Annotated in this window: 111 protein-coding genes, 2 pseudogenes and 4 riboswitches (2 of these 117 cut by a window edge); of the genes and pseudogenes, 91 read left to right on the top strand and 22 right to left on the bottom strand. The window is 43.2% G+C overall.

Annotation, left to right across the window (positions count from 1 at the left end):
- The 4 genes from LF822_RS16115 to LF822_RS16100 form a co-directional block, all read right to left on the bottom strand.
- Positions 1 to 1,175, bottom strand: the 5' portion of a protein-coding gene (locus LF822_RS16115; RefSeq protein WP_253925108.1) for a M20 family metallo-hydrolase. 61 nt of this gene lie to the left of the window's left edge; 1,175 of the gene's 1,236 nt are visible here — the first part of the coding sequence; its start codon is at positions 1,173 to 1,175; its stop codon lies off the left edge, out of view.
- A gap of 206 nt (positions 1,176 to 1,381) precedes the next feature.
- On the bottom strand, positions 1,382 to 2,743 hold the full coding sequence (locus tag LF822_RS16110) for an NCS1 family transporter (protein ID WP_253925107.1): 1,362 nt from the start codon (positions 2,741 to 2,743) through the stop codon (positions 1,382 to 1,384).
- A gap of 27 nt (positions 2,744 to 2,770) precedes the next feature.
- The gene (locus LF822_RS16105; RefSeq protein WP_371925931.1) at positions 2,771 to 4,234 is read right to left on the bottom strand and encodes a YfcC family protein; all 1,464 of its coding nucleotides are present in this window, start codon (positions 4,232 to 4,234) and stop codon (positions 2,771 to 2,773) included.
- A gap of 264 nt (positions 4,235 to 4,498) precedes the next feature.
- Entirely contained in the window at positions 4,499 to 5,830 is a 1,332-nt protein-coding gene (locus LF822_RS16100) for a short-chain fatty acid transporter (protein WP_253925106.1), read from the bottom strand.
- Between the two features lie 241 nt (positions 5,831 to 6,071).
- On the opposite strand from LF822_RS16100, the gene LF822_RS16095 reads away from it, so the two are divergent.
- From LF822_RS16095 to LF822_RS16080, 4 genes are read left to right on the top strand one after another with little or no spacing between them, the layout of a single operon-like run.
- Entirely contained in the window at positions 6,072 to 7,364 is a 1,293-nt protein-coding gene (locus LF822_RS16095) for an ABC transporter substrate-binding protein (RefSeq protein ID WP_253925105.1), read from the top strand.
- 4 nt (positions 7,365 to 7,368) lie between these two features.
- On the top strand, positions 7,369 to 8,289 hold the full coding sequence (locus LF822_RS16090; RefSeq protein ID WP_253925104.1) for a carbohydrate ABC transporter permease: 921 nt from the start codon (positions 7,369 to 7,371) through the stop codon (positions 8,287 to 8,289).
- On the top strand, positions 8,290 to 9,129 hold the full coding sequence (locus tag LF822_RS16085) for a carbohydrate ABC transporter permease (protein ID WP_253925103.1): 840 nt from the start codon (positions 8,290 to 8,292) through the stop codon (positions 9,127 to 9,129).
- A gap of 54 nt (positions 9,130 to 9,183) precedes the next feature.
- The gene (locus LF822_RS16080) at positions 9,184 to 10,674 is read left to right on the top strand and encodes a glycoside hydrolase family 32 protein (protein WP_253925102.1); all 1,491 of its coding nucleotides are present in this window, start codon (positions 9,184 to 9,186) and stop codon (positions 10,672 to 10,674) included.
- A 51-nt stretch (positions 10,675 to 10,725) separates the two neighbouring features.
- On the opposite strand, the gene LF822_RS16075 is transcribed toward LF822_RS16080, so the two are convergent.
- Positions 10,726 to 11,709, bottom strand: a complete 984-nt coding sequence (locus LF822_RS16075) for a LacI family DNA-binding transcriptional regulator (RefSeq protein WP_253925101.1) — start codon at positions 11,707 to 11,709, stop codon at positions 10,726 to 10,728.
- A 212-nt stretch (positions 11,710 to 11,921) separates the two neighbouring features.
- Here LF822_RS16075 and LF822_RS16070 point away from each other — a divergent pair, with 212 nt between their 5' ends.
- The 17 genes and pseudogenes from LF822_RS16070 to mmuM all read left to right on the top strand — a co-directional run bounded on the left by LF822_RS16070 (position 11,922) and on the right by mmuM (position 20,751).
- Complete coding sequence (locus tag LF822_RS16070; RefSeq protein WP_253925100.1) at positions 11,922 to 12,242, top strand: ArsR/SmtB family transcription factor; 321 nt, start codon at positions 11,922 to 11,924, stop codon at positions 12,240 to 12,242.
- A gap of 48 nt (positions 12,243 to 12,290) precedes the next feature.
- Entirely contained in the window at positions 12,291 to 12,704 is a 414-nt protein-coding gene (locus tag LF822_RS16065) for an ArsI/CadI family heavy metal resistance metalloenzyme (protein WP_253925099.1), read from the top strand.
- Positions 12,701 to 12,862 (top strand): hypothetical protein, encoded by a 162-nt coding sequence (locus tag LF822_RS16060; RefSeq protein WP_253925098.1) that lies wholly within the window; start codon positions 12,701 to 12,703, stop codon positions 12,860 to 12,862. Before LF822_RS16065 ends, LF822_RS16060 begins: the two co-directional genes overlap by 4 nt.
- Positions 12,863 to 13,048: 186 nt before the next feature.
- Positions 13,049 to 13,522 carry a glutathione peroxidase gene (locus LF822_RS16055; protein ID WP_253925097.1) on the top strand — a complete coding sequence of 158 codons (474 nt, stop codon included), beginning with the start codon at positions 13,049 to 13,051 and terminating at the stop codon, positions 13,520 to 13,522.
- Between the two features lie 236 nt (positions 13,523 to 13,758).
- Positions 13,759 to 14,738, top strand: a pseudogene (locus LF822_RS16050) (phosphotriesterase family protein).
- A gap of 171 nt (positions 14,739 to 14,909) precedes the next feature.
- Positions 14,910 to 15,458: a P-loop nucleotide/nucleoside kinase family protein gene (locus tag LF822_RS16045; protein WP_253925096.1), complete on the top strand. Its 549-nt coding sequence runs from the start codon at positions 14,910 to 14,912 to the stop codon at positions 15,456 to 15,458.
- Positions 15,455 to 15,877, top strand: a complete 423-nt coding sequence (locus tag LF822_RS16040) for a hypothetical protein (protein ID WP_253925095.1) — start codon at positions 15,455 to 15,457, stop codon at positions 15,875 to 15,877. The genes LF822_RS16045 and LF822_RS16040 overlap by 4 nt, the downstream gene beginning before the upstream one ends.
- 14 nt (positions 15,878 to 15,891) lie before the next feature.
- Positions 15,892 to 16,020: a hypothetical protein gene (locus LF822_RS22870; RefSeq protein WP_256522215.1), complete on the top strand. Its 129-nt coding sequence runs from the start codon at positions 15,892 to 15,894 to the stop codon at positions 16,018 to 16,020.
- A gap of 268 nt (positions 16,021 to 16,288) precedes the next feature.
- Positions 16,289 to 17,200 (top strand): ABC transporter ATP-binding protein, encoded by a 912-nt coding sequence (locus tag LF822_RS16035; protein WP_253925094.1) that lies wholly within the window; start codon positions 16,289 to 16,291, stop codon positions 17,198 to 17,200.
- Positions 17,197 to 17,472, top strand: a complete 276-nt coding sequence (locus tag LF822_RS16030) for a hypothetical protein (protein WP_253925093.1) — start codon at positions 17,197 to 17,199, stop codon at positions 17,470 to 17,472. Before LF822_RS16035 ends, LF822_RS16030 begins: the two co-directional genes overlap by 4 nt.
- 12 nt (positions 17,473 to 17,484) lie before the next feature.
- Complete coding sequence (locus LF822_RS16025) at positions 17,485 to 17,937, top strand: ABC transporter permease (protein ID WP_371925957.1); 453 nt, start codon at positions 17,485 to 17,487, stop codon at positions 17,935 to 17,937.
- A gap of 14 nt (positions 17,938 to 17,951) precedes the next feature.
- Complete coding sequence (locus LF822_RS16020; protein ID WP_253925092.1) at positions 17,952 to 18,407, top strand: hypothetical protein; 456 nt, start codon at positions 17,952 to 17,954, stop codon at positions 18,405 to 18,407.
- Between the two features lie 29 nt (positions 18,408 to 18,436).
- The gene (locus tag LF822_RS16015) at positions 18,437 to 18,814 is read left to right on the top strand and encodes a glyoxalase superfamily protein (RefSeq protein ID WP_253925453.1); all 378 of its coding nucleotides are present in this window, start codon (positions 18,437 to 18,439) and stop codon (positions 18,812 to 18,814) included.
- Between the two features lie 179 nt (positions 18,815 to 18,993).
- Positions 18,994 to 19,131 (top strand): hypothetical protein, encoded by a 138-nt coding sequence (locus tag LF822_RS16010; RefSeq protein ID WP_253925479.1) that lies wholly within the window; start codon positions 18,994 to 18,996, stop codon positions 19,129 to 19,131.
- Positions 19,132 to 19,159: 28 nt separating this feature from the next.
- Complete coding sequence (locus LF822_RS16005) at positions 19,160 to 19,351, top strand: hypothetical protein (protein ID WP_253925091.1); 192 nt, start codon at positions 19,160 to 19,162, stop codon at positions 19,349 to 19,351.
- Between the two features lie 46 nt (positions 19,352 to 19,397).
- Positions 19,398 to 19,790, top strand: a complete 393-nt coding sequence (locus tag LF822_RS16000) for a nuclear transport factor 2 family protein (protein ID WP_253925090.1) — start codon at positions 19,398 to 19,400, stop codon at positions 19,788 to 19,790.
- Position 19,791: 1 nt separating this feature from the next.
- Positions 19,792 to 20,751, top strand: a complete 960-nt coding sequence (gene mmuM, locus LF822_RS15995) for a homocysteine S-methyltransferase (protein WP_253925089.1) — start codon at positions 19,792 to 19,794, stop codon at positions 20,749 to 20,751.
- Here the strand turns inward: mmuM and LF822_RS15990 are convergent.
- The gene (locus tag LF822_RS15990; protein WP_253925088.1) at positions 20,744 to 21,637 is read right to left on the bottom strand and encodes an alpha/beta hydrolase; all 894 of its coding nucleotides are present in this window, start codon (positions 21,635 to 21,637) and stop codon (positions 20,744 to 20,746) included. The two genes, mmuM and LF822_RS15990, sit on opposite strands and share 8 nt — an antisense overlap.
- Positions 21,638 to 21,815: 178 nt before the next feature.
- On the opposite strand from LF822_RS15990, the gene LF822_RS15985 reads away from it, so the two are divergent.
- The 19 genes from LF822_RS15985 to LF822_RS15895 all read left to right on the top strand — a co-directional run bounded on the left by LF822_RS15985 (position 21,816) and on the right by LF822_RS15895 (position 39,258).
- Positions 21,816 to 22,451 (top strand): lysozyme family protein, encoded by a 636-nt coding sequence (locus LF822_RS15985; protein WP_253925087.1) that lies wholly within the window; start codon positions 21,816 to 21,818, stop codon positions 22,449 to 22,451.
- 84 nt (positions 22,452 to 22,535) lie between these two features.
- Positions 22,536 to 23,909, top strand: coding sequence for a hypothetical protein (locus LF822_RS15980; RefSeq protein WP_253925086.1), 1,374 nt, complete (start codon positions 22,536 to 22,538; stop codon positions 23,907 to 23,909).
- 142 nt (positions 23,910 to 24,051) lie between these two features.
- On the top strand, positions 24,052 to 25,590 hold the full coding sequence (locus LF822_RS15975) for a BCCT family transporter (RefSeq protein WP_253925085.1): 1,539 nt from the start codon (positions 24,052 to 24,054) through the stop codon (positions 25,588 to 25,590).
- A gap of 118 nt (positions 25,591 to 25,708) precedes the next feature.
- A complete protein-coding gene (locus LF822_RS15970; protein WP_253925084.1) occupies positions 25,709 to 25,942 on the top strand; it encodes a hypothetical protein in 234 nt (77 codons plus the stop codon).
- Positions 25,943 to 26,077: 135 nt separating this feature from the next.
- Positions 26,078 to 26,776, top strand: coding sequence for an NAD(P)/FAD-dependent oxidoreductase (locus LF822_RS15965; protein ID WP_253925083.1), 699 nt, complete (start codon positions 26,078 to 26,080; stop codon positions 26,774 to 26,776).
- 243 nt (positions 26,777 to 27,019) lie between these two features.
- Positions 27,020 to 27,268, top strand: coding sequence for a general stress protein (locus LF822_RS15960; protein WP_253925082.1), 249 nt, complete (start codon positions 27,020 to 27,022; stop codon positions 27,266 to 27,268).
- Positions 27,269 to 27,380: 112 nt separating this feature from the next.
- Positions 27,381 to 27,560: a YjzC family protein gene (locus tag LF822_RS15955; RefSeq protein ID WP_253925081.1), complete on the top strand. Its 180-nt coding sequence runs from the start codon at positions 27,381 to 27,383 to the stop codon at positions 27,558 to 27,560.
- Positions 27,561 to 27,703: 143 nt separating this feature from the next.
- Positions 27,704 to 28,126: a DUF2512 family protein gene (locus tag LF822_RS15950; RefSeq protein ID WP_253925080.1), complete on the top strand. Its 423-nt coding sequence runs from the start codon at positions 27,704 to 27,706 to the stop codon at positions 28,124 to 28,126.
- A 355-nt stretch (positions 28,127 to 28,481) separates the two neighbouring features.
- The gene (locus tag LF822_RS15945; RefSeq protein WP_253925079.1) at positions 28,482 to 29,540 is read left to right on the top strand and encodes an NAD(P)H-dependent flavin oxidoreductase; all 1,059 of its coding nucleotides are present in this window, start codon (positions 28,482 to 28,484) and stop codon (positions 29,538 to 29,540) included.
- Between the two features lie 59 nt (positions 29,541 to 29,599).
- Positions 29,600 to 29,992 carry a VOC family protein gene (locus LF822_RS15940; protein ID WP_253925078.1) on the top strand — a complete coding sequence of 131 codons (393 nt, stop codon included), beginning with the start codon at positions 29,600 to 29,602 and terminating at the stop codon, positions 29,990 to 29,992.
- Positions 29,993 to 30,094: 102 nt separating this feature from the next.
- Positions 30,095 to 30,826 carry a ZIP family metal transporter gene (locus tag LF822_RS15935; RefSeq protein WP_253925077.1) on the top strand — a complete coding sequence of 244 codons (732 nt, stop codon included), beginning with the start codon at positions 30,095 to 30,097 and terminating at the stop codon, positions 30,824 to 30,826.
- Between the two features lie 102 nt (positions 30,827 to 30,928).
- On the top strand, positions 30,929 to 31,519 hold the full coding sequence (locus LF822_RS15930) for a class I SAM-dependent methyltransferase (RefSeq protein ID WP_253925076.1): 591 nt from the start codon (positions 30,929 to 30,931) through the stop codon (positions 31,517 to 31,519).
- 88 nt (positions 31,520 to 31,607) lie between these two features.
- Entirely contained in the window at positions 31,608 to 32,441 is an 834-nt protein-coding gene (locus tag LF822_RS15925) for an endonuclease I family protein (protein ID WP_253925075.1), read from the top strand.
- Positions 32,442 to 32,709: 268 nt separating this feature from the next.
- Positions 32,710 to 33,717 (top strand): XdhC family protein, encoded by a 1,008-nt coding sequence (locus LF822_RS15920; RefSeq protein ID WP_253925074.1) that lies wholly within the window; start codon positions 32,710 to 32,712, stop codon positions 33,715 to 33,717.
- A complete protein-coding gene (locus LF822_RS15915) occupies positions 33,717 to 34,334 on the top strand; it encodes a nucleotidyltransferase family protein (protein WP_253925073.1) in 618 nt (205 codons plus the stop codon). The genes LF822_RS15920 and LF822_RS15915 overlap by 1 nt, the downstream gene beginning before the upstream one ends.
- Positions 34,307 to 35,215, top strand: coding sequence for an FAD binding domain-containing protein (locus tag LF822_RS15910; protein ID WP_253925072.1), 909 nt, complete (start codon positions 34,307 to 34,309; stop codon positions 35,213 to 35,215). Before LF822_RS15915 ends, LF822_RS15910 begins: the two co-directional genes overlap by 28 nt.
- Positions 35,212 to 37,497, top strand: coding sequence for a xanthine dehydrogenase subunit D (gene pucD, locus LF822_RS15905; RefSeq protein ID WP_253925452.1), 2,286 nt, complete (start codon positions 35,212 to 35,214; stop codon positions 37,495 to 37,497). Before LF822_RS15910 ends, pucD begins: the two co-directional genes overlap by 4 nt.
- Positions 37,476 to 37,982, top strand: coding sequence for a (2Fe-2S)-binding protein (locus LF822_RS15900; RefSeq protein ID WP_253925071.1), 507 nt, complete (start codon positions 37,476 to 37,478; stop codon positions 37,980 to 37,982). The genes pucD and LF822_RS15900 overlap by 22 nt, the downstream gene beginning before the upstream one ends.
- An 85-nt stretch (positions 37,983 to 38,067) precedes the next feature.
- Entirely contained in the window at positions 38,068 to 39,258 is a 1,191-nt protein-coding gene (locus LF822_RS15895) for an amidase (protein WP_253925070.1), read from the top strand.
- A 292-nt stretch (positions 39,259 to 39,550) separates the two neighbouring features.
- On the opposite strand, the gene allB is transcribed toward LF822_RS15895, so the two are convergent.
- From allB to allC, 3 genes are read right to left on the bottom strand one after another with little or no spacing between them, the layout of a single operon-like run.
- Positions 39,551 to 40,906 (bottom strand): allantoinase AllB, encoded by a 1,356-nt coding sequence (gene allB, locus LF822_RS15890; RefSeq protein ID WP_253925069.1) that lies wholly within the window; start codon positions 40,904 to 40,906, stop codon positions 39,551 to 39,553.
- Between the two features lie 20 nt (positions 40,907 to 40,926).
- Positions 40,927 to 42,189, bottom strand: coding sequence for a pyridoxal-phosphate-dependent aminotransferase family protein (locus LF822_RS15885; RefSeq protein WP_253925068.1), 1,263 nt, complete (start codon positions 42,187 to 42,189; stop codon positions 40,927 to 40,929).
- Positions 42,190 to 42,211: 22 nt separating this feature from the next.
- Positions 42,212 to 43,459, bottom strand: coding sequence for an allantoate deiminase (gene allC, locus LF822_RS15880; RefSeq protein WP_253925067.1), 1,248 nt, complete (start codon positions 43,457 to 43,459; stop codon positions 42,212 to 42,214).
- A 174-nt stretch (positions 43,460 to 43,633) separates the two neighbouring features.
- Here allC and LF822_RS15875 point away from each other — a divergent pair, with 174 nt between their 5' ends.
- The 6 genes and pseudogenes from LF822_RS15875 (at position 43,634) to LF822_RS15850 (ending at position 49,451) form a co-directional block, all read left to right on the top strand.
- Entirely contained in the window at positions 43,634 to 45,250 is a 1,617-nt protein-coding gene (locus LF822_RS15875; protein ID WP_253925066.1) for a PucR family transcriptional regulator, read from the top strand.
- A gap of 234 nt (positions 45,251 to 45,484) precedes the next feature.
- Positions 45,485 to 46,968: pseudogene (pucL, locus tag LF822_RS15870) on the top strand (factor-independent urate hydroxylase).
- Positions 46,965 to 47,315, top strand: a complete 351-nt coding sequence (gene uraH / locus LF822_RS15865; protein ID WP_253925065.1) for a hydroxyisourate hydrolase — start codon at positions 46,965 to 46,967, stop codon at positions 47,313 to 47,315. The pseudogene pucL and the gene uraH overlap by 4 nt, the downstream one beginning before the upstream one ends.
- A 216-nt stretch (positions 47,316 to 47,531) precedes the next feature.
- Positions 47,532 to 47,984 carry a hypothetical protein gene (locus LF822_RS15860; RefSeq protein ID WP_253925064.1) on the top strand — a complete coding sequence of 151 codons (453 nt, stop codon included), beginning with the start codon at positions 47,532 to 47,534 and terminating at the stop codon, positions 47,982 to 47,984.
- Positions 47,971 to 48,141 (top strand): hypothetical protein, encoded by a 171-nt coding sequence (locus tag LF822_RS15855; protein WP_253925063.1) that lies wholly within the window; start codon positions 47,971 to 47,973, stop codon positions 48,139 to 48,141. The genes LF822_RS15860 and LF822_RS15855 overlap by 14 nt, the downstream gene beginning before the upstream one ends.
- A gap of 137 nt (positions 48,142 to 48,278) precedes the next feature.
- Positions 48,279 to 49,451: a LysM peptidoglycan-binding domain-containing protein gene (locus LF822_RS15850; RefSeq protein WP_253925062.1), complete on the top strand. Its 1,173-nt coding sequence runs from the start codon at positions 48,279 to 48,281 to the stop codon at positions 49,449 to 49,451.
- Between the two features lie 149 nt (positions 49,452 to 49,600).
- Here the strand turns inward: LF822_RS15850 and LF822_RS15845 are convergent, their stop codons facing one another.
- The gene (locus LF822_RS15845) at positions 49,601 to 49,903 is read right to left on the bottom strand and encodes a DUF3243 domain-containing protein (RefSeq protein ID WP_253925061.1); all 303 of its coding nucleotides are present in this window, start codon (positions 49,901 to 49,903) and stop codon (positions 49,601 to 49,603) included.
- A gap of 398 nt (positions 49,904 to 50,301) precedes the next feature.
- Between LF822_RS15845 and hutP the strand changes: the two genes are divergently transcribed.
- Both hutP and hutH read left to right on the top strand, forming a co-directional pair.
- Positions 50,302 to 50,742 (top strand): histidine utilization transcription antiterminator HutP, encoded by a 441-nt coding sequence (hutP, locus tag LF822_RS15840; protein WP_253925060.1) that lies wholly within the window; start codon positions 50,302 to 50,304, stop codon positions 50,740 to 50,742.
- 94 nt (positions 50,743 to 50,836) lie between these two features.
- Complete coding sequence (hutH, locus tag LF822_RS15835) at positions 50,837 to 52,360, top strand: histidine ammonia-lyase (RefSeq protein WP_253925059.1); 1,524 nt, start codon at positions 50,837 to 50,839, stop codon at positions 52,358 to 52,360.
- Between the two features lie 35 nt (positions 52,361 to 52,395).
- Here hutH and LF822_RS15830 read toward each other — a convergent pair whose 3' ends face one another.
- Positions 52,396 to 52,899: a GNAT family N-acetyltransferase gene (locus LF822_RS15830; protein ID WP_253925058.1), complete on the bottom strand. Its 504-nt coding sequence runs from the start codon at positions 52,897 to 52,899 to the stop codon at positions 52,396 to 52,398.
- A gap of 88 nt (positions 52,900 to 52,987) precedes the next feature.
- Positions 52,988 to 53,299, bottom strand: a complete 312-nt coding sequence (locus LF822_RS15825; RefSeq protein WP_253925057.1) for a phospholipase — start codon at positions 53,297 to 53,299, stop codon at positions 52,988 to 52,990.
- Positions 53,300 to 53,670: 371 nt separating this feature from the next.
- Positions 53,671 to 53,786, top strand: a riboswitch (SAM riboswitch).
- A gap of 148 nt (positions 53,787 to 53,934) precedes the next feature.
- On the opposite strand from LF822_RS15825, the gene LF822_RS15820 reads away from it, so the two are divergent.
- The 5 genes from LF822_RS15820 to LF822_RS15800 all read left to right on the top strand — a co-directional run bounded on the left by LF822_RS15820 (position 53,935) and on the right by LF822_RS15800 (position 60,244).
- Complete coding sequence (locus LF822_RS15820; RefSeq protein ID WP_253925451.1) at positions 53,935 to 55,755, top strand: assimilatory sulfite reductase (NADPH) flavoprotein subunit; 1,821 nt, start codon at positions 53,935 to 53,937, stop codon at positions 55,753 to 55,755.
- A gap of 18 nt (positions 55,756 to 55,773) precedes the next feature.
- Positions 55,774 to 57,483, top strand: coding sequence for an assimilatory sulfite reductase (NADPH) hemoprotein subunit (gene cysI, locus LF822_RS15815; RefSeq protein WP_253925056.1), 1,710 nt, complete (start codon positions 55,774 to 55,776; stop codon positions 57,481 to 57,483).
- 97 nt (positions 57,484 to 57,580) lie between these two features.
- Positions 57,581 to 58,684 carry a polysaccharide pyruvyl transferase family protein gene (locus LF822_RS15810; protein WP_253925055.1) on the top strand — a complete coding sequence of 368 codons (1,104 nt, stop codon included), beginning with the start codon at positions 57,581 to 57,583 and terminating at the stop codon, positions 58,682 to 58,684.
- Positions 58,685 to 58,697: 13 nt separating this feature from the next.
- Complete coding sequence (locus LF822_RS15805) at positions 58,698 to 59,414, top strand: hypothetical protein (RefSeq protein ID WP_253925054.1); 717 nt, start codon at positions 58,698 to 58,700, stop codon at positions 59,412 to 59,414.
- Positions 59,415 to 59,533: 119 nt separating this feature from the next.
- Complete coding sequence (locus tag LF822_RS15800) at positions 59,534 to 60,244, top strand: DUF459 domain-containing protein (protein ID WP_253925053.1); 711 nt, start codon at positions 59,534 to 59,536, stop codon at positions 60,242 to 60,244.
- Between the two features lie 126 nt (positions 60,245 to 60,370).
- On the opposite strand, the gene yfkAB is transcribed toward LF822_RS15800, so the two are convergent.
- Positions 60,371 to 61,498 carry a radical SAM/CxCxxxxC motif protein YfkAB gene (yfkAB, locus tag LF822_RS15795; protein ID WP_253925052.1) on the bottom strand — a complete coding sequence of 376 codons (1,128 nt, stop codon included), beginning with the start codon at positions 61,496 to 61,498 and terminating at the stop codon, positions 60,371 to 60,373.
- Between the two features lie 149 nt (positions 61,499 to 61,647).
- Here yfkAB and LF822_RS15790 point away from each other — a divergent pair, with 149 nt between their 5' ends.
- Positions 61,648 to 62,625 carry a ring-cleaving dioxygenase gene (locus tag LF822_RS15790; RefSeq protein WP_253925051.1) on the top strand — a complete coding sequence of 326 codons (978 nt, stop codon included), beginning with the start codon at positions 61,648 to 61,650 and terminating at the stop codon, positions 62,623 to 62,625.
- A 142-nt stretch (positions 62,626 to 62,767) separates the two neighbouring features.
- On the opposite strand, the gene LF822_RS15785 is transcribed toward LF822_RS15790, so the two are convergent.
- Positions 62,768 to 63,532 carry an N-acetylmuramoyl-L-alanine amidase family protein gene (locus tag LF822_RS15785; protein WP_253925050.1) on the bottom strand — a complete coding sequence of 255 codons (765 nt, stop codon included), beginning with the start codon at positions 63,530 to 63,532 and terminating at the stop codon, positions 62,768 to 62,770.
- Positions 63,533 to 63,887: 355 nt separating this feature from the next.
- Between LF822_RS15785 and LF822_RS15780 the strand changes: the two genes are divergently transcribed.
- Together LF822_RS15780 and LF822_RS15775 are read left to right on the top strand one after the other, a co-directional pair.
- Positions 63,888 to 65,117, top strand: coding sequence for a surface carbohydrate biosynthesis protein (locus LF822_RS15780; RefSeq protein WP_253925049.1), 1,230 nt, complete (start codon positions 63,888 to 63,890; stop codon positions 65,115 to 65,117).
- 5 nt (positions 65,118 to 65,122) lie between these two features.
- Positions 65,123 to 66,496 (top strand): hypothetical protein, encoded by a 1,374-nt coding sequence (locus tag LF822_RS15775; protein ID WP_253925048.1) that lies wholly within the window; start codon positions 65,123 to 65,125, stop codon positions 66,494 to 66,496.
- 632 nt (positions 66,497 to 67,128) lie between these two features.
- Here the strand turns inward: LF822_RS15775 and sat are convergent.
- Genes sat through LF822_RS15760 form a run of 3 tightly spaced genes read right to left on the bottom strand, consistent with a single transcriptional unit; the run spans position 67,129 to position 70,129 of the window.
- The gene (gene sat / locus LF822_RS15770; protein WP_253925047.1) at positions 67,129 to 68,274 is read right to left on the bottom strand and encodes a sulfate adenylyltransferase; all 1,146 of its coding nucleotides are present in this window, start codon (positions 68,272 to 68,274) and stop codon (positions 67,129 to 67,131) included.
- A 5-nt stretch (positions 68,275 to 68,279) separates the two neighbouring features.
- Positions 68,280 to 68,882, bottom strand: a complete 603-nt coding sequence (gene cysC / locus LF822_RS15765) for an adenylyl-sulfate kinase (RefSeq protein ID WP_253925046.1) — start codon at positions 68,880 to 68,882, stop codon at positions 68,280 to 68,282.
- 5 nt (positions 68,883 to 68,887) lie between these two features.
- Positions 68,888 to 70,129, bottom strand: a complete 1,242-nt coding sequence (locus tag LF822_RS15760; protein ID WP_253925045.1) for an SLC13 family permease — start codon at positions 70,127 to 70,129, stop codon at positions 68,888 to 68,890.
- Between the two features lie 171 nt (positions 70,130 to 70,300).
- Between LF822_RS15760 and LF822_RS15755 the strand changes: the two genes are divergently transcribed.
- The 8 genes from LF822_RS15755 to pseI all read left to right on the top strand — a co-directional run bounded on the left by LF822_RS15755 (position 70,301) and on the right by pseI (position 79,711).
- Complete coding sequence (locus tag LF822_RS15755; protein ID WP_253925044.1) at positions 70,301 to 71,023, top strand: sulfotransferase family 2 domain-containing protein; 723 nt, start codon at positions 70,301 to 70,303, stop codon at positions 71,021 to 71,023.
- 375 nt (positions 71,024 to 71,398) lie between these two features.
- Complete coding sequence (locus LF822_RS15750; protein ID WP_253925043.1) at positions 71,399 to 72,397, top strand: SDR family NAD(P)-dependent oxidoreductase; 999 nt, start codon at positions 71,399 to 71,401, stop codon at positions 72,395 to 72,397.
- 46 nt (positions 72,398 to 72,443) lie between these two features.
- A complete protein-coding gene (locus LF822_RS15745) occupies positions 72,444 to 73,874 on the top strand; it encodes a capsular polysaccharide export protein, LipB/KpsS family (protein ID WP_253925042.1) in 1,431 nt (476 codons plus the stop codon).
- A 234-nt stretch (positions 73,875 to 74,108) separates the two neighbouring features.
- Positions 74,109 to 75,053: an NAD-dependent epimerase/dehydratase family protein gene (locus LF822_RS15740; RefSeq protein ID WP_253925041.1), complete on the top strand. Its 945-nt coding sequence runs from the start codon at positions 74,109 to 74,111 to the stop codon at positions 75,051 to 75,053.
- Between the two features lie 13 nt (positions 75,054 to 75,066).
- Positions 75,067 to 76,263, top strand: coding sequence for a UDP-4-amino-4,6-dideoxy-N-acetyl-beta-L-altrosamine transaminase (gene pseC, locus LF822_RS15735; RefSeq protein ID WP_253925040.1), 1,197 nt, complete (start codon positions 75,067 to 75,069; stop codon positions 76,261 to 76,263).
- A 4-nt stretch (positions 76,264 to 76,267) separates the two neighbouring features.
- Positions 76,268 to 76,999 (top strand): cytidylyltransferase domain-containing protein, encoded by a 732-nt coding sequence (locus LF822_RS15730; protein WP_253925039.1) that lies wholly within the window; start codon positions 76,268 to 76,270, stop codon positions 76,997 to 76,999.
- Between the two features lie 26 nt (positions 77,000 to 77,025).
- Positions 77,026 to 78,687, top strand: coding sequence for a UDP-2,4-diacetamido-2,4,6-trideoxy-beta-L-altropyranose hydrolase (pseG, locus tag LF822_RS15725; protein ID WP_256522196.1), 1,662 nt, complete (start codon positions 77,026 to 77,028; stop codon positions 78,685 to 78,687).
- Positions 78,665 to 79,711, top strand: coding sequence for a pseudaminic acid synthase (gene pseI / locus LF822_RS15720; RefSeq protein WP_253925037.1), 1,047 nt, complete (start codon positions 78,665 to 78,667; stop codon positions 79,709 to 79,711). Before pseG ends, pseI begins: the two co-directional genes overlap by 23 nt.
- Positions 79,712 to 79,762: 51 nt before the next feature.
- On the opposite strand, the gene LF822_RS15715 is transcribed toward pseI, so the two are convergent.
- Both LF822_RS15715 and LF822_RS15710 read right to left on the bottom strand, forming a co-directional pair.
- Positions 79,763 to 80,404 (bottom strand): BMQ_0737 family morphogenetic spore coat protein, encoded by a 642-nt coding sequence (locus LF822_RS15715; RefSeq protein WP_253925036.1) that lies wholly within the window; start codon positions 80,402 to 80,404, stop codon positions 79,763 to 79,765.
- 705 nt (positions 80,405 to 81,109) lie between these two features.
- Positions 81,110 to 81,727, bottom strand: a complete 618-nt coding sequence (locus LF822_RS15710) for a superoxide dismutase family protein (RefSeq protein WP_253925035.1) — start codon at positions 81,725 to 81,727, stop codon at positions 81,110 to 81,112.
- A 199-nt stretch (positions 81,728 to 81,926) separates the two neighbouring features.
- Here LF822_RS15710 and LF822_RS15705 point away from each other — a divergent pair, with 199 nt between their 5' ends.
- Positions 81,927 to 82,151, top strand: a complete 225-nt coding sequence (locus tag LF822_RS15705; protein WP_253925034.1) for a hypothetical protein — start codon at positions 81,927 to 81,929, stop codon at positions 82,149 to 82,151.
- A 64-nt stretch (positions 82,152 to 82,215) separates the two neighbouring features.
- On the opposite strand, the gene LF822_RS15700 is transcribed toward LF822_RS15705, so the two are convergent.
- A complete protein-coding gene (locus LF822_RS15700) occupies positions 82,216 to 83,028 on the bottom strand; it encodes a CAP domain-containing protein (RefSeq protein WP_253925033.1) in 813 nt (270 codons plus the stop codon).
- Positions 83,029 to 83,540: 512 nt separating this feature from the next.
- Here LF822_RS15700 and LF822_RS15695 point away from each other — a divergent pair.
- From LF822_RS15695 to LF822_RS15675, 5 genes are all read left to right on the top strand, one after another.
- Positions 83,541 to 84,506: an AAA family ATPase gene (locus tag LF822_RS15695; RefSeq protein WP_253925032.1), complete on the top strand. Its 966-nt coding sequence runs from the start codon at positions 83,541 to 83,543 to the stop codon at positions 84,504 to 84,506.
- Positions 84,503 to 85,768 (top strand): DUF58 domain-containing protein, encoded by a 1,266-nt coding sequence (locus LF822_RS15690; RefSeq protein WP_253925031.1) that lies wholly within the window; start codon positions 84,503 to 84,505, stop codon positions 85,766 to 85,768. Before LF822_RS15695 ends, LF822_RS15690 begins: the two co-directional genes overlap by 4 nt.
- The gene (locus tag LF822_RS15685; protein ID WP_253925030.1) at positions 85,768 to 87,990 is read left to right on the top strand and encodes a DUF4129 domain-containing transglutaminase family protein; all 2,223 of its coding nucleotides are present in this window, start codon (positions 85,768 to 85,770) and stop codon (positions 87,988 to 87,990) included. The genes LF822_RS15690 and LF822_RS15685 overlap by 1 nt, the downstream gene beginning before the upstream one ends.
- A gap of 28 nt (positions 87,991 to 88,018) precedes the next feature.
- A riboswitch (purine riboswitch) is annotated at positions 88,019 to 88,120 on the top strand.
- A 109-nt stretch (positions 88,121 to 88,229) separates the two neighbouring features.
- Positions 88,230 to 89,768 (top strand): glutamine-hydrolyzing GMP synthase, encoded by a 1,539-nt coding sequence (gene guaA / locus LF822_RS15680; RefSeq protein ID WP_253925029.1) that lies wholly within the window; start codon positions 88,230 to 88,232, stop codon positions 89,766 to 89,768.
- Positions 89,769 to 89,849: 81 nt separating this feature from the next.
- A riboswitch (purine riboswitch) is annotated at positions 89,850 to 89,951 on the top strand.
- 213 nt (positions 89,952 to 90,164) lie between these two features.
- Entirely contained in the window at positions 90,165 to 91,499 is a 1,335-nt protein-coding gene (locus LF822_RS15675; protein ID WP_253925028.1) for an NCS2 family permease, read from the top strand.
- Positions 91,500 to 91,634: 135 nt separating this feature from the next.
- Here the strand turns inward: LF822_RS15675 and LF822_RS15670 are convergent, their stop codons facing one another.
- Positions 91,635 to 92,060: an Hsp20/alpha crystallin family protein gene (locus tag LF822_RS15670; RefSeq protein ID WP_253925027.1), complete on the bottom strand. Its 426-nt coding sequence runs from the start codon at positions 92,058 to 92,060 to the stop codon at positions 91,635 to 91,637.
- A gap of 184 nt (positions 92,061 to 92,244) precedes the next feature.
- On the opposite strand from LF822_RS15670, the gene LF822_RS15665 reads away from it, so the two are divergent.
- The 14 genes from LF822_RS15665 (at position 92,245) to purD (ending at position 105,893) form a co-directional block, all read left to right on the top strand.
- Positions 92,245 to 92,814, top strand: coding sequence for a DUF2179 domain-containing protein (locus tag LF822_RS15665; protein WP_253925026.1), 570 nt, complete (start codon positions 92,245 to 92,247; stop codon positions 92,812 to 92,814).
- Entirely contained in the window at positions 92,783 to 92,983 is a 201-nt protein-coding gene (locus LF822_RS15660; protein ID WP_253925025.1) for an NETI motif-containing protein, read from the top strand. The genes LF822_RS15665 and LF822_RS15660 overlap by 32 nt, the downstream gene beginning before the upstream one ends.
- 81 nt (positions 92,984 to 93,064) lie before the next feature.
- Positions 93,065 to 93,165: riboswitch (purine riboswitch) on the top strand.
- Positions 93,166 to 93,264: 99 nt separating this feature from the next.
- Complete coding sequence (purE, locus tag LF822_RS15655) at positions 93,265 to 93,756, top strand: 5-(carboxyamino)imidazole ribonucleotide mutase (RefSeq protein ID WP_253925024.1); 492 nt, start codon at positions 93,265 to 93,267, stop codon at positions 93,754 to 93,756.
- On the top strand, positions 93,746 to 94,873 hold the full coding sequence (gene purK / locus LF822_RS15650; protein ID WP_253925023.1) for a 5-(carboxyamino)imidazole ribonucleotide synthase: 1,128 nt from the start codon (positions 93,746 to 93,748) through the stop codon (positions 94,871 to 94,873). Before purE ends, purK begins: the two co-directional genes overlap by 11 nt.
- 18 nt (positions 94,874 to 94,891) lie before the next feature.
- Positions 94,892 to 96,187: an adenylosuccinate lyase gene (gene purB, locus LF822_RS15645; RefSeq protein WP_253925022.1), complete on the top strand. Its 1,296-nt coding sequence runs from the start codon at positions 94,892 to 94,894 to the stop codon at positions 96,185 to 96,187.
- A gap of 25 nt (positions 96,188 to 96,212) precedes the next feature.
- The gene (gene purC / locus LF822_RS15640; protein ID WP_253925021.1) at positions 96,213 to 96,935 is read left to right on the top strand and encodes a phosphoribosylaminoimidazolesuccinocarboxamide synthase; all 723 of its coding nucleotides are present in this window, start codon (positions 96,213 to 96,215) and stop codon (positions 96,933 to 96,935) included.
- Complete coding sequence (gene purS, locus LF822_RS15635; protein ID WP_253925020.1) at positions 96,923 to 97,168, top strand: phosphoribosylformylglycinamidine synthase subunit PurS; 246 nt, start codon at positions 96,923 to 96,925, stop codon at positions 97,166 to 97,168. The genes purC and purS overlap by 13 nt, the downstream gene beginning before the upstream one ends.
- Positions 97,169 to 97,852 carry a phosphoribosylformylglycinamidine synthase subunit PurQ gene (purQ, locus tag LF822_RS15630; protein ID WP_253925019.1) on the top strand — a complete coding sequence of 228 codons (684 nt, stop codon included), beginning with the start codon at positions 97,169 to 97,171 and terminating at the stop codon, positions 97,850 to 97,852. It begins immediately after the preceding gene.
- A complete protein-coding gene (gene purL, locus LF822_RS15625; protein ID WP_253925018.1) occupies positions 97,836 to 100,064 on the top strand; it encodes a phosphoribosylformylglycinamidine synthase subunit PurL in 2,229 nt (742 codons plus the stop codon). Before purQ ends, purL begins: the two co-directional genes overlap by 17 nt.
- Complete coding sequence (gene purF / locus LF822_RS15620; protein WP_253925017.1) at positions 100,040 to 101,452, top strand: amidophosphoribosyltransferase; 1,413 nt, start codon at positions 100,040 to 100,042, stop codon at positions 101,450 to 101,452. The genes purL and purF overlap by 25 nt, the downstream gene beginning before the upstream one ends.
- A gap of 20 nt (positions 101,453 to 101,472) precedes the next feature.
- Entirely contained in the window at positions 101,473 to 102,495 is a 1,023-nt protein-coding gene (gene purM, locus LF822_RS15615; RefSeq protein ID WP_253925016.1) for a phosphoribosylformylglycinamidine cyclo-ligase, read from the top strand.
- Positions 102,492 to 103,073 carry a phosphoribosylglycinamide formyltransferase gene (gene purN / locus LF822_RS15610; RefSeq protein WP_253925015.1) on the top strand — a complete coding sequence of 194 codons (582 nt, stop codon included), beginning with the start codon at positions 102,492 to 102,494 and terminating at the stop codon, positions 103,071 to 103,073. Before purM ends, purN begins: the two co-directional genes overlap by 4 nt.
- Complete coding sequence (gene purH / locus LF822_RS15605) at positions 103,070 to 104,599, top strand: bifunctional phosphoribosylaminoimidazolecarboxamide formyltransferase/IMP cyclohydrolase (protein WP_253925014.1); 1,530 nt, start codon at positions 103,070 to 103,072, stop codon at positions 104,597 to 104,599. The genes purN and purH overlap by 4 nt, the downstream gene beginning before the upstream one ends.
- A 16-nt stretch (positions 104,600 to 104,615) precedes the next feature.
- Positions 104,616 to 105,893 carry a phosphoribosylamine--glycine ligase gene (purD, locus tag LF822_RS15600; RefSeq protein ID WP_253925013.1) on the top strand — a complete coding sequence of 426 codons (1,278 nt, stop codon included), beginning with the start codon at positions 104,616 to 104,618 and terminating at the stop codon, positions 105,891 to 105,893.
- On the opposite strand, the gene LF822_RS23130 is transcribed toward purD, so the two are convergent.
- Positions 105,858 to 105,953 (bottom strand): EYxxD motif small membrane protein, encoded by a 96-nt coding sequence (locus LF822_RS23130; protein WP_371925956.1) that lies wholly within the window; start codon positions 105,951 to 105,953, stop codon positions 105,858 to 105,860. The genes purD and LF822_RS23130 overlap by 36 nt on opposite strands.
- Positions 105,954 to 106,156: 203 nt before the next feature.
- Here LF822_RS23130 and LF822_RS15595 point away from each other — a divergent pair, with 203 nt between their 5' ends.
- From LF822_RS15595 to LF822_RS15565, 7 genes are all read left to right on the top strand, one after another.
- Positions 106,157 to 107,902: an adenine deaminase C-terminal domain-containing protein gene (locus LF822_RS15595; RefSeq protein ID WP_253925012.1), complete on the top strand. Its 1,746-nt coding sequence runs from the start codon at positions 106,157 to 106,159 to the stop codon at positions 107,900 to 107,902.
- A 41-nt stretch (positions 107,903 to 107,943) separates the two neighbouring features.
- Positions 107,944 to 109,002, top strand: a complete 1,059-nt coding sequence (locus LF822_RS15590) for a DUF3048 domain-containing protein (RefSeq protein ID WP_253925011.1) — start codon at positions 107,944 to 107,946, stop codon at positions 109,000 to 109,002.
- Positions 108,992 to 109,294: a YerC/YecD family TrpR-related protein gene (locus LF822_RS15585; RefSeq protein ID WP_188378001.1), complete on the top strand. Its 303-nt coding sequence runs from the start codon at positions 108,992 to 108,994 to the stop codon at positions 109,292 to 109,294. The genes LF822_RS15590 and LF822_RS15585 overlap by 11 nt, the downstream gene beginning before the upstream one ends.
- 359 nt (positions 109,295 to 109,653) lie before the next feature.
- A complete protein-coding gene (gene pcrB / locus LF822_RS15580) occupies positions 109,654 to 110,334 on the top strand; it encodes a heptaprenylglyceryl phosphate synthase (RefSeq protein WP_253925010.1) in 681 nt (226 codons plus the stop codon).
- 27 nt (positions 110,335 to 110,361) lie between these two features.
- Positions 110,362 to 112,590 carry a DNA helicase PcrA gene (gene pcrA, locus LF822_RS15575; protein WP_253925009.1) on the top strand — a complete coding sequence of 743 codons (2,229 nt, stop codon included), beginning with the start codon at positions 110,362 to 110,364 and terminating at the stop codon, positions 112,588 to 112,590.
- A gap of 13 nt (positions 112,591 to 112,603) precedes the next feature.
- Positions 112,604 to 114,604 carry an NAD-dependent DNA ligase LigA gene (ligA, locus tag LF822_RS15570; RefSeq protein ID WP_253925008.1) on the top strand — a complete coding sequence of 667 codons (2,001 nt, stop codon included), beginning with the start codon at positions 112,604 to 112,606 and terminating at the stop codon, positions 114,602 to 114,604.
- Positions 114,605 to 114,619: 15 nt separating this feature from the next.
- Positions 114,620 to 115,343, top strand: partial view of a CamS family sex pheromone protein gene (locus LF822_RS15565; protein ID WP_253925007.1) — the 5' portion only. The gene runs 425 nt beyond the window's last position; the window shows 724 of its 1,149 coding nt (coding positions 1–724); it begins with the start codon at positions 114,620 to 114,622; its stop codon lies off the right edge, out of view.

The following is a 115,343-nucleotide window of genomic DNA, read 5'->3' as shown; positions in this document are numbered from 1 at the left end:
TTCATCTCAGCAAACTCCAGTGGGTTATGACTGATTCCCTTCTCGCAGCGGACAAAAATCATCCCGTAGTCACTTATATAAGACATAAACAGAGCATCGTGGAAAGGTCCGCTCATTAAAGTAGGAGAGCTGTAACCCAGCTTTTCGTCTTCCTCCTTCATAATGGTTTTAATCCAATCGGCGCAGTAACGAGGGTCACTGCGCGTGTCTTCGCTTAATGAGTACTTGAGGTTTAAAGCGGAACATGTCTTTTTAATAATTTCATAGAGTCTAGTTTCTAACCGATCTCTTACCTCCATGTCTATATCTCTCAGGTCAATCGTAAACTCTACTTTTTCAGGGATAATGTTTCGTGAGTTCGGAAAGGTCTGCAGACTGCCGACTGTACCTACTGTATTAGAAGTGCCTTCATTATTCACTAAATCATTAAACTCGCGAATGATCGTTGAAGCACCAACAAGAGCATCCTGGCGGAGGTTCATCGGTACCGATCCCGCATGCCCGGCAAACCCTTCAATTGAAACTGTAAGCCACAGAGGTCCGGAAATCGCTGAGACGATGCCGATTGGCTTCTTGAGATCTTCAAGAACAGGACCTTGTTCAATGTGCAGTTCAAGGAAGGCTTCAATGTCTCCAGGCTGATAAACAGGACTTTGAGTGATCTCCGGCGTAACACCGAATTCTTTCAATGCTTCTAAGCGGGTCATTCCTTCCTTGTCTTTTCGTTCCAGTTCTCCTTCTTCTAACTGTCCGATCAGTGCTCGGACGCCAAACACCCCTTTATTAAAGCGCGCTCCTTCCTCATCAGAGAAACAAACAACTTCGATTGTACGGACAGGAGTGAACCCGTGATCCTGAAAACTATGGATAACTTCAATTGCGCCAAGAGCCCCGGCTGTTCCGTCGAATCGTCCTCCATAAGGCTGGGAATCAATATGTGAACCCAGCATAAGTATTGGTTTCTCCTTCTCTGTTCCTTCAATCCGGCCTCTTAAGTTTCCGAAACAGTCGATGTGGGCGTCTAATCCTGCGTCTTCCATCCACTCTTTTACAAGGTCTACAGCTTTACGGTCTTCCTGCGAATGTGCTAACCTCCTCACTCCGGTTTCACCGATTTTTCCGATTTCTGCTAATGAGTAGATACGGTCCTTCAACCGCGCACTGTTAATTTTCAAATCTGATCACCCCGCCGCTTTTTTAATTACTATATCAAGTCCTTGGATGGCTTACAATTGACACATTGTCACAATATAATTGATTATTCTGTATATTTAGTCTATTGATATCGGAAGATTGGGACTTTGTTCTTAGGGTAAGCGAATACTGGGCGGCTTTTAACTTTCAGGGGGCATATCCCTTGCAAGGAACCAACTGCAAATACTTACTGAGCTTTTCGTTCATAGACAGCAGCCCCCTGATCCATACCCTCTGAGACATAACCTTCATGTTTAATAATCCAATATTTCATTAACACACCATAAATGATTCCTGAAGGTATAATTCCAATAAACCAGGCTAAGTCAACATTTATAAAAGAGACGCATGTTCCGGTTGTGATGGCAATAATTGCTGCAGGATTCCAGCCTTTAAAAGCAGAGAATAAGTTATCTGAATCGTATAACTTGGAAACATTATAGTTCCCTCTGTGAATGATGTAATAATCAACAACCATGACAGCAAACACAGGTCCTAAGAAAGCTGATACGATTGTAATAAAAGAAGTGAAATAAGCAGCGTTCATAATCCACCATGGACACGTAAAGACAGCTAAAATACCGATAATAACACATGCTTTTTTCCACGATATTTTAAAGATATCCATAGCTACAAATACGGTAGGGGTGATATTTGCTACCAGGTTTGTTGTGATCTGAGCCAATGCAATGACAAATAACACAATAATATTGGCAAAAACATTAGAAATATACTCTGACATCACATCGACTGGATTCCAAATTCCTACAGCAGCTGCTCCTAATATTCCTACTAAAGGAAGCAGGATCATTGGCGGCACAATCCCGATGAGATGAGCCCCGACAAAAGTTTTATTAGACACTCGTTTAGGAACATACCTCGTGTAATCGGACACGTTTAAGAATAAAGCAGCGAATTGACCTAACAGAACGGTCATAGCAAGCCAGAACGGAATACCCCATGTCCCTTGAACAGAAGCTGATTGTTCGACTTGTAAACCAAATGTTGTCAGGAAGAGGAAGATCATATATATGACACCAAGCATGATGATGATAGCACCGAATATTTCAATCCATTTAATTGACTTAATCCCTTTAGCTGATAGATAGATTTGCAATGCCTGGAATGTGAAGAACCAAACCCAAATGTTACTGAAACCTGCAAGATCAAGAAAGATTTGATTTAATGCCTGAGCTCCAAGCCATGTCTGCACTCCATACCAAAATAAAGCAGGGACCGCACGTAAGAGCGAGGGGATCTTTGCACCGATTGGACCGAAAGAAGAACGAAGCTGAATGACCATGGGAATGCCGTGTTTCCATCCGACTCTTCCATTTAAAGCGAAGAGCAGAGCTGCTAGAATATTAGCTATAATTAAAGCAGCGAAAGCTTGGTACAAATTTAAATCACCATAAGGAGGAATCATGCTGGAACCCAGCATGAAGGATCCCACCATTATAGCGTCACCCCACCACATAGCTATGTAAGCTTTTGGTCCAAGGATACGGTGTTTTTCTTTTGTAATAGGTAATAGGTTAACGTCAGCCATTGTTTTTTCCTCCTTATTGGTTATTTATTATATTCCTGTCCATTGGATAGCCTGTGCAAGGATGAGAAATAAGATCGCCACCCCCACCCAGATGCCGAACAAGGGAAGATAGAACTTGACCCACGTCTGCCATTTGACACCTGCCAGAGCAAGTGTCGCCATAAAATATCCGGAAGTGGGGAATAAAATATTTCCAAGACCGTCACCGAACTGAAAGGCAAGAATAGCGGTTTGCTTGGTTACTCCGATAATTTCAGCTAAAGGAGCCATAATTGGAATCGTTACAAGGGCCTGTCCGCTTCCGGATGGAACAAGGAAGTTAAAAGCGAGCTGGATGCCAAACATACCTATGGCACTGAACATAGAGGGGAAATCGCCAACTACATTCCCTAATCCGTATACGATCGTGTCCATAATTTGGGCATCCTCTAAAATTACCGAAACCGTCCGGGCTACCCCGACAATAAAAGCACCAAGTAAAACACTTTTGAAACCTTCATTAAATCCTTCGCAAATTTCACTGGCCGACAACCCGGCAATTAAGCCGACAACGATGCCCATCATAATAAACAGGCCGGCCATCTCCAGCATGAACCAGCCATGCTGCAGTACGCCGTAAACGAGAATACCGAAGAACCCGAGAGCTGCTATGGAAGCGGCTTTTTGGCGTTTTGAAGCCTTGAATCGTTTGGTGTGATGGATGTCTCTATAAAGGTCTCTTTTTTCTTGATCGTCGTCGTACACAAGACTGAGAGTTGGATCATTTTTAATTTTTTTGGCATAGCGGATGACATACCAGGAGCCGATCGCAATAATAACGAAGAAGGCGGCTAAGCGAAGACCAAATCCACTGTACAGGGGGAGTCCGGCTAACTTTTGGCCGAGTCCGGTGTTAATAGGATTTAAGAAGCCTGCAGTAAAACCTGCAGTTGTAGCACAAAGCGCAATAGCTACTGCGGTAATCGAGTCGTATCCAAGGGCGATAATAAGCGGCAGAATCACGGGGACATAGACGAGACTGAGTTCCTGCGTACCGATCAGACTGCAGACTACAGCAAATACAGTCATTAATACAGGAACAACGGCAAGACTTTTATTTGAGAAGGTTCTTGTTAACGCATCCACCGCATTTTCGATAATGCCTGTTTTACGAAGCACCATAAACATTCCGCCAATAATAAAGGTAAAGAATACAATGGTCCCGGCACTTTCTAGTCCTTTAGGAAAAGCAAGCATAAAATCCATCAGGCTTGTCGGGGTGGACTCTACTGTTTGGTATGAATCGGGGTCTATGGTTGTCCGACCTTCAGGACCATCAATTCTTTCATAAGTTCCGGACGGTACGAAATATGTTGTGATAGCAGCTATAGCACTAAAAATAAAAAGGATTACATAAATATGAGGCATTTGAAATCCGTTTTTATTTGGTGGTTCCTTCACTTCTCTGCCAACAGGTATGTATTCCTCTGCAACGTTCTTTTGGATGCTCATTTCTACCTTCCTCCCTTTCATTACATCTAATGTAATGTTTAATGACATTTTATTACGAAGGAAGAACATAGTCATTATGCAAATTGACTATAATTTTGCAGAAAATTTAGATATATACGACAATCTAAAGTAAAAAGCAGTAGAAAAATAATTAAATGAGGGGGGGTGTGTTAATTTTTATGACATGAGAAGAGGATGGAATAGAAAAATAATAGAAACTATCCAGATGAAAGAAGTGTCTCTCTCTAAGAGAAGCACTTTTTTTTATAAAAATAACAAACCAAAGGCGATGGGGAAGAAGCTCCAAATTAAGATAATGACACAGAACCCCATAATATCTCTTACTTTTAATCCAGCAATAGCCAGAAGCGGCAATGCCCAGAATGGCTGAATCATGTTCGTCCATGCATCTCCCCAGGCTACAGCCATAGCCGTTTTTGCTGTGTCTTCTCCCAGGTCCAACGAAGCTGGAATCATTATCGGCGCCTGTACTGCCCATTGGCCCCCTCCTGAAGGAACAAAAAAATTGAGGATTCCTGCACTGATAAAGGTAAATAATGGGAAAGTGAAATCGCTTGATATATTCACAAACCATAGTGATAACTGTTCAGACAGGCCGGAGCTGACCATCATCCCCATAATACCAGCATAAAATGGAAACTGAATTATAATCCCGCCAGCGTTTTTAACAGCATCTGTAACATTATTTAAAAACCTCCGCGGGGTTTTGTGAGCAAGAATGCCGAGAAAAAGTACGATGAAGTTAACAATATTGATATTTAAGTCGAGTCCGTTTTGAATAAAGTGATAAATAATAAAAGCCAGACCTAAGCCGCCTGTAAGCCAAGATAGAATTCTGCTGTTCTCAAGTCTCTCAGCGGGCGTCATCGAACTAGCTGCAGAATTGACTGCTTCTTCATGGGCGTCTTCTTTCTCCAGTAAGGGTGGATTATTTTTACTTGTATCTCCGCTCGATTTCATTATCCATAAATTAATCAAAGGAAGTGACACAAGCAGGACAAAAACGATAAAGAGATTCATTGAGCTAAAGATGGTATCGGTAATGGGGATGGAGCCGATGGTATCCGAAAGAAAGTGGTCCTCCGTGGCGATAGTTAAAGGGATTGATCCTGATAATCCCCCGTGCCACAGGAGGAAGCCGCTGTAAGCACTAGCCATCAATATTCTGTAATCAACCGCAGGCACTTGGCGGGCTGCATGTACAGCTAAGAGAGCTCCTACGACAAGTCCAAAACCATAATTTATTAAACAAGCGATGGCGGAGACGAAGGTTACTAATAAAATGGCCTGCCCTGGAGTGGTGGCTAGTCTTCCCAGTTTTGTCAGGAAGGACTGAACGACAGGGCTGTTTGCAAGAATGTAGCCGGTCACTACGATTAAAGCCATTTGCATAGCAAATTCTAGAAGGTCCCAGAACCCTCCTCCCCAAAAACTTACCATCTCAACAGGAGAACTACCTGTAAAACTAATCCCTAACCCAAATACAATTAACGTTAATAGAATCGCAAATAAGAAAGCGTCGGGCAGGTATCTCTGCACCAAACGATCAAAAAATAAAGTGACTCCACGCAGCATAAAAAGTCCTCCTCCTTTTTGTAACCGTTTACAAAAGAAAATAAAAAAAGATCTTTAATAATGAATGAATATTCATATCTATTTTATTGTGTATGAATAGTGTCGGAATTTCAAGCAGTGAATAAATAAAATTCCTTCTTATACTATAATGTAATCACCAATATGTCATCCGGTTGACATATAATCAAAACAGGGGTACAATCTAAAAAACGAAATCGCTTTCAAAAAAGGAGGAGGAGTAATGAAGTACGTTGTTATGGCCGCAGCCCTGGCAGTGGCATTGTTTTTAACTGCATGTAGTGATCAAGAGACTAACAGTACACAAGGAGAAGAAACCATCAGCATGTGGGTGCAGACGTCAAAGGAAAGCCCTGAGGGTGAAGTGATGTTTGACACTGTCCAGCAATTTAATGAGGAATACGAGGGAACTTATGAAGCCAATATTGAATTTATTCCAAGAAGCGGAGGCGGGGGAGGTTATGAAGATAAGGTAAATGCAGCTGTATCAACAGACACGCTGCCTGATGTACTAACTCTAGACGGGCCAAATACGGCTGCTTATGCTGAGGCCGATATCATCGCTCCGATAGGGGAATATCTTTCTGATAAAGATGATTTTTTACCAAGTATTATTGATCAGGGAACATATGAAGATGAGCTTTATGCAATTGGATACTCGGAGTCCGGCGTCGGAATTTTTTACAACAAAGATATGTTTGAAGAAGCAGGTATTGATTTAGATTCATTACCGACGGTTGAAGATCCTTGGGACTGGGATCAATTTATGGATTTATCAAAAAAACTGACCGAGGCCTTTGATACTCCTGCTATAGACATGGGGCTGGATGATAAGAGTGAATGGTTAATGTACGCCTTTGCTCCGTTTTTATGGTCTCAAGGTGGGCAGGTTGTTTCTGAAGACGGCGAGCAAGCCACAGGAGTTTTTAATAATGAAGATGGGTTGAAGGCCATGTCCTTTATTCAAGAAATGCAGAACAAAAATTATACGACCATTTCTCCTTCAGAAAATGGGTTCGAGACGGGCAAATACCCTATGATGATGAGTGGCTCCTGGTCGATTCAGATGCTGGAAACTAGTTATCAAGATATCGATTACGATATTATGCCTTATCCAGTTTCTCCGGATACCAACGAACTTGTCTCCCCTACAGGAAGCTGGCAGTATGCGATGTCAACCAGTGCGGAAAATGAAGAAGCCGCTGGGGCACTGATTGATTTTCTTACAACTACCGAGGCACTCGGAGATATTAGTTTAGGAAACACTGTACTTCCTGCACGATATTCAGCAGCAGAAGAGCTGGAAGATCAAGTAACACCGCAAATGAATAAGTTGATTGAGCAGAATACTGCATCCGGACAGCCGCGTCCTGTAATCCCTGCCTATCCGCAAGTAACACGTGCTTTTCAGCAAACAGTAACCGGTCTTTCATTCTACGAAAATACGGATGAACTGCAGCAGCTGCTTGATGAAAAAGCTCAGGAAATGCAGACAGCCATAGATAGGAGGAACTAATGTAATGGAGTACTCTGATAAGTACGCAAAACGTGAGAAAAGAAAATCCTTCAGTTTAGAAACAATCAGGTTCCATATTCAGCCATTTTATTTTCTGCTGCCAGCCATGGTTCTATTAGGGATTTTCTTATTCTTACCTGCATTATTGACGATTTATTATGCCTTTACTGATTATTATCTCCTTACGCCGGACCAACGGGAATTTGTTGGGTTTAGTAACTTTACTCAGCTTTTTAGTGATCCTGTGTTTATGAAAAGTCTTCAAAACATTTCTATTTTTGTTGTTTGTATTATTATCGTGCAGGTAGGGGCCGCTTTAGGGTTAGCTTTACTAATTAACAACAACAAAAAAAGTAATATTTTTCTCAAAGTAGCATTCTTTTCTCCGGTGGTTATGTCTTTAGTTGTCATCTCTGTCTTGTGGCTGTATTTATTGAATCCTTCCGATGGATTAATCAATTCTATGCTTCAAGGCATCGGAATTGATGCGCAGCCGTTTTTAACGAGTCCTAATCAGGCGATCTTTGCTATTGTGTTTGTTTCGGCCTGGCAGGGAGCTGGCTACCAAATGTTGATCTTTCTCGCTGGGCTTCAGAATATTTCCCGAGAGGTCTATGAAGCGGCGAAAATAGATGGAGCTACAAAATGGAAAAGCTTCCTGCATATTACTCTCCCTTTATTAAGACCGACTACTACTTTAATTGTATTCACAACGTTGATCGCTGCCTTTAAATTAATCATTCAGCCAATGATTATGACACAGGGTGGCCCGCTGAACTCAACAATGACACCGATTTATTATATCTATCAAACTGGTTTTACGGATCGGTTAGTTGGATACTCCAGTGCCATGACTGTTGTATTTGGGGTATTAATTGCGGTAGTTACATTTGTACAGCGAAAACTAGCAAAGGAGGAAATTTAGATGCGAAGAGTGACAAAAGGAATAAAAAATGTACTATTAACTCTTTTAGCTTTTCTGTTCGTGTTTCCTCTAATCTGGATGATTTCCTCTTCTTTAAAAACAGAAGAAAGCATTTACCAGGATTTAGACAGCATTAAGTCTCTGCTTCCTTCCTTTCAATTATCCGAATGGATGGCCTCCTATACGGAGCTCTTTGAAAGGTTTGATATTTTTAACTATTTGTTCAACAGTATTCTATACGCAGGCATTGTTACTGTTGGTTCTATCGTGATCAATGGAATGGCAGGGTATGCATTCGCGAAGTTCAGGTTCTTCGGTAAAAACGTCCTGTTCAGCCTGCTGCTGGCTCTATTAATTGTCCCGGTAGAAACAATCATCATTACTCAGTTTACGATCATTCACAATTTAGGGCTCGTCAACAGCCGGCTGGCTGTCGTCATACCTATGATCGCTAACGCGTTCTTTATTTACTTGTTTAGGAACTTCTTCATTGCTGTACCTGATTCAGTAATTGAGTCAGCTAAAATTGAAGGGGCCAGCAATTGGTCAATTTTCTGGAGAATTATGATGCCGATGTCTAAACCAGCTATTGCAACTGTAGGCACACTTTCATTTATCGCAAGCTGGAATGACTACATTTGGCCATTGATGATCTTAACCGATGGCGAGAAATTCCCTCTGCAGGTTGCGATTACGAATATTAACTCAACAGAGCCTGTGTTTACAAATCAGATTATGGCCATCTTAACGATTTCAACGCTTCCACTTATTATCGTTTATATCGTGGCGCAAAAATATTTACTTCAGGGGCTGGGAACATCAGGAACAGGTAATAAGTAAGTATTAATTTTTAATTTATGTGACAACCGGATAGCATATCATGGAGGGAAAACTATGAAATTAACGAATGAAACACATGAGCAAAAAGTGCAGCAAGCCACTCTGGGGGTGGAAGCTAGAAAGAAGCAAATCGAAGCTGCACGTTATCGATTAAACTATCACTTTATGGCTCCGTCGGGATGGATTAATGATCCTAACGGCCTGATTCAGCATAAAGGAATCTATCATTTATTTTACCAGCATAACCCTTATGGAGCAGACTGGGGACCGATGCACTGGGGACACGCTGTAAGCAAAGATTTAATTCACTGGGAGCATCAACCCGTTGCATTAGCACCTTCAGAGGAATATGATTTTGATGAAGGTAATCAAGAGATTGGCTGCTTCTCAGGGAGTGCCGTTTCTAAAGGCGAAGAACTTTACTTAATTTATACGGGGCACGTGGAAGGGAAATCACCAAAAGAGGTTCAAGCAGCAGCATATTCTTTAGATGGTGTTCATTTTAATAAGCACAGTCAAAATCCTTTCATTGAAAAGCCGCCAGAACATCTATCGCAGGATTTTCGCGATCCTAAAGTATGGAGGCATAACGAGGACTGGTATATGGTCGTTGGCTCGAGTATAAATGGAAAGGGTGCGATTCCTTTATATACATCTAAGGATTTAATCGATTGGACATATGAAGGGGAAGCCTTAACAGCAGAAGAAAATCAGGGGGATATGTGGGAATGCCCGGATCTATTCCCTATTGAGGATAAACACGCCTTGATTGTTTCTCCGATGAATATGAGCAATGGAAAAAATATCATTATGGTTGGCGAAATGAATTATGAAGAAGGTAAATTTACTCCTGAATCAGTGAAAGAAATTGATAACGGTAATGATTTTTACGCTGCCCAGACATTCGAAGATGAACAGGGAAGAAGAATACTAATTGCCTGGATGGATACGTGGCAGACAGATTTTCCTACTAAATCAGAAGGCTGGGCAGGAGCTATGACGATCCCAAGACAGGTTGTTCTAGACGATAACCGTCAAGTGAAGCTTTTACCTGTTCCTGAACTTCAGGGCTTACGAGAGAATTATCAGTGCAGTGAGAAGGTGCATCTTAACTCAAATGAAGTTGTAGATATAACTAGAGACGATGTAGATCATAGCTTTGAAATGTTAATAGATTTTGATTTAAAAGACACTGAATCTTATGGAAAGATAGGAATGGAATTAAGGGCTTCGAATGACGGAACAGAAAAGTTAATTGTGTACTACGATTTAAAAACAAAAGAATTAGTCGTAGACACCACTGTAGCCGGGGGAGATACACATCCTGGTATTAATAAAACAAAGCTTGATGTACAAGACAACCTTACACTCAGATTATTTATGGATAGATGCTCATTAGAAGTTCTCACTGCTGATGGAGAGGGGTGGATAACGAATCGCATTTATTCTGATTTAAACAACAAAGGAACTCGATTATTTACGGAAGGAACCAGGGTTGCTGTAGATAAAGTGGAGACATGGTTCTTAAAAAAGGTAATAGAATAAAAAGAAGGGAAAGACTGATCAACTCAGTCTTTCCCTTCTTTCAGTTGATCTCTAAATAGAATTACCCTCATAAAGAGAGACATCATGTCGGATTTCTTCCTGGATAATCGGTTTTGTTCCTTCAATTTGCTGCTGCAGAAGGGAAACGGCTGATTCAGCGATAGTTTGAATCGGCTGACAAATAGTGGTGAGGCTAGGGTGGATGGTACGAATGGTTTCTGTACCATCATAGCCTATAATTTTTAGTTTTTCTGGTACAGATAATTTTCTATTTTCTGCTTCCCGCATTACGGCCAGAGCTAATATATCGTCACTGGCAAAAACTCCGTCCATATCCGGCTGTTCATCAAAGAGCTGTTTAATTATTCGATTGTGCTGCTCCGTATCGACTACCCCTGGAATTTCATAGGTGGTATAAGGCAAATTGCGCTCAGCCATCATATCCTCATATGCCTTCCTTCTAAAGTTAGCAGGGGTTTCAAGATCATAAGGCCCGTTTAAATGGATAATGCGTTGACATCCTGACTCCAGCAGCTTCTCTACAGCCAGCTTCCCGCCTTTATAATTGTCTGAACCTACAACGGGAATATCTTTCGATAAATAATGGTCAATCGCGACAGTCGGTAAGTTATGCTGTTCATAATCAAGAAGACCACGGTTGTATGTCCCCACGATGACACCATCTACTTGATTTCTTCTGAGCATATCCCAGTACTGTTTTTCTTTATCAATGTTATTTACGCTGTTACAAAGAAGAACTTTCAACCCTTTTTGCGAGCAGTAGTTCTCTATTTCAGCAGCGAGTTCGCCGAAGAACGGGTTTTTTGTTGTTGGAACAATGAGTCCAACAATATTTGTTTTTTTATTATATAAAGATCGTGCTAAATCGTTTGGAATATAATTAATTTCTTCCATGGCAGTATAAACTTTCTTTTTCATTTCTTCACTTATGTATCCACGGTTATTGAGAACGCGGGATACTGTTGTTGGGGAGACACCAGCTGCTTTAGCCACGTCTTGAATTTTTGGCTTCATAATATGTGAATCTCCTTTATTGATTAGTAGTGGGAGGTGGGATATGAAAACTCTTTCATCTTTATAAAAATGATTATACCTTATTGGATATAACATATTAAATAAAGAGCTTTAAGAATACATCAATTTTTTTTGATGCATTATATTGACTTTCTGCATACATTATCTTAAGCTTTAAATATCAAAAAAAATTGATTTAAGGAGGGAGGGAAATGAGCAAGGAAATTCCCTTTCAAGATCTTTCTTTGGAAAGAACCTTCAGTACCTATGAAAAGAAGTTTAAAGCGCTGGCAGACCAGAAACGCTTGTACATCCTGCATGAAATTACTCAACACGGCGAAGTATGTGTCTGTGATTTATCCGAAAAGCTCGAGCTGCCTCAGTCTAAGCTGTCGTATCATTTGAAGATTCTAATGGATGCCCGGCTTATAGAAAAAGAAACAAGAGGGACCTGGAGCTATTACACCTTAAACCACTCCCAATTGAATCATTTATTATCCGAAGAACTTTGCTGCTTGTTTCGACGTGAGTAATTTTTTTGTTCAATAAATCAAAAAAAATTGATGAAGGGAGAGATTGGAATGAACGTACACGTAGGTTTACATGTAACGGACCTGGAACAGTCTATTCAGTTTTATAACAACGTTTTTGGAGAAGCTCCTGTCAAAATTAAAGAAGACTACGCCAAATATTTACCGGAGGAATTACAGTTTAATTTTACACTCAATGTAACGTCCCATGTATCCGGTAACCAGGTGGGTCATTTTGGCATCCAGGTTGAAAGCCCGGGGGATATTGACCATCATAAAAATCGTCTTGAAAAGCTGGGGCTTTTCACACGTGAGGAAAAGGATACAAATTGCTGCTACGCCCTTCAGGATAAATTTTGGATTACTGATCCCGACGGAAATGAGTGGGAATTTTTCTATACGAAACAGGATGTCGAACCAGAGAGGAAAGAAAAGGCATGCTGCAATAAGGAGGTAGAAAAATGATGAACGTATATGCAATGGCAAAGCGCATGGAAGAATTAAAAGAAGAGGGGCAAAAACTCGGCCCTGCTGTAACTCAGCCCAGAAAGCAAATGAAATGGCCGCAGGTAAGGTTTTGGAAGCAGTACAAACCAGCTGCCTGCTGTCCAACCTGCTGCTAATCACAGTAATACGGACAATATTGATCACAGTAAACGTTCAGGGATCTCCCCCTGGACGTTTCTTTATGTTGTTTTGATAATAGTTCATTCAGCTCACAACTTGGGAGGAAAGCCCCGCAAACTAGTACCTGAAAATTCTATTCGTTCCGCTTCTGTATTATGATGGAAGCAAAGGAGGAAAGAGATATGTCAGTATTTGATTATACCGTGAAAAAAAGTAATGGAGAGACATTGAAGCTGGCCGATTTTCAAGGAGACATCCTTCTCATCGTAAATACTGCAACGAAATGCGGGTTTGCCAATCAGTTTGAAGGCCTGGAAGCACTGCATCAAAAGTACAGCAGCGCTGGCCTGCAGGTGCTCGGTTTTCCGAGCAACCAGTTTATGAAACAGGAGCCTGTATCTGATGAAGAGATGGAACAAACGTGTAAGATTAATTTTGGGGTAACTTTTCCACTGCTAAAGAAAATTAATGTAAAAGGGAAAGACGCAGATCCTTTGTTTAAGTATTTGAAAGATCAGCAAAAAGGCTTCTTAAATGAAGAAATTAAGTGGAATTTCACAAAATTTCTCGTTGATCGAAAGGGTAACGTAGTGAAGCGTTACGCACCAAAGGACAAGCCGGAAGCTATAGAAGAAGATATCAAATCCCTGGTATGAGGTTGTGTAGTGTGAATGAAGAAGGAGGAGTTTTCTCAACCAAATGGGAAAATATCCTTCTTTTTTTATGGAATTTTAAATGCTTTGAGCAAGAAGGAAATGAGTGCCCGTTGAATTTTCAGAGAAGTAAATATATATTAAAGTTGCATACTATCTGGTTAGTATATTGAATTGAAGCTCAAGGAGAGTTTAGGTTTCTTTTTAACTGCTTGAAATATGAAATGGAGGGTGGATGAATGGGAATCGTCGAAACTGTCACAGGTCCTGTTGAATCCAGTAAACTGGGAAGATCCTTGATTCACGAGCATTTCTTTTTTGGTACCCAGGTTTTCAAGGTGATATGACGCTGGGAAGGTTTAATTTTGAAGAAAAGAAGAAGCAAGGGATTGAGGTGGCCCAACGAATTCAAAAGCAGGGTGTGGACACAGTGGTTGATCCCACTCCGAATGAATGTGGACGTAACGTTCAATTGCTTCAAGCCGTAGCAGAAGCAACCGGCTTGAATATTATTTGTGCTACGGGCTTTTACTACGAAGGTGAAGGAGCGACTCCTTATTTTAAGTTCCGGCAGCAGCTCGGAACTGCCGAGGAAGAAATCTATCAAATGTTCATGGAAGAAATCACTAATGGTATTGAAGGGACGGGTCTTAAGCCGGGGATTATTAAACTGGCTTCGAGTAAAAATGAAATTACAGCATATGAGCAAATGTTTTTCAGGGCAGCAGTAAGGGCCCAGAAGGAAACGAATATCGTCCTGCTGACACATACGCAGGAAGGAACAATGGGCCCTGAGCAAGCTGAAATATTAAAAGATGAGGGGGCTGATCTATCTAAAGTAGTGATCGGCCATATGTGTGGGACCACGGACCTCGACCAGCATTTACAAGTACTTAAGCATGGGGCGTACATTGCACTTGACCGCTGGGGGCTGCAGGGAATTGTCGGGGCACCGATGGATGAAGCCAGATTGGCGGTGCTCAGTGGATTGCTCACTTCGGGTTATGAAAAACAAATCTTTCTTTCTCATGATACTGTTAATGTATGGTGGGGAAGGGAGCCTGTTTTACCTGAGGCGTTAGCCGGACTGCTGCAGAACTGGCAGCCTGATCATTTGTTTAAACGTATACTGCCTTCCTTAAAAGAAAAAGGAGGCATTACGGAGGAGCAAATCCAGCAAATCTTTAAATCTAACGTCAGCCGGCTGTTTGCGTGTTGACACATGATGTTTTATGCTCTCTGAAATGCCCTTCTCGATCTGTTTTAAAAATGCGCATGAGACAAAAACCGGTTTCGCTTAAAAGAAGCCGGTTTTTTGCAAGTATTAGCATCTTGTGGAAAAATTGTGAATTTGAAATAATTGGAGAAACAAATAAAAAGGGGAGCGGAAATGAAACACATTTATTTAATTTCTGGTCCGGCGGGCGCAGGTAAGTCTACAACCTCAAGAAGACTTGCTGAAACGTTTGACCACAGTGCTTATATTCAAGGAGATACAATTAACCACATGATCGTAGGCGGCTATCGTCCTCCATGGGAAGACGAAGATCTGCTTAGTTTAACTTGGAAAAACATTGCTGATTTAAGTATCAATTTTCTCCTGTCAGGTAAAGCCGTAATTATTGATTACGTCGCTTTTCCCCATGAAGCAGCTGAATTGGCAGAGCAATTAAAAGCCAGAGTTCAAGGGGTAGAAGTTAATTATGTAGTTTTATGGGTGGAGAAAGAGGAACTTCTCAGAAGAGATGCGCTTCGAGTAGAAGAAAGTCAAATGGGAGAACGTTGCTTGGAATTACTTCATGAATTTGAAAACGCACCATTGAATCACCGTTTTTTCTATGACACCTCGGGATTTAATATCAAGAGTTTAGATAGGATAGTGGATGAGATAAAAAGTAATTCAAGGTTTATATGGGGGAAAGGAGATGAATATTCTTGAGATTTTTTGTGAATCTGAACGTACTAAGTGCTTTATATGCTTTCATATTATTTCTCGCGGTCGAGATATTATTAAACATCGGTCGATTGAGTCGTTTGACAGGGTGGGAAATGGATGCCGCGGCTATTGGAGGTATGGGTTTATTCATTTTCGCTTGTATTGCCTTTACCCTCCTGTTTTATCAATTAATTAAGCGATTAATGGAAAACAGAAAGGCCTCATTTTGGTCTGTGCTGCTTTGGGTTCCGTATTTTCTCTTATTTATATTTGCTTTTGTTTCTTTATTTCCTATCACCAATCCGGCTGACGAGCCTGCAGATGCCACAGGATTAATTATTATATTTATGGTCTGTTTTTATCCGGTCTATTTATTAGTCCTTCATGTTTTTGGAACGGGGGTCGGCATCACGGATGACTAGTAAGGGTGGAAATGATGAATAAGGAATTACTAGATTTAATGAAAACAGTCAGTCTCGTGGTGATCGCAGTAACTCTCGTAATTATTGCGTGGCGGCTCGGTGAAATTGCTGGATACTTGTATGACTTAGTCATGCTGTCTTGAAATGTGTAAGAGGTCTTTGAAACGAAAATGAATGCCCGTTCGTATGGTAGTTATAGACAGTAGAAAGGGACTCTTTAATGGCTATAATAAAAAACAATGGTAGAAATTTTTATTACTGTAAGAAAAATAAAGAGAACCCCACTGGAAGACTCTCTTGATCTCATCTTGTACTTTAGTTGTGTAAAGTAAAGAAAGACGGCGAACGTAGGAATAGTAGTTTGAAATGATTACATAAAGGAACAATTGAATTTGAACAGGAGGGCTGGAGATGGAACCGATCATCCAGTTTGAGAATGTCAGTAAAGCGTATGGCGGTGTGAAAGCTGTAGAGGACCTTTCCTTTTCTGTGCGGAAAGGGGAAATATTTGGAATTATAGGGCCGAACGGAGCGGGTAAAACCACAACCCTGGAAATGCTGGAAGGTGTACGTAAGCCTGATCGAGGTAACATCCATGTACTTGGATTAACACCTCATAAGCAGATGAAGGAATTAAACAAGCATATAGGTGTTCAATTTCAATCAACCTCTATTCAGAAGAAGATGAAAGTGAGAGAGGCACTTGAACTGTTTTCTTCCTTTTATAAGAATCCTGCTCCTAAAGAGGAGCTCATTGAACATTTTCATCTTAATGAGAAGCTGGATGTTACATTCGACGATTTGTCAGGTGGTTGGCAGCAGCGTGTGACACTCGCTCTGGCTACTCTGCCCCGCCCGAAGCTGTTATTTCTCGATGAGCCCAGCATGGGACTTGATCCTCATGCCCGCAGGGAAATGTGGTCCTCTATTCAGTCCTTGAGAGAGCAGGGGTCTACAATTGTTGTAAGCACACATTATATGGAGGAAGCGGAGAAGCTGTGTGACCGTGTGGCGATGATCTATAACGGACAGTTGAAGGCGCTCAATACTCCCAGGCAATTGCTGGACGGTGTAACGGCTCACTATCTTTCTGTGGGCAGTGTGCAGATTGATCGAGAATTCTTGACCTCCCTGCCTGACGTAGTAAAAGTCGAACAGGAGGATGAAATGTTTAAAGTCTTCAGTAATGATCAGCAAAAAACGGCTTATCATTTATTTACTTACTGTCACGAACAAGAAATCGTCCTGACTGACTTCAAGTTTGAAAAAGGCTCCCTGGATGATTTGTTCGTTCAATATTTGGAAAAGGAGCCTCAAACATGACGGCCATTATTAAACTTGCAAGCCTGGAGACAAAAATGTTTTTTCGGGATCGCGTCAGTGTGTTTTGGACGTTTGTTTTTCCTGTACTGATTATCTGGCTGTTTGGGGCGATGTTCGTTGGGAATGAGATGAGCGTTCTTTCTTTTGCTGAACATTTTATTCCTTCCTGGATTGGAGTTAACATTGTCACTACGTCATTTTTTACGCTGGGGACCTTGCTGGCCCACTACAGGGATTCCGGTGTATTAAGACGTTACCAATCTACCCCTTAGCAGCCCTGGAAAATTCTCGCCGCCCATACTTTTCAAGGGACAGTTATTTTTTTCATCTCCGCCGCACTGCTTACTGTATTTGGTATGGTTATGTACGACTTGTCACTGCCGGAATACGCTGGCAGTACGATACTCGCCTTGTTCTTAAGCATTGGTGCTTTCTTTCCTTTTGCCCTGCTATTAACTTCATTTGCTAAAAACACCCAGGCAGCTGCAGCGATCAGCTCCGTATTTTTAAACATTATGCTGTTTCTTTCCGGAGCTACGTTTCCGGTGGAATTTATGCCCACGTTCCTTCAATACGTGGCGAAAGCTCTGCCACTCTATTATGTCATTCAACTGCTTCGCGGCACGTGGACGGAAGCACCGATCACCCATTATGGTTTAGAAGTGGGGTTATTGATCGGTATTGGAGTGATTTCCACACTATTAGCTTCACGGTTTTTCCGGTGGAGTGGAAAGTAAGGAGTGTCAACCTGGTGACAACAAGACTTCTTGTTTTACTCGTACTGGTGACTGTTTGTTTTCCTGTTACAGTGTCTGCAACCTCATGGGCGTACTCTTTCGTTGTGTGGAACGGGTATGAATACATTATTGAGGATGAACAAGAAGTAATGGAAGTTGATGAAGAGATTGGGGAGGTAACTAAATATTCCGATATGGAGCAGCACACCGGCAATTTCTCCAACACATATAAAGAAGGAACGAGCTATTACTCGATAGCGGGAGTCAGTACGGAAGAAGCTATTGCAGTAGAAAAACAAAATGGAATTTTTATAAGAGCTGAACGGGGGGAGGAGTATACGTATGGTGAGAGGGATGCTTCTCTTTATTTCCTTTTCGGATTTGGTACGTTAGTGATCGCTGCAGCGGTTTTCTTTTATTTAAAAGGTTGTCGAAAACGATGGAGAGAGATTCACAAAGAAGAAGGATAATGAAATATTTTGTAGAAGGGATAAATTTAATGACCTCATCTAAAATTAATGTGAAATGTCCGACCCCGATTTTTCGTATTTTTAATGAAGAAAAAGCTAAAGAATTTTATCTTACCTTTCTAGAGTTCGAGTTAGATTGGGAGCATCGATTTGAAGACGACCTGCCGCTGTATATGCAAATATCCTATGGGGATTGTACAATCCATCTGACCGAGAACTATGGAGACTGCTGTCCCGGCAGTTCGGTGCGTATTGAAGTGGAAAACTTAGATTTACTCCATTCCATTCTGATTTCAAAGCAATACAAGTACGCTCGTCCCGGTATTGAAACCACTCCGTGGAATACTCAGGAAGTGCGCATTGGAGATCCATTCGGTAATAAAATAGTGTTTTTTGAAAATCTTTAACTATGAATGAGCAGTATATGGGGGGATAGTGTGTGCTTACAAGTTTTAGTGTGCTAGGTGTTCTTATATTCATCGTTGCCGTCGTTTTAATTATTCTTGCCTTAAGAAGCTTACTAAAAAATAAATAGAAAGGAGTTTTTACTATCCCAAATAAATCATTTAATGAAGGGATGGAGCACTTGTCTAAGATTGAAGGTTATCCCGCCGGCGGGGCACGGTTTAAGCAGCTCCCTAAGGGCATCCGAATCATAGGATATATCATGATTGGAAGTGTATTGTTTACACTTATTAGTTCCATCGTGGAAATTTTTCTTTAGTTCACAACGAGTAAAAGGAGCTGGTCTAGTGCTTTCTAATCTATTATGGGGACTGCTGTTACTTCTATTGGTCCTGCTTCTCGTTTATCTTGATAAAAGAAAACAAAAAAATCGATACGTTGAGCCTCATCTTAGGAGAGCACAGCAGGAGAAGGAAGTGGAACGAGCCATTGAAAAAGAAAAATCATTTCGAGGAGGCCCGCCATCGGGTGACCTATAATGTACATGATCCTTTGAAGTGAGCAAGTAATATGGGAGGCGAATTGATGGATAATAATTTAAAAGAGCATTTAAAAGCAAGAGAACAAAGCCATTTAGATCTGAACGTCCGAAAGTCCTCAGCAGCTCTAGACGAAATATTAGCTGACGATTTCTGGGAAATAGGAAGTTCAGGGAGGATGTTCGATAAGAAAGAGTGTCTAGATAGTGGAGTGTCTATAGCAGAAATGACTATGTATAATTTTGAAATCCAGCCGCTGGCTCCTGATGTCGTTTTATCTACATATTTTATAGAAAATCATACGAGAAAGAGAAACACGCTTCGCAGTTCGATATGGAAGTATATTGACGGACGCTGGCAATTATATTTCCATCAGGGAACGATTACTAATCTCCAGGCTGATGGAGTCATTCATTCATATAGGAAAGAAGGTAAGTAATATGTCTCCTGTTAAAATCAACCCTATAAAAAACATCTTAGACCGCCATTCTGTGCTCATTCTGGACGGCGCATTAGCTACGGAGCTGGAAGCCTATGGCTGTGACCTTGATGATCCGCTTTGGTCCGCTCGTGTTTTGCTGGAGCAGCCTGAGCTCATTACCCGCGTTCATTATGCCTATTTCAAGGCAGGGGCAGATTGTGCGATCACTGCCAGCTATCAGGCAACAGTGGAAGGGTTTGCGCAGCGCGGCATTCAAGAAAAGGAAGCGATAGAGTTAATTAAAAAAACGGTAGAGCTTGCCCGTCAGGCGAGGGATGATTTTTGGCAGGAGGAAGCAGGTGTGAACCGTCCGAAGCCGATTGTTGCTGCATCGGTAGGTCCGTATGGTGCTTATCTTGCCGATGGATCAGAATATGTTGGGAATTATGGGGTATCGGATAAGGAGCTGCTTGAATTCCATCTTCCTAGAGTGAGTGCTTTAGTAGAAGCAGGGGCTGATGTATTAGCTTTTGAAACACTGCCGTTCTTTCAGGAAGCTAAAGTGCTCGCTTCTCTGCTGGAAAAATTCGCTGATACTTATGCGTGGCTCTCGTTTACGTTAAAAGACGGGGAAAGCATAAGTGATGGTACGCCATTACGGGAGTGTGCAAAGATATTTAATGCTCACCCTCAAATTGCAGCGGCTGGTGTCAATTGTGCCCCGATCGATGAAGCTGCGAATGCCATGCGGGTACTGCGCCGGTATACAGATAAGCCTCTTATCATGTACCCGAACTCAGGAGAAACGTATGATGCTGATACAAACTCATGGCATGGGCAGGAAGACTGTGTGCGTTTTGACCGTCAGTCTGAAATTTGGTATGAAGCAGGGGCCCGCCTCGTCGGGGGCTGCTGCCGAACAACCCCGGATCATATCAAAGCTATTGCTGACAAGTGGAGATCGCATAGGTTTATTTAAGTTTTTCGGCAATATAGCGGAATGCAGTTCTGGCTTCAGGAAAGGTAAAGAAAGGAAAGACGTGAACCATTTTGGCTGCTTCATAATAGTCGATAGTAACTCCTTGCTCTTTCGCTTTCTTTACCAGTTTTCTGGCATCCGGAGCCAGAATGTCATGGGTCCCCATGACAATAGTCATTTCACCTAAATCAGACAGTTTTCCCAAAGCAGGGCTGAGTAAATAATGACTTCGTTCAGTGTCTCCTGCATACATCTTACCTGCTTCAACCACGCCATCTCTTACTAGGAAAGGATCTTTTTTCTCGATTGCTTTAATTTCCGGATTTGTCAGGTGAAGATCAAGCCACGGGGAGATGAGAATGATCCTGGCTGGCTTTGGATCCTGTTTTTCATTAATGAGCCGGGCTAGAGCGAGGGCGATGCCCCCTCCTGCTGAGTCTCCCATCAACACTAAGTTTGAAGGGTTTTTGACTTTGCCTGCTATCTGCTGATACAAAGGGTAGATAAATTTGTATGTGTCTTTGTATGTGTGCTCGGGTGCCAGTGGGTAGAGAGGGACGGTGATCGTACACTCCAATTCATTGACCAGCCGGCTTAAAAACAGCCAGTGATGTTTCGTGATCCGATTAACATAGCCTCCGCCATGAGTGTAGAGAATCTGCATCTCCGTCTCGAACTGCAGTGGTTTCATTTCATAATATACATGCCCGTGAGCCTCTGTTTTTTTAATAGATAGATGATTTCTAATCTGGCGGGGAGGTTCAAAGCTGAGACGTCGTCGTCTTTTTATTCCTTTCTCCAGCTTGCCCCCTGATTTCTTCCACAATTTATTTTTCCTGATTAGTCTGAGCAATAGCTTGACCAACCTGCTTTGTATACTTTCCATCCTACTTCTCTCCTTGTGCCATTTCCATTCTCTTATTCTAGTCTATAGTTAAAAAATCACCATATATACGGTGCCATTTTTCGTTTCCCTTTTGCAAAAACTAGCAAACTATTCATCTATTTTAGAGACACCGTGTTAAAATAGATATGACATTTAAACTGTAAAGGGAGGGGAGAGCGTGGCGAAGAAAACTAAAAAGCGAAGTTTCTTTAATCGTATCCTCCCTTTTCTGTTTATAGGTGGAATAGTCTACGCTTTTTTAAATAGTAATCTTATCGGTGACGGTATCAACATTGACCTTCCTAATAACCAGGATCGTTTATCCTCTCACGTGCTGCAATATGAAGAAGAAGTAACGGCTTATGCCGAAGAGGAAGGAATAGAGGATCACGTCGACACATTGCTCGCCTTAATGATGCAGGAATCCGGAGGGCGCGGAGATGATCCTATGCAGGCTTCCGAATCGCTTTGTGGTTCTGTCGGCTGCATTGATGATGCAGATCGTTCTATAGAGCAGGGAGTTACCTATTTTGCTCAGACGCTGGAACAAGCTGATTACGACGAAAAGCTGGCGTTACAGTCGTACAATTTTGGTTCAGGGTTTATTGATTATGTGAAAGATAACGGAGGAGAATACACCCAGGATCTGGCGATAGAATTCTCGCAGTTGAAGTACGAGGAATTAGCTCATACCGGGGATTACAGCTGTCTTCGCGCTGAAGCGGAACAGTACGACGCCTGCTACGGTGACATTTACTATGTCGATGCTGTACTTGGATATAAAGAAGCTGTCAGCCAGCAGAAGTCAGCTTAACACGTACAAGGACCAGCGGCTCTTTAACAAGCCGCGGTCTTTTTATATTAAATCGAATCATAATCTGTTGATAGGAGAATGCTTGTGCTTCCTGTACGTTTTGCAAATCATTTATACATATTCTATTCGTTTGTTTTTTTGTTAAATGTTATTCACGTCTTCTGGCAGAAACCTTTCCTTTATTCTGTGATTGGTGTGCTCGGAATCATTATGGTCATTATTAACTTCCCGCGGGCCGACCGGGTATTTAAAATTCTCGGCGTCATCTTGTTGGCGGCTGGAACTTTTTTCTTTTTCTCGAGTGATGTGTCTGCTCGAGAGATACCGGCTTTCTTCGCGGGCAATATAGGCTTACTCTTTCTTCTGTCTATGCTTCCGTGGATGAATAGTGTTGTGAAAGCCGGCCGGTATAATAAACTTCTTCAATCCCTGCTTGGCGGAAATGGTCAAGGGATGGGGCCGCTGTATGTGCGAAGTGAAGTAACGATGATTTCACTTGCAGCTTTCTTGAACTTATCGTCTGCGACCATCTCTCAGGACCTGCTGAAAGAACAGATCAACAATGTAAAGAGAAAAGTAAAAAACAGCTTTATTGCTATGGCTACGCTTCGTGGATATTCCCTGGCTCTGCTTTGGAGTCCGCTTGAAATCCTGCTGGCCACTTCGATCTTTATAACAGGTGCTGATTATTTAGTAGTTCTTCCCTGGATGCTTCTTATTGCAGTGCTCGGGTTTGCGATCGACTCAAGCGTGGGGAATATATTGTTTCGTAAATATGAAATAGAAAGGAAGACGCCGGTTAAACAACGGGTGGGAGAGAATAAAGGCAGACTGATTCAATTTATAACCGCACTGTTTTTATTCTTGCTTGTGGTTGTGTTTTTAGCTAACGTAATACAATTCGACTTTTTATTTGCGGTAACGATTGCGATCTTTCCGTTTGCCTTTACGTGGGCAGTTCTCATGAAGCGAAAGAAAAGCTTCCTGCAGGTCGGCCTCCCGACATGGAAAAAACAGACGAACCATTTAAGTAACTTTATCGTCCTGCTGCTGGCGCTATCTTTCTTAACAGAAACATTAAATGCTTCACCCTACTTAGAGTTTCTCCAGGAGCCTATTGTAGCGTTAGAGGGCCGTCCGTTATTGATTATGCTCTTTATTCAAGCAGCTTTCCTCGGGATGACGCTGCTTGGTGTCCATCCCCTGGCTACGATGGGGATTTTCGGCGGGGTAAGCGAGCTGTTAATGGGCGCGCTGCCATCCGTCACGTTAACTGTGCTGCTCTCCAGTTGTGCGATAGCTACGGTTCCGTCTGCTCCATATGGGTTAATTGTAACAATGACTTCTGTCGGGTTACGAATGAATCCGTATCAAATAGTGATGAAAAACCTGCCATATAGTCTGCTCCTCGGTTTTATAGGGATCGGCGTGTCACTGCTGACGTTGCTGATCTACTAAATTCTTCTGAAACTCTGGAAGGTGAAATATTATATTAAAGTAATTAATTTTTATCCAATTTCTCTAAACAAGTTTATGTGAACGCTATTTAGGACATATACACCTGGATGGTATTTTAACATAACATTGGAGGAGGGTTTGGATGAATAAGAAGAAGTTAATTGATTATAGTATTTTTATTCCTTCATTAGTCATTATGATGGCGATCAGCATCCCTTTAGCTCTGTATGAATCCGAATCATTAGAGCTTCTAAACTCCATTTTTGACTACATTGTGGAAAAGTTTAGCTGGGGATACTTATGGTACGGGCTTATTCTAGTAGCCGCCGGTTTGTTTTTATCTTTTTCAAAATACGGTCAGGTGGTATTAGGCGACCCCGCGGAAAAACCGCGATTTAATCTATTTGAGTATGCTTCGATTCTTATAGCTATGGGCATAGGTTCGACTATTATGCGTACGGGAATGCTGGAGTGGACATCTGTAGCAAACGATCCGCCGACTGGTGTCGAAGCTGGTTCAGCAGAAGCCCTCTTGTGGGGGAATGCGTATAGTATGTTCTTATGGGGATTCCAGGTGTTTGCGATTTTCGTGATGATTGCCCCGGCGATGGGGTACGTGTTACACGTACGAAAAAAACCTTTGATGAGGATCTCAGAGGCTTCGCGTGTCATTTTTGGAGATAAATTTACTGATGGAATTGGCGGGAAAGTATTAGATGTTATTTTCCTTATCAGTATTTTAGCGGGTGCAGCAGTCACATTGGGTCTCGGTGCACCGATCATCACTCACAACTTATCGTCACTCTTAGGTTTAGAAGTGACGTTTGGCATGACTTTGATTGTTACGATTGTCTGGGTCATAATGTTCTCGATCAGTGCTTACTTAGGAGTTGAAAAAGGAATTAAACGGTTAAGTACGTTTAACATGTATTTGGCTGGGCTTTTTGCGCTATTTATAGTCGTGGCGGGGCCGGGCGTTTTTATTCTCGATTACTTCACAGAGAGCGTGTCTTTGCTGCTGACCAATTATTTGGACATTTCACTGAATACAGAGTCTGTCACACCGGGAGAAACCACGCATATTCAAAGTAATACGGTGTTCTGGTTCGCATACAGTGCAACATGGGCCATGCTTCACAGTGTCTTTGCAGCTAAAATTTCCAAAGGACGGACGATCAAGGAAATGATCCTTACCTACTTTATGGCACCGAGCTTGATTTCATGGATCGCAACAGGTGTGCTTGGAGGACTTGGGGTTCACCGCTATCTTATAGATGACATGCCGATTCTGGATTTCGTACAGGATAATGAGCCTATGGCGGCTATTCCGGAAATCTTATCTACCCTGCCGCTTGGCGGAGCGGCGATTGTTATTTTCATTATCGTGGCGTTGATCTTCTTAACCACTACTCTTGATTCAACCACGTATACAGTAGCTGCGTATACAAGTACGAGGAACATGAGTAAATTCGAACCGCCAAAAATGCTGCGCATCATTATTGCGGCAGTAATCACCACGTTCTCCCTGCTTCTGATGAGGATTGGAGGCTTGGCACCACTTGAAGTGATTTCAGGTCTCATGGGCATTCCTATTATATTCATTCAATTTATACTCATCTACGCAGCAAAAAGAATGATGGATCAGGATAAAGCCTGGAAGCATAATGTCCGCAAAGACTAGAGAAACGTTGAGCCTCTCGTTTATTTAAAGAATAGACGGGAGGTTTTTTGAATGACCGCTGACGTGTGGACATACTCTAATACTAATTCAAATCATGTATTAGGAGCTGAACGGAACTATGGGATTTACTTATGGAAAAATAGAATTAATTCAAGATCTGCAAAAAGTGTTTGCTAAACACAATGTCCAGTCGATTGAAGTTAAGGAAGCAGGCACGTTATTTTTAGTAGAAGAAGATGGATCTCTGAAGGTAGGTGCAGGCGCAACTATTGCCGCTTTCGATACAAAGCCTGAAAATAAGCCGGCGGCCAAGTTAAAAGTAATTCAAGGGGGAAGCACGAGCTGTGAGTGAGCTCGTGCTTTTTTTATAATGGTCATTTGTGGAAAAATTTATGCTCATGTTAGAGCAGGTTAACTCAAAGGGTGCTTTTTACATAGGGAAAGGTTGGGTATAGTACTTTAAACCACGCAGCAAGGAGGAAGTTCGATGCAAAAACAATCAGATTCTTTGTGGAGAGATCATGTAATTGAATCCTTTCCAGCGCTGAAAAAGGATACCTCGACCTGTGTCACACGAGATCACTTCTCAGCACGGTTAATTTATTCGCAGCTTATAAAAACCATAGGATTGTCGGAGGCGAGACAGTATTACCATGCTAATGAAGACGGGTTAAAGTTAATTGACCAAATCAGAAAGGATCTGAAAATGGATTGTGATTTCTCTTCTAAGGACGCCTTTGTTTATGGTGTCAGCAGTCCAGCTAAGCGGGAGATTTATAAAGAAGCTGAAGAATACGAAAGAATTGGAATTAACGGTGGTCTCTGCTATATAGAAGAGCTGCCCTTTTCCGTAACGGCTGCTATAACAATGAGGGGACAGGCTCAGTTTCACCCGGTTAAATACTTGGCCGGGCTGATCCGGGAGCTTAAAGCACTGGGCACTCCTATTTATGAAAACTCAAGAGCGGTTCAAGTGGAAAAAGGGGCTCGTCCGCTTGTGATTACAAGGGAGGGGCATTCAATCACGTGCGATCACGTCATTATGGCGACTCATTACCCGTTTCAGGATTTTGACAGTTTTTACTTTTCGCGCCTTCATGTGGAGCGTTCTTATTCCATAGCCGCACAGGCAGAAGGGCCGATCCCCGATGTAATGTCACTCATCAATGGTCTTCACAGGATTTAACGAGCCCCTTTAAAGAAGCTGGAAGGTTATATATCAAAATAATTAACAATCTTAGCATCAGCCGGCGGGTATTCAGAGGATTAGAAGTGTAGTAATAGTTAAATAGTACCATGTTTTATTGAAAAGCCATTAATTATATTTATATAATATTACAAATGAGCTATTTCCTAAAAAAAGGGTTTAAAGGAGATGGAAAAAGAGAACGTAAGACCATGTAGCTTAAATTAAAGGAGGAGATCAAAAATGTCTAAGAACAGCCAGGGAAAGATGAGCAGAGAAGAAGCAGGACGTAAAGGCGGAGAGGAGACAAGTAACAAATACAGTCAGGAACACTTCGAGGACATCGGTCAAAAGGGCGGCGAAACGACCAGCAAGGAGTACAGTCAGGATCACTTTGAGAACATTGGCCAAAAAGGAGGAGAAACCACAAGCAAGAAACACGGGGAGAAACATTATGAGGAAATTGGAAAAAAAGGCGGCCGCAATTCATAGTTTAGGATAGAATCCTGACTAATCATTACGGCCTTAACACTTCTAAAAATCAAGAAATGGATTACGGACATAATTCATTTCTCAGCTCAAATTATAACGGAGGGATGCAACCATGGCAAATAAACAATATAAAACTGGCGAAAAAGCACCAGCGACTGGAACGTATAAAGTAGATCAACTTGTTAATGGCAAAAAGAGCCAAGACAAAAATGAAATTAATTTAAGTGAAGGCGATCAGTTTCCACCCTCAACTACTGAAAGTGAAGCAGCCTACTGGGTGAAAATCTCCTGATAACAATAGGACAATCCTCTCCTGATTATAATATCAGGAGAGGATTTTTATTTAGTTTGACAGCTCAATTCATCACAATTCTGCTGCCATGAAGTATATCTCCTATCTATTTACGAATGATAAAAAGATAGGAGGTGAGGGCTGTGACTCATGCAAAATATTTTGCATCTAAATTAGTTGGCTGCCTGGCTTTGTTGTTTTTAATTCTTGGGATTGGATATGAAATGTCATTTGGGAATGTATTTTTAATTGCATTAGTTTTAGGAGTTCTGTCTTATGTTATAGGTGACATGATGATCCTGCCGCGCACAAATAATATAATTGCAGTCATTTCCGATTTTGTACTTGCATTTGCTGTTATTTATTTTATGAGTAGCGCGTTAACTACTGCCGGAGACATTTTTAATGCTGCTTTGCTTTCAGCAGTAGCTGTAGCCGTATTTGAATTTATTTATCATAAGTATGTGGCAGCAAGCGGGCTCTTTGAGCAGAAAGCCGGTAAAGTGGATGAGCAAAACTTTGCCGTAGAAACCTCGGATGAATTATTCCCTTATGAAGATGAGTGAGAAACATTTGACACATTTTAAGCTGTCGAGAAAGTCTACACATCCGTCTAACACCTTTAATTGTTGAAGAGCATCCAAATGTTCTCTCATGCCATGCATGAGAGAGCGGACCTTTGTTATATCAGCGGAAATTAGCCACTTCATAAATGCTGTCCCCCAGGGAGGACGAGAGTCTGCCGTACAAAAGAATGAAAGCGTTTTTGTGCATCCCTTCACTCCCTCTGATTGTTCTTACCCAGGCGATTGTTAGTTTAACATAAAATTCCAATGTTTTGTGAATGAATTACCATTCTATCCCAATTGATTTTCCTCTGGTACCATAGAGTTAGATCTACTTATGGAAGGGGCAGATGTGATGTGGATTTCTAATAAGCTGATGAAGCTTTTACAAATGGACGTTCCGGTTATTCAAGCAGGTATGGCAGGGGGGATTACAACTCCTGAACTCATTGCCGCAGTTTCAAATGCAGGCGGGCTGGGGAACTTAGGGGCGGGTTATATGAAAGCGGAAGATATGAAAGACAGCATTCAAAAAGTTAAACAAATGACAAAAAGGTCGTTTGGGGTAAATGTATTTATCCCTGAGTATCCTGAAATTATTGAGGAAGAACTGCAGAGAGCAAATGCATGGCTTGAGCCGTTAAGGAAAGAGCTTAAGATTAAGGAAGTACCAAAGCCGAAAATATCCACCGCCCTTTATGCCCAGCAGATAGATGTTTTGTTGGAGCAGCTGGTGCCGGTTTGCAGCTTTACGTTCGGAGTACCCTCAAAAGAAGTGGTCCATGAATTAAAGAAGTCAGGAATACGAGTGATTGGGACAGCAACTACAGTAGAGGAGGCCGTAGTGAACGAAGATCGAGGAGTAGAGGCCGTTGTTGTTCAGGGAAGTGAAGCGGGAGGTCATCGAGGCACCTTCCTTAAATCAGGAGGTCAGCCTATGATCGGCTCGATGTCATTAGTTCCGCAGGCAGCCGATGAAGTAGATATTCCTGTCATTGCTGCTGGGGGAATTATGGATGGAAGAGGAGTGGCAGCCGCACTCACCTTAGGAGCTGAAGCGGCTCAGCTGGGTACGGCTTTTGTTACAGCTGAAGAGAGTGGTGCTTTCCCTGAACATAAAGAGGCAATTCTTCAAGCCAATGAACAAGATGTTGAGATCACCTCAGCATTCAGCGGTAAACCGGCAAGGGGAATTAGGAATTCATTTATAGAGAAAATGAATATTCATGAGACGGATTGGCCGGCTTATCCCATTCAAAACAGCTTAACTAAAGATATCCGAAAAGAAGCGGCGGTGCAGCATAGAGCGGAATACATGTCTCTTTGGTCGGGCCAGAGTCCGCGGTTAAGTACAAGTAAGGCAGCTGGTGATCTGGTCGCAGGGATTGCGAAAGAGGTTATGAAATTACGTTAAAAATAAAGGTGATTGAGAAGCAGCGAAGAACTTCTTAGGTAAGAAGGGAGTGATTGGAAATGGAAAGAGTAACCCCATTTCTTATGTTCCAGGGGAATGCTGAAGAAGCTATGCATTTCTATATAACAATCATTGAAGGATCAGAGGTTATTGCCATCCAACGCTACGGACCGAATGAAGTAGGAGAAGAAGGCAGTGTGAAACAGGCTGTTTTTTCATTAAAAGGCCAGGAGTTCATGTGTATTGACAGCGATGTTCAGCACGAATTCACGTTTACGCCTTCTTTTTCTATTTATCTCACGTGTGAAAATGAGAAGGAAATCGACCACGTGTATCAAAGTTTTTCGGAAGGCGGCAACGAGCTGATGCCGCTTGGGGATTATTCATTCAGCAGAAAGTTCGGCTGGGTTGTCGACCAGTTTGGAGTGTCATGGCAGCTGAATCTTCCTTAAGCTTTGTTGTCCCATATTAAAAGGGAAGTTTTTTCAGCAGATTCTTTTCATTGAAGCTTGTACATATAGTGGAGGGAATGGATTACTCCGGGAGGCTTCTTAATGGAATGGAATCTGCTGATTATGCTTCTTTGTGCCTGTGCAACCGGTGCGGGGGCTCTGCCTGTATTTTTTATAAGGGGTATTTCTCATCGTGGAATGGATAGTATTCTGGCTTATACCGCAGGAATCATGGTAGCTGCGTCTACATATGGATTGATTCCTGCTTCGCTTAAGCTGACTAATTTATATGTGCTCTGTATTGGGGTTCTGACCGGGGCTGTTCTATTAAGTATATTAGAATGGGTGATCCCTCACGAGGACGTGGAGCATATACGTATGAATTCTCGAGTGCCGTCTTCATCTCTGATGATGGTGATGGCTATGACCCTGCATAATATTCCAGAAGGGTTATCAGTAGGTGCTGGTCTTGGCAGTCAAATAGAAAATCTCGGGGTAGTGGTTGCTCTTTCAATGGGGATTCAAAACGCACCTGAAGGCTTTTTGGTAGCCTTATTTCTTGTTCATCAAAAAGTGAGAAGAGGCCTCGCTGTCTGTTTGGCTGTATTAACAGGTGTGATTGAATTTGTATCCAGTTTAATAGGTTATAGTTTAGTGAATGCTGCTCTGTTTCTAGTTCCTTATGGACTGGCGTTCGCCGCTGGAGCTATGCTTTTTGTTGTATATAAGGAGCTGATACCTGAAACTCATGGGCATGGGTATGAACGCTGGGCTACCTTTTCTTTCTTAGCAGGCCTGCTCAGTATGATCGGGCTGGTTGAATGGTTTCGCTGATTCAAACGATATCTGGTTACTTGCCTCTATGTCATCTACCAATACACCGAGCTCGTTTCTCTCATATAATAATCTACCTTGTATAAAAAAGGAGGTTATTGCATGAAAAATCGAAAGAGTATAAAAGAAATTCATGAGTATTGGGTTAATACGAGTACACCCGAAAAGTACGCCGATAAACTGGAGCGAAGCGAATTTTTATCAAAATACGTTCAGAAGTATATAGCAAAAAAAGGCAGCATTCTTGAGGCGGGATGTAACGTCGGACGGAATTTGAACCATTTATATGAAGACGGATACCATCGTTTAACAGGCATTGAGATTAGTAAGGAAGCGGTCGAGGCGTTACAGAAAACGTACCCGGAGATGGCCGCTCACTCTAATATTATTCACTCACCCATTGAAGATGTAATTCGAGAAATGAGGACGAATTCATTTCATCTCGTTTTCTCAATGGCGGTACTTGAACATATACACCCGGATAGTGAGTGGGTGTTTGAGGAGTTAGCCAGAATATCGAGAGCTTACCTAATAACAATAGAAGCTGAGCGAGCGGAGAACTGGCGGCTGTTCCCGCGTAATTACAAAACCATTTTTGAACAATATGGATTTGTTCAAGTCGAAGAAAGTAACTGCATCGAAGCCGACTTAAAACATTATACCCTCCGCGTGTTTAAAAAAGTAGGTAAATAGAAGTCATTGTAAAAACTCCCTCCAATGGGGGTTTTTATTTTGGTAAAAGAAGGAACTGTATGACAAACGTAATGCGAGGAGGATTACTGTGAAGCTGTATGCGGGGCCGACGGATGAGAAGCAGCTTGAACGGCTGCTAGCCAGGGTGGAAAAGGATGAGGATAAGCCTTATTTTGATAAAGAAGCAAATGAAAAAGAGGTAAAGATGTACTATAAAAATATTAAATTAACAGATTTGAATTCTCTCGAGAAATTAGTAAAAGAGACACATACTAAACAAGTAAACTATGATCCGAGTGAGTATGTATACCCATGGGTGGACCTGCGTCCGGACAGGAAGCTGGTGAGCATTTACTCCGGGGATAAGCGTGACGTAAAAACCGTTATTCAAGAGGATTATGAGACTTCACTGCAACGGCAGGCTGCGGTAGAGGAAGAGGGACAGGACGAAGAGGCAGCAGTTAATCAATTCAAATACAATTGTGAGCACGCTGTTCCTCAATCGTGGTTTGAAGGTGAGGAGCCGATGCGGGGAGATCTTCATCATTTGTTCACCTGTGAGCCTGTGTGCAATTCGATTCGCAGCAATTACCCTTATTATGATTTTAAAGATTATCCCCACGAGGAGGCAGGAATGAACCGGATTGAAAAACATTGTGGAAAAGCGGAGGATGAACGCTTTGAACCGGAGCACGGAAAAGGAACAGTGGCACGGGCGGTGCTTTACTTTATCATAAGGTATCCAGATCGAATTGGATCGGAATATAAGGCAGGAATTGACCGCAACCTATTAATCAAATGGCATGAAAAAGAACCACCCGATGATTATGAACGTCATCGTAACCAGGCAATTTATGAAATCCAGGGAAACCGTAATCCGTGGATTGATTTTCCTTCTGAAATGGTCCGGATTATGAAATAGAGTATCAGCGGGGTACCAGGCAGTGAGATACGCATCAGGCGTCTTATTGCTTGGTATCATTTTATTATTTGTACATATCAACTAAAAGAATTTTGATAATTCATATAATTTAACTAATGACAGAATGACTTAGATCCTATATCATAATTTAAAATCACATAAAATGTTAGTAAAGTTAACACTTGCAACCATCTAATACAAAATGATGAGTAGATTGTTAGATAATATTACAAAAGTACATATTTTTACTAAGAAGGAGAAACGGTGCATGGAAGACATTCATCTCATTTTAAAAGAGCTGTCCTGTACTGGAGTGAAAAATGGTGTATTAGCCACCATCATTCATGTAGAAGGTTCTGCTTATAAGAAGGAAGGAGCATCTATGCTGTTCAAGACCGATGGTACACAGGTAGGTATGCTTAGTGCTGGATGTTTGGAGGAAGATTTAACAGCCCGGATCGACCAACAGAGTTTAGGAGAATTTCCTGAAACGATTGTTTATGATATGCGGGGGTACAGCGAGCTTTCCTGGGGAGAAGGATCAGGGTGCAACGGGGTGATCCATGTACTCGTGCAGCCGTTGAACAAGCGCCTCTTTCAGCAGATGTATGAAGTGAAAAAATTATTGAATGAGAGAAAGGCGGTTACCTGGGTTCAGCCATTGAGCGGGGGAATGGATGAAAACAGCCGTTTTTTAACAAAAAATAAAGACCTTGATTCTTTCCTCTCCTTGAAAAAAGATCAACGATGGAGTGGGGTGGAGTTTGAGCCGTCAATGAATCAATTCATCTTTGTTCATCACTTTAACCCTAAGCCGCGCTTATTTGTGTTTGGTGCCGGCAAAGATGCGGTGCCTCTCGTTTCGTTTGCAGCACGCGCAGGATTCTCAGTTGTTGTCTGTGACTGGCGCCCTGCCCTTTGTCATAAAAGCAGATTCCCGGAGGCAGATCGGCTGCTGCATGGATTTCCTGAAGAAATGCTGCCGGATATTCAATTTCATCCGAGTGACTACGTAGTGATTTTGACTCACAATTTTCAAAAGGATAAAGAGATCGTATCTCATCTGATAGATAAACCGTTAAGCTATCTGGGCATTCTTGGTTCTGCAGCACGTACGAAACGGCTCCTGGGGCTAAAGGAACTACCGAATCATATTACTTCCCCGATTGGTTTTTCTATTGGAGCGAAGGGTCCGGAAGAAATTGCCATAAGTGTTGTGGCGGAGCTGGTTTCAGTTAAACGCTTTATTGAGACTGAAGAGGTGGTAGGTTCTTAATGAGTAATATTGTTGGTGTTATGCTGGCCGCAGGGGAAAGCAGCCGTATGGGGAGGAATAAACTAGCCCTTCCGTTTAACAGTACTACAATTGGCTGCAGTTCACTTCGTACCGCGTTAGATTCCGAGCTTGATCACGTTATAGTAGTAACAAGAAAAGAAGATGACCTTGTATGGATTGATAGATCTTTACTTTTGTTAAGTCCGGCATGGTCAAGAATCAAGTGTGATCATGCACAAAAAGGGCAGGCTTCTTCCTTAAAGTGCGGCATTAAGGCAGCAGAGGACAGGAATGCTGATGCGGTCGTTGTACTGCTTGCAGACCAGCCGCTTCTCCATTCGAAAATGATTAACAAGTTAATTTCCCGCTTTACTAAAACACCGAAGTCAAATTATGTAGCGTCTCGTTATGATGACCGCATGCAGCCTCCGATTTTATTTTCATCTGCTTTCTTCTCTACACTTCTGCAGACAACAGGAGATCAAGGCGCAAGGACGATATTACGAAAAAGTTCGCCGGACCTTGGTGCAGTAGTTGATTTTGAAGAGGGCCGCAGTTTTCAAGACATTGATACAGAGGATGACTATAAATGGCTCAAGGAAACAACGAATCGATGAGTATGAACAAATCAGCAGAATGGGCATCTGCCGCTGTCTGGCAGCCTCAAGAAATAGAAGAAGCGTGGGATTTGAAAGAGGAATACAGGGATAATGCGGTATTTATTGCCGGCGGAACCTTACTTCAGCTTTTAAGAGAACAGGGTACACTGCTGCCCCGGTATCTTATAAGCTTGGAAAAGGTAGAGGCTCTTCACGGAATATCTATGGAAGAGAACCAGCTGAAAATTGGTGCTTTAACCACACTGGACCTTTGCCGGATGAATATAAATGTTTTTCAGAAGTGGATGATTTTAGCGGAGGCAATAAAGGTTGTTGCTTCTCCGGCAGTACGTAACCGCGCAACGATCGGCGGGAATGTCTGCTGCCTCGTGGGTGACCTGGTTCCAGCCTTGCTCGCCCTCGATGCTGAGGTCACATTCTTTGATAGAAAGTCTTTCATTAAAGTATCAATCGACTCCTTCCTGCAATACGAGAATTTGACAGATGCAATTTTGGTTGCCTTAACAGTTCCAGATCCAGTAGAGAATGCATGGTCATTTTATGAAAAAACAGGGAGACGTGAAGCGCTCATTCCGTCTCTAGTCACGTTGGCTGCTACGGCTGTCTGCAACAGGCGCGGTGAAATCAAGCACATACGGCTGGCTGCAGGAGGAGGTACAACCTTTCCGCGAAGGCTCATTGAAAGCGAGTGCTGGCTCATGGGACAAACATGGAATAAAGTTGATTTAGGAGAATTATATAATCGTGTGCATGGTGAGTTCCAGCCTGCTGCTGACAGCTTTGCAACGGAGTCTTACCGCAAAACTGTGGCCGCAAATCTCCTCGTTTCTAAGCTTGAAGAAAATCATAGTAAGGAGACTGTTGTATGGAACCCATGAAAGCTTCGTTAAAGAGGAACCGGGAACGGCCGGATGGACCTGGCAAGGTAACGGGACAGATGAAATATTTATCTGACCTCGCTTTTCCTGGTATGCTGTATGGCAAAATTAAGCGGAGTGACTATCCGCATGCCCGGATTATATCCATCGATACGAAGAGGGCTGAACAGGTTCCGGGTGTAGCAGCTGTAATTACTCATAAAGACGTTCCTGGTTTAAACGCCTTTGGGATCGTGATTCCTGATCAGCCGGTCCTCTGTGAGGATTATGTCCGATACACTGGAGATGCGGTTGCGGCGGTGGCTGCAGAGTCCCTGGCTGCTGCTGAACAAGCGTTAGATTTTATTGACATCGAGTATGAGCCACTCCTTGTTGTTAGTGATCCGGTTCGTTCATTAGACGAGGAAACGCCCAATCTTCATCCTGCTGGAAATTTACTGCACGAAAAAACATATATAAAAGGAGATGTAAATGCTGCTTTCTTATCATGTTCCGCAGTGGCAGAGGAGACGTATGAACTACCTCGTCAAATGCATACTTACATGGAGACTGAAGGCGGCGTTATCATACCTGAAGAGGATGGAGGTGTAACGGTGTACGTTGGTACACAACATGGCTTCCAGGATCGCTTCCAACTTTCGAGAATTCTTAATATGCCGGAAGAGGACATTCGAATTGTGTCAAGTCCCATGGGAGGTTCTTTTGGTGGAAAGGATGAGCTGAATATTCAGCCTTACGGGGCGCTGCTTGCTCTGGCAGCTGGCCGTCCAGTCAAAATTCATCAAACAAGGCAGGAGTCTGTACTTTCCGGACTGAAGCGTCATCCAATGAAAATAACGATGAAGACCGGAGCGGGTTCAAACGGCCAACTGCTTGCTCATCAAGTGTATATATTAGCGGACACTGGGGCTTATTCTACATTAGGACCAGCAATTCTGGATTTTGCTGTTGAACATGCCACCGGTCCTTATGTGATTCCAAATGTACATACGGAAGGGCAGTCTGTTTTTACGAATAACGGAGTCGCTGGTGAATTCCGGGGCTTTGGGGGCAATCAGGTTACGTTTGCTCTGGAAGGTCAGATGGATCGCTTAGCTGAAAAGCTTATGATTGATCCGTTAGAGCTAAGGCGCAGAAATGTTCGGAAAAAAGACAGTCTGGGACCGCTTGGGCAGCGCATTGCTCCTGTAACTGGAGCATCAGATGTACTTGAATCCATCGCCAAGCATCAGGAGCAAACGAAAGATCTATTGAAGGATTATACTGATAAACGAAAAATCCGCGGCATTGGGTCGGCAATTACCATGCATGGAGGGGGTCTTGGATACGGACGGTTAGATCCGGCCGGAGGCAGACTTCGTTTAACAGAAGAAGGGAAAATCGAAGCAGCATTTGGATTTGAAGAAGCTGGACAAGGAATTCTTGGAGTGATTGAAACCATTGTGACGGAAGAGCTTGGTTGTGCAGCAGCAGACTTATCGATTGTAATTGGTGATACAGCTTTAGTCCCTTCCTCCGGATCAACCACAGCTTCAAGAGGTACAAGCATGGTGTGGCAGGCATTAGAGAATATGAAGCGGGCTTTCGGCAGCAAGTTAATAGCTGAAGCTGCGGAGGTTACAGGCGTTCAGGTAGATATTCTGACTCTTGGCAGAGGCGGAGTGTTTGCTAATACAAGAGAGAATATGAATCTGCCTGTTATCACTTATTCAGAACTAGCATCACAATCTCTAGATTTGGAGAAGTTAACGGTATCAACAGAATTTGATTTTCCAACTACACCTGATGAGGTGGATGCAGGACACTTCTTATACACTTTTGCGGGAGTCCTGGCCCAAGTGGAGATAGATCTCTTAACTGGAAAGGTAAAGGTGATAGATCTTGATCAAGCTATCGCCGCTGGTCCTGTGGTGAACTTCCTCGGTTATAAAGGGCAGATCGAAGGCGGCGGTGTCATGGGGCTTGGTTACGCGTTAATGGAGGAAGCCATTATGACAGAAGGTGAATACGTAACGAAAAATTTGGATGACTATTTAATCCCTGGCATCGGGGACGTCCCATTTCAAATGAAGGTTGATGCTGTTGAAACCCTAGAAGAAGGTGACTCATATGGTCCAAGAGGTGTTGGTGAGATTGGGTCAGTGGCTGTAGCACCGGCTATTGCTAAGGCTGTACATGATGCACTTGGCTGTTGGGTGAATAAACTACCTGTTTCTGCTGAGGAAACACTACTAGCAGTCAATCAAAGGAGGAGGCATCAATGGATGAAAGTAGAGAAGTAGTTCAAAAGTTTCTCGAAGAGTCACTCCTCCATTTGAATTTGACGGTGAATGGCGAAGCAGTGCACCTCCATGTCCCCCCAACAGCGAGGCTGGTGGATATTATTCGTAATGAAATTCATCTGACGGGGACGAAGGTTTCCTGCGGGATTGGACGCTGTGGAGCATGCTCGATCCTGATGAATGGAAGCTTGGTGAATTCGTGTTTGGTGATGGCATATCAAGCTGATCAAGCAGTGGTAACGACAATTGAAGGAGTGAAAGGAGGAGAGGGGCTCCATCCGATTCAGGAGGCTTTTCTTGAAGAAGGGGGCTTTCAGTGTGGATATTGCACGCCGGGAATGATTATAGCGGCTAAAGCGCTGCTAGAAGAAAATCCTCATCCAACTGATAAAGAAATCGAAACCGCTTTGTCAGGGAATTTATGCCGCTGTACAGGTTACGGGGGAATAATCCGCGCTGTTCGAAGGGCGGCTGAGGCAATGTAGCTCAGTCGTTTTAGATTTCAAGAGTATTACACCCGCATGAGACAATAACTCTTTAATTAAGGAATAGAAAAATAGGAGGAATAGAATGGGAGATCAGTACGAGGCTTATGTTGACCAGGACGTCGAGCTGCCTCCAAAGGCATCAGGCGCACTTAACGGATTTTCGTTTTCCGTGAAAGATGTGTTTTCAATAAAAGGGTATACAAACCACGCAGGCAATCCCCACTGGCATAAGACGCATTCACCTGCCGTTCAAACTTCCCCTGTGATTGAAAGGTTACTAGAAAACGGGGCTAAACTTCGTGGAACCACCCATACAGATGAGTTGATGTACAGTTTAAATGGAGAAAATGCCCACTATGGTACTCCTGTTAACCCTGCAAATCCCAGTCTTATTCCGGGGGGATCTTCCAGCGGATCTGCGGTAGCAGTGGCAGCAGGCAAGGTTGATTTCGCGTTAGGTACAGACACAGGAGGTTCTGTGAGAATTCCGGCTTCTTATTGTGGGATTTTTGGATTTCGGCCTACGCATGGTGCGGTTTCGATAGAGAATGTAATTCCGTTAGCCCAAAGTTTTGATACAGTTGGCTGGTTTGCGAGAAATCCCAATTTGCTGATGGAGGTTGGAAAAATTTTGCTTCAGGAGGAAAGCAGTAAGCAAAAAAAATTAAGTAATGGACTAGTGGGGGAAGACGCCCTTGCATTACTTGATAATTCAGGAAAAAAATCTTTTCTATCCTATTTACCAACCATTGAACGAACGGTGGAGACTGTCAGGAACGTGGTAATCTCAAAAGAAGGTCTGCGTCAATGGTTTGGTGTTTTTAAAGTTTTGCAGGGGATGGAGATCTGGCAGCAGCATGGCGAGTGGATTGAAACAGCAAATCCATCCTTTGGGCCCGGTCTTGCTGAACGATTCACCTGGACAAAAACACTGAAGCAGAAGGATCATGTATTTGACTTTGAAAAGCGGGAGATTATCCGGGAGAAGGTGGAGATGTTGCTTGGAGGTGATGGAATACTTATCATTCCAACTGCCCCAGGTCCTGCACCGGAAAAAGGGCTGCCGCCGGAAGTGCTGGAAGAACGGCGTGAACGGACAATGCAGCTGCTGTGTATGGCCGGGCTGGCTGGTTTGCCTCAGGTAACTATGCCTCTCCTCGAGATTGACGGAAATCCGGTTGGGCTTTCGGTAATCGCTCCTCGACATTATGATCTGTCCTTGCTTAAATGGGCTTCTCATTTTAGTGAAGAAATTGCCGGCACTGGATTATAAGGGAAAGCCGCTGAGAGATGTAAACTCTGAGCGGCTTTATGTTTTTCAGGCAGCTTAGCATGCTTTTCTAATTTTAAGGTACAATGCCGGAGGTCTTTTTACAACTGGTTTAACCGGACAAATTACCGGACATTTATACTCTTCCTTTTTCTTTTTTCGTTTCTTTTTACCACGCAAGTATACAGCAGGAAGTCTGTGTACCTTTGGACAACAACACCCATTCATTTTCTATTCTCCTTTCTTTCTCTAGCATATGTTTCAAGGAGTTAAGAAGTTAATAGATGAACATAATTTAATATGAAGGTCTGAGCCATTTTCCGTTTGCCTCACCAGGTAATTCTGAGTGTTTATAAATCGTTTGCCCCCGATTTATGGTCCTTTCAATACGACATGGAAAAGTGTGATTCATAAATAAACTTTGCTTATGCTTCGCGTGGAAATTGGAAGGACTGACGTAGAATCGGTCGTGTATATTCACGAAAGTTAAGCTCGCCTCATTTCCTTTTGCAATCTCACCTCTAAATGGAAGATTGAACCGGCGGGATGGAGCAGAAGAGGTCCACTCGGCCACTTTCTCGAGAGGAATCTTCTGTTCTAAAGCAAGTTCAATCATTGAAAGCAGCGTGAATTGCCCGCCGCTGATTCCTCCCCAGGCTTCAAGTAAATTAAATTGGCTCGGGTCTTTTAAGTTATAAGGGCAGGGGGAATGATCGGAAGTGATCATATCAAACTGGTCATCTATTAAAAGTTGCACCATGGCTTGCTGTTCCTTAGCCTCTCGTAAAGGAGGGGCGCACTTAGCTGCAGCCCCGCGTTCCACTAAATGCGAGTGATTAAACAGAAGGTAATGGGCACAGGTTTCTACTGTAATATCCAAGCCTTTTAATTTAGCTTTTATGATCCTCTCCATAGCTTCACTGCTGCTGATATGCACAAAATGCAGAGGGCACCCGGTCAGATCTGCATAGTAAATAGCCCGCTCAACAGCTTCCACTTCAGCGATGATCGGCCGTGTTTCAGCATAGTCATCAGCCGTTGTCTGCCCATTCATCCGCTTTTGCTTCGTTAAAAAATCAGTAATTGGCCCGCTTTCTGAATGCAGAGCTAGCACTTTGCCTAGTCTGGCTATTTCTTTCATTCCATTTAAGAGGGTGTAATCATCGCAGGCTTCAAATTCTTTATTTCCTGTCGTTGATAAAAAAGCTTTAAAGCCTATTGCACCTGCATCAGCAAGAGCTTCAAGCTCCGTTTCGTTTCCTGGTACAAGTCCTCCCCAAAGAGCGAAATCAACAAAGGACTTCTGCTCTCCAATCTCCGCTTTTCCCCGCAGGGCTTGTTCATTGATGGTCGAAGGAATTCCGTTTAACGGCATGTCAAAAAAGGTGGAGGCCCCTCCAGCCGCCATCATATAAGATCCTGTTTCAAAGCCTTCCCAATCCTCCCTGCCAGGCTCGTTAAAATGAACATGGACGTCAATCGCACCTGGAAAAATATGAAGACCCTCAGCATCAATGATGTATGTGCCGCTGTTGGAGAGATCCTCGGTAATAGCTGTGATTTTCCCTTGTTTTAATCCGATGTCCATTCGTTTTACTCCGTCAGGAAAGACAACGCTTCCGTTTATTATTACTGAGTCGAAATCAGGCATTGTGTTTTACCTCCAGGCTTTTATTGAGTGATCATATTTTTCTGTTTAGATTGATAGGCGTTTAGAGCATGCTGAAGTGCTTCTCCTTTATGAACGTCAACATCATGACGAATCAATACTGCTTCAAGCGCTCCTAACGTAAACAGTACATTTTCCTTGCGGCAGCTGTAGCCCATGGTGCCAATGCGCCAGATTTTCCCTGATAAAGGTCCGAATGAGCTGGCAATCTCGATACCGAATTCCTCAAGCAGCATGTGGCGAACAGAGTCCGCCTTTATTCCTTCTGGAACCTTCACGCACGTGACGGTGGGAAGCTTGCAGGCAGGGTCCCCATACAGGGACAATCCCATCGCTTCAATCCCTGTCACTAAGGCGTGTTCATGTTCCTTGTGTCGGGTGAACCGAGCTTCCAACCCTTCCTCAAGCACAATGCGTAATCCTTCGCGAAGCGCATAAAGCATTGAGGTTGCTTCTGTATGGTGGTTTAACCTCCGTGAGCTCCAATAATCCTGAAGCATACTGATATCAAAGTAATTACTTCGTACCGGAGGATGATCCCTCGTTCTTTCCTCAGATATATCTTTCTTCGTGGAAATTCCCCGCTCCACTTTTTTACGTGCTTGAATAACTTTCTCAATACGGTCGTTGTATGTGAGAGGAGACATTCCGGAAGGGACGGATAAACATTTTTGTGTGCCTCCGACGATTCCGTCAATCATCCATTCATCCACCCTGATGTCTGTTCCGGCTATTGTGGCCACAGCATCTACAACGAGAAGGACATCTTCTTCACGGCAGGACGCACCAAGCTTTTGCAGTGGCTGCATCCGCCCGGTTGAGGTTTCACCGTGCACAATGGCTATTATTTTAGGTGAAATTCTTTTTACTTCCTTAATAATTTCTTCCTCGTCAAAAACCTCTCCCCAGGAACATTCCATCGTATGTACATCAGCCCCATAACGCTCACAGATTTCAGTAAGTAAATGACCAAACCGTCCAAAAATAGGGACGAGCACTTTATCTCCAGGTTCGATGATGCTGCAGAGAAGGGCTTCAATGCCTGAACGGGATGTACCGTCTACGGGAAAGGCCCATTGGTTATTCGTTTGGAATATTTGTCGGAGCATATCCATCACTTCATTCATGATGGACGTAAATGCTGGGTCGAACTGACCAACGATTGGTGTACTCATTGCACGCAGCACTCGTGGATCTACTTCGACGGGTCCGGGTGTCATGATCGTCCGCAGCGGAGTGTTTAATTCTGTATAAGTATAGGCCATCTCTATGTCTCCTTCTTAAAAGTTAGTAAGCAAGCTTATATAATAGATCGGTTAAGAGATCTACTCCTTTTTCAAGGTCGGACGCTTTCGTAAATTCCTTTGGCGAGTGGCTGATTCCTTTATAGCTTGGAACGAATATAAGCGACGTTGGACAGTGAGTACCAAACACCTGTGCATCATGGCCTGCTCCGCTCGTCAGAACGCGGTAAGAAGTGTTTTGCTCAAAAGCGGATTCTTGAGCAATCTTTAACAACTGCGGAGTCATTTGAACTGGCGCTGCGCTCATCCATTGTGTGAGGCTGATACTTACTCCGTTTTCCCAGGCAGTCTCCTGAATATACTCCTGAAAAGAATCTATGAACTTCTTTAGCACAGGTTCCTGATGATGTCTGATATCAAGACTAAACGTGACATCACCGGCAATAACATTCGGTGTGTTAGGTTCCGCGCAAATTTTCCCTACAGTTGCGACTAAGTCTGAGTCAATGTGAGGAGTTTTTTGCGCCGCGTAGTCTATGAGACGGGCTGCTATACTCATCGCATCTTTTCTTAAGTGCATTGGTGTCGTGCCGGCATGGTTACTTTCGCCACTGATCGAAATGTTATAACGTCTTTGTCCGACGATGTGACTGACTAATCCTAATGAAATCTTCTCCTGATCGAGAACTAACCCCTGTTCTACGTGCAGTTCAATGAAGCTGTCGATATCCTCTCTCAATGGTGATTTGTATTCATCTGGATTAAACCCCGCTTCTTTCATAGCCTGCAGTAAGGAGACACCATTACTGTCCTGAATGTTCTGTGCGTCCTTTAAGTTGTATTTCCCCGTTATGTTCCCGGACCCCCAAAAGGTAAGTGGGAAACGGCTGCCTTCCTCTTCACATAACGAAATAACTTCAATCGATTTTTTTGGACGTCCATAAACAGATTGTAAGCGTGAAACAGCTAGTAAGCTTGCGGCAATTCCGTAGACGCCGTCGAACATGCCGCCGTTTGCTACAGAATCGATATGAGATCCGGTTAAAATCGTTTTAGCATCATGATCCGTACCCTGCAGGCGGCCGAAAAGGTTGCCGATACTGTCAAAATGCGGAGTTAAACCGTTCGCTTTCATTTTTTTTAATAAAGCTTGCTGAGCTTCTACCCATGCAGGTGAATACAGCAGGCGGTGGACACCACCTGTATCTATCTGACCGAAAGAAGCAAGCCATTTGACTAACTCTTCTGCCTGATCCTGAGGTATGAGTGTTTTCGTTGATTGCTGCACCAATATGGACCTCCGTTCGTATTAAAGGATTAATCTATATTTTTTAGTTTATCAAGGAATGTAGTTCTTCACATTGGCAGATGTGTAGTAAATTTGATCATTTTTTGTGCAAGGTAAATAAATATTCATAAAATTATGATAAGATACTCAAAACGAGTAAAGAGAAGGAGTGTTTGTATGAAAGTTGCAGAAATTGTAGATGTCCCTGCTTTAAAGAGGTGTGAGGTGATTGCGGGAGCAGAGGGGACCAACAGGGAGATCCTTCATGTCAATATGATGGATGCTCCTGATATTGCAAGATTTTTAAAACCGAATGAATTACTTGTAACTACAGCGTACCATGTGAAGGATCAACCGGACCTGTTAACAGAGCTCATCATTGAAATGAATAAGCAAGGCTGTGCAGCATTAGGAATTAAAACGAAACGTTTTATAGAAAAGGTGCCTGAAGATATTAAGCAGCTAGCTGATGAATTGTCATTTCCCATTATAGAGCTGCCTGCATCTTCTTCTCTAGGCGATATAGTTAATCAGACACTGAGCAGTATACTAGACAAACGAACCAACGAGCTCCGTTTTGCCATCGAGACTCATAAGCAGTTTTCTCATCACATCATGAGCGGAAAAGGAATTCAACAGTTACTAAGAAGATTAGGGGAGATGGTGAATGCACCGGTTGCATTACTTGATCAGTATGCTAAAACGGTCTCGATGTCTTCTCCTCAATTGAATCTGTCACCTGCTGCCAGGGAACTATATGCAAGAGGGTCACAGGCTCCATTTATGAAGAACCCATACTTTACTTTCTCCACAATAGAAGATAAGAAAACCTATTCGGTGTTCTCCGTATTTACCCAGGATAAGAAAGCAGGATTCCTTGTCGTGTGTCGTAATATACAGACTGATGATCATGCGGCCTTACTAACGATTGAGCAGGCTACAAATGTTATTTCCTTTGAACTAATTAAGGAAAATGCCTTAAAACAATACTCACGACGGGTAAGAAATGAGTTTTTTCTAAATTTCACTGAAGGTATGTATTCCTCGCAGGAAGAAATTATAAACCGTGCAAAAGAATTTAAATTAGAGAATGAACGCTATTACTACTGTGCAATAGGCAAACTGTCACCGCGGGACTTCGAAGGTAGTTATACTCAAAGTCAGTTTGAGACGGATAACATCTATGAATACATTGAAGAAGAACTTATCCAATTTTCAATATCCACTCACCTGTTCACGCGCGGTGACCTTTGTATCCTCCTTTTTCAAGTGGACAGTTCAGCTCAGGAACACCAGGAATATGTAAGAAATTCTCTGCAATTTGTTCAATCAAATGTGTATTCGCGCTTTGGGCGGACCATATCATTCGGTATCAGTAACGTTTCCCGTCAATTCCTTAATGTGAATAAGGCTTTTAAAGAAGCTCACGATGCACTGGATTCCGGGTGGATGTCCGGGGCGGAAGGTTTTATCCAAACGTATCGAACGAAGGATGTCCTTGAGCTGCTGAGAGTTATTTCTGAAGAGGATTTAACAGAATTCTATGAGTATGCCCTCCAGCAGCTTGCTTCACATAAGGGAGATGAAGACGGAACGCTGCTCCATACATTATTCGTTTATTTAGAGACGCACTGTCAAATATCAGAAACAGCTAAAAGGCTCTTCGTTCACAGAAACACAGTAGTCTACCGTTTAGAAAAATGTGAAGAGCTGCTTGGTAGTAAATTAAACGATGCCGAAACGACGCTGCAAGTACGGCTGGCGCTGAGAATTAAGAAGATGCTCTCTCTTTAATTAAAGTAAACAGCGATGAGGCGATGCCGGGTTCTTTTACCTGATGAGATACAACGGACTTTCCGCAACCAATTTTATTGCCTTTAAAGGTAATCACAAGAACTAAAGATTATGCAAAATGCTTACAAATAAGTAAAATAATTAGTTAAAATAAATAATGACAATTTTCAGAATAATAATTACTATGGAACTATCACTTGGATGATAAAAGTGAGTTAGGAGGAGAGCAACTAGGTGAACCTAAACGAATTAAATGAGACAAGCAGACAAGCGTTTAAGAACCATTTAGGTGATATATTCGAAGATTCTCCCTGGGTAGCTGCTAAAGCTTCTGACCACCGCCCTTATTCAACAATGGATAATCTCTATCAAAGGATGGTTGAAATTGTAAACAATGCACCAAACGAAGAGAAGCTTGAATTAATCAGGATCCATCCAAACTTAGGAGAGAACATACAAATGAGTGATCGTTCGAACCGGGAGCAGCAGGGAGCGGGATTAAAGGATCTGACGGAAGAAGAGGCTCTCAGCTTTAAATCTTTAAATAAAACTTACGCAGATAAATTTGGCTTTCCGTTTGTTTTTTGCGTCAAGGGTAAGTACAAAGGCGATATACATCAGGCACTTCAAGAGAGAGTGCATAACTCTCAAAAAGAAGAATTCGAAAAAGCTCTGGCTGAAATTTTTAAAATTGCCTATTTCCGACTTCAGGAAAAATTCAATGGTGCTAAGGAGAAGATTTAATGACAACCGATCGAACGATGTTTTATGGTAAGCAGGATGTTTTTGCTTATCGTACATATATGAAGCCCCTTAAAGGCATCCGTCAGATTCCGGAATCCAGCTTTGCAGGTAATGAAAATATTGTTTTTGGTCTGAATCTAAGTGTCAGAGTGGGAGGAGCTGAATTTCTATCTTCATTTACTGAAGGTGATAATTCGAAGGTTGTAGCAACCGACTCTATGAAAAATTTTATCCAGCGACATCTGGCCAGCTATGAAGGTGCAACGATTGAAGGTTTTGTGGAATATGTTTCACGTGCGTTTTTAGAAAAATACCCTCACTTTGAAAGTGTGCAGATGATTGGAGAAGAGGTTCCTTTTGAAAGCGTACCTGCGTACACAGATGGAGGATTGAAGTATAGTAATCTTGTCTTTAAACATTCACGGAACGAAACCTCTCAAGCTTTAGTGGAACTTGTACGTAAGGGTACGTATATTGAAGTGAAAAATCAGTACAGCAGCGTTCTGGATCTTCAGCTTATGAAAGTAAAAGGGAACTCGTTCGCGGGTTATGTACATGACGAATATACCACCCTGCCTGAGGATACCAACCGGCCTCTGTTTATCTATTTAAACCTGCACTGGCAGTATGAAGATGGAGCTGATCCATCTGGAACCGAGCCTCTTCAGTATGCAGCCGCTGAACAGGTGAAAGATATAGCTGCAAGCGTATTTCATGAGAAGACAACCCCATCGATTCAGTCGTTAATCTACCACATTGGCTGCCGAGTACTTGAAAGGTTCCCTCAATTGAAAAATATTACGTTTGAATCGCAGAATAGAACGTGGGAAACCGTCGTTGGTGATATTCCCGGAACAGAAGGGAAAGTGTATACAGAGCCGCGTCCTCCCTATGGGTTCCAGGAGTTTACCGTTACGAAAGAGGATGCCGCACGAGAAAAAGAAAAACTTAAAAGCAGCGGGGAGAAAGTATGAGCGGACTGACAACTCATGTATTGGATTTAACGAACGGGATCCCGGGGGCGTATATAAAAATAGAACTCTATCAAATAAATCAAGGCAGGGATAAAGAATTTTTAAGAGAAGCATTAACAAACCGGGAAGGACGGCTTGATACTCCGCTTCTTACTTCTGAGGAGCTTAGACAAAGTGAATATGAACTGGTTTTTTACATCGGCGATTATTTTAAAGATAAGGGAGGCGAAGCTCCCTCTTTCTTAACCGCTGTCCCTGTTCGGTTCGGTGTGAGTGCGCCCTCGTCACATTATCACGTGCCGCTGCTCATCTCGCCATGGGGTTACCAGGTTTATCGAGGTAGCTGAAAAAGTCCACGAGCTGGACTTTTTTATTGGTTTTCACAGGGGTAAATGGTTATTTATGTTAAAGTAAATAGAAAAAAGTCCTGTATCTGTTCAACTATGTTGTTAGTATTTGCCGAATAAGTACAAGAGTGGATTATTAATCCTCAGCTGTTCATTGGTGAATACTCGCTGTCGAGACTTTAATGTGATAAGAAATACTGAGATGGGAGTGCAGCTATGACTTACAAAGCCAATACACAAAGGTCCGTGTTAATAGTGCTCTTTATTTTATCCATTGGTAACATAGCGTTCACCAGCTATAATGAAACCCTATTTTTCATATATCTTGGTTTATCCATTTCTATAATCATTACTTTAGGACTCAACTACACTCTTAAAATAGAAAAAGATTTGGTGATTTATCGTATTTATCTATGGAACCTTCCTATCTTCAATAAAAAAATTGATGCTGCATCCATTAATAAAGTCATCTTCAAGCGATATGGCTGGGACCAAAAGGGTGCTTGTTTAAGAGTAGAGAAAGGAGGGACGATTAGAATAATACGGTTTACACCTGATTCAGTGTATGAGGAGTTAGAAAAATTTACAGATGTGCATCGGATCCAGTTACATAAATCGAAGGATTACTTATCTCTTTATGAAAGGGGGAGGAAGGTTGAAAAGGCGTAGAAAAAATAGGAAGTCGAAGGAAGATTATACTTTTATCGATGTTTTATTAGATATTTTGTTTTCGATTCCTGAGATTCTTATATTTCTAATTCGTATAATTGTTTTACTGGGAAGAGGAATTGGCAGGCTGCTTCACCACATTTTTGATATTATTTAATAATTCCTATCAAATAATCTCTGAAATGGGGTATAATATAATTGTAATAGTTTGAATGTTCAGTTTTTAATTTACCTCACTTCTCTTTTTTATACATATGCTATTTCTTATAGCATAACTAAAATGAGGTGAGTGATATGAACGCGACATTCAGAACGGTTCGTGCAGTCTTTTTCCTATGTCTAGCCACCTTCCTTATCTTCTCCTCTCAGGCAGCCGCTGCCAGCTCCCAGTTCGTAACGAAAGGCAATACCTCAAGTAAGCTGATTGCTCTTACATTTGATGATGGTGCTGATGGGACAAACGTTGAAACTATTCTTCAAACGCTCTCCACGTACAATATCAAAGCTACGTTTTTTCTAACCGGTACAGGTATAAATCATCACCCTGATAAAATTAAACTCATTCATTCTCGGGGCCATGAATTAGGGAATCATTCGTATACTCACTCTGATTTTACAACGTTAACCTCTGCAGAAATTAAAGACGAGCTCGAACGTACGGAATTCCTGGTAAGAAATACAACAGGACAAACAACCAAGCCTTTATTTCGCGCTCCATTCGGTGCTGTGAACTCTGCAGTGCTGGATACTGCAGGTAATTCAGGTTACTCCCAGACAATTCACTGGAACATTGATACGGTGGATTGGAAAGGTAATTCTTCTGCTGACATTAGAAACAGAGTCCTGAATCACGTTGTTCCAGGTTCTATTGTTCTTATGCACACCGGCGCAGGCGCATCGGGTACACCAGGGGCACTGCCGGGTATGATTCAAGGGTTAAAGGACAAGGGTTATCAATTTGTAACAGTGTCAGATCTATTTAATGGAAATGAGGGTCACACCGGTATGTATGTGGTGAAAGCAGGGGATACACTTTACAGTATTGCACGCCAATATAAAACATCAGTGTCTCAAATTGTCCTCGATAATCAACTGGTCAATCCCAATCTTATAAGCGTGGGACAAGCTCTTAAAGTACCATCACAAAATACGGACAGTTCGACGTCTTACACAGTCAAAGCAGGTGACACACTATACAGCATCGCCCGGATTCATAATACTACCACCGCTCAACTCGTTTCTCTCAACCAGTTAGCTGACGCGGGATTTATTCGAATCGGTCAGGTGCTTATGCTTCTTGGCAGTTCTCCTCCAACGAAGACCACTTACAAAGTCAAGGCCGGTGATACGCTCTACAGCATCGCAGCCCGATATAAAACAACAGTTCAGAAGCTGGCGGAATCCAATAATCTATCCAACCCGTCTCTCATACGCATTGGCCAGTCACTGGTTGTTCCGCTTTCGTAACAAAATCATCCGCGCTTTGCATAGGCGCGGATGATTTTTGTGTTAGTGATAATATATGTATTATTGTTGCTTTAACGGAAGAGTGATGGGAGAGGAGGAGAAAAACAATAAAGCCAGGAACTTCCGGTAAAAGATCCTGGCTTCGCTTCTTAATTTGTTTCATTTGTTAATTTAACAAGAACGTGTGCGAGGTGTCTGCGCTCTTCTTCATTAGCTGTATTCCATAGTTCATTTAATACTTTTTCTTCACGGTTTCTCGGTTTTTCATTTTTAGCCAGGTAATCACCTACGCGTTTGGCCCCTTTTGTCAAACCTTCTTCACCAAGACCGAGCTTTTCACCTTTTTGAACCTGGTTGCCTAAATAGTCTTTGAATGTTTGGAAGTTCTGCATAATATCATCTTTTTTATCTTCACTCATTTGTGCTGCTGCCTGCTTTGGATCCTTTGCCATGAATACCACTCCTTTGTTGTAGGTTGTGTTCTATGTGTTCCACGGCAGCCACAGATTAAAACAAATAAAGTTATATTTTAATAATTTAGTTCTGTTAAACAATACTGAATACTTTTTCGGAAATATATATTTAGACAGTTCCAATGATTTGTAGGAACGTCAATTAGGGATCGGGAAAGCGTGCTGTTTTTTCCTGCCCTTACATTTAGACACGACGTTCCTCTCGGATTCAGGTAGTATTTTTTTATTTATATAATACTATTTTATTAAAGCCTAATAAATTTATTGCAGCCGACTGATTATAAATGTGATAATGAGAAATCTTAGGTTAATCAATAAGTTGACATTCTTCTTAGAAAACGCTTACAATTTAATTACGAAGAAGTTAGGTGAAGTTGATGACACAGAAGATACCAATCGGAAAAATGGCGATGCTCGTCGCTTCTTTAACGTCAGAGGAGCTTGAGCCGTTTACTGAGCAGTTAAAGGACGTCGATTATTGCTGTGGCAAATCAGGCTCCATGAATATGCAGAAAGTGATTTCAGCTGTAGAAACATCAGCGAAACGAAATCATATTATATCAGATGAACTTTATCGGGAGACTCATGCGCTGTATCATGCAATTTTAGAAGCGTTAGAAGGAGTCATGCGGGGCCAGATGGCTGCTGGTGACATGATGCGGACAGTAGGTCTGCGGTTTGCAGTCGTGCGCGGGTCGCCTTATGAGAAGTTTGATGAAGGAGAATGGCTGGCTGTTGCTTTTTACGGAACGATCGGGGCTCCGGTTAAAGGGCTTGAGCATGAGACATTTGGTCTCGGTATTAATCACATAGGGTAACAGGCTGCCTATAGTCATGAGTTATGAGGAGGCGGCAATGGTATTTCGTATGCCATTGTCGTCTCTTTTTTTACGGAAGAAGGGAGAGGTCGGAATGATATACTTAAACGGTTCAACGCTGACGATGGATCAAATGAAGCGGGTTATTTATCAAGATGAGCCGGTGCAAATTGACTCTGTAAGCATGGAAAAAGTGAGGAAAAGCCGGGAAGCAGTTGATGGTATAGTCACAAGAGGTGAAACGGTTTACGGCATTACGACGGGGTTTGGTAAGTTAAGTGACGTGCATATTCATATTCATGATGTAGATGATCTGCAGCTGCACCTCATTCGATCTCATGCCTGTGCGGTTGGTGAAGCTTTTCCAGAAAAAGTGAGCAAAGCGATGGTGGTGCTGAGATTAAATGCGCTGTTGAAAGGTTTTTCGGGGGTACGTACTTGTGTGGTGGAGCTTCTTCGTGATTTAGTCAATCATTCCATAATTCCTGTAGTGCCGAGTCAGGGATCGTTAGGCGCATCAGGAGACTTAGCGCCGCTTGCTCATCTCGCGCTGGTTCTCGTCGGTGAAGGAGAGGTTCACTATCAGGGAAAAATACAGCCGGCTGCTGCAGTTTTTAAAAGGATCGGCTTCACGCCGCTCACTTTGAAAGCGAAGGAGGGTCTCGCACTTATTAATGGAACACAGGCTATGACGGCGATGGGTATTATTAACTACATTGAAGCAGAGCGGATAATGAATCAAAGCGACTGGATTGCAGCTATGACGTTAGAAGCACTGGAGGGCATCATTGATGCTTTTCATCCTGCCATTCATGAAGCACGCGGCTACCCTGAACAGATCGAAGTCGCCGAACGAATACGGCTGCTTACACAGGGAAGTAAACTGATGACTCATCAAGGAGAGAAAAGAGTGCAGGATGCCTACTCGCTGCGCTGTATTCCCCAAGTGCACGGCGCTTCCCGACAGAGCCTGTCTTACGTGAAAGAAAAATTAGAAATTGAAATGAATGCAGCCACTGATAACCCGCTTATTTTTGAGGAGGGGCAAGTAGTCGTTTCTGGAGGTAATTTCCACGGCCAGCCGATTGCCTTAGCAATGGATTTTCTGAAAATTGCTGTTTCTGAAATGGCCAGCATTTCGGAACGCCGGGTGGAGCGGCTCGTTAATCCTCAACTTAACACTCTGCCTGCTTTCTTGAGTCCGAATCCAGGGCTTCAGTCAGGAGCTATGATTATGCAGTATGTGGCTGCTTCACTCGTTTCAGAAAATAAGACACTTTCTCACCCTGCCAGTGTAGACTCTATTCCGTCTTCTGCCAATCAGGAGGATCACGTTAGTATGGGAACGATTGGAGCACGACACGCCTATCAAATTATTATAAATACACAAAAAACGATTGCGATTGAATTGATATGTGCGATGCAGGCGCTCGAATATAGAGGGGAGAGTAATGCATCCGCGGCAGCGAATCAGCTCCTTACAGCAGGACGAAAAGTAGTGGCAAGTATTACTGAAGATCGGGTATTCTCGAAAGATATTGAAGCTTTAACGAAGTGGATGGCCAGTGATCAATTTGAGTGGGCCATTCCCTTACATTCTGCCAGGTCTTACATGTAAAAAAACCAGGCGAATCAACAGATTCGCCTTAGTCTTTAAATTGATTTTCTAAAAGCTTTGACGGTAATGCCATCATCTGCAGGCTGAAAATCAAAATGAGGAAGTCGTTCGAAGCCATAGTGTTGGTACAACGAAATGGCACGATGCATAAATTCACCAGTATGAAGACCGATGTAGTTATGACCTTCTTCTTTTGCCAAATCGATGCATTTGGTAACTAAAGCAGAGGCAACTCCGTTTCCGCGTGCCTCAGGCGCAACGGCAAGAACACGAATTTCCGGGTAAGCCAATTCTTCAACTAACCCATCGTACGCATCTGTTTTGGCTGGAAATAAAGCTGAACTGCCTGCCACTTTACCATCCAGCTCAGCTACTAGTAATTCAACACCGGGCTGTTCGTCTGCATCTGAAAGAATGGCTGCCTTTAACGCCTGCCAGTGCGCATCTGGAATTGCAGTTTTATGTTCTTCATAGGCACGAACTCTTTGACTCCGTATGAGCGGCAATTCTTCTTTTTCAGCTTTACGTACTATAATCATTACAGCGTCCCCTTTAAATAGTGAACTTTCTTTCCTTTTGTTTATCTCACGAGTTTAACTAAGGGTCAAGAATTAAGAGCAGCGCTGGTTAGTATAGAAACCAAGGTTTTTTTAATGAAAGACCGCATGTAACTACTTTCTGGGCTTTCATGTAGCGCAGCATCATCCGGGCATGGCGTCCTTCTATAGTATATGGATTTTGTAACTCTTCCAGTCTTCGAATGAATGCTCGGTCGCATGCGCAATAATCTCCGTAATAAAGGTAGCATTGGTCATGTGCTTTGCAGGCAGCGTCGACGGCGTTAACAGGTTCACCGGGCCCGCTGCAGGCAGGTCCGCACCAATTGTAGCCGGGGAACAGGCAGAACGGCGATCTCCTCCGGTACTTATATTTCCGCATATGAATCTTCTTCTTTCGTTAGTATTATCATTCTCATATATAGTGTATGACGGAAAATGAAGGACGCTTAGTGAATATACAATAGATGGATTAAAAAAATTTGAAGCGGATCTCTGTTTATTAAAGATAGGGGTGTTTCGCTTTACTTCCCCTTGGCAGACTATTATAAGAATTACCAACGTCGAAGCAATAACAAGATATGGTGACTGCACAAATTTTCAGCAAAAAAATAAGAATCGCACGTAAACGGCAGTTTAAGCGGTGTTCCTTTGAATATACTAGTATTATTTTTATCGGAATGTATTGACAATTTATCGAATTAGGCATAACATATTTACCATTCATGGCTTTATAATAATTAGATACGAGATTTCTTATTTTGAGAGGTGGAGGGACTGGCCCTTTGAAGCCTCGGCAACGGGTCTTAGTCGTTTCGGGGACACTGTGCCAATTCCAGCAGAGGCATTAAGCGTCTGAGAAATAAGAAGAATGGAGATTTCAACAACACCCTCTCTTCTTATTTTTTAGGAAGTGGGGGTTTTTTGCTAGTGGAGAAAGTGTGTCATCAGTTTTTTTAAATCTAAACCCGACTAAACAGCTATGATTACAATGTGAAGTGGAGTGAGGTGGAAGTGTTGCAATTAATGGAAAAGAACAGCCCTTTTAATCAGGAGCAGGCAGATCAATTGAATCGACTGCTTCCAACTTTAACAGAAACACAGAGAATTTGGCTGAGTGGTTATCTGGCCGTACCTGTTAATGGGACGGCTGTAGAAGATCCTCCGCAGCAGCAGGAATCGACCGGCGGCGGGACAGCAGGTCCGACAAGAGAGATAACGATCTTATATGGATCTCATACCGGTAACTGTCAGTCTCTTGCTGAAGAATTTTCTCAAAAGCTGGAACAGCAGCAATTTAAAGTGACGGTTTCCTCAATGGATGATTTTAAACCGAAAGCATTAAAAAAGGTAGAAGACTTACTAATCCTGACAAGTACACATGGAGATGGTGATCCTCCTGATAACGCGCTGTCATTTTATGATTTTCTATACAGCAAAAGAGCTCCTGAGTTAAAAGGGGTGCGTTTCTCTGTTCTTTCACTGGGAGACAGCTCGTATGAATTTTTCTGCCAGACGGGTAAAGATTTTGATCGTCGTTTGGAGGAGTTAGGAGCCGAGCGTATCACTGAACGAGTGGATTGTGATTTGGACTTTGAGGAGCCGGCAGAAGAGTGGTTTCAGGCAGCTGTTGCTGAACTTGATTCCGGCTCGCAGCAGGCAGTAGAAGGGGAGGCTGTATCTCCTGTACTTGACAAGTCGAGTGAAACAGTTTACTCGAGGTCGAATCCATTCCAAGCTGAAATCCTGGAAAATATTAATCTTAACGGCCGCGGATCCAATAAGGAAACGAGACATCTCGAGCTTGATCTTGAAGGATCAGGCATTAAGTACCAGCCCGGAGACAGCTTAGGGATATTTCCGGAAAACGATCCCGCTCTTGTAGAGCAGCTGATCAAGCTTATGGACTGGAACCCGGAAGAGACCGTAACGATTAATAAGCAAGGTGAAATTCGCGCCCTGCGTGAAGCGTTGACTACTCATTTTGAGATTACTAGTCTGACAAAGCCATTGTTGGAAAAAGCGGCATCACTAACATCAAACGAATCGCTTAAAGAGCTGGTCAGACCTGACAACGGCCAGGAATTAAAAAAGTATATTGAAGGACGAGATTTAGTGGATCTCCTGAAGGACTTTGGACCTTGGGAGGCGTCTGTCCACGATTTCATTGCTATACTCCGTAAAATACCTGTCCGTCTTTATTCGATAGCGAGCAGTTCTGAAGCCAATCCGGATGAGGTACACCTCACAATCAGCGCTGTGAGGTATGATGCACATGGGCGTCCGCGTTCAGGAGTGTGCTCTGTACAATGTTCAGAACGTTCTGAGCCAGGTGATAAGCTTCCTGTCTTTGTCCAGCGCAACCAGAACTTTAAGCTTCCCGATAACGATGAAACCCCGGTAATTATGATTGGGGCTGGCACAGGAGTGGCTCCGTACCGTGCTTTTCTTGAGGAAAGAGAAGAAGCAGAAGCCGGCGGGAAAACCTGGCTTTTCTTCGGAGATCAGCATTTTGTTACTGACTTCCTTTATCAGACCGAGTGGCAGCGCTGGTTAAAAGAAGGCGTGTTATCGAAAATGGACGTCGCTTTCTCAAGAGACACCAAAGAGAAAGTTTATGTGCAGCACCGCTTACGGGAGCACAGCAAAGAATTATACGAGTGGCTGCAGGCTGGAGCTCATGTGTATGTTTGTGGAGATGAACAATACATGGCGAAGGATGTGCAGGAAACTCTCTTAAGCATTTTAAAGGAAGAAGGCCGGATGAACGACGAAGAGGCCGAGCAATATTTGGCGGATATGCGCCAGGCTAAACGTTACCAGCGTGACGTGTACTAAGCGGAAAGGGGATAGATCATGACGAACAATAGATTTCCAGAACAGCACGGTCCTCCGAGTGACATGGAAAAAATAAAAGACGAGAGTGACTATTTAAGAGGCTCTCTCGTCGAAAGCTTTGCTGAACGTTTAAGTGCGGGAATCCCTGATGAGCAGACGAAGCTTCTTAAGTTTCATGGAAGCTACATGCAGGATGATCGTGACGTACGAAATGAACGCAAGCAGCAGAAGCTTGAGCCGAATTATCAATTTATGATCCGTGTACGATTAGCTGGAGGGGTTGCTTCTCCAGAGCAATGGCTGAAAATGGATGAACTTGCACACACGAATGGCAACGGCACGCTTAAATTAACAACGCGCCAGACCTTCCAGCTTCACGGGGTTTTAAAATGGAATATGAAAAAGACGATCCAGGGCATGAACGATGCGCTCATGGATACCATTGCCGCCTGCGGCGACGTGAATCGTAATGTAATGTGTAATGCAAACCCCTACCAGTCTGACATTCACGCAGAGGTATACGAGTGGTCGAAGCAAATTAGTGACCACTTACTGCCTCGCACAAGAGCTTATCACGAGATTTGGCTGGACGAAGAGAAAGTTCTCGACAGCAGAGAGGAAACTGAACCTATTTACGGCCCTCTTTATTTACCGAGGAAGTTTAAAATCGGTGTGGCCGTTCCTCCTTCGAACGATGTTGATATTTTCTCTCAGGATTTAGGGTTTATTGCGGTTTTAGAAGATGGTAAACTGCAAGGCTTTAATGTAACGGTTGGCGGCGGAATGGGGATGACTCACGGGGATACCAATACTTATCCCCAACTGGCTAAAGTGCTCGGTTTCTGCAGACCGGACCAGACTCTCGAAGTAGCCGAGAAAATTTTAACGATACAACGGGATTACGGAAACCGTTCAGAGCGGAAGAATGCCCGCTTTAAATATACGATTGACCGAAAAGGACTGGATTGGATCAGACAAGAGCTTAATGCCCGGCTGGGATGGGATATTGAAGAAGAACGTCCTTACACGTTTGACCATAACGGTGACCGCTACGGCTGGGTTAAAGGCGATGGGAAATGGCACCTCACTTTATTTATTCAAAATGGGCGCGTGAAAGATTCAGAAGACTACCCGATGATGACAGGGCTGCGTGAGATTGCCAAGGTCCATCAAGGTGATTTCAGGTTGACGCCAAACCAGAATCTAATTATTTCAAACGTCGCAGAAGAGGATAAAGAGCAGATCGAGAAGCTCGTCAGCCAGTACGGGTTGACAGATGGCAAGCATAATTCAGCGTTAAGACAGAATTCCATGGCTTGTGTAGCCTTTCCAACCTGTGGACTTGCGATGGCTGAATCCGAACGTTATCTGCCATCTTTAATCGATAAGGTGGAGGACATCTTAGATGAGTCCGGCATCCGCGATGAGGAAATTATCATTCGCATGTCCGGATGTCCAAATGGCTGCTCACGTCCCGCTTTAGGAGAAATCGGCTTTATCGGCAAAGCTCCCGGAAAGTATAACATGTATTTAGGTGCCGGCTTTAGAGGAGACCGCCTTAACAAATTGTATCGCGAGAATATAGGCGAGGAAGAAATTTTACAAGAATTAAAACCAATGCTGCAAAAATTCGCCAGGGAAAAAGAAGATCAGGAACATTTCGGTGATTATGTAATCCGTGCGGGTTACGTAGAAGCTGTTCCCGATGGTGTTGAATTTCATAGCTGATTAGATTCCTCCAGGACCTGACAAAGGTATCTGGGGGTTTTTTATTTCCTGAGTACCGCATATAAATAATAGTGCTTCTTTTAAAAGGGGGGAGCCAATGCCTTATCTTATTTTATCTACCTTCGGATATACAGGTTCAAGAAATTCAGGAGATGACCTGATAAGTAAAAGTTTAATTAGACTTCTTACCAGAGTGAAGGGCAAACAGGCAGGATTTGATGTTTTTAGTTTAGTGGATCATTCTATTAAAGACATAAGAGATATTGAGAAGTACCACGCGGTCATTGCTCCGGCTATGCGGCCGACTGTTCAAGGAAGCAGAACGCTCCCCCCTGCCCGTGCAATGATTTTGGAGATGGCAATCAAGCATAATATTCCTTTTTACGCGGTGGGTTCAGGGTGGGGGACGTACCCCGGTTCTTTAAAGCAGGCAAAGAATCAGCGGCTGACTAAGGAGGAAAAAGCACAGTTAACAGCGATTACGGGAGATAACGGGAGCGTCTCATGCAGAGACTTTATGACAGAGGTCCTTTTGAAGAACAATGGTATTCCTTGTTATGGAACTACTGGAGACTGTGCACTATTCGATACAAAATCTATCGGACGGCCTCTCAATATTCCAAAAAAGATACAAAGTATAGCAGTGTCCCTGCCCCATAACCAGCATCATTGGCCTGCATGCTATCAGCTGGCTCTTCAACTAAAAAGGGAGTTTGCCTGTACTGTCTATTTAACGTTTCATGGCTATTATGGGAAGCTGTCCAGTCTGATCGATCCTGAGTGGGATACAAATGAAGTTCAGATTAAAGACTTGTCCGGAGGAGCGGAGAAGCTAAGCTTCTATCAGAAGGTGGATGTCCATATAGGCTTTAGGCTCCACGGGCACATTTGGTTTTTACGAAAAAGAAAACCAAGTTTGTTGATTGCTGAAGACGGAAGAGGCATGGGGCACTTAATAACCGTAAACGGCTTAGGTTATTCGGCAGCATCAAAGGCTACGTGGGAAAAAGCCGGGGAATGCATCACATTCAGTAAAGAAACGATGTATAAACATAAAGAAAATGAACCCAATATAGTTAAAGCCATTGAAATGTTTAAGCAGGAAAACGCCAGGGGCTACCCCATTACAAAGAATTCTTTAAGAAAGATTGATAATCTGTGGCACAATCAAATGAAGCCGCTTATTCAGCAGCTGCCATAAAAGGGGAGAGGCTATGAAAGTGCCTAAAGGAGAAGAAGCTATAAACCATACTTCTCCTATTGTAGAAGTACCAATCGATAAATGCAGGGACTGGCAGGGCTTCTCGTATAAGAAAGAAGGATGGCATTATTTATGTGAGACGATGAAGCAGCTTGATTCAACTAAACGTTTAGCGTACAAAGATTCCCTTCTTTACCAGTTCTATATGCACTATCAGCCGGCGTCACTGATGGAGTGTTTATTTTATCAAGGTGCTAAGAATCAAAAGTTGAGTCCAAAAGGCTGGCCGCCTTTACCTTGGAAACGGACAATGAAAATTAAGGAGGGGAATCATCAGCATTTTGGACCAAACCAGTATAGATTTGGGGAAATAGAGCTTCGCAGAATTCATACAGTATACAAAGCATTAAAAGAAAACGGGTATCGTCCGGCTATGTATAAAGACGGCTATATTCGAGGTTATTTCTTGAAAAAGCCTGGTGAATACCGGTTTATTATATCGGCTGGTCAGCACCGGATCGCTGCGTTGGCTGTAATGAATCAGAAAGAGATACGAGTAAAAGTACAAAAAGGCCACAACCGGATGGTTACTATGAAAGATATAGACTCCTGGCCCCAAGTGGAAAATGGAATCTACGATAAGGAAACAGCCCGCCGTATATTTCAATTGTATTTTAAAAGTAATGGAAGGGAAAAGGCGAAGGCAATTGGGTTACTCCCCAGAAAATAAGAACATGATGTATTAAGATTAATACAATAGCTCGTACGGTGGATCAAAAATCTTATTTTACTGCCGCTCGTTTAGTCCTCTTTAGAAAGGGGTAAGTTAAGTTCTCAGGAGGAACTAACATGAAAAAAACACTCATAAACACAGCTGGTTTAATTGTTATCATCGTCATAGGTGTGGGTTTAGTCAGCTGGAATCAAACGAAGAATGCCTCTCCGGAGAATAATGAAAAAATGATTGCCCTTGGTGATTCATTAACGTACGGCATTGGGGATCAGTCCGGGCATGGGTATGTTGAAAATATGGAACAATTGTTAAGCGAAAATAAAAATGCAGAAATTCAAGTGGAAAACTACGGAATACCTGATCAGCAGACAAATGGTCTGCTTAAGCAGGTGCAGCAGACAGATGTGAAAAGTGATCTGCCCAGCGCGGATTACTTTATCCTGTTTATTGGTACAAATGATTTAATAGAAAGTAATGGTGGAGATTTAACATCCGTTAGTGAAAAGGATATAGAAGCGGGTAAAGCAGACTATGAAGATAATTTAAAAGAGATATTGAAAATAATCCGTGATCAAAATGAAGATGCTCCGATATTGTTTCTAGGTCTCTATAATCCTTATCCTGATTCTGAAGAGATCGAAGAAGAAGTCGTCTCCTGGAATGACAATAGTCAGACTATCGTAGACGATTATGAGGGAATTAAATTTATTTCGACCAATGATTTATTTAAAGAGAAATCAATGGAATACTTTAGCGACGCCCTTCATCCAAATAAAAAGGGTTATGATCTCATCACCGAAAAAATTGTAGAAGAATATGATTTTTAATTTTCGTTAAACACTATACTAATGATTTATTAACACCGTACTCCGCTGCTATGCTCACCAGCACGTAACAGACAAACGTAAATAAAGAAAAGCCGCGTTTTCGTTTGAGTCGAAAACGCGGCTTTCTTATCGTTGTAACGTAAGTTTCGTTTCACGCTGCTGGAAATCAACATCTTGATAATAGGTGTTTTTTACCAACAAATTTGGACCTAAGCACTTCGCAGCCGGGCAGTGGCAGTTTAAAGACTTGGCGGTTTGAGTACCCAGCCATTTGTGAAAAGCGTCAGGGAGAGGAATACCCTGAATTTTTCCTAATGAAGGTTCATCTCCGAAGTCGGTTACAATAATCTCCCCTGAAAAAATATTGACATTCAGCCGTGAGCGGCCATCAGGGTCATTTCGAACAGTGACATTCTTTGCTTCATCCAGCCTGCTCAGCATTTCTAAATCCTCTTGAGACTGATTACATGGATAAAAGGGCAGGGTGCCGAACAGCATCCACGTATTCGGATCGCGGTGATTCAAAAGCCGCTGGATACCTTCCCGCATTTCTTCTAAGGTTAATGTTTCTAAATTACTAGCAAAATCCACGGGATACATTGGATGGATTTCGTGACGGGCACATCCCATTTCGAGAACGTGATCGTGAATTTTCTCCAAATGATGAAAAGTACGTTTGTTGAGCATAGTCTCTGCTGAAACCATCACTCCTTCTTTAGAAAGCGCCTGACTATTTTCAACAAGACGCTTGAAGTAGTCAGCCCGATTATTGAAGGCGGGCTTGCGGTCCATGAGGGCAAATCCTGTTTCAGCGAATTCCTCTACAGTTCCCCAGTTATGAGAAATATGCAGTACATCTAAATAAGGAATGATTTCCTCATAGCGGGAGTAGGGGAGCGTTAAGTTTGAGTTGATTTGCGTACGGACGCCGCGCTCGTGGGCGTATTTTAATAATGGAACTACATACTCTCTCACCGATTTCTTCGAGAGCATGGGCTCGCCCCCTGTAATGCTGAGCGTGCGAAGATGTTCAATTTCATCCAGTCTCTTCGTCAACAGCTCCATAGGCAGGGCGTCAGGGTCTTTATTTTGCAGCGTGTAACCAACCGCACAGTGGGCGCAGCGCATGTTGCATAAGTACGTAGTTGTAAATTCAACATTGGAAAGCGTCATTCCTCCATGTTCTTCAACATCCATATAAGCTTCCCACGGGTCATAGGAAGGGGAAAGTGCATTTAATTTCGTCACATCCATGATGATAAACTTCCTTTCTAGCTATAAACGTACCTCCATTGTAGCATGATCGTCCTTTAATTTAATCCTGAGGAAAATATCTTGAAATTGAGATAGTTTAGCGTTAGTATGAAAAAAAGAACAGCAATATTCCAAATGGAGGAATGGACATGAATGAAATAAAAGGGATTCACCATGTGACTGCCATAACAAGCAGCGCTGAGAAGAACTATGAATTTTTCACTTATGTATTAGGAATGCGTCTCGTTAAGAAGACAGTCAATCAGGATGATATTCAAACCTATCATTTATTTTTTGCTGACGATAAAGGAAGCGCCGGGACGGATATGACTTTTTTTGATTTCCCGGGTATCCCTAAAGGTTTACATGGTACGAATGAAATTGCTAAGACTTCGTTCCGGGTGCCGGATGATGAAGCAATAGATTACTGGAAAGAGCGTTTAGACCGGCTTGACGTAAAGCATAAAGGAATACAAGAGCGTTTTGGCAAAAAGGTGCTGCCGTTCGTTGATTTTGACGATCAAGCGTATGAACTCGTTTCTGATGAACATGACCAGGGTACAGCTGCCGGCACTCCATGGCAGAAGGGGCCTGTACCGTTACAACATGCCATCACCGGTTTAGGTCCTTTATATATTCGTGTAGAGAATTTTGAATACTTTAAAGAAATGCTTGAGAAAGTTCTCTTGTTTAAAGAAATTGGGGAAGAAGGATCTCTTCATTTGTTCGAGGTCGGTGAAGGAGGAAATGGAGCACAGGTAGTTGTTGAATCCAACCCGATTCTTCCTCAGGCCAGACAGGGGTATGGTACTGTTCACCATGCGGCTTTTCGCGTGGAGGATCGAAATGCGCTTGATGAATGGATTGACCGGATGCCGCGTTTTGGTTTTAAGACCTCCGGGTATGTCAATCGTCATTACTTCGAGTCTCTTTATGTGAATGTAGCGCCTCAGATTTTATTCGAATTTGCAACGGACGGGCCGGGGTTTATGGGGGATGAGCCTTATGAAACCTTAGGAGAGAAGCTTTCCCTGCCGCCGATGCTTGAACCTAAGCGTGAGCAGATAGAGAAGGCAGTGCGGCCGATTGACACGGTAAGAAGCTCGAAGGAGTTTAATAAAGAGTAAGCCGGTAATCAGGTAAATTGATTAACCTGATTTTCTGTAGCTTATTAAGGAATAGGACACGAGGAGATTTTAACAAATCTCAAAAAGAGAAGAAATCCCCCGTCTGGTCAGAACACCGGACGGGGGATTTTGTTTAACCTGATTAATTGTCGAAGTAGTCAATAGCACCTTGGGTAATGGCATCAGCTACTAAGGACTGATAGCTTTCAGTTTGAACAACCTCTTCTTCCTCAGGGTTTGAGAGAAAACCTAGTTCAACTAATACCGCGGGGGCTTGGTTATCTTTGACAACTCGATATTCCTCCTGGAAGACACCGTTATTCAGCCTGTCCGTTTTACTGGCAAGCTGATCCTGCATGGAGCGTGCCCACAAAAGATCTTTGCTGGAATCTGAATAATAGCTGCTTATACCCTCTGCGCTCGAATAAGTGCTCGCATTATAATGAAGGCTGATAAAAGCATCTGAATCATAGGAATGGCTGATGTTGACTCGTTCATCTAAATCAACATATTGATCTCCTGAGCGTGTCATGTTGACAGTAGCACCTGCATCGCTTAGTTCATCATATGTACGCTGTGCGGTGCTTAAGTTAACATCCTTCTCATAAGTCCCGGCTGCTCCAATCGCTCCCGGGTCCGTTCCGCCGTGACCTGCATCAAGGGTGATACGAACACCTTCAAGCGGGGTTTCTGATGCCGTTAAGAAATCAGAAGATATCCACCCTGTATACCCGTTATAATCGATTCTCGACCAGCTTCCGTCTTCCTCTAGTACCGTTACGGTCGACCCATCTTCTAATGAACCAATAATAGGACTGTCAAGGCTTGGAGTACTTCTTACGTTCAAGGATGTAGCGTCAACCTGGTAATCAGTTCCTTCTTCGGCACTTACCGGTACTGCCCCCAACAGCGTCACCAAACCAACTATAAACGCTAGGACAAAAAATAAACTCTTATTCTCTTTTAATGTGCTTTTTAATGGGATGATAATCCACCTCTCTTTATTTAGTTATCAATCTAGCAGCCTATAATTCAATTTCATACTATCATACCAATACATGGAAGGAATTCAATCGTTTCAACAATAAACGAAACGAATGGCTAATAAAACAGGATATTTTTGTAATTTTTCGAGGGGTTTTTTATATAAGTAAGGACTTTTCTCTTTGTGAAGATAGAGGGATAATCTGGTGGTTTAAGGTCTTCCTTTTCTGTTACCGAATAAGCTATACATAGGAGTAAATTATGAGAGGGGAATGTTTGTGAAGGCAGAAAGGAAGCATTTGTACCTGCCCATAGAAATCAAGGCTCGCGAGCTGGATGCCAAACTGCTGTTTTCATATTATGCGGTTCAGGAAGGGTACCGTGTACTCTTAGGTGAGCAGCGTATGGTGGAAGAGGCAGCAGCCGTCATGGCGCCGGGGATCTTTTTTTCCAAAGGATACTCACAGCGTTATCGCCGGAGAGTTATTATGAATGCAGCTAAAGCAAATCACAAGATCGTGGAGCTTGATGAGGAAGGGTTCATATTTCATGACCCAGAGATGTATATTTCAGAGCGCATGAATGAGAGTCTACAGCCGATGATTGCTCAGGAGTATTGCTGGGGAGATTATCAGCGGGAGGTCATTGTAAATGCTTACCCTGACTTTAAAAAAAGGTGTTACCTAACGGGGAATCCGCGTTTTGACCTTTTAAAGGAAAAGTATCGCCCGCTGTATTCGAAAAAAACAACAGCCCTTCGAAAACAGTATGGTGAATTTATTTTAATCAATACTAGATTTGCTTTGTATAATCATTTTCGCGGCAGAAGGAAAGTAGAAGAACATTCGGCCACAGCGTACATAAAGAAGCTTTATGACGCTTTTTTGGCAATGGTAAAAGAGCTGAGTGTCCGCTGTCCTCATGTAAACATAATTATCAGACCGCATCCCTCAGAAGATGTAACATCTTATCAAAAAGCGTTCTCTTCGAGCAAGAACGTTATGGTCCGCAATGACGGTGGTTCTGCGGAGTGGATCGAAGCTTCACGCCTGGTTATTCATAATGGCTGTACGACCGGTATTGAAGCTGCCCTTTTAGGTACTCCGGTGGTCACGTATGTTCCTTTTATAGACGCTAGGTATGATGTAGAGATGCCTAACAATGCGGGAGTTAAAGCTTACTCAGTCGAAGAAGCGGCTTACTATGTGAATCATAAAACGAAGCCGAAGCGCACACGCTTTTTATCTGCCTATTATGAAGAAGAACCGAGTGCACATGAGAGCATCCTGCCATTGTTACGAGATTTACGTGTGAAATCAGCCCGTTATGAGCCGGTCGTCATTCCCAATGTACGCAATAAAAATATTAGACACCGTTTTTCTACATTGAAGGTACAGGTCATCCGATCATTCTTTAAAGGTTTGGATGAAATTGAAGGCAAAAGCGCGGGTATCATTATTCATCCTGCAGGAGACAATTTATTTGAATTAACAGCCAAAGGGAAGTGAACCATTTGAAGGCTTATGAGACGAACTATTGGTCACTCTACTTTGATTATCTTAAACTATTTTCTAATGAAGCTCCGCATGGCTATCCCATTGTACTGCTCAGTCAATTTTATGAGCATATAAGAAAGACCCCGATTCTGCAGAACGAGTTAAAAGATAAGCCTGCCCTGGATGGAATGATTCATTGTATAGAAACGGAAGAGGAGGTACAGCTTTTGTTTGGTGAATACCTCCCCGAAAGTATGAAGAAGGAGGGGAAGGGGAGAATTGCCTTACATGACCACCTGCTGCGTTTTCCTCCTTCTGTTTTAAAAAGTTTTCCGGTAAGAGAGACAGTGATTATTAATAATAAATCACGTCACCGTAAGAAAAATACAGGGCTGCCTATCATTAGTCTCCAGGATAGTGAGCATGAAATTGAACATAGAATCGATCATTTTAAAGAAAAATGGTATGAGATTTTCAAAAAATATTCTCGCCATCCACTAATGAAATATCCGGCCTTTAAAAAAAGATTGATAGAAGAGCTGCCTCGGCTGCTAAAAGCGTCAGCAGCCGCGGAAAAAGTCATAAAAAAAGAAAAACCCCGCGTTTTACTCTTGGGAACTACCAACACATGTGAAAGCCGCGCGTTAGCTTTAACTGCGAGAAAAATGGACATTCCTGTTATTTGTATGCAGCACGGAATCATTGGTCTTGAATTTGGTTACATGCCGGTACTTTCTCATGTTCAGGCCGTTTATGGGGAGTATGAATATGATTGGTATTTAAGGAAAGGGATCCCTTCAGTAAACGTGAGGGTGACTGGTCATCCGAGGTTTGACGAAATCACTACTAAGAAATATAATCCTCCATTAAAGTTAAAATTAGAACCTCGTAAGACAACGGTTTTATTTATTCATCATCATGAAGAGGTGAAGGTTCCGCGGGAAATAATTACTCAGCTGTATGCTCAATCTCATCTCCAGCTCATCATTAAATCACGCGGCAGCCCAAAAGAAATAAGAAAATTACAAGGTGCATTTCCAGGGATAAGAATTGCGTCCGGCATTCATTTGTATGATTTAATTAAAGCGGCAGATGTGGTGGTCAGCTATCCTTCAACTGTTGTGTTAGAATCTCTGCTTGCTGACCGGCCGGTTTTTATATGGTCGATCCCTGGGGAAGATCCGCCGTTGTATTTTAAAGCATTTGAAAACTGTATATATTCGAGCCCGAGCAGGCTGGTTAAACAGCTGCTTAACCATGTGAACAAAAACAAACTGAAGGAATTATTGATAAACGAAAAAGATTTTCTGAGTTATCATTATCCGCTTGCAGGGGAGGAGAGAACTTCGACAGATGAGCTTCTTCACATCATTAAAAATATGAACGGTTAAACTATGAGTTTGATAAAATATTTAACACTCGGGCGATTTACCGGAGATTAAGAATTACCCCAGGTCCGTTGCAGAGGTAAGTTAAAGGGCGGCTGGGGAACGATTCGCTTTCCTGTGGGGGAACCGGCAAGCCTCCTTAGTCGTTTCACTCCTCAAGGGGTCTAGCCTGGATCCTTCTCCCACGGGAGTCTCACCGTTCCCCAGCCGCCATATCTGACATGCAGGCTCACGGCCCTATTGTAATGTCTAAACCAGCATCCCTTTACAAAATGTTCTTTCCAGTACGCTCAGATATAGAACATCTGCGGAAAAAGAATTTACTTGCTTTGGATAGATTCATTGCTCCTGTTATTCAGCAGCGTTTCCATTACTAAATTATGAGATTCCTCGAAAATGCTGTGTATTCCTTCGTGCGGTGTTTATTCGACTGCCTTGTAGGAGGGAAATGTCAGGTGTGACCCCGGACGACGGAGTTCCAAGGGAATAAGTTATGTTTCACAGTCAGTCCAAGCCCACTTAACATAAAAGAACTGAGTATATTGAAGGATATGAAACGGTTCGGGCTTTGGTTGTTCGTGTAACTATCAACAGCAGCATTAAAAACAAAAAAGAGAAAGGGTAAGCGCGCTGGCTTAGCTTTTCTCTTTATTTAATCCTTTAATCAGTGAATCCACCACTTCTTTACGACTGAATGCTGCAGGCGGGATTATTCCTTCCCGCAGCATTTCTCTTACCTTCGTTCCAGAAAGATGAACGTGCTCTGATGACTCATGGGGGCATGTTTTTTTTGTCGTGACTTGCTGACAGACTGAACAGAAGAAGGCATGCTCAAAAAATAATGGCTGAATGCCGAGCTCATCCTCTGTGAAATTAGAGAAAATATACTGGGCATCATAAGTACCGTAATAACTTCCAACACCAGCGTGATCACGGCCGATAATGATGTGGGTGCAGCCGTAATTTTTACGAATGAGGGCGTGAAAAATAGCTTCTCTCGGTCCCGCATAACGCATGGCCGCTGGAAATACACTTAAATAAACGCGGTCAGCAGGGTAATAATGTTGGAGGAGCACTTGATAGCTTTTCATACGGATAGGAGCCGGGATATCGTCCGGCTTGGTTTCTCCTACAAGAGGATGAAGCAATAAACCATCTACCATTTCTAACGCGCACTTTTGAATATACTCGTGAGCCCTGTGGACCGGATTTCTCGTTTGGAAAGCAACTATCGTCTTCCAGTTCTTTTCGCTGAAAGCCTGCCTTACTGCTGCTGGAGTCTGGTAATAAGCAGGAAAAAAAGCGTGTGGTGGGCTGTGTTTAACGAGTGTAACTGGTCCTGCTACATACACGTCCGGCCGGGAAAGCATCTTTTTTACACCGGGATGATGAACATCGTTTGTTTTGTAAACTTGTACGGCTTCGTATTGTTTGTCTGGCTTATACTTTTCTGTAACTTGAATAATCCCGTATACTTCGCCATTATGTGTTAGTTTTATCTGCTCTCCACTATGAATTTGTTCAGCGGCTTCCTCACTTACCGGGAGAGTGATGGGAATACTCCAGATCAGTCCGTCAGCCAGTCTCATATTTTCAATAACAGACTGATAATCGTCTTTACCGAGAAAACCGGTCAACGGGCTGTAGGCGCCTGTTGCAATTAATTCAAGGTCAGATAATGCCATCTCATCTATTTCTAAACTCTTTTGAATGGAACGATAGTCGTAAGACAGGTCAACTTTGTGGACAAGCCTGCCTCCATGAGGAGTACTTTGTGTCATGCAGGCTAGCTCCTTTCTTCATTTAATTTGGTTAACAAAAAGCGGGTAAGCTCTTCTACAGATTCTTTAATGGATTGATCTGCTGTATTAATGATCACTTCGGGACTGCCGGGCGGCTCGTAGGTCTGTGAGATTCCTGTGAAATTTTTAATTTCACCGGCACGAGCTTTCTGATAAAGTCCTTTAGGATCACGCTTCTCACACTCCTCGACTGTACACTGGACGTATACTTCGATAAATTCCCCCTCTTCAAACCGGCTGCGTGCGGCTGCACGTTCTTCTTCGTAGGGGGAAATCGCTGCTGCAAATATTACAACTCCGGCATCTACAAAAAGCTTTCCTATTTCTGAGATTCTTCGAATGTTCTCTTTTCGGTCTTCTTCACTGAATCCTAAGTTATGATTAATGCCGTGCCGAAGATTATCCCCATCTAATAAGTAGGTGTGCACCCCTTCATTGAATAACTTTTGCTCGACTAAATTTGCCAGCGTTGACTTGCCAGACCCTGATAAACCAGTCAGCCAGACGATGAAGCTTCTATGTCCTTTTGCTGTTTGTCGGTCAATCTTTGTTAAGGATGTGTTATGCCACTGAATATGTTCGTTCATTTAGATCACCTCCAGATAAGTAATACAATTCCAACAGTACATAAAGCGCAAATAAGGCTTAAACCAAAACCGACTTTACTAAAATCTTTAAATAAATATCCTCCAGGTTCGAATACGATGATGTTCGTTTGGTAGCCGATCGGCGTCATAAAGCTGCATGAAGCTGAAATGGCAATAGTCATGGCAAACAATTCGGGATCAGCTCCGATTAAATTTGCGACTGATAGACCGACAGGAAACATAAGCACGGCCGCGGCAATATTATGAGATATTTCTGTAAGGATCATCGTAGCTAAATATAATAGGAACGTGACCCCGGCTAAACCGATGAAAGGATAGGAGTGCAAAACCATATCCGTAATCCAGGCTGTTATTCCGGCATTTTCAAGGGCTGTACCGATACCAATGGCTGATGCCATAATTAGAATGACACTTCCGCTTACTGCCTTACGTGCTTCCTCCATTCGTAAGATTTTTGTCACCAGGAGAATAATCACAACGGCTAATGCTGCTTTAACTAAAGAAACCAGGTGAAGAGATACCAGTATGATCATAATTATTATTATGGAAAATACGATCCCTCTCTGCCGCTTTGACAATTTCTCTTTAACTGCCGTGTTTTCTTTAATGGAGCACCTGGTCCTTCGTGAGGGAAGAAGCTTTCTGCCGGTCAAGCTCATATATAACACTCCTGCCAGAGTAAGAGGAATTCCGATCAAAGCGAACTCGAATACGGAAAAGCCATCGTGCCCATTCTCTACTAAAAGTCCATGAACAATTAGATTAGTAGAGGAACCGTATAAAGTCATAGTTCCGCCAAGTATCGCTGCATAGGAGAGGGGGATAAGCAGCTTGGATGGAGGAAGGTTGTTTTTGACAGCCCAATGGCTCAGTTCAGGAGTTAATATAGATACGATCGGCGTGTTATTCATAAATGCTGACATGAACGCCACGGGTGTCATTATTTTACATAGAAGTGCAGCGGGGCGGTCGTTGGGCTGCAGACACCGCTGCAGTATAAAGAAGAGAATTCCAGTTTTATATATGCTGTGTCCTATGATGAAAAGGAGAGCGATAATAATGACGCTGACGTGAGAGAAGCCTCGGAATGCCTCTTCTATCGTTATAATACCTGACAGCAGGAAGACCGCCATCGTTACAAACAGAGTGATATCGGGGGAGGCCCATTGCTTAATGAGTACAACAAACATTCCTATTAACACGAGGGTCACAAAAGCTGTAGGCATCTACTATTACTCACCCTCTTTTCTATTCAATTATGAATAATATATGCGGTAGATCGAAGAAGGTTATGAAAATGGTTGAGTGCATGAAGATTAGTTTCTCTATCTCCCACACATCTTAAATAAGAAGTGCTTATAATAACGTAGTCATAACGAAGTAAAGGGGGAGAAGAATTGATTCATTTTAATAAAGAGAAGATTGATCAGAAGGAACTCATCTGTTTTCTTCATATTCCTAAGTCAGGCGGTAAAACGATGTGGAAGATATTAGAGGAGCAGAAGGAACAAATACTCGTATGGCACGGCAAATATTTTAAAATATTAAAGAAACCAACTGTATACTTTACAATACTTCGGAATCCTGTCGAGCGGGTAATCTCGACCTACTTTTATATTCGCAGCTACGAACGCGATCCGCTGCATGAGCAAGTGAAGAATATGAGCTTCCAAAAGTTCCTCTCTTATATGAAGGATGAGAATATTAGGAATAAGCAGTATCACAAAAGAGATATCCGCAGTATACGCTACCGCACTGTTAATTTAACTACTCGTTATTTATCAGGAGGAGATCCTGACAATTTGAAGATGGCCAATTACAATTTGAATCATTATTTTACCGAGGTCGGATTTACGGAACGATTCAGTGAATCTCTATTTTTCTTAAAAGAGCACTTTGGATGGGAGGATACACTTAAGATTAAGCAGGTTAACAGGACGCAAAACCGGCCGAAATCTACTGAAATTCCTCCGGAAATTATAAAGGAAATAAAGAGGTTGAATCACAATGATGAAGCCCTTTATAAACAGGCTAGAAGAAAGTTTGAAGACAGACTTGTGAAGTTGAGTGATCAGCAGAAGCAGGCGCTGGAGGTGTGGAAGAAGATATCTAAAGGGTAGGCCGTGCAGCCTGCCTTTTTTTGGTTTAGAAAAAGATTTGCCTTGAAGTTAAAACATTCGGCACAAGCGCTCTGACATTCTAGTCCTAAGCCATCCCGCTTCCCGTTATGCGTTTCCTGTCTATCAGGGCGCATGCGCCATTTATAAAAAAATAAAAGAGATCCTTTCTCTCTTTCATAATGATGAAAGAATATTAACAGAGCCTATTTTTATAGAATGCTTTTTTCCTAAGCGTTAAAACCATACCGATTCTTACATAGTGCATACGATAGAACAGGTAGAGAAGCAGTTCTCCGCTATTATAAGATTAATAGAAGACTCCGAAGAAAACGGCCGCAGGATGAACTGGAGATTAAAAAGGAAGAAGGAGCTAACGTGTACTTCAAGAATAAACGAATTTTAATTATTGGAGGGACAGGAACGATAGGAAAGAGTATCGTCCGCTATGTGCTTAATGATGACCCGGCCGAAGTAATCATTTTCAGCAGAGATGAATATAAGCAGTTTCAGATGCAGAATGAATGGGACCATCACAGTGATCTTACCTTTATGCTTGGTGATGTTCGTGATTACGAAAGAGTCGCCCAGGCGATGAACGGGGTCGATTATGTATTTCACCTGGCCGCAATGAAGCATGTCGGCTCATGTGAAGCCAACCCTCAGGAAGCGATACTCACTAACGTAAAGGGGACCTCTCATGTTATCAACGCCGCCTTAGCTAACAACGTAAAAAAAGTAGTATTTACGAGCTCGGATAAAGCGATTTCACCGACTAATACGTATGGAGCAACAAAGCTGATCGCTGAAAGACTGATGACGTCTGCAGAACTGCGAAAGGGAAAAGCGGAAACCACTTTTGCCAGTGTCCGCTTCGGCAACGTTATCGGCTCAAGGGGCTCCGTCATTCCCCTCTTTAAGAAGCAGATTATCGAACAGCAGCGAATCAACGTAACGGATGCTAAGATGACGCGGTTCATGATGACTCTCACCCAGGCAACTGAACTTACGATTAAAGCCTTGAAGGAAGCCAGGGGCGGGGAAGTTTTTATATTAAAAATGCCTGTTATTTTACTTGGGGACCTCGTCTCATTAATCATCGAAGAAACCTGCCACTCTTGCCAAATCAACAAAAAGAATGTATATGTCCGTGAGGTCGGGTTACGGCCAGGCGAAAAGCTGTATGAAGAACTGATGACGTTTGATGAATCACTGTCTGCCTGGGAGCTTCCTGATATGTATGTCCTGCCTGGAAAGAAGGAGAGCTTCTATCAGAATGCAGCCCCGGCACAGCATAAAACATACAGCTCCATTGACCAATCACCAATATCATACGAAGAGATAAAACAGCTGTTGAAAAATGAAAATATACTTTAATAAGGTTAGACAAGTTTTAGGATGAAAGCGGAAAGGAGGCAGCAAGTTGAACACATATGAAAGAAATTACTGGTCTCTTTATTTAGATTTTCTGGACCGGTTTGAAGGGATCACGTACAAAGGGTATTCTCTGCCTTACCTTTGTCATTATCGAAGCTTAATTAAGAAAGCCCCTTTAATGAATAATCTCGATCAGGACTCTTTTACTCTTTTACTCAATAATAAAGTGGAAAGCAATGCGGAGATTCAAAGTCGTTTCAATCGTTTCATAAAAAAACACACGAGCAGCCGGCCAAATAAAAATAAAAAGGGAAAAGTGATTATTCACGATGTTTACAATTTAATTCGTTTTCCCACGCCTATTTTGAACAAATATTTTTCACCTTCTACATCACTTATTATTAAAGATAGAAAAAAACCTCCAAGAGATAAAGGATATGTAAGAAAGGAGAAGGATGGAAATATTCCTGTCCATTATTTTGATGAATATAAGAGTCAGTCAAGTACTTTAGAAGCTGCAGTAACCGAAACACACAGGCAGGCGAAGAAAATATTTAAAGCATTCCCGAACCACCCATTGTTCAGCGATAAAAAGTTTCAAACCATATTCTTAATGCAGCTGGAAAAAATTATTCACCGGATTGAACAAGCGAGCAGACTGTTTCGCAGTGAACCCGTTTCCTGCGTCATCGTAGCGTCCACCCACTACCCTGAAAGCCGGACACTTGCCATAGTAGCTGCTAAACAAGGGGTTACGTCCATCTGCATGCAGCATGGAATCATATCAAGTGAATTTGGGTATCTGCCAAAGATAGCAACAGTGGATGCGGTTTATGGAACCTTTGAAAAAGTGTGGTATAAGCAGAAAGGAATTGCCGATCAAGCTGTAGAAATTATAGGTCATCCTCGATTTGATCAAATTACGTTAAATAAGCCAGTCAGCAAAAACGAGTTCGTTACCAATCTCGGGTTAGATCCTTCCAAGAAAACCGTACTAGTAGTAGTGAGGGGGAATAAGGATCTGCAGCGCTGGAAGGTATTGGTGCAGGCATTAGCTAAAAAGGGAAATGCTAATATCCTCATAAAAGACTTCCCAGGTTCACAGCCTCATCAACTGACTAAAGATGTACCGGAAGCTCTGCCTACTCAAAATTACTCTTTGTACGACATACTTCACAATGTTGATGCTGTAGTCGTATATTCCTCCACCGTAGGACTAGAGGCTATGTTGTCTGGAAAGCCTGTATTTATTTTAAGTGAACATTTTCCAGGGCATACCGGTTATTATTATGGTTTAGGCGGTTTGACACATGATAATCCTTCAAAGCTGGCCAACATCGTCCTGCGTTATTTTACTGATCCTCAAATGGAGAATTATGAGAAAAAAATGAGGGAGAAGTTCTTATCTACTGCTTATAATACGAAACAGCTGTCCGGGAAGCGGCTGTTACAGCTTATTGATCGATTAACGAAGTAACCGGCGATGATTCGCCGGTTTTTTCGTGGTCAATTATAAAATCCCAAACTGTGGATCTCTTTTTTAAAAGAGTGACATCCAGCTCCAGCGCCCAGACACTTGTTTCTACCTGCACCTCTAAATATTGATGTCTGGTTAAGAAAATAAGATGATCTTTAACAGATGTTCTTAAGAATATTCTCTCTTTTACTTTAATAGTATTGGTCTGAAGGGATAAAGGAGGGAGATGAAGATTTGAATGTACTAGTAACCGGCGGTGCAGGATTTATTGGGAGATGGGTCGTTAAGAAACTGCTCGACGATGGTCATGAAGTCTGGGTGCTGGATGATTTATCCAACGGACGGATTGAAAACGTGGAGGAATATTTGAGCCGCAAAAATTTTAAAGAATTTATTCAGGGAGACATTAAAGATACCACTTTGTTAAAGGATCTTTTTTTAAAGGGATTCGACTGTTGTTATCACCTTGGAGCAAGTATTAATGTTCAAGACAGTATTGATGATCCTAAGACTACTTTTGATAATGATACGCTGGGTACTTTTAACGTATTGGAAGAGTGTAAAAAACATAACGTCAAAATGGTGTTTATGAGTACAGGCATGGTCTATGACCGGGCGGCTACCCCGGCAGGAATAAAAGAGACCGATCCGGTTAAACCAGCCTCCCCCTATGCAGGGGCGAAGATTGCCGCAGAGAACATGGTGCTTTCCTACTTCTTTGCTTATGGGATGCCGACAGTTGTCGTTCGACCATTCAATACGTATGGACCGTACCAGAAGACGGGTGGAGAAGGCGGCGTCGTCGCTATTTTTATAAAAAACAAATTAGAGGGCAGAACGCTTCGCATTTATGGGGATGGAACTCAGACGAGAGACCTGTTGTACGTAGAGGATTGTGCTCAATTTGTAGTAGAAGCAGGGTACAACGATAAAGCAAATGGAGAAATTCTAAATGCCGGTCTCGGCCGTGACATATCGGTTAACGACTTGGCCAGCTTAATCGTTAAGGATGTGACGAAAATACAGCACGTTGAACATATCCACCCGCAGAGTGAAATTCAAAAGCTTCTATGTAACTATGATAAAGCTTCCAAGCTGCTTGGGTGGAAGCCGGTATTTAATTTAGAAGATGGAATCGCACGGACAGAAGAGTGGATTAAAACCACGAAATTGATTTAATGAGGGATTCATCATGGCGAAAAAGCTAGCACTTCACGGAGGAAAGCCGGTAAGGGACAGCTACCTCCCTTATGGAAAACAATTCATTGATGAGGATGATATAAGAAATGTAGTTAATGTGTTAAAGAGTGACTTTTTAACAACCGGCCCGGAGATTGATAAGTTTGAGCAGAAGATCAGCGATTATGTAGGTGCGAACTATTCTGTAGCTTTCTCCAGTGGAACAGCCGCTCTTCATGGAGCTTGCTTTGCAGCAGGTATAAAGAAAAATGATGAAGTGATTACAAGCCCGATGACATTTCTTGCAAGTGCGAACTGTGCTCTTTATATGGACGCTATGCCTGTATTTGCAGATATTGATCCGAATACGTACAATATTTCTCCCTCCTCTATCCAATCATTAATAACTGAAAAAACAAAAGCAATTATTCCCATAGATTTTACCGGGCAGCCGGCCGCTTACGATGATATTTTATCGATTGCAAAAGGTCATAACATTCCTGTCATAGAAGATGCAGCTCATGCTTTAGGGGCCAGGTATAAAGGCAGGGATGTCGGAGCACTGAGTGATATGACAATGTTCAGCTTTCATCCTGTCAAACATGTGACAACGGGCGAGGGAGGCATTATTACGACCAATCGTAAAGACTACTATGAGAAGCTTCTGCAGTTTAGAAGTCATGGCGTTACCCGGCATGCTGAACAGTTTACAGAAGCATCTCACGGGCCGTGGTATTACGAAATGCAATCTCTCGGCTATAACTATCGAATGACAGATATACAAGCTGCTTTAGGGCACAGTCAGCTTAATAAATTAGATCAGTTTATCGCAAAAAGAAAGAAATACGCAGAGATGTACACAAAAGCTTTTCAAGATGTTAACGAATTAATCTCTCCCAAGCTGAGAGCAGGCTGTGAATCCAGCTGGCACCTATACATTCTTCGATTAAAGCTCGAACGTCTTATGGGCTCGCGCAGGGAGGTGTTTGAGGCGCTTCTAAAAGAAAATATAGGAGTGAACGTTCATTACATTCCTGTATATTGGCAGCCCTATTACCGCCGGCTTGGTTATGAGAGAGGCCTCTGCCCGGCAGCAGAGGATCTATACGAGACTATGATTACACTTCCATTGTTTCCCTCCATGACGAAATCTGATGTTAAGGACGTCATAAAAGCCGTGAAGAAAGTAATCTCCTATTATGCGGGGTGAAACGATGAAAGTGACAGCCATTATTCAGGCACGCATGGGTTCAACCCGGCTGCCTGGAAAAGTATTAAAACGTGTAATGGATAGACCTTTGCTTGATTTTCAACTGGAAAGAATACGGATGTCGGCTTTATTGGATGAAATTATTATCGCCACAACAACGAAGCCTGAAGATGACGTGCTTGCAGAGTTTGCTCAAAATCACTCCATTCAAGTGTATCGCGGCTCAGAGCAGGATGTACTCAGCCGTTATTTTGAAGCGGCTCAATACTATGGGGCAGATGTGATCGTGCGGCTCACCTCTGATTGTCCAATCATTGATGCAGCAGTGATTGATCAGGTTATTCAGGCATTTACCAAACATAAAGGAACCTGCAAATATGCATCCAATACCGTCGCACGTACGTACCCGCGGGGTATGGACACGGAAGTACTGTCCATGCCGGCTTTAAAGCGCTGCTTTGACGAGGCCCGTTCGCTTTCTGAGCGGGAGCATGTCACCTCTTATATACATCATCACCCTGATGAATTTTCAATATGCAGTGTGAGGTTAAAGCAGGATGAAAGCCACCATCGATGGACTGTGGATACACATGAAGATTTTCAATTAATGAAGCGTATGATTAGTCATTTATATCCTAATAATCCCCATTTCACCTTTGAGGACGCTTTGGAAGTCGTTAAACAGTATCCAGAGTGGGCTCTTATTAATAGTCATATCGATCAAAAAAAAACTTGAGAGTGTGAAGTCCTATTGAAGTAGTAATGCGAACGGACGCCTCAATAGAAATAGGATCAGGGCATGTAATGAGATGTCTGACACTGGCTCATCAGTTAAGAAAAGCAGGAGCACACGTCTCCTTTATCTGCAGGCTTTTAAAAGGGAATATGATCCAGTATATAAAGGACCAGCAGTTTCCTGTATATCCTTTGCCGTTCCCTGTAGAGGAACATTTTAATAAAGATCCATCCATTCCATATTCCTCCTGGCTGGAAGTCGATTATAAAGCCGATTTAAGGCATACGGCGGCCGTTCTTCAAGCGCATCACAGGGATGTGGATTGGTTCTTAGTCGATCACTATGCGTTAGGTAAGAAGTGGGAGCAGGGGATGCGGGAGTTCTCGAAGAGGCTCATCGTAATCGACGATTTAGCAGATAGAGAACATGAGTGTGATTTATTAGTCGACCAGAATCTGTATAAAAACTACCTTACCCGTTATGATCATTTAGTGCCGGAGCAGACAATCAAGCTGCTGGGACCAGACCATATGATCGTGCGGGAAGAGTTCATCAGAGCAAAGGCAATGGCAGAGAGGCGTAGCGGCAATGTAAAACGGCTGCTCATTTCATTTGGAGGGACAGATCCAACCAATGAAACGATAAAAGCATTAGCGGCATTAAAACAATTAAACCTAGCAGAGATAAGGGTGGACATTGTGGCAGGGGCAAGCAACCCGCGTATTGATGAAATAAAACACATTTGCCTTACAAACCCAAGTTATCATTTTCACTGCCAAATTAATTACATGGCTGATTTAATGAGGAAAGCTGACCTTGCTCTTGGGGCAGGAGGGACTTCCACCTGGGAACGGTGTATGCTAGGGCTGCCTGCACTCACGATTCAAACCGCTTCAAATCAAGCCGATATTCTATCATTAATGGAAGAGAAGGGGGCTGTCGTCTGCTTAGGAACGAGTGAGGACGTTACGGCAAACGATATAGCGCAGGGTGTATCGTTTTTTCTTGGAAATGAAGCTCAATTAAGAAAGATGTCAGAAGCTGCTGAGCGGGTGGGGGGGAAAATTAAAGGAGGTTCAGTCGTTCGGCATATGCTGGAGGGGGCGTCTGGAATGGTAAATGTAAGAGAATTTGAGTTAAAAAAATTATCAGAGAAAGAGCTGCCCGTTGTACTTAGGTGGAGAAACTCAGAAGCGATCCGTGAAGCGATGTATACGGATCATACAATTACAATGGAAGAACATAAACAATGGTTTGATAGAGTGAATAACGATGCCGCGACTAATGTCCAGCTGCTCTATTATAAGAAGCAGCCTATCGGTCTCGTGAACTTTTCAAAGATTGACCGGCATCACAATAAATGCTTTTGGGGGTTTTATATAGGAGAACAATCAGCGCCCGGGGGCTCCGGGACGGTGCTGGGGCTGCTTGCGTTAGCGTTTATATTCGAACAGCAGAATATGTACAAAGTTTGTGCAGAAGTGTTGGTTACGAATCAAAAGAGTTTACAATATCATAAAAAATTGGGATTTGTTGAAGAAGGACGATTCATGAATCATACAATAAAGAATGGGCAGTATGTGGATGTCATTCCTATGGCTCATTTTAAAGATACATGGTTTGAGGCGAAAAAGCGTATTATCAAATCTTTAGGAGGGGGAGAGCATGAACAGCTTTCATCTTCATAATCGTAAAGTCGGTGCGGAGGCTCCTCCCTTGATCATAGCTGAAATGTCCGGGAACCATAATCAGTCGCTCAGCCGTGCTCTGGAAATTGTAGAAGCTGCTGCAAAAGCAGGGGCTCATGCGTTAAAGCTTCAAACCTATACGGCAGATACAATGACGCTGAATCTCTCCAATAAGGACTTCGTTATAAGCGGGGATCGACAATGGAAGGACCAGTCGCTTTATCAACTTTACCAAAAAGCATACACGCCTTGGGAGTGGCATGCTCCGATTTTTAACAGATGCCGGGAGCTAGGAATGATTGGTTTTAGTTCCCCGTTTGATGAGACGGCGGTGGATTTTTTAGAAAAACTGAATGTCCCTTGTTATAAAATAGCCTCCTTTGAAAATACAGATCTACCACTGATTAAAAAGGTGGCGCAGACGGGCAAGCCGATGATCATATCAACAGGTTTGGCAACAGCTGCTGAAATAGATGAAGCCGTAAGAACAGCCGAATCGGAGGGGTGTAAAGATGTAATTCTATTAAAATGCACGAGTACCTATCCAGCCTCGCCTGCGAATACGAATATAAGTACGATTCCACACATGAAGGAATTATTTCAATGTCAGGTTGGATTGTCAGACCACACGACGGGCACCGGGGTGGCTGTGGCAGCAGTTGCATTAGGAGCCACAGTTATCGAGAAGCACTTCACTCTCTCCCGAAGGGACGGGGGAGTAGATGCCACTTTCTCTATGGAGCCTCATGAATTCAAAGGGTTAGTGGATGAAACAAAAAGAGCGTGGCTTGCACTCGGTTCAATTACGTACGGCCCCACTAAAAGTGAAGCTTCCTCACAAAAATACCGACGCTCACTCTATGTAGTAAAAGATATAAACAAAGGGGAGCTATTTTCAAAGGAGAATGTAAAAGCAATAAGGCCGGGTTTTGGACTTCCGCCGAAGTATTACGACATTCTACTCGGTAAAAGAGCGTCGAAATTTATTAAAGCAGGTACCCCGTTATCATGGGATTTAATGTAATCATAAATAAAGAAAAAGAGAAAGCATCGCTTCCTCTTTTTCACAGAACTATTATTCGCCGCCGTTGCCGTTACCGTTGTTAGGGAATACCACTGGACATTGTGGTGGTCTAACAGGAGACGGGCAAGGAGTAGGCAGGATGTCTCTTGGCTCGCAGAATTCAGTAATTAGTTCAACTGTTACAGGGAACGTAGACTGAATGCTTTGGCAAAGGTTAACAGTGATTGACGCGTCGAAAGTTGGATCTGTGTCTGTATCACCAGGATCACAGTCGAATGTACATACAAAACAGTCTGTGTCTGTGTATGTTACATCAATTTCTGTACCTGCTGGAGCGCAGAGAACAACTTGTTCGCAGCGGGAAAAGTCTAATTCTACTTCTTCGTCACCGTTAATAGTTGTCGGAATAGTTAGGGTGACAGTAAAGTTTTTGCGGATAGAAACTAGTTGTAAAGTTGTTTCTACACCGTCGATGATGAACGTGCGGTCTTCACGCGACAAAATGTCTACATCTTCAGGAGTAACTGTACAAGTTACATCCGCAGGGTCGAAATCATCACAGTCTAATCCTTCTGGTAAATCTTCATCTACGATATTAATGTCGAATGAAGCCTCATTTACCACCCAATCATAAACCTTATCTACATTGACACAAAGAAGTTCTTGACCACCGCTTAAATTTTTTGCTTGCATCTAATAAGCACCTCCGGAATTATAAGATATGTTACACTCGTAGCATATGTTTACACTTGCAGGATGGTATAGTGATAGCGCATAGATTTCAGAATTTATTCGAAAAAATAGAATGGGCAGAGCTCATTATTTACTGGATATTTTCTTCAGCGGCTGTAAACAGACCTGTTTGGTAGTTATAGTGAAGGAGTAGATTCTTTTTAAACCCTTGCACAATAAATTCCTCCCTCGACTCGGACTGTCTTCTAAGTCGGATAATAAGTAACCTCTAAAGGATTGCTGTTCACCTCACTATCCATTACGTATACCTTGTCATCAGTGAGTCATGGACGATAAAGTTTGGTTATGACTTGCCGCTGAATCACCTCTTCTATTACTATGTAAGTGAACATGTCCTTGCTCATAAAGAAATAAAAAACAACGAAAGTCATTACAAAAAGACCCGGTCAATTTTGAATTGACCGGGTCTTTTTGTATTTAATGGTCATCGCTTCGTCAAAATACTTCGCTTTTCAGCGGATCGCTCAAAAAAGCAAGGACCGCTTTCCTGAGAGGGAATCTTGCTGCCCCTTGTAAGTTGACTACGCTGCATTTTATAGATTTTTGATTTATTGGTCATTATCTCTTTAATAAGAGGACACTCATTGCTTTGTTCCGGCCTATTTACGGACTTGAGGGAGGCTGAAACGGCTTTTCTAGAGCGGATTAATCTTCATCACTTATAATACCGCATGCAATACGTGCGCCGGCATCTCCTGCAGGCTGTGACTCATGATCATCAGCTTCTGCGTGAATAACTAAGGCTGTACCATCTTCATCCAATAAGGAGTGATCCTCCCCACTAGTGAGTGTAACATTCTCTGCTGTAACCTCCTGTTCCACAGTGCCGTCTTCACTTACTTCAATATTAGGCAGGTCACCAGCATGAGGTCCATCCTCAGATTCTGTGCCATGACTGCTGTCGGAAGGGTTGAAATGATCGCCAGCTGATTCAAAGTCAGGTCCCTCGCAGAGCCCGCTTTCATGAATATGGAAACCGTGCTCTCCTTCAGGTAAGTCTGAGGCTTCAAGGTGCATATATACTCCATCTTCCTGCTCGATCAGCTCAGCTGTACCTACTTCATCTCCATCACCATTCATGATGTCAGCCGTAATATTTTCTGTCTCGCTATCCTCCTCTATTTCTTCACTGTTAGATTCTTCTTCTGTTGAAGTTTGATTATCCCCTGTATCGGGCGCATCCGTTTTCTCTTCATCCTCTCCGCAGGACACTAAGAAAATTAGTAAGGTCGCAGCCAGCAATAAAAAGATCTCTTTTTTCATGAATTTTCACCCCTTATATAAATTCACTTCTATACCTTTGTTGTTTACTGGAAAGAAGCAAAGTAAACGGAAAAAAGTGGATTTCATTCGATGGACCTAATCCAGGGTAATGGGAAACATTTCTATTGAATAGTAAGTACTACATTACATATAATAAGAACAAATGTTCGGTAATTAATGATAAGAGGAGTGAACGAACGTGGAGAAGCTTTTGGAGAAAGCCAGGAAGAGTAAAGAAAAGATAGAAATCATTTATTTTTCCTCAGACGAAATGATCTCCCAAAGAGTAATAAGAGTTCTTGAATGCCATGAGCTGCGTATTCTTGCTTTTTGTTATTCAAAGCAGCAGGTAAGAACATTTCATAAAGAAAATATACTGTCGGCATACCCACTGACTTCCAAGAAGAAAAGAGGGGCTTCGTAGCGGATAGAATAAAAAAACCACCGGACACATGAAGTGCCGGTGGGTGTGTCAAAAAAATTAATTATTACTTAGCGATAAACATCTGAGTCCAGTAATTTCCGTCCTCAGCATGTCCAACGCCGATGTGAGTAAATGATTCATTCATAATATTTTCGCGGTGACCTTCACTGTTCATCCACCCTTGAACAACTTCTTCAGGAGAAGTCTGTCCTTTGGCAATGTTTTCACCTGCAGTTGTATAATCAATTCCGTATTCATTCATCATATCAAACGGTGACCCGTGTGTTGGGCTGTCGTGAGAGAAATAGTTGTTTTGCTGCATGTCTACTGATTTATCTTTTGCTACTCCGCTAAGTTCAACGTCAAGCTCGAGCGGCTCCAGTCCTTGTTGCGCGCGCTCTTCATTTGTTAGATCCACTACTTCCTGTTCGAATGCAGAAACTTCAGAGTCAGATTCTTCTTGCTCTGCTGGTTCTTCTTCAGTAGTTTCTTCTTGAGCAGTTTGTTCTGCTGGTGCTTGTTCTTCAGTTGAAGGCTCTTGTGGAGCTTCAGCAGGCTCTTCTTGTGCAGGTTCTTCCTCTGCAGGCTGCTCAGGTGCTTCCTGAGGCTGTTCCTGTGGTGTCTCTTCTTCTTCTTGAGCTTCAGCAGGCTGCTCTACTTGCAGCTGTTCAAGTAATGATTGAATATCTGCTTGTTGAAGAGTGTTTCCTTTAAGTGCATCTTCATTTTCAGTCAACCATTGAAGGGCACCTTCTATATTTGAATTTTGTTGATTTACTTTAACTGTGCTATCCCCAGTGGAAGCTAGAGAAGTAGCTGGAGCTGCCAATAATGAAAGGGCAAGAGCTCCTGAAACAATCAGTGATTTGACTTTCATGTTCGTATTCCTCCTTGAAAAGTTTTTGTTTTTTCAACAATTTCATCCTATCATCTAATCTATGTAATATTTATGGTTAATTCTAGTAATCCACTCATTAAAGGCTGACAACTCGGTGAAAAATACAGAATTAATAAAAAAACAGCTTGTAATAGTTGATATAATAAGGAATTCCTATTTTTTCTTATTTATTAATCTTTAAGACTTATTGGAACAATAAGGTATCAAAATATAATAATTGGCAAAACATTTTGGTTGACAAGATTTTGAAACCATTATTTTTTTACGATTGTTACGCTGGTGTTACAATAAAGCACATGGTAAATGGTGAATGGAAATCTGCTAAGTTGAATTTCATTATTATTTCCCCGGAAATATAACAGGTTTAGACATGTTTATTATTTATATAAACAGCGATACACAAGTTTTGTCGTAAGACTATAGATATAGTATAGTTAGAGTAAGAATGAGTTTTCAGAAAATAGCGTCTGAGAAGCGAGGGATCTGACCAAATGAGTAATCAAGCGTTCTTATATCAGCCTAAGATTTCCGAAGTTTTAAAGAATATTAACCGTGTCATGATTGGAAAAGATGATGAAGCGCTTTTAAGCGTAGTGGCACTGCTGGCTAAAGGTCATGTGCTGCTGGAGGATGTACCTGGAGTCGGAAAAACCATGCTTGTACGTACTCTGGCAAAATCACTCGATTGTGATTTTAAGCGTATCCAATTCACCCCCGACTTACTGCCTTCAGATGTTACCGGAGTTTCCATTTACAACCCTAAAACACTAGAGTTTGAGTTTCGTCCCGGACCTATCCTTGGAAATATTGTTTTAGCAGATGAGATTAATAGAACCTCACCAAAAACTCAATCCGCTTTACTTGAAGGGATGGAAGAAACAAACATTACTGTAGATGGTGAAGCAGTACCTCTTAAAAGCCCATTTTTTGTTATGGCGACTCAAAACCCGATTGAGTATGAAGGAACTTATCCTCTTCCGGAAGCTCAACTGGATCGCTTCTTGTTAAAGCTGAGAATGGGGTATCCGAGTGAAAAACAGGAAATGGAAATGCTGGCACGTACGTCTGGAAGCCATCCCATTCACGAAGTAGAAGCCGTGATCAGCCGGGAAGAACTTGTGAGCCTTCAGAAAGAAGTAGAAGAGGTTTACGTAGACTCCACGGTTCACCGATATATTGTAGACCTTGTAACAGGTACGAGAAAACATGAAGGCGTTTATCTTGGTGTCAGTCCCCGTGGTTCAATCGCATTAATGAAAGCTGCTAAAGCCTATGCTTTTATAATGGACCGGGATTACGTGCTTCCCGATGATGTGAAGTTTCTGGCTGAGAACGTACTTTCACACCGACTGATTTTAACATCAGAGGCCAAATTTGAAGGAGCGACACCGGAAGACATCATTTCAGATGTATTATCAAACATAGCTGTACCCGTGCAGAGGAATGTGAGTGAATGAAACAGACTTTTCACTTTACAGCCAGGATAATCACAGTTTCCGTTTTGTTTGCTGTTTTATTTTCCTACGCCATGTTCCAGGGAGGATTTGTAAGCTGGTTTCTGTTTTACAGCTTTCTGCCTTTTCTCATTTATATGACGGCTCTGACATTTTATCGTTTAGACAACTGGGAAGTTAACCGGTATTTGTCAAAGCGCGCAGCCACAGCAGGAGAAACATTGCAGGTGGAAATTAAAATTGACCGCCGCTTTCCTTTTCCATTGTACTATTGTGTGGTAGAAGAATACTTTCCGCAGTCATTAATGAATAAGGACCTCCATTTAGAAAAGTACAAATATATGGATGATCCTGCTCAAATGAATGAATTTAGACAAGTGAAGAAGATTTCATTTCCGTGGTTTAAGCGTCATATCAGCTGCCGATATGAACTTGAAAAAGTGCCAAGAGGGGAACATCACCTTAAGGCTTTACGAGTAAAAACAGCTGATTTTTTTGGATTTATAAAAAAAGAATATGTATACATGCTGGATCATCAGTTTCTTGTGTTTCCTTATCAAAGGAAGGTGAAGCTTACTGAGAAGGCATACAGCTTCGAACAGGGAGCGAGTCCGTCGTTTAAATTAAATGAGAAGAACACGAATGTTGTTTCCGGCGTGCGTGAATATGTTCCTGGTGATCGTTTCTCCTGGATTGATTGGAAGAATACAGCGAAGAGCAATCAAATGATGACAAAGGAATTTGAGCAGGAAAAAAGCGTGGACATGCTGCTCGTATTAAACGGTGTGCACAACGATAAGACAAGTCCGTTAAGCTTTGAAGGAGCCGTAGAATTTAGTGCATCTTTACTGGAAGAACTACATAAAAAATCTTCTCAGCTGGCTTTTATGACTTTGGGAGATGGGAAAAGGTACTTTCCGTTTCAGCAGGATTATCAGCATAAGGATAAGATTCACAGACATTTAGCAGAAATTAAAGCTATTGGAAGGACCTCTTTTGCTGAACAATTGGAAAGGGAACGTTTTCAACTGCCCTCTGGAATCGTTCTTTTAATAGTCAGTCATGAGCTGAATCCTCAATTACTCGAAACCATTACTAGATTGACCCAGAAGAGCAAGCGCCTTGTATTCTTCTATGTACGTCCTCAGAGTCAGCTGGATTTTGAAGACCATAAATTAATTAAGAAAATGAGCAGTAATAAAATAGTAGTCAATGTGCTTACTGAAGAAGAACTGACAAAAAGAGAATTTGAGGTGAATACATAATGAACCTCACTCCAACACATCAAAGGTTTTATCAAATAGCGATTTATATCTGCGGTTTTTTGTTGTTTATGGAATGGCTCCGCCCGCTTGAAGTGATTGCAGAATTCAATAATGTCAGCATCTTTTTCATTTACGCTGCTTTTTGTTTCTTTATATCATTCATTCAGTTGAACTGGATGCTTTCTGTCCCTTTGAAACTTTTAGCCCTTTTGTTTATTATAGATGGTCTCTATATTGGTGAACAGATTTTCAGCAGGAATTGGTTTACGGTTATATACGATCAAATCCTATACAATATACAAGTTATTCAAGGGCAGCAGTGGTGGCAGATGACCCCAATGTTTAGAAGCCTGCTGTTTCTCATCCTGCTTTGGCTGATGAGCTACCTGTTGTTCTATTGGTTTATTGTAGCCAAGCGAATGTTTGTTTTCGTTTTATTAACGATCGTTTTCGTTACCGTCGTCGATACTTTTACGATCTACGAAGGAAAATGGGCAATTATCCGTACCTTCACCCTGGCAGTGATATCATTAGGGTTGTCACACTTCTATAAAGAGATGGAAAGAGAAAACATATCATTTAAAAATATGCCTTCTTCCTTTATATGGGTGTTTCCGCTTGCGGGAATGATTATCCTTTCCTTGCTGGCAGGATATTCTTCACCAAAACTTACACCACAATGGCCGGATCCTGTTCCTTTTCTAACCAGCGGCAACCCAGGCTCCGGTCCCGGGGGCAGCGGGGGAGGTCCTGTTCAAAAAGTCGGATATGGAGAAAATGATTCCAGACTTGGCGGAGGATTTGTGCAGGATGACACGCCCGTTTTTCAAGCCCTGGCAGACGACGACCAGTACTGGCGGATAGAATCTAAAGATACCTACACCGGAAGAGGATGGGAAGACACTCTGGATGGAGATACGAGTGCTGTTTCTGCGGATGACCTGGAATTTGATACCGTTACAGAAGAAGTAGAAACAGAAGAACGGACGAGCCTTCTGAATTTTACGGGGGAAGCTAATTTTAATAAACTTGTCTACCCTTATGGTGCTCAGTCATTAGAGCAGTTCCCGAATAATACAGCACTTGAGCTTCATAATTATACAGGTGAAATAGACACGATCCGCGATGGAAGTGTAACGCAGGTGGAGGAGTATGTAGTAGAATACGACATGCCTTCCTTTGAATATAACGAACTCCGGGAAGCGGGAAGTGAAGACCCAGAAGAAATAGAGGAGCAATACACGCAGCTGCCTGAAAATCTTCCAGAAAGGGTTGGCAATCTGGCTGGGCAGATTATAGAAGAGGAAGATAACCGCTATGATCAAGCGAAGGCTGTGGAAGCTTTTTTTGCAGCGAATGATTTTGAGTATTCAACAGAAGATATAGAAGTACCTGAGGATAACGAAGATTACGTTGACCAATTTTTATTTGATACAAAAGTGGGCTATTGTGATAACTTCTCAACCTCAATGGTCGTCCTCCTGCGATCACAGGGCATACCAGCCCGGTGGGTTAAAGGCTTTACGGGAGGCGAGCCGACAAATGAAACCCAATCGATCAATGGCGAGAGCCTTAACGAGTATGAAGTAACAAGCGGAAACGCTCACTCATGGGTGGAGGTTTATTTTCCAGAAGTTGGATGGGTGCCATTTGAACCAACCCAGGGTTTCTCAAACAACACCGACTTTTACCTCGACGTAGAAAGTGATAGTGAAAGTGACAGTGATACAAATGGAGAAGACGAAGAAGACTCCTCCAATTCAGATGAGAATGACCCGTCTAACCCGAACCAGCAGGAACAGGAAGAAGATTTAGATTCTGAAGATGATGAAAGTGCCGCAGCAGGCGGTAATAACAGTCAGCTTCCCCAATGGATTACGGCAGGACTCGTGCTTACTCTGGCATCTATTATATTCTTTACCAGATTTCGCCTGATGGCCGCTTATTACGAACGTCAATTGAAAAAGAAACAGGACCAAGACACGTTTGAGCGCGCTTTTATATTCCTATTGAAGGCACTTGAAAAAAGAGACTTGAAGCGTCATTCCAATCAGACGCTCCGTGATTTCGCAGGCAGGGTCGACGCCCGTTATCAAACAAATGAGATGAGGCAGCTAACGAATTATTATGAACGCGTATTGTATCGGAATGAAACTAATCAAAAGCAAATGAGCAAGGTCACAGAATTATGGGAAAATTTAATTAAAAAAGCATTGTCTTGATTCCCGTCGTTGCGGTTGATAGAATGAATGAAATTAATCCATCAACCTTCATATATCCTCGGTAATATGGTCCGAAAGTCTCTACCGGAGCACCGTAAATGCTCTGACTATGAAGGCAGGAATCTTGCAGCGTTTTCCGCATGGACTTCTGCCTTCACCGTATTTATTCGGGGGCGGGAGTCTATTTTTTTATAGGGCGATCGAAAGAATTTGAAGTAGGAAAAGGAGAGGTACTCATTATGGAACAAATTCAAGGCATGATTCTTGTGCTCGATTTCGGAAGTCAGTACAATCAATTGATTACACGCCGTATCCGTGAGTTCGGTGTTTACAGTGAACTGCGTTCTCACAAGATTACTGCAGAAGATATTAAAGAGTTGAACCCAAGCGGTATTATATTATCCGGCGGTCCTAACAGTGTATATGGTGAAAAGAGTTTTCGCTGTGATGAAGACTTATTTGAATTAGGTATTCCCGTTCTGGGCATCTGCTACGGCATGCAGTTGATGACTCACCACTTTAATGGAAAAGTCGAGCGTGCCCACCAGCGTGAATATGGAAAAGCGGACATTGCTGTTTCAGAAGACCCTGTTCTTTTCCGGAAAACGCCGAAAGCCCAGACGGTATGGATGAGCCACAGTGATAAAGTGATTGAAGCTCCTCCAGGATTTACTGTAGATTCCACAAGTCCGTCCTGTCCGGTGGCTGCCATTGGAAATGATGAAAAACAGATGTATGGCGTCCAGTTTCATCCGGAAGTCCGTCATTCAGAATATGGTAATGACATCCTGCGAAGCTTTGTCTTTGATGTGTGCGAAGCCACAGACGACTGGACAATGGAACATATTGTTGAAATGGAAGTAGAGAAAATTCGTGAGGAAGTCGGAGATCGTAAAGTTCTTTGTGCACTTAGCGGAGGGGTCGACTCTTCAGTAGTTGCTGCTCTGATGCATAAAGCCATCGGCGATCAGCTGACTTGTATTTTTGTAGACCATGGGCTGCTCCGAAAAAATGAAGCTGATGACGTTATGCGCACCCTTGGGGATGGGTTTAATATGAACATCATTAAAGTGGATGCAAAAGACCGTTTCCTCAGCAAGCTGGAAGGGGTATCTGACCCTGAAGAGAAACGAAAAATTATCGGAAACGAATTCATTTATGTCTTTGACGATGAAGCAGATAAGCTTCGCGACATCGATTATTTAGCGCAGGGCACACTTTACACTGATATCATTGAAAGTGGAACGGACACTGCCCAGACAATTAAATCCCACCATAATGTAGGCGGTCTTCCTGAAGATATGGAGTTCCAGTTAATCGAACCGCTTAACACGCTTTTTAAAGATGAAGTACGCGCCCTTGGAACAGAGCTTGGTGTACCCGAACACATTGTATGGCGTCAGCCTTTCCCTGGTCCAGGCCTGGCCATTCGTATTTTGGGTGCGGTCAGTGAAGAAAAACTGGAAATTGTACGAGAATCAGATGCGATTTTAAGGGAAGAAATTAAAAACGCCGGGCTGGACCGTGACATTTGGCAGTATTTCACTGTACTTCCCAATATCCGTTCCGTCGGGGTTATGGGAGACGAGCGTACGTACGACCACACGATCGGCATTCGAGCCGTCACTTCCATTGACGGCATGACCTCAGATTGGGCACGGATCCCCTGGGAAGTGCTGGAGCGGATTTCTAATCGAATCGTTAATGAAGTGAACCACATTAACCGCGTCGTGTACGACGTAACAAGTAAACCGCCTTCAACCATTGAATGGGAATAGACGAATAATAGAAATGAATAAAAGTCCGAACGTTCGGATTTTGTCTTGACGAAACTTGTCAAACTTTAGTATGATAACAAAAGTTAAAAGTGAATAAGCTGTCGTATAATTTTGGGGATATGGCCCATAAGTTTCTACCGGACTACCGTAAATGGTCTGACTACGTCAGAAATAACCGCACGTTTACCCGTGAGGTCCATTTCTTTAGTAGATTCGTGTAGAAAGCACTCTCGGCCACTGTCTGAGAGTGCTTTTTTATTTTAATCTGTTCTAATACACTTGTGCAAGGATAGGACAGTGAGGGATAACACGCTTCCCGTGGGGGCACGCTGAGTCACCCATCCCTCATTTACACTTTTAAGCGGCAGCTTCAAACAAGAAGGGGAGGAAAGAAAGATGAAGAAGTTTTTTAAATTTCAGGAACACGGTACGAATTACCGCACAGAATTCCTGGCAGGGATGACCACCTTTCTTGCGATGGCTTACATTTTATTCGTAAACCCGTCCACGCTTGCATTAACAGGAATTGACGAGCTTCCAGAGGGCGTAACACGGATTGATGAAGGAGCCGTATTCACGGCTACCGCCATTGCAGCAGCCATAGGAACATTAATCATGGGGGTTCTGGCTAAATATCCAATTGCACTTGCCCCGGGGATGGGCTTAAATGCCTTTTTCGCATACACTGTTGTTTTAGGTTACGGTATTCCATGGGAAACCGCACTGGCTGGAGTCTTGGCATCTGGACTTATATTTATATTATTGACGTTAACAGGACTGCGCCAAAAAATTATTAACGCGATACCAGCTAACTTAAAGCTTGCCGTAGGAGCAGGGATCGGACTATTTATCGCTTTTATTGGCTTCCAGAACTCAGGGATTGTGCAAGGGAATGAAGATACTCTTGTGGCACTTGGTGACTTGACGCAGTCCACAACATTACTTGCTGTGTTTGGTATTGTAGTTTCTGTCATGCTGCTTGCACTGGGCATAAAAGGCGGAATTTTCTACGGTATGATCCTGACCGCTGTTGCCGGAATGGTTGCCGGCTTAATTGCCCCGCCGACTGGTCTTGGAGATGTTGTAGGGGCGGCACCAAGCATGGAACCTACTTTTGGAGCAGCCTTTACACACTTTGGTGAAATTTTCACAATTGAAATGCTCGTCGTTATTTTAACTTTCTTATTCGTCGATTTCTTTGACACTGCAGGAACACTTGTGGCAGTGGCCACACAAGCCGGTTATATGAAAGACAACAAGCTGCCGCGTGCAGGGCGTGCCCTGTTTGCAGACTCTGCAGCTACCGTAGCAGGAGCAGTGGCCGGTACATCAACTACGACGTCATATATTGAATCAACAGCCGGCGTAGGAGCAGGAGGGCGTACAGGGTTTGCCTCCGTGGTAACTGCAGGTTTCTTCCTGTTAGCTCTATTCTTTTCACCGCTCTTGTCCGTCGTTACGGCAGAAGTCACCGCACCTGCGCTGATTATTGTCGGAGTGCTCATGGCCTCCACCTTAAAAAGCATTGACTGGGATCAGTTTGAAATAGCCGTCCCCGCTTTCTTTACCATTGCAGCTATGCCGCTGACGTACAGCATTGCTACAGGAATTGCGATAGGCTTTATCTTTTATCCTATAACGCTTCTATTAAAAGGAAGAGGAAAAGAGATTCACCCGATCATGTATCTGTTATTTGTCATTTTCCTTCTATATTTCATATTCTTAGCATAAACGCTATGAAGAACAGAGAAACGGCCCTCATTTGGAGGGCCGCAGGTTGTTGGGATATTTAGACGCACTTTCCAGTTTCGATATAAGAGAAAGGCTTGCTCAACAATCGTCGGTCCTCAAGTAGAGTGCTGGCTATTATTCATCTTCAAGGTGCCGAATCTTAACCGGTTTCTGACGAGTAGAGTCTGAAATGAAGCGGAACAGTTGAATAATGAGCAGGCCATGCTTATAAGTAGCTTCCATTTTATCGCTGCGCACAGGGAAAGGAAGATCAATTGACCGCTCAAATGCACCGGTGGCAATCTCTGATTGCAGCTGATGACCACCGCTGTGGTGGATATCGATGGTTCCTTTCAACGTCAGCGTCGCATGATCAACGAGAACATCGACGTTTTTAGGATGGTTCATTCCGGGTATATTCACTATACAGATTAATTCATTATCGTACTGATACACGTTCATCTGGGGGATCGAAGGCTTCATAAATCCTTCAAAATCACCCCAAAAATCCTGCCCGAAGAAACGGTCGAAATTCTTTTTCCAATCATCAAATTGTCTCATGATCCAGCATGACCTCCGTTCGACAAAAGTTTTGAAAATATCTTATTGTGCCACTTGGATATGATGGTATATAGTGTATGCAGATTGATCGTTTGGGTGAATGTCCCGGCGTGCACCGTAAACGTCATCGTCTAAATGATTGTGCTTTTTCACTTGGCGGTGAGGGGGCATAGGAGGAATACCCATGCTGGATAATACACTTGTAATGGTTACTATCATTTTAATGGTCAACATCGTCTACGTATCATTTTTTACGTTACGAATGATCTTTACCTTGAAGGGTAAGCGTTATTTCGCAGCTTTTATCAGCACGTTTGAAATTTTGATTTATATCCTGGGCTTAGGTTTAGTCCTTGATAACCTTAATGAAATTGAGAACGTGATTGCTTATGCAGTCGGTTATGGCCTTGGTGTTATTATCGGGATGAAGATTGAAGAGAAGCTGGCGATTGGGTATACAACCGTTAATGTGATCTCTTCAAGTCCGGATATAGAGTTTACGAGAATGCTTCGTGATAAAGGATATGGAGTAACGAGTTGGTATGCATATGGAATGGAAGGCGACCGCCTGGCCATGCAGATTCTAACTCCGAGAAAGTATGAACTGCAGCTTTATGAAACCATTAAATCAATTGACCCGAAAGCATTCATTATTGCTTATGAACCAAAACAAATCCATGGCGGATTCTGGGTGAAGCAAGTGAAGAAGGGAAGGATTCGCAATGCCCAAAAAGAGAGCCAGGAAGCGCTATGAGGTAGCAGAGAACGAAACAATCGATCAATGCCTGGAGCGGATGAAGAAAGAAGGGTATACACCGATCCGTCGCTCGGAGGAGCCTGTCTTTAAAGAAACGACAGAAAATGGAGAAAAAGCCTTTGAACCTATAGGAAGAACCATCGTTTTCTATGCTGTTGAGTTATAAACACGAACAATTATTATTTAATTAATTTTTAATGTTCGTCATTTGCGTTGACAGAATGAATTGAATATTGCTATGATAAAATCAGAATTGCATATTGGACCTCATATAAGTCGGGGATAAGGCCCGGACGTTTCTACCTGGACACCGTAAATGTCCGGACTATGAGGGGAGACCAAGCAGTTGATTGATTCTGGTCACACGTGTGCCTGTTTATCTCCTCTCATACGAGGGGGATGAGCAGGCTTTTTTAATGAATTATTCTTAAGAAAAAGAGGGATCGTATGACTCAAGTTGGCGTAATTATGGGAAGCATTTCTGACTGGGAAACAATGAAGCAGACGTGCAGCCTGTTAGATGAATTGAATATCGAGTATGAAAAGGAAATCATATCCGCACACCGTACACCAGAAGACATGTTTACCTACGCGGAGGAAGCACGATCCAGAGGGTTGAAGGTTATTGTAGCCGGCGCAGGAGGTGCGGCCCACCTGCCAGGTATGGTAGCCGCTAAAACGACACTGCCGGTAATAGGAGTTCCTGTACAATCCAGGGCTCTAAGCGGTATAGATTCGCTCTATTCCATTGCTCAAATGCCTGGCGGCGTGCCGGTAGCGACTGTGGCAATTGGAGGAGCGGGTGCTAAGAATGCCGGTCTTTTAGCTGCAGAAATCATCGGAGCTTTCGATGAGCAAGTCGCAGGTCGTCTTGATGAGTACCGCAAAGGAATGAGAAACAAAGTAGAAGAGATGCGGGGTGAGCTTCGTGATCAGTAAAGTTATACGCCCGGGAGATACAATAGGGATTCTTGGCGGCGGCCAGCTCGGCCGGATGATGGCTGTTGCAGCTAAGCATATGGGATACAGGGTGGCCGTGCTTGATCCGACAGAAGATTGTCCTTGTGCCCAGGTAGCCGATCTTCATATTCAAGGCAATTATGACGATTTAGAAGCTGCCGAGCAGCTAAGTGAAGCCAGTGACGTGATCACCTATGAATTTGAAAATGTAGATTTAGAAGTCGCCAGGCAATTTGAAGAAGCAGACAAGCTGCCACAGGGAGCTTTTTCCTTAGAAGTGACGCAGAACCGTGCAAAAGAAAAGGCGGTGGCTGCAGAAGCCGGATTGCCGGTAGCAGATTATGAGATTATAGAATCAGTCGACGAATTGAAAGAAGCTCTTCAATCAATCGGATTTCCTTCAGTAGTCAAAACCATCAGCGGGGGCTACGACGGCAAGGGGCAGCTTAAGTTCGAGTATGAAGAAGACGTCGTTCAAGCTAAAGACTTTATTAAAGACGGCGGCCGTTACATTATTGAAAAATGGCTGGCCTTCGATTTAGAGATTTCTCAGGTGTTTACAAGAGCTCAAGACGGAAATATTCAATATTTTCCTATTGGGGAAAATGTCCACCGTCATCAAATATTACACGAAACCAGAGTGCCGGCCGGCATATCGTCTCAAGTGGAAAAGAAGGTGCAGGAAGCTGTATCTGCTTTAGCGGAGGAAATGAACATCGTTGGGACATTTGCTGTTGAAATGTTCGTAAAAGATGAAGATATTTATATAAACGAGATGGCACCAAGACCTCACAACTCCGGACATTATACGATTGAAGCCTGCAGCGTGTCTCAGTTTGAGCAGCATGTTCGTGCTATCTGCGGTCTTCCGCTCCTGCCTGTTCACAACTTTCCGTCCGCTGTCATGATCAATGTCCTCGGCAAGCACCGGGATATTCTCCTGGGTAAACTGGAGGAATATTACGGCATCCACCTGCACGACTATGGAAAGAAAGATTCACGCTCCACTCGTAAGATGGGACATTTAACGATCATTGGAAACAACCTGAATGAAATTGATGAGATCATCGCAGAAAATAATATTCATATGTGGTAACTACTGAGGAGGAAGACAATGATAGAACGATATACAAGACCTGAAATGGGATCCATCTGGACAGAAGAAAACAGATATCAAGCATGGCTGGAGGTTGAACTTCTGGCATGTGAAGCTTGGAGTGAGCTTGGAGTCATTCCAAAGGAAGATGTAGAAAAACTGCGTGAGAAAGCGTCATTTAATGTGGATCGCATTTATGAAATCGAAGCAGAGACCCGCCATGACGTGGTGGCCTTTACACGAGCTGTTTCAGAAACAGTAGGTGAGGAACGTAAGTGGGTCCATTACGGCTTAACATCAACAGACGTTGTGGATACGGCACTTTCCTATCAGTTAAAGCAGGCTAATGAAATCATTCGCAGAGACCTTGTGAACTTTATCGATATTTTAGGCGATAAAGCAACTGAACACAAACACACCGTTATGATGGGTCGGACACATGGGGTTCACGCTGAGCCGACGACATTTGGTCTTAAGCTGGCTCTCTATTATGAAGAAATGAAGCGCAACCTGGAGCGTCTGGATTTAGCGATTAAGAACATTGAAGTCGGGAAGCTTTCAGGTGCTGTAGGAACTTATGCCAATATCGATCCTTTCGTAGAAGAATATGTATGTAATAAGCTTGGCTTGGAAGCAGCTCCGGTTTCCACGCAGACACTGCAGCGTGATCGTCATGCTCATTACGTTTCTACCTTAGCATTAATTGCAACCTCTATTGAGAAAATTGCGGTTGAGATCCGTGGTCTGCAGAAGACAGAAACTCGTGAAGTTGAGGAATTTTTTGCGAAAGGGCAGAAAGGGTCTTCAGCTATGCCTCACAAGCGTAATCCAATTGGTTCAGAGAATATGACGGGCATGGCGCGCGTCCTTCGCGGTGAAATGCTGACAGCTTTTGAAAATGTTCCGCTCTGGCATGAACGTGACATATCCCACTCTTCTGCTGAACGAGTTATTCTGCCGGACGCAACCATTGCTCTTAACTACATGCTAAACCGCTTCAGTTCTATCGTTAAGAACTTAACCGTCTTTCCGGAACGTATGCAGGAAAATATGGAGAAAACTTACGGTCTTATCTTCTCCCAGCGCGTCCTGCTTACATTGATCGATGAAGGATTTGTACGGGAAGAAGCCTACGATCTCGTGCAGCCAAAAGCGATGGAAGCGTGGGAGCGCGGAATTCCTTTCCGTGAACTGATCGAAGCAGATGACCGAATTACATCAGCATTATCTGGTGAACAAATTGATGCCTGCTTTGACTATAAGCATCATTTAAAACAAGTTGATCGAATCTTTGACCGTATCGGACTTTCATAAATCCAACAGGATGGGGTGTTTTCCAATGAAGGGATCTCTTTTATACGAAGGAAAAGCTAAGAGAGTGTACCACGTGAACGATGAACCAGAACAACTGGTTTTATCCTATAAAAATGATGCTACTGCTTTTAATGGTAAGAAGAAGGATGAGTTTGAGGGCAAAGGGCGTCTCAATAATTTAATCACATCAAAAGTTTTTGAATACCTTCACCAGCAGCAGCTTCCGTCTCATTTTATTAAATCCCTGAATGATACCGAGCAGTTGGTAGCAAAAACAACTATTATTCCATTAGAGGTAGTCGTCAGGAACGTAGCAGCCGGGAGTATTACGAGAAGACTGGGGATAGAAGAGAAGTCAGTATTCGAACCGCCGATTGTCGAACTCTTCTATAAAAAGGACGAGCTGGATGATCCGATATTAAATGATTACCATGCTCTTTATTTAACGGATGTAACGGAGGCAGAGCTGCAATCCATTAAAGATAAGGCCCTTAAGGTAAATGATCATCTAAAAGATTTGTTTAAACAGTCCGGGCTGAAACTAGTTGATTTTAAATTAGAATTTGGAAGATTAGCAGATGACTCCATCGTGCTGGCTGATGAAATCTCACCTGATACGTGCCGGCTCTGGGACGAAGAAACAGGCGAGAAGATGGATAAAGACGTGTTCCGTGAAAGCTTAGGCGACTTAATCTCTGTGTACGAAAACATTTTACAACGACTGGAGGAGAACACATGCGCAAAGTAAAGATTTACATCACTCTTAAAGAAGGCGTACTTGATCCACAAGGAAAGGCTGTGCAGAATTCATTGCACTCTCTACAATACAACAATGTCTCTGATGTAAGAGTTGGCAAATATATGGAAGTCATGCTTGAGGAATCAAAGGATATAGAATCTCAGGTTGATAAAATGTGTGATGAGCTGCTGGCTAATCCAGTCATCGAAGATTATTCATACACGATCGAGGAGGTCGTTTAAGTGAAATTCGCTGTTGTTGTATTTCCAGGCTCCAATTGTGACCGCGATATGTATTTTGCTATAACAGATGCTCTTGGGCAGAAAGCGGATCTCGTTTGGTATCAGGAAGCTGATCTATCAAGCTATGATGCGATTCTATTGCCTGGCGGGTTCTCTTATGGAGATTACCTGAGGTCAGGAGCTATTGCTTCGACGTCCAATGTTATTAAGCAGATTCGTGAAGCAGCCGAAGCAGGCAAACCCATTCTCGGCGTTTGTAATGGATTTCAGGTGCTGCTTGAAATGGGACTGCTTCCAGGTGCCATGCTGCCGAACAAGCATTTGAAATTTATGTGTCATTACGAAACTTTAAAAGTTGAGAATGCAAAAACGATGTTTACCAACAGCTATGAAGAGCAGGAGGAAATTGAGCTTCCAATTGCCCATGGAGACGGTAATTATTATTGTGATGAAGCAACTTATACTCAGCTGAAAAATAACAATCAAATTGCGTTTACGTATAAAAATAATCCAAACGGATCTGTTGAGGATATCGCCGGGATTACGAACGAGCAGGGCACTGTGCTTGGCATGATGCCTCACCCGGAACGCGCTGTCGATTCACTGGTAGGCACGACAGACGGCCTCCGGTTATTCCAGTCGATCCTTACACATTGGAGGGATAAGCATGCCATCAAAGCTTGAGATCAGTCCAGATCAAATTAAACAACAGCAGTTATATAAAGAAATGGGCTTAACTGACGAAGAATTTGAGTCCGTCACGAATATACTCGGCCGCTTACCGAATTATACAGAAACCGGACTATTTTCTGTGATGTGGTCCGAGCATTGCAGCTACAAAAACTCCAAGCCGCTGCTAAGAAAATTTCCAGTAGATGGCGAGCATGTGCTCCAGGGTCCAGGTGAAGGCGCAGGAATTATTGATATCGGCGATGACCAGGCTGTCGTTTTTAAAGTAGAAAGCCACAACCACCCATCAGCCGTTGAACCTTACCAGGGAGCAGCTACCGGAGTTGGCGGGATTTTACGCGATGTATTTTCCATGGGAGCCCGTCCTGTTGCTTTATTGAACTCACTCCGTTTTGGATCATTAAAGCATCCACGAGTTAAATACCTTTTTGAAGAAGTAGTCCATGGAATTGCGGGTTACGGCAACTGCGTCGGTGTACCGACAGTCGGAGGAGAGGTTCAGTTTGACGATGCTTACAACGGCAACCCATTAGTAAACGCCATGTGCGTAGGATTAATTGACCATAAGGATATTCAGAAAGGAATTGCGGCCGGAGTAGGTAATACAGTGATGTACGTCGGAGCTAAAACAGGCCGCGACGGCATTCACGGCGCGACTTTTGCATCTGAAGAGTTAACTGAAGAATCACAGGAGAAACGTCCTTCCGTGCAGGTCGGTGACCCATTTATGGAAAAGCTCCTCATTGAAGCCTGCTTAGAGGTGATTCATCATGATGCGCTAGTAGGGATTCAAGATATGGGAGCAGCAGGACTTACTTCTTCAGCGAGTGAAATGGCCAGTAAAGCAGGTACGGGCATGGTCATGAACCTGGACTTAGTGCCGCAGCGTGAATTAAATATGACTCCTTATGAAATGATGCTTTCTGAATCTCAGGAGCGTATGCTGCTCGTCGTTGAGAAAGGGCGCGAAGATGAAATTGCAGAGGTTTTCAGAAAGTTTGATCTAGAAGCCGTTTCGGTTGGAGAGGTAACAGACGATCAGCGTTTCCGCCTTACTCATCTTGGGGAAACGGCAGCGGATGTACCTGTCGATTCGCTTGCAGAAGATGCACCAGTTTACCATAAGCCTTCTCGTGTGCCTGCTTATTACAAGGAATACCAGGAAATGGATCGCTACGTTCCAGCCGTTGATAATTACGGAGAGACATTAAAAGAATTACTTCAGCAGCCGACAATCGCAAGTAAAGAATGGGTTTACGACCAATACGATTCCATGGTTCAGACGAACACTGTCGTGACACCAGGATCTGACGCAGCAGTTCTCCGGGTCCGGGGAACGAAAAAGGCACTGGCTATGACTACAGACTGTAATTCCCGCTACATTTACCTTGATCCGGAAACCGGCGGTCAGATCGCTGTTGCGGAAGCCGCGCGAAACATCATCTGCTCTGGAGCACAGCCTCTGGGAATCACGGACGGGCTCAACTTTGGTTCTCCGGATAACCCGGAAATCTTCTGGCAGATGGAGAAAAGTGTTGAAGGAATGAGTGAAGCCTGCCGTCAGCTTAATACACCGGTTATAAGCGGGAATGTTTCGCTTTATAATGAGTCATTTGGCGGTCAAGCCATCTATCCTACTCCTGTAGTGGGTATGGTGGGATTAGTGGAAGATACGGAGCACATTACTCAATCTCATGCTAAAAACAGCGGAGATCTCATTTATGTAATAGGAGAAACGAAAGCAGAATTCGGCGGAAGCGAGCTTCAGGGATTGCGTGAAGGCCGTCATTTTGGACAGGCCCCTGCATTGGATCTGCAAACCGAAACGAAGCGTCAGCAGCAGCTTCTAAATGTGATTAAGCAAGGAATTATTCAATCTGCCCATGATGTTGCAGAAGGTGGACTTGCTGTAGCATTGGCAGAAAGCTTATTCAATGGCGGTCTGGGCTGTGACATCACGATTGAAGGCGATCCTGCAGCAGCGTTGTTCTCTGAAACTCAGTCCCGCTTTTTAGTATCAATCAAACCTGAAGATCAAGAGGCTTTTGAGCAGAAAGTTGAAGATGCGATTCTTCTTGGTAAAACGGCAGGGGATGGGGTGTACCGCATCCGCGCTCAAGAGGGAACCGTCGTGGAAGAGCAGACAGATGAATTAAAGCAACTTTGGAAAGGAGCTATTCCATGCTTGGTGAAATCAAAGGACTAAATGAAGAATGCGGTATTTTTGGTGTTTTTAATCATCCGGATTCAGCGCAGCTTACGTATTACGGCCTTCACGCCCTTCAACATCGCGGGCAGGAAGGTGCCGGCATTGTAACGAGTGACGGAGATCATATGAAAGTCTCGAAAGGCCACGGACTAATATCCGAGGTCTTCCCGCAGAATCGATTGAATGATCTTCAAGGCTATGCGTCTGTAGGACATGTTCGTTATGCTACAGCAGGTGACGGAAGCTATGAGAACATTCAGCCGCTTATGTTCCGTTCTCAAACCGGCGGACTTGCATTGGCGCATAACGGTAATCTCGTAAATGCTCACGCTCTTAAAGGCCAGCTTGAAGCGCAGGGGTCTATTTTACAAACGACCTCCGACACAGAAGTTGTGGCGCACTTAATAAAGCGGGCTGGACATCTGCCGATGGATGAGGCAATCAGCCAGGCGCTGTCTATGATTAAAGGGGCTTACGCTTTTCTAATGATGACGGAAAACAAAATGTATGTCGCTAACGATCCAAGAGGCCTGCGCCCTATCAGCATCGGTCACTTAGGAGACGCGTGGTGCGTATCATCTGAAACATGCGCCTTCGATGTGATCGGGGCTTCATATGAACGTGAAGTTATGCCTGGAGAGCTTTTAATTATTGATGAAAACGGTATTGAATCCAAGCGATTTTCAGCACCGATCCAGCGTACACTCTGCTCCATGGAATATGTATACTTCTCTCGTCCGGACAGTAACCTGGACGGGAAGAATGTGCATGCCTCAAGAAAGCGCATGGGTAAAACGCTTGCTGCAGAAGCACCGGTTGAAGCCGATGTCGTTACCGGAGTGCCGGATTCAAGTATTTCTGCAGCTATCGGATACGCAGAAGCTTCTGGAATTCCCTATGAGCTCGGTTTAATTAAAAATCGCTATGTGGGACGTACATTCATTCAGCCCTCTCAGGAGCTGCGTGAACAAGGTGTGAAAATGAAACTTTCTGCCGTGCGCGGTATCGTAGAAGGCAAGCGGGTAGTTATGGTTGATGACTCCATTGTCCGTGGAACAACCAGCCGGAGAATTGTAAAAATGTTAAAAGAAGCAGGGGCCAAAGAAGTCCACGTCCGGATCGCATCACCACCTATTCAGAATCCTTGCTACTACGGCATTGATACCTCTACCAGCGGGGAGCTCATTGCCGCGAACAATACGGTAGAAGAAATTGAAGAGCAAATTGGGGCAGACAGTCTTTCTTATCTAACAGTGGAAGGATTGAACGATGCCATTTATCAAGGGGAAGAATCGCTGAATCATGGAGGCTGTGCTGCTTGCTTCACAGGGAACTACCCGACAGAAATTTATCCAAACACAGCTCTGCCATACGAGAAAGCGTAGCACAAGGAGGCACACCAGACATGAGCGAATCATATAAAAAAGCAGGAGTAGATGTAGAAGCAGGCTATCAAGCTGTTGATTTAATGAAAAAGCACGTCCAGCGCACGATGCGTCCTGAAGTAATCGGAGGCTTAGGATCGTTTGCCGGATTATTTGATATCAGCGGGATGAGTTACACTCATCCCGTGCTTGTGACAGGAACGGACGGCGTCGGCACAAAGCTGAAGCTGGCCTTTGAAATGGACAAGCACGATACGATTGGAATTGATGTGGTTGCGATGTGTGTAAACGATATTGTCGCTCAAGGAGCAGACCCTTTGCTGTTCCTCGATTACATTGCCTGCGGGAAAAATGAACCAGAGAAAATTGAGCAGATCGTTAAAGGAATTGCTGATGGGTGTGAACAATCCCGATGCGCTCTGGTCGGCGGCGAGACTGCTGAAATGCCCGGTATGTATGATGAAGATGAATATGATCTGGCAGGGTTTGTGGTCGGAATGGCCGACAAAGACCAGCTTATATCAGGTTCAGGTATTCAGCCCGGCGATGCGTTGATCGGTCTGCCTTCAAGCGGCGTTCACTCGAACGGATTCTCGCTCGTGCGCCGGATAATTGAAGACAAAAACCTGGACTTGCACACCACTTATTCAGGATTTACTAAACCTTTAGGTGAAGAGCTGTTAACACCTACGAAACTATATACGCAGCCCATCCAGTCTCTTAAACAGTCCGTATCTGTAAAAGGCTTGGCGCATGTTACCGGCGGCGGATTCTATGAAAATATTCCCCGCACGCTTCCTGGCGGATTAGGAGTACGCTTGAAGCAGGATAGCTGGAATGTACCAGCAATCTTTGACTTTCTGCAGGATAAAGGAGCATTACCTATTGAAGATATGCTCGGTGTATTTAACATGGGCATCGGCATGGTTGCTGTTGTTGCAGAGGAAGAAAGTAAAGCAGCGCTCGATTCTCTGAAGGAACACGGTGAAGACGCCTCCTTAATTGGCTATGTCACAGCAGATGAAGGAATTTATTGGTCATGAATAACAAAATCGCGGTCTTTGCCTCAGGCACAGGAACAAACTTCGATGCTATTGTGAACGCTGTTAATGAAGGCACGCTCGATGCCGAGGTCAGCCTCCTTGTCAGTGATAAAATCAATGCAGGTGTTATCGAAAAAGCACAAAAAAGAGACATTGATACCGTCGTCTGCACACCCAAATCATTTACTGATAAAGCAGCTTATGAATCCGCTGTACTAGCAGATTGCAGAGCAAGGAACGTAGAATGGATCATTCTGGCCGGATATATGCGGTTAATCGGTCCAACCTTATTAGAATCTTATGCCAACCGCATCATCAACATCCATCCATCCCTTCTTCCCGCATTCCCGGGCAAGGACGCGATCGGACAGGCAGTAGATAAAAAGGTGAAAGTGACGGGGGTCACCGTGCACTTCGTAGATGACGGGATGGATACCGGCCCGATAATCGCGCAGGAAGCGCTGTCGATAACAGAAGAGGATACAAAGGATGACGTCCGACGAAAAATACAGGCTGTAGAGCATAGGCTGTATCCCCATGTTATCCAATCCCTACTCACCAAGGAGGAAGCTAAATGAAACGTGCATTATTAAGTGTGTCTGACAAACAAGGAATCAGCGAATTCGCTCAACAATTAATCGAACTTGGCTACGAACTAATCTCAACAGGGGGAACCAAGCGCGCGATTGAAGAAGCAGGACTGCCTGTTCTTTCTATTTCAGAGATTACCGAGTTCCCTGAAATTATGGATGGACGCGTCAAGACATTGCACCCCTCTGTACATGGCGGACTGCTGGCTAAGCGCAGCAATGAAGCTCATATGAGCCAGCTTGACGAATTAAACATTGAAACGATTGATCTTGTTGCGGTGAATCTCTATCCGTTTAAAGAAACCATTGCGAAACCTGATGTAACTGAAGAAGATGCGATTGAAAACATTGACATCGGGGGACCGACAATGCTTCGCTCCGCTGCTAAAAGTTTTGAAGATGTGGCGGTCGTGGTTGACCCGGACGATTACCATCAAGTGATCGACAGTCTGAAGTCTGGAGATCTTTCATTTGCTGAACGTAAGAATCTGGCCGCTAAAGTATTCCGCCATACAGCGAATTATGATGCTTTGATTGCTGAGTATTTCGCTCAATTAACTGAAGAACCATATCCAGAATCGTATATTGTAACTTATGAGAAGGTACAGAGTTTACGTTATGGTGAGAACCCTCACCAAACCGCTTCCTTTTATAAAAAGGCGAACTATAAGGGAGCTTCCCTGGCTAATGCAGAACAGTTAAACGGCAAGGAGCTATCTTATAACAATATACAGGACGCGAACGCTGCACTTGATGTTGTACTTGAGTTTAACGAACCGGCAGCCGTAGCTGTTAAGCATATGAATCCTTGTGGAGTCGGCACGAGCCGTGGTTTATTTGATGCTTTCAGTAAAGCTTACGCCGCCGATCCTGTATCCATTTTCGGCGGGATCGTAGCTTTAAACCGTGAAGTGGATGGAGAAACGGCAGCTAAGCTGAAAGAAATTTTCTTGGAAATCGTTCTGGCTCCATCGTTTAGCGAAGAAGCGCTTGAAATACTTACAGCGAAGAAAAACCTGCGTTTGTTGAAGATTGATATAAAGAAACCTGAAACGCAGACGCATAAACTTACTTCAGTAAGTGGTGGTCTGCTCGTTCAGGACACGGACGAAGGCACATTAGAAGACGTAGAATTAGAAGTTGCGACTGAACGCCAGCCAACAGAGCAAGAGTTGAAGGATCTTGAACTGGGATGGAAAGTCGTCAAACATGTGAAGTCAAATGCGATCGTTGTGGCAAAATCGGATCAAACCCTGGGTGTTGGAGCCGGGCAGATGAACCGTGTAGGAGCAGCTCAGATTGCTTTTGAACAGGCGGGGGACCAAGCCCAGGGAGCCATTCTGGCATCTGATGCATTTTTCCCGATGCCGGACACGGTTGAAGCCGCTGCATCGGCCGGAATAAAGGCGATCATTCAGCCAGGCGGATCAAAGCGCGATCAAGACTCAATCGATGCCTGCAATAAGCATGGCATTGCAATGGTGTTTACGAAAATGCGTCACTTCAAACATTAAGAAAGGAGGAGAATGAATGAAGGTTCTAGTTATTGGACGTGGGGGACGTGAGCATAGTCTCGTTCAGAAATTTGCTGAAAGTCCTCAGGTGGCTGAAGTTTATGCTGCACCGGGAAATGCGGGTATGGAAGAAGAAGCGGAATGTGTCCCTATTTCAGAAACGTCACACGGCGAGCTCGTCGCTTTTGCGCAGGAAAGCGGGGTGGATGTGACATTTGTGGGACCTGAGAATCCTTTGTTGGACGGCATTGTCGACGATTTTAAAGAAGCGGGTCTGCTCGTCTTCGGTCCGACGAAGGAGGCCGCTCTCCTTGAAGGAAGCAAGCATTATGCCAAGCAGATAATGAAGAAATACAGCATTCCAACTGCTGAGTATGAGGCTTTCACAAATGCCGAAGAAGCGAAGACTTATATTGAGAAGAAGGGCGCACCTATCGTAGTAAAAGCGGATGGTTTAGCTGCAGGCAAAGGAGTAGTCGTTGCTGAGACGGTCAGCCAGGCTGTAGAAGCTGTTGATGAGATGCTGTTAAACCGTCGGTTCGGAGAGGCGAGTAAGGAAATCGTGGTAGAGGAATTTCTTGAAGGAGAAGAATACTCTTTGATGGCCTTCGTCAACGGGGAAGACGTATACCCAATGGTAACAGCAAGAGATCACAAGAGAGCATATGAAGGCGACGAAGGTCCGAATACCGGAGGGATGGGAGCGTTTGCCCCTGCCCAGGATCTGCCTGAAGGTGAATATGAGTTTGCCGTAGAAAGTATTCTAAAGCAGACAGCTTCTGCTATGGTTCAGGAAGGTCGTCCGTTTACCGGAATATTATACGCAGGATTGATCCAAACGTCTCAAGGTTCAAAAGTCATTGAATTTAATGCCAGGTTTGGTGATCCCGAAACCCAAGTCGTTCTGCCTCTGTTAGAGAATGATCTTCTGCAGGTAATCCTGGATGTTCTTGATCATAAGAATCCTGAACTGACATGGAAGAAGCAATCGTGCGCAGGTGTTGTTGTCGCTTCAGCCGGTTACCCTGGAAGCTATCAAAAAGGCGTGCCTCTTCCACAGTTGGACAAGCAGCCAGGGCTTTTCATCGTTCACGCTGGAACGAAGAAAGTGAAAGAATCTTATGTTTCGGACGGCGGCCGCGTATTATTGTTCGGAAAAACAGCGGACAGCCTCAGCGCAGCCTTAACTGAAGTGAATGAAGCACTGACTGTATTTGATCGTTCCGAGGACTTCTTTTACAGAAAAGACATCGGGCAGTCATCTATTATTTCTTCTAATGAAAACATAGAGTAAAGCTGCTACTGTACCAATGATCAGGGAGATCACAAACCCTGCATCAGTCAAGTATTCCATGAAATCCATTTTGTCGACATCCTTTACTGACCAGGACGGGCTTATCCCGTCCTTTTTTATTTGGGGTTAATTCTTTAATAAATGGAAAAAATATGATTAACTGATAGAGCGCTTTCTTTTTCTGCATTGACAGTATTCTTATATTTAGCGAAGGGAATCCAACCTGTGTTACGATAGAAAAAATGAACCCGGGAGGCTGCTCCATGAATGAACAACGCTTTCGCTGGCGCAACCGTCAACTTCGCGAACATACAGCAGTTGTCGATGGAAAGCTGGCACCAACGAAGTTAATCAAACAAACAACTTACTTAAACGTATATCTTAAACAATGGATGAAGGGTCATATATGGATTTACAATGACCGTATTATTTACTGCGGTTCAGAACTGCCGCCCCTTACTGAAGGAACCGAAATTATTGACGGCAGCGATTCGTATATCGTACCCGGCTATATTGAGCCGCATGCTCATCCATTTCAATTATATAATCCCCGTAGTCTGGCCGAATATGCAGCCCGCACCGGTACAACGACTTTAATTAATGATAATTTGATGTGGTTATTTTTAACCGACCAGAAAAATGCATTCAGTCTGCTCGAGGAATTTATGAACGTGTCTGCTTCGATGTACTGGTGGGCGAGATTTGATTCTCAATCCACACTGCCGGAAGAGGAGCAGGAAAAGTTTGAAGATCAAATTCTGTCCTGGCTTCACCACGATGCCGTCATTCAAGGTGGAGAATTGACGGCCTGGCCTGAAGTGCTGTACGGCGGTGATGATCAAATGCTGCACTGGATGCAGGAAACGAGGCGGTCCAGGAAGCCGATGGAAGGTCATCTTCCGGGAGCGTCGTGGAAAACATTAGTGAAGATGAAGCTGCTGGGGGTGGATTCCGAACATGAATCAATGACCGCTGCAGAGGTTATTGAGCGATTATCTTACGGATACCAGACGGGCTTACGGTATTCTTCTATTCGTCCTGATTTACCTGAAATTTTGAAAGAGCTGCTGGATCAAAATATCCAATCCTTTGATCGTACAATGTTTACAACGGATGGATCAACGCCTGGATTTTATCGTGAAGGACTGATCAATCCGTGTATTAAAATCGCTCTTGAGGCGGGTGTGAAAGATGTGGATGCCTACATGATGGGTTCTTATTACGCAGCCCGTCATTTTGGAATTGAAGACCGTCTTGGAAGCCTCGCGCCAGGAAGAGTGGCCCACTTGAATTTCCTTTCTCATCCAAACGATCCAAACCCGCATTCTGTTATTGCGAAAGGGGAATGGGTGAGACGTGATCATAAGCACATTCAAACGGGTTCAGATTTCCCTTGGGAAAAACACGGACTGAGGCAGCTTGAGTTATCATGGGATTTAACAGAAGAGGATCTTCAATTCTCTATGCCTGTAGGAATGGAAATGGTGAATGAAGTCATAACGAAACCATTTGCGATTGATGTCGACTCTGCTGCCGAACGCCTGCCGGATGACCACAATGAAGCCTTTTTAACATTGCTGGACCGTGATGGGGAGTGGAGAGTGAACACACTGCTCAAAGGTTTCACTGATTCTCTCGGTGCTTTAGTAAGCTCCTACTCAAACACAGGAGATATTATACTAATTGGAAAATCACGCCCAGATATGAAGCTCGCTTTTCAACGCTTAAAGGAAATTGGCGGTGGGATAGTTCTTGTCGATGAGGGAGAAGTGATTTTCGAACTCCCCTTATCCTTAGCCGGAGTAATGGCGGATATGGAAATGGACGAACTGATAGTAAAAGAAAAAGAACTTAAAAAGAAATTAAAATCGTATGGATATACGTTTGGAGATCCAGTATACACGCTGCTGTTTCTATCTTCCATGCACCTGCCTTTTATACGGATTACTCCAGTCGGCATCATGGATGTGAAAAAGAATGAGGTTCTTTATCCGGCGATCATGCGTTAATATATAAAGAGAGACGAGAAATTTTTAAGGGGAATTAATGAATGAGAAAGCTCTTATGGTTTAGCCTGGTTTTACTTTTTAGTGTATTAGCGGCTTGTAGTAATAACGAGTCAAAGTCAAATGAAGCGGCTGAAGAACCCTCTCAGGAAGAAAAAGAAGAACCCTCTCAGGGAGAAAAGGAAGAACCCCCGCGGGTTTATCCATTGACGGGAGAAGAGACGGATGAAGATATTGACCAGCGAGTCGTTTCGGTCATGGTCAATAATCATTCGCAGGCCCGTCCGCAGTCTGGATTAAGTCAGGCGGACGTCGTTTATGAATTTTTAGCTGAAGGGCAGATTACGAGATTCCTGGCTTTGTATCAAAGCGATCTGCCTGAAAACGTAGGACCTGTCCGAAGTGCACGGCCTTACTTTTATGAGACTGCTGAAGGATATGATGCCCTTTATACGTATCATGGAGCAGCTGATTTTATTAATGATGATATTGAAGAAAGCGGTATTGATTATGCTGACGGTGCTCACTATGATAATGACCGTGAGTTATTTAAACGTACTTCAGACCGTCAGGCGCCGCACAATTCCTATTTAATAACAAACGGATTGGAACAACTGCTGCAGAGTAAAGGCTATAAAATGGAAAAAGAAATAGAACCGCTTCCTTTTAGTGATGAGGCGGACGTAGAAGGAACTCCAGCCGGGCAGGTAACTGTGACATACGACGAAAATGAAACGGTCACGTATACGTATGATGAAGACAAAGAACAATATTTACGCGAAAGCGATGGTGAACCGACAATCGATGCAGAAACCAATGAACAAGTAGCTCTTGAGAATGTTCTGATTGTGCAAACCTCCCATGAAGTAATTGATGATGCAGGAAGAAGGGAGATCGACCTGAATTCAGGCGGAAAGGGATACCTCTTGCAAAAAGGGGAGCAACTTGATGTAGAATGGAAGAATACAGATGGTCGGATTCTGCCTTATCAAAATGATGAACCCGTACCATTTAAACCGGGTCAAACTTGGGTGAATGTCGTTCCTGATGAACCAGGAATGGTATCTGTGAATGAAAAGGGAGGGGAAGCAAATGCAGATTGATAAATTAAGAGGCAAAACACTGGACCAGCTTTTCGAAGCGATTTTATCTTTAAAAAATGTAGAAGAATGCTATGAATTTTTTGATGATTTGGCTACGATGAATGAAGTGCAGTCGCTTGCCCAACGTCTGGAAGTAGCAAGAATGCTGCGTGAAGGGTTTACGTACCATAAGATTGAAACTGAAACCGGTGCGTCCACGGCTACGATCTCTCGTGTGAAACGCTGTTTGAACTACGGTAATGATGCGTACACTCTGGCACTTGACCGCGTACAGGAAAAAAGAACAGAATAGAAGTAATAACCGTCCTCTTTAAAAAGGGCGGTTTTTTGTTTTAATGAGAGTGGTAATTTCGACATCCCAATGCCAAGTGACGGATGTAGTATTTTTATGTCAAAAACCCAGCCCTCCCTCCACAGACATCAGTTCGATTTAAAACATTAACAAATTTCTTCAGTCATCATAAAGCTCACAATACTTCACAAAAAATCCCTCTTATCGATTCATGTAATAAGCAAAAGTTTGCTATAATATATGAATGGACAAAAGGTTTATCGTTGAATACGTACGATAAATATCCGAGAAATAAACGCAGCTTCTGCGAGTGAAACTTTCGTTAGAAAAAAGTTTCACCATATGGAGGAAGACATCCCTTGCTACACGTGAACGAATGGCGCCACGTTTTTAAACTGGATCCTAATAAATTAATAGAGAACGAAGATTTATCTTCTATTTGTGAATCAGGTACGGATGCAATCATTATCGGAGGTACGGATGGGGTGACATTTGATAATGTATATGATCTTGCCGAAAGGGTACAGCAGTACACTGTTCCCTGCCTTCTTGAGGTTTCGACTATGGAAGCCATTATGCCTGGATTTGACGGCTATTTAATTCCAAGCGTTTTAAACAGTAAGGAGAAACACTTTGTTACAGGAATCCAGCATGAAGCGATTAAGGAATATAATGATTGGATCGATTGGAATCAAATGGTGGTGGAAGGCTACTGTGTAATGAACGATCAGGCCAAGGTGTTTAAAGCTGCAGAATGTGAGTTTCCCACGCAGGAGGATGTAATGGCCTATGCCGTCATGGCCGAGCAAATGTTTCGGTTTCCGATCTTTTACTTAGAATACAGCGGAATGTTTGGGGATGTGGAATTGGTGAAACAGGTCAGCTCCCAATTAGAGCAGACCGCACTTTTTTATGGCGGAGGAATTGAATCATACGATCAGGCAGCAGCGATGAAGCAATATGCTGACGTCATCGTGGTTGGTAATATTATATATAAAGATGTACAGGCAGCTTTACGAACGGTGGAAGCCTGCAGGTAACAATCAAGAAAAAAGGAAGGTGTCCTCATGACACAAGCAATGCACCCTTTAGTAAGCGGGTTAAATGAACAACAGCGAAATGCGGTCACCCATACGGAAGGACCGCTACTTATAATGGCGGGAGCAGGGAGTGGCAAAACACGTGTGCTCACTCATCGAATTGCTTACCTGCTTGATGAAAGAGACGTGTCTCCGCGGAATGTGCTGGCGATCACATTTACGAATAAAGCAGCCCGGGAAATGAAGGCACGTGTGGAGGCACTGGTAGGTGCCGATGCCGATAAGATTTGGATGTCCACGTTCCACTCGATGTGTGTACGGATATTAAGGCGGGACATTGACCGGATTGGCTATGACCGCAACTTTTCCATTTTGGACTCAAGCGACCAGCAATCGGTTATTAAACAAATACTTAAGGATTTAAATCTAGATCCGAAGAAGTGGGATCCCCGTGCTATGATCGGAGCAATCAGTAACGCTAAAAACGAATTGATCACGCCTGAACAGTACGAGCGTGAAGCAAACAGCATGCATGAGGAGCAGATTGCTAAGATTTATAAAGGCTACCAAAAGAAGCTGCGGAAAAATCAGTCGCTCGATTTTGATGATTTAATTATGCAGACGCTGACCCTCTTTGACCGTTTGCCTGAAGTTCTGGAATACTACCAGCGCCGGTTCCAATATATCCACGTTGATGAGTATCAGGATACAAACCATGCTCAATATCAGCTCGTGAAGCAATTAGCAAGCCGCTTTAAAAACCTCTGTGTCGTCGGGGACTCTGACCAGTCTATTTACCGATGGAGGGGAGCGGATATTACCAATATCCTTTCTTTTGAGGAAGACTATCCAAATGCCAGAACGATACTGCTGGAGCAGAATTATCGTTCAACCGAGCTGATTTTAAATGCAGCCAATAAAGTCATCTCGAACAACAGCGGCCGAAAAGCAAAAAACTTATGGACAGATAATAACGGCGGTACAAAAATTCAATACAAAGAAGCTGGAACGGAACGGGAGGAAGCTTTTTTTGTAACAGATCAAATTGAAGACCTTGTGCGCAGCGGTCGTTTCCGCTACAAGGACGCTGCTATTTTATACCGTACGAATGCACAGTCGCGTGCGATTGAGGAAACCTTCGTCAAGTCTGGTGTTCCGTATCAAATGGTCGGCGGCACAAAGTTCTACGACCGTAAAGAAATTAAAGACCTGCTGGCTTACTTAAGACTGATTGCAAATCCTAATGACGATTTGAGCTTCCAGCGCGTAGTCAATGAACCAAAACGAGGAGTAGGCAAAACAAGCCTAGATAAACTTCAAGCTTATGCTGCCGCACAGGATATTTCTCTTTATGAAGCCTCAGCTGAAATTGATTTTGTAGGTGTAAGTGCTAAAGCAGCTAAATCAATCATGGGCTTTTACCAAATGATCCGCAACTGGACCCGCCAGCAGGAGTTTCTTTCAGCTACAGATATGGTTAATGAAGTCATTGAAGTGACAGGCTATGAAGAGATGCTGAAAAACGAAAAGAGTTTAGAAGCTCAAAGCCGTCTTGAGAATATTGAAGAATTCAAATCCGTTACGAAGAATTTTGAAGAAACCTCCGAGGACAAAACATTAATCGCGTTTTTAACTGATTTAGCGTTAATCGCTGACATTGATTCTATGAACGATGATCCATCAAGCGATGACACGGTTACGTTAATGACGCTGCATTCCGCTAAAGGACTAGAATTTCCAGTTGTCTTTCTAATTGGAATGGAAGAAAACGTATTTCCGCATACACGTTCATTGATGGACGATGATGAGATGGAAGAGGAAAGACGGCTTGCCTATGTAGGCATTACACGTGCGGAGAAAGAGTTGTATTTGACCCACGCCAAAATGCGTACTCTATATGGTCGTACCAACATGAATCCGATCAGCCGATTCATTCATGAAATTCCTGATGACCTGTTAGAAGGAAAAGAAGAAAAAGAATCGCTGCCTTTCTTTAATCAAAAACGTGAACCAGGAGCTGCTGCAGCTTCCCGCCCGGCTCCTGTCAAACGTGCTGCCAAGAAAGAAAAAACTACCTCAGGCGGTGAGAAATTATCCTGGCAGCCCGGCGATAAAGCCGCCCATAAAAAATGGGGTGAAGGCACAGTGGTTAAGGTACAGGGCGAAGGAGAGGATCTTGAGCTTGACATTGCCTTCCCGGCACCGACTGGAATCAAACGGTTAATTGCAAGGTTTGCCCCGATAACGAAAGTGTAAGGACGTGGTACGAATGAATGAACAAGAAGCACAGCAACGCTTACAATCACTACGAGAAGAAATCCATCAATACAATTATGAGTATCACACTCTGGATGCTCCTAGTGTATCTGATTATGAATATGACAAAAAAATGCATGAACTGCTAGATCTTGAAGCTGAGTTTCCTCATTTCGTCACGTCTGATTCCCCATCCCAGCGTGTAGGCGCCGAGCCGCTGAGCGCATTTCAGAAGGTGAGGCATAATGTGGCGATGCTCAGCTTAGGCAACTCCTTCGATGAACAGGAACTGCGTGATTTCGACCGCCGGGCAAGGGAAGGAACCGGCGAGGAAGTGACATATGTCTGTGAACTGAAGATTGATGGTCTGGCGGTTTCCTTAACCTATGAGGATGGAGTTCTCGTTCGTGGAGCCACTCGCGGCGATGGAACGGTGGGAGAGGATATTACCGTTAACTTACGTACCATCCGGACTATTCCGCTTCGCCTTCACAAGCCTGAGACTATTGAAGTCCGGGGGGAAGCCTTCATGCCGAAGAAATCATTTTTAAGGATGAACGAAGCCCGTGAGGAAAAAGGAGAAGAACTTTTTGCCAATCCAAGAAATGCTGCCGCAGGCTCACTCCGACAGCTCGATCCTAAGATTGCAGCTAAACGTAATCTGGATATCTTCTTATATGGAGTCGGCGAATGGCAGGGAGAGTCATCGTCCTCTCACAGTGAACGTTTGGAGCGCATGAAAGAAATTGGGTTAAAAACGAATCCTGAATGGAAGAAATGCCATTCGATTGATGAGGTTATTGAGTATGTGAACAGCTGGGTGGAACGCCGCCCTGATTTGAATTATGAAATTGACGGAATCGTCATTAAGGTAGACCGACTTGATCAACAGGAAGCGCTTGGTTTTACAGCAAAAAGTCCGCGCTGGGCAACCGCTTATAAGTTCCCGGCAGAAGAAGCGGTCACGAAATTAAACGATATCGAATTAAGCGTCGGGCGTACAGGCGTCGTTACACCTACGGCGATTTTGGAACCCGTGAAGGTAGCCGGAACGACTGTTCAACGTGCTTCCCTGCACAATGAAGACTTAATCCGCGAGCGGGACATCCGTATCGGCGATACTGTCGTGATTAAGAAAGCCGGCGATATTATTCCTGAAGTGGTACGTGTGCTCACAGACCAGCGGAGCGGTGAGGAAGAAGCTTATGCGATGCCGGAGCACTGTCCTGAATGTGACAGTAAGCTTGTTAGACTTGAGGAAGAAGTAGCACTGCGCTGTATTAATCCGAACTGCCACGCCCAGCTGCGCGAAGGTCTTATCCACTTTGTATCCCGTAATGCCATGGACATTGACGGTCTTGGGGAAAAAGTAATCGCACAGCTCTTCAAAGAAAATTTAATAGCTGCCATAGCTGATCTGTACAAGCTTCAGCGCGAGGAACTGCTGCAGCTGGAAAGAATGGGCGACAAATCAGTCGATAATTTACTGAAGGCCATCGAAGCCTCAAAAGAAAATTCACTGGAGAAGCTTCTGTTTGGTTTAGGGATACGATACGTAGGTACAAAAGCAGCCCAAACCCTGGCGCAGGAATTTGAAACGATGGACGCTTTAAGTGAAGCAGACATTGAAAGATTAGTGCAGGTGCCTGAGATTGGTGAAAAAATGGCCGACTCAATCGCCCGTTATTTTGCTAAGCCGCAGGTGCTCGAGCTCATTGAGGACCTGAAACAATCAGGCCTTAACATGGAATATAAGGGACCTAAGAAAAACGAGGGACCAGAAGATTCTCCTTTTAAAGGAAAGACAGTTGTTCTTACTGGGAAAATGGAGAATTACACGAGGTCGGAAGCTAAGAATATCGTCCAGGAACTCGGTGGGAAAGTAACAGGAAGCATAAGCAAGAGCACTGATTTATTGATTGCCGGGGAAGACGCAGGATCTAAGTACGAGAAAGCCGAAAAGCTCGGTGTAGAAATTTGGAACGAAGACGAATTTGCAAATGCTTTAACATAATGGGGAGTGGAATACATGAGGAAGCTGCACGCCGTTTGGTTAGCTATGATCCTTATTGTCAGTGCGTGTACACCCGTATATGATAATACCGACGAGGTTGTTCGCGAAACGACGGATGAAGACAGTGAAGAAAAAGCGATCATCCCAAACTATGATTTATCCGATGATACGTACAGGATGATTTTAACAGAAGGAGAATCGAGAATTTCAGCGGCACGAGGAGTAACGACGAATCAGATGGGGAACCGTCTGGACATCGCTGAATTTGAAGGCGGACTGCAGCGACATTCCAAAGAATTTTTCGATCCGGAAGAATATTACTTCCAGCCCGGACAGTTCTTAGATGAGGATACACTGCTCAGCTGGCTGGGCAGAGTTTCTGATGAAAACGAGGACGGACTGAATCCGGAGCTTGATGAAGAATCTGCCTCAGAGGAAGAATTCCGTGAGACTCCACGCTACATTTCAAACATAGTGGAACAAGATTATTTAATCCGTGAAGGGGACGATGATGTCGTCGAAGTAGCAGGATTAACCATAGGGATATCCATGCGCTCTGTTTATGACTTCCAGGCAGAAGGCAGGGAATACAAAGAAGATATATCAACGAGCGAGTCCTTGTCGAGAGGACAGGAGTACGCAGATACGATATTGGAGCGGCTGAGGGAAATAGAAGAGCTGCAGAATGTTCCTGTAGCCTTTGCTATATATGAAGAAGAGGAAGACAACGCAGAGTCTC

Origin of the sequence: Halobacillus sp. A5 (assembly GCF_024189315.1) — a bacterium.
GTDB lineage: Bacteria > Bacillota > Bacilli > Bacillales > Halobacillaceae > Halobacillus_A.
The sequence above is the reverse complement of the archived record's forward strand: the minus strand, read 5'-3'. Positions and strand labels throughout refer to the sequence as shown.

Excerpts from the sequence above, each read along its gene's own strand:
- pseC (WP_253925040.1), top strand. The coding sequence starts at position 75,067 with ATGGCGAAAAAGCTAGCACTTCACGGAGGAAAGCCGGTAAGGGACAGC.
- LF822_RS15955 (WP_253925081.1), top strand. The coding sequence starts at position 27,381 with ATGGCAAATAAACAATATAAAACTGGCGAAAAAGCACCAGCGACTGGA.
- LF822_RS15915 (WP_253925073.1), top strand. The coding sequence starts at position 33,717 with ATGAGTAATATTGTTGGTGTTATGCTGGCCGCAGGGGAAAGCAGCCGT.
- pseG (WP_256522196.1), top strand. The coding sequence starts at position 77,026 with ATGCGAACGGACGCCTCAATAGAAATAGGATCAGGGCATGTAATGAGA.
- purF (WP_253925017.1), top strand. The coding sequence starts at position 100,040 with ATGCTTGGTGAAATCAAAGGACTAAATGAAGAATGCGGTATTTTTGGT.
- LF822_RS16030 (WP_253925093.1), top strand. The coding sequence starts at position 17,197 with ATGACGGCCATTATTAAACTTGCAAGCCTGGAGACAAAAATGTTTTTT.
- LF822_RS15960 (WP_253925082.1), top strand. The coding sequence starts at position 27,020 with ATGTCTAAGAACAGCCAGGGAAAGATGAGCAGAGAAGAAGCAGGACGT.
- purM (WP_253925016.1), top strand. The coding sequence starts at position 101,473 with ATGAGCGAATCATATAAAAAAGCAGGAGTAGATGTAGAAGCAGGCTAT.
- LF822_RS15660 (WP_253925025.1), top strand. The coding sequence starts at position 92,783 with ATGCCCAAAAAGAGAGCCAGGAAGCGCTATGAGGTAGCAGAGAACGAA.
- allB (WP_253925069.1), bottom strand. The coding sequence starts at position 40,906 with ATGCCTGATTTCGACTCAGTAATAATAAACGGAAGCGTTGTCTTTCCT.
- LF822_RS15910 (WP_253925072.1), top strand. The coding sequence starts at position 34,307 with ATGGCTCAAGGAAACAACGAATCGATGAGTATGAACAAATCAGCAGAA.
- hutH (WP_253925059.1), top strand. The coding sequence starts at position 50,837 with ATGATATACTTAAACGGTTCAACGCTGACGATGGATCAAATGAAGCGG.
- purD (WP_253925013.1), top strand. The coding sequence starts at position 104,616 with ATGAAGGTTCTAGTTATTGGACGTGGGGGACGTGAGCATAGTCTCGTT.
- LF822_RS15850 (WP_253925062.1), top strand. The coding sequence starts at position 48,279 with ATGAACGCGACATTCAGAACGGTTCGTGCAGTCTTTTTCCTATGTCTA.
- purE (WP_253925024.1), top strand. The coding sequence starts at position 93,265 with ATGACTCAAGTTGGCGTAATTATGGGAAGCATTTCTGACTGGGAAACA.
- LF822_RS15875 (WP_253925066.1), top strand. The coding sequence starts at position 43,634 with ATGAAAGTTGCAGAAATTGTAGATGTCCCTGCTTTAAAGAGGTGTGAG.
- LF822_RS16070 (WP_253925100.1), top strand. The coding sequence starts at position 11,922 with ATGAGCAAGGAAATTCCCTTTCAAGATCTTTCTTTGGAAAGAACCTTC.
- LF822_RS15665 (WP_253925026.1), top strand. The coding sequence starts at position 92,245 with ATGCTGGATAATACACTTGTAATGGTTACTATCATTTTAATGGTCAAC.
- LF822_RS15700 (WP_253925033.1), bottom strand. The coding sequence starts at position 83,028 with ATGAAAGTCAAATCACTGATTGTTTCAGGAGCTCTTGCCCTTTCATTA.
- purS (WP_253925020.1), top strand. The coding sequence starts at position 96,923 with ATGCGCAAAGTAAAGATTTACATCACTCTTAAAGAAGGCGTACTTGAT.
- LF822_RS15900 (WP_253925071.1), top strand. The coding sequence starts at position 37,476 with ATGGATGAAAGTAGAGAAGTAGTTCAAAAGTTTCTCGAAGAGTCACTC.
- LF822_RS23130 (WP_371925956.1), bottom strand. The coding sequence starts at position 105,953 with ATGGAATACTTGACTGATGCAGGGTTTGTGATCTCCCTGATCATTGGT.
- LF822_RS16035 (WP_253925094.1), top strand. The coding sequence starts at position 16,289 with ATGGAACCGATCATCCAGTTTGAGAATGTCAGTAAAGCGTATGGCGGT.
- LF822_RS16095 (WP_253925105.1), top strand. The coding sequence starts at position 6,072 with ATGAAGTACGTTGTTATGGCCGCAGCCCTGGCAGTGGCATTGTTTTTA.
- LF822_RS15945 (WP_253925079.1), top strand. The coding sequence starts at position 28,482 with ATGTGGATTTCTAATAAGCTGATGAAGCTTTTACAAATGGACGTTCCG.
- hutP (WP_253925060.1), top strand. The coding sequence starts at position 50,302 with ATGACACAGAAGATACCAATCGGAAAAATGGCGATGCTCGTCGCTTCT.
- pcrA (WP_253925009.1), top strand. The coding sequence starts at position 110,362 with ATGACACAAGCAATGCACCCTTTAGTAAGCGGGTTAAATGAACAACAG.
- LF822_RS15710 (WP_253925035.1), bottom strand. The coding sequence starts at position 81,727 with ATGAAAAAAGAGATCTTTTTATTGCTGGCTGCGACCTTACTAATTTTC.
- LF822_RS15730 (WP_253925039.1), top strand. The coding sequence starts at position 76,268 with ATGAAAGTGACAGCCATTATTCAGGCACGCATGGGTTCAACCCGGCTG.
- LF822_RS15690 (WP_253925031.1), top strand. The coding sequence starts at position 84,503 with ATGAAACAGACTTTTCACTTTACAGCCAGGATAATCACAGTTTCCGTT.
- purL (WP_253925018.1), top strand. The coding sequence starts at position 97,836 with ATGCCATCAAAGCTTGAGATCAGTCCAGATCAAATTAAACAACAGCAG.
- sat (WP_253925047.1), bottom strand. The coding sequence starts at position 68,274 with ATGACACAAAGTACTCCTCATGGAGGCAGGCTTGTCCACAAAGTTGAC.
- LF822_RS15670 (WP_253925027.1), bottom strand. The coding sequence starts at position 92,060 with ATGAGACAATTTGATGATTGGAAAAAGAATTTCGACCGTTTCTTCGGG.
- LF822_RS15585 (WP_188378001.1), top strand. The coding sequence starts at position 108,992 with ATGCAGATTGATAAATTAAGAGGCAAAACACTGGACCAGCTTTTCGAA.
- LF822_RS16060 (WP_253925098.1), top strand. The coding sequence starts at position 12,701 with ATGATGAACGTATATGCAATGGCAAAGCGCATGGAAGAATTAAAAGAA.
- purH (WP_253925014.1), top strand. The coding sequence starts at position 103,070 with ATGAAACGTGCATTATTAAGTGTGTCTGACAAACAAGGAATCAGCGAA.
- LF822_RS15790 (WP_253925051.1), top strand. The coding sequence starts at position 61,648 with ATGAATGAAATAAAAGGGATTCACCATGTGACTGCCATAACAAGCAGC.
- LF822_RS15970 (WP_253925084.1), top strand. The coding sequence starts at position 25,709 with ATGGGATTTACTTATGGAAAAATAGAATTAATTCAAGATCTGCAAAAA.
- LF822_RS16105 (WP_371925931.1), bottom strand. The coding sequence starts at position 4,234 with ATGAGCATCCAAAAGAACGTTGCAGAGGAATACATACCTGTTGGCAGA.
- LF822_RS15685 (WP_253925030.1), top strand. The coding sequence starts at position 85,768 with ATGAACCTCACTCCAACACATCAAAGGTTTTATCAAATAGCGATTTAT.
- cysI (WP_253925056.1), top strand. The coding sequence starts at position 55,774 with ATGACGAACAATAGATTTCCAGAACAGCACGGTCCTCCGAGTGACATG.
- LF822_RS15965 (WP_253925083.1), top strand. The coding sequence starts at position 26,078 with ATGCAAAAACAATCAGATTCTTTGTGGAGAGATCATGTAATTGAATCC.
- LF822_RS15930 (WP_253925076.1), top strand. The coding sequence starts at position 30,929 with ATGAAAAATCGAAAGAGTATAAAAGAAATTCATGAGTATTGGGTTAAT.
- LF822_RS16075 (WP_253925101.1), bottom strand. The coding sequence starts at position 11,709 with ATGAAGCCAAAAATTCAAGACGTGGCTAAAGCAGCTGGTGTCTCCCCA.
- LF822_RS15975 (WP_253925085.1), top strand. The coding sequence starts at position 24,052 with ATGAATAAGAAGAAGTTAATTGATTATAGTATTTTTATTCCTTCATTA.
- LF822_RS15805 (WP_253925054.1), top strand. The coding sequence starts at position 58,698 with ATGAAAGTGCCTAAAGGAGAAGAAGCTATAAACCATACTTCTCCTATT.
- LF822_RS15590 (WP_253925011.1), top strand. The coding sequence starts at position 107,944 with ATGAGAAAGCTCTTATGGTTTAGCCTGGTTTTACTTTTTAGTGTATTA.
- LF822_RS16045 (WP_253925096.1), top strand. The coding sequence starts at position 14,910 with ATGAAACACATTTATTTAATTTCTGGTCCGGCGGGCGCAGGTAAGTCT.
- LF822_RS15895 (WP_253925070.1), top strand. The coding sequence starts at position 38,068 with ATGGGAGATCAGTACGAGGCTTATGTTGACCAGGACGTCGAGCTGCCT.
- LF822_RS16085 (WP_253925103.1), top strand. The coding sequence starts at position 8,290 with ATGCGAAGAGTGACAAAAGGAATAAAAAATGTACTATTAACTCTTTTA.
- LF822_RS16055 (WP_253925097.1), top strand. The coding sequence starts at position 13,049 with ATGTCAGTATTTGATTATACCGTGAAAAAAAGTAATGGAGAGACATTG.
- mmuM (WP_253925089.1), top strand. The coding sequence starts at position 19,792 with ATGTCTCCTGTTAAAATCAACCCTATAAAAAACATCTTAGACCGCCAT.
- LF822_RS16015 (WP_253925453.1), top strand. The coding sequence starts at position 18,437 with ATGACCTCATCTAAAATTAATGTGAAATGTCCGACCCCGATTTTTCGT.
- LF822_RS22870 (WP_256522215.1), top strand. The coding sequence starts at position 15,892 with ATGAATAAGGAATTACTAGATTTAATGAAAACAGTCAGTCTCGTGGTG.
- LF822_RS15675 (WP_253925028.1), top strand. The coding sequence starts at position 90,165 with ATGAAGAAGTTTTTTAAATTTCAGGAACACGGTACGAATTACCGCACA.
- ligA (WP_253925008.1), top strand. The coding sequence starts at position 112,604 with ATGAATGAACAAGAAGCACAGCAACGCTTACAATCACTACGAGAAGAA.
- LF822_RS15860 (WP_253925064.1), top strand. The coding sequence starts at position 47,532 with ATGACTTACAAAGCCAATACACAAAGGTCCGTGTTAATAGTGCTCTTT.
- cysC (WP_253925046.1), bottom strand. The coding sequence starts at position 68,882 with ATGAACGAACATATTCAGTGGCATAACACATCCTTAACAAAGATTGAC.
- LF822_RS15810 (WP_253925055.1), top strand. The coding sequence starts at position 57,581 with ATGCCTTATCTTATTTTATCTACCTTCGGATATACAGGTTCAAGAAAT.
- LF822_RS15990 (WP_253925088.1), bottom strand. The coding sequence starts at position 21,637 with ATGGAAAGTATACAAAGCAGGTTGGTCAAGCTATTGCTCAGACTAATC.
- LF822_RS16065 (WP_253925099.1), top strand. The coding sequence starts at position 12,291 with ATGAACGTACACGTAGGTTTACATGTAACGGACCTGGAACAGTCTATT.
- LF822_RS16000 (WP_253925090.1), top strand. The coding sequence starts at position 19,398 with ATGGATAATAATTTAAAAGAGCATTTAAAAGCAAGAGAACAAAGCCAT.
- purC (WP_253925021.1), top strand. The coding sequence starts at position 96,213 with ATGAAGGGATCTCTTTTATACGAAGGAAAAGCTAAGAGAGTGTACCAC.
- purB (WP_253925022.1), top strand. The coding sequence starts at position 94,892 with ATGATAGAACGATATACAAGACCTGAAATGGGATCCATCTGGACAGAA.
- LF822_RS16110 (WP_253925107.1), bottom strand. The coding sequence starts at position 2,743 with ATGGCTGACGTTAACCTATTACCTATTACAAAAGAAAAACACCGTATC.
- LF822_RS15830 (WP_253925058.1), bottom strand. The coding sequence starts at position 52,899 with ATGATTATAGTACGTAAAGCTGAAAAAGAAGAATTGCCGCTCATACGG.
- LF822_RS16090 (WP_253925104.1), top strand. The coding sequence starts at position 7,369 with ATGGAGTACTCTGATAAGTACGCAAAACGTGAGAAAAGAAAATCCTTC.
- purN (WP_253925015.1), top strand. The coding sequence starts at position 102,492 with ATGAATAACAAAATCGCGGTCTTTGCCTCAGGCACAGGAACAAACTTC.
- LF822_RS15595 (WP_253925012.1), top strand. The coding sequence starts at position 106,157 with ATGAATGAACAACGCTTTCGCTGGCGCAACCGTCAACTTCGCGAACAT.
- yfkAB (WP_253925052.1), bottom strand. The coding sequence starts at position 61,498 with ATGGATGTGACGAAATTAAATGCACTTTCCCCTTCCTATGACCCGTGG.
- guaA (WP_253925029.1), top strand. The coding sequence starts at position 88,230 with ATGGAACAAATTCAAGGCATGATTCTTGTGCTCGATTTCGGAAGTCAG.
- LF822_RS15800 (WP_253925053.1), top strand. The coding sequence starts at position 59,534 with ATGAAAAAAACACTCATAAACACAGCTGGTTTAATTGTTATCATCGTC.
- LF822_RS15920 (WP_253925074.1), top strand. The coding sequence starts at position 32,710 with ATGGAAGACATTCATCTCATTTTAAAAGAGCTGTCCTGTACTGGAGTG.
- LF822_RS15695 (WP_253925032.1), top strand. The coding sequence starts at position 83,541 with ATGAGTAATCAAGCGTTCTTATATCAGCCTAAGATTTCCGAAGTTTTA.
- LF822_RS15845 (WP_253925061.1), bottom strand. The coding sequence starts at position 49,903 with ATGGCAAAGGATCCAAAGCAGGCAGCAGCACAAATGAGTGAAGATAAA.
- LF822_RS16100 (WP_253925106.1), bottom strand. The coding sequence starts at position 5,830 with ATGCTGCGTGGAGTCACTTTATTTTTTGATCGTTTGGTGCAGAGATAC.
- LF822_RS16080 (WP_253925102.1), top strand. The coding sequence starts at position 9,184 with ATGAAATTAACGAATGAAACACATGAGCAAAAAGTGCAGCAAGCCACT.
- uraH (WP_253925065.1), top strand. The coding sequence starts at position 46,965 with ATGAGCGGACTGACAACTCATGTATTGGATTTAACGAACGGGATCCCG.
- LF822_RS15885 (WP_253925068.1), bottom strand. The coding sequence starts at position 42,189 with ATGGCCTATACTTATACAGAATTAAACACTCCGCTGCGGACGATCATG.
- LF822_RS15760 (WP_253925045.1), bottom strand. The coding sequence starts at position 70,129 with ATGCCTACAGCTTTTGTGACCCTCGTGTTAATAGGAATGTTTGTTGTA.
- LF822_RS15825 (WP_253925057.1), bottom strand. The coding sequence starts at position 53,299 with ATGCGGAAATATAAGTACCGGAGGAGATCGCCGTTCTGCCTGTTCCCC.
- LF822_RS15715 (WP_253925036.1), bottom strand. The coding sequence starts at position 80,404 with ATGCAAGCAAAAAATTTAAGCGGTGGTCAAGAACTTCTTTGTGTCAAT.
- LF822_RS15940 (WP_253925078.1), top strand. The coding sequence starts at position 29,600 with ATGGAAAGAGTAACCCCATTTCTTATGTTCCAGGGGAATGCTGAAGAA.
- pseI (WP_253925037.1), top strand. The coding sequence starts at position 78,665 with ATGAACAGCTTTCATCTTCATAATCGTAAAGTCGGTGCGGAGGCTCCT.
- pucD (WP_253925452.1), top strand. The coding sequence starts at position 35,212 with ATGAAAGCTTCGTTAAAGAGGAACCGGGAACGGCCGGATGGACCTGGC.
- LF822_RS15935 (WP_253925077.1), top strand. The coding sequence starts at position 30,095 with ATGGAATGGAATCTGCTGATTATGCTTCTTTGTGCCTGTGCAACCGGT.